General features: G+C 68.0%; 114 protein-coding genes, 2 tRNA genes and 2 pseudogenes (2 of these 118 running past the window's edge). 45 read left to right on the forward strand and 73 right to left on the reverse strand.

Annotation, left to right across the window (positions count from 1 at the left end; translation table 11 throughout):
• Positions 1 to 53, reverse strand: partial view of a trigger factor gene (gene tig / locus ACFOES_RS07190; protein WP_377832522.1) — the 5' portion only. Its footprint begins 1282 nt before the window's first position; the window shows 53 of its 1335 coding nt (coding positions 1-53); it begins with the start codon at positions 51 to 53; its stop codon lies beyond the left edge, outside the window.
• Positions 54 to 74: 21 nt separating this feature from the next.
• Positions 75 to 159: transfer RNA gene (locus tag ACFOES_RS07195), tRNA-Leu, on the reverse strand.
• Between the two features lie 179 nt (positions 160 to 338).
• Here ACFOES_RS07195 and ACFOES_RS07200 point away from each other — a divergent pair.
• Positions 339 to 827, forward strand: coding sequence for a Hint domain-containing protein (locus tag ACFOES_RS07200; RefSeq protein WP_377832523.1), 489 nt, complete (start codon positions 339 to 341; stop codon positions 825 to 827).
• Between the two features lie 95 nt (positions 828 to 922).
• Here the strand turns inward: ACFOES_RS07200 and ACFOES_RS07205 are convergent, their stop codons facing one another.
• Complete coding sequence (locus ACFOES_RS07205) at positions 923 to 2539, reverse strand: NAD(P)H-hydrate dehydratase (protein WP_377832524.1); 1617 nt, start codon at positions 2537 to 2539, stop codon at positions 923 to 925.
• 205 nt (positions 2540 to 2744) lie between these two features.
• On the opposite strand from ACFOES_RS07205, the gene ACFOES_RS07210 reads away from it, so the two are divergent.
• The 3 genes from ACFOES_RS07210 (at position 2745) to ACFOES_RS07220 (ending at position 5845) form a co-directional block, all read left to right on the forward strand.
• Positions 2745 to 3083 carry a P-II family nitrogen regulator gene (locus tag ACFOES_RS07210; protein ID WP_377832525.1) on the forward strand — a complete coding sequence of 113 codons (339 nt, stop codon included), beginning with the start codon at positions 2745 to 2747 and terminating at the stop codon, positions 3081 to 3083.
• Positions 3084 to 3151: 68 nt separating this feature from the next.
• Positions 3152 to 4558: a type I glutamate--ammonia ligase gene (glnA, locus tag ACFOES_RS07215; protein ID WP_377832526.1), complete on the forward strand. Its 1407-nt coding sequence runs from the start codon at positions 3152 to 3154 to the stop codon at positions 4556 to 4558.
• Between the two features lie 174 nt (positions 4559 to 4732).
• Positions 4733 to 5845 (forward strand): hypothetical protein, encoded by a 1113-nt coding sequence (locus ACFOES_RS07220; protein ID WP_377832527.1) that lies wholly within the window; start codon positions 4733 to 4735, stop codon positions 5843 to 5845.
• A 99-nt stretch (positions 5846 to 5944) separates the two neighbouring features.
• On the opposite strand, the gene ACFOES_RS07225 is transcribed toward ACFOES_RS07220, so the two are convergent.
• Positions 5945 to 6736: a heme-dependent oxidative N-demethylase family protein gene (locus ACFOES_RS07225; protein ID WP_377832528.1), complete on the reverse strand. Its 792-nt coding sequence runs from the start codon at positions 6734 to 6736 to the stop codon at positions 5945 to 5947.
• Positions 6737 to 6917: 181 nt separating this feature from the next.
• Here ACFOES_RS07225 and dddP point away from each other — a divergent pair, with 181 nt between their 5' ends.
• From dddP to ACFOES_RS07255, 6 genes are all read left to right on the forward strand, one after another.
• Positions 6918 to 8261 (forward strand): dimethylsulfonioproprionate lyase DddP, encoded by a 1344-nt coding sequence (gene dddP / locus ACFOES_RS07230; RefSeq protein WP_377832529.1) that lies wholly within the window; start codon positions 6918 to 6920, stop codon positions 8259 to 8261.
• A gap of 361 nt (positions 8262 to 8622) precedes the next feature.
• Positions 8623 to 9876, forward strand: coding sequence for a bifunctional alpha/beta hydrolase/OsmC family protein (locus ACFOES_RS07235; RefSeq protein ID WP_377832530.1), 1254 nt, complete (start codon positions 8623 to 8625; stop codon positions 9874 to 9876).
• 181 nt (positions 9877 to 10057) lie between these two features.
• Positions 10058 to 10843, forward strand: a complete 786-nt coding sequence (locus ACFOES_RS07240; RefSeq protein ID WP_377832531.1) for a 23S rRNA (adenine(2030)-N(6))-methyltransferase RlmJ — start codon at positions 10058 to 10060, stop codon at positions 10841 to 10843.
• A gap of 162 nt (positions 10844 to 11005) precedes the next feature.
• Positions 11006 to 11659 (forward strand): GDSL-type esterase/lipase family protein, encoded by a 654-nt coding sequence (locus tag ACFOES_RS07245; protein ID WP_377832532.1) that lies wholly within the window; start codon positions 11006 to 11008, stop codon positions 11657 to 11659.
• Between the two features lie 136 nt (positions 11660 to 11795).
• The gene (locus ACFOES_RS07250) at positions 11796 to 12182 is read left to right on the forward strand and encodes a phasin family protein (protein ID WP_377832533.1); all 387 of its coding nucleotides are present in this window, start codon (positions 11796 to 11798) and stop codon (positions 12180 to 12182) included.
• Positions 12183 to 12191: 9 nt separating this feature from the next.
• Positions 12192 to 14000 carry a PHA/PHB synthase family protein gene (locus tag ACFOES_RS07255; RefSeq protein ID WP_377832534.1) on the forward strand — a complete coding sequence of 603 codons (1809 nt, stop codon included), beginning with the start codon at positions 12192 to 12194 and terminating at the stop codon, positions 13998 to 14000.
• Positions 14001 to 14012: 12 nt separating this feature from the next.
• Here ACFOES_RS07255 and ACFOES_RS07260 read toward each other — a convergent pair whose 3' ends face one another.
• The 10 genes from ACFOES_RS07260 to ectA form a co-directional block, all read right to left on the reverse strand.
• Positions 14013 to 14444 (reverse strand): hydrogenase maturation protease, encoded by a 432-nt coding sequence (locus ACFOES_RS07260; protein WP_377832535.1) that lies wholly within the window; start codon positions 14442 to 14444, stop codon positions 14013 to 14015.
• The gene (locus ACFOES_RS07265) at positions 14437 to 15726 is read right to left on the reverse strand and encodes a Ni/Fe hydrogenase subunit alpha (protein WP_377832536.1); all 1290 of its coding nucleotides are present in this window, start codon (positions 15724 to 15726) and stop codon (positions 14437 to 14439) included. The genes ACFOES_RS07260 and ACFOES_RS07265 overlap by 8 nt, the downstream gene beginning before the upstream one ends.
• Positions 15719 to 16486: an NADH-quinone oxidoreductase subunit B family protein gene (locus ACFOES_RS07270; RefSeq protein ID WP_377832537.1), complete on the reverse strand. Its 768-nt coding sequence runs from the start codon at positions 16484 to 16486 to the stop codon at positions 15719 to 15721. Before ACFOES_RS07270 ends, ACFOES_RS07265 begins: the two co-directional genes overlap by 8 nt.
• Positions 16487 to 16489: 3 nt before the next feature.
• Positions 16490 to 17335 (reverse strand): FAD/NAD(P)-binding protein, encoded by an 846-nt coding sequence (locus ACFOES_RS07275; RefSeq protein WP_377832538.1) that lies wholly within the window; start codon positions 17333 to 17335, stop codon positions 16490 to 16492.
• A 4-nt stretch (positions 17336 to 17339) separates the two neighbouring features.
• The gene (locus ACFOES_RS07280; RefSeq protein WP_377832539.1) at positions 17340 to 17807 is read right to left on the reverse strand and encodes a cyclic nucleotide-binding domain-containing protein; all 468 of its coding nucleotides are present in this window, start codon (positions 17805 to 17807) and stop codon (positions 17340 to 17342) included.
• Between the two features lie 2 nt (positions 17808 to 17809).
• Entirely contained in the window at positions 17810 to 18910 is a 1101-nt protein-coding gene (locus tag ACFOES_RS07285; RefSeq protein ID WP_377832540.1) for a 4Fe-4S dicluster domain-containing protein, read from the reverse strand.
• A gap of 185 nt (positions 18911 to 19095) precedes the next feature.
• On the reverse strand, positions 19096 to 20490 hold the full coding sequence (locus ACFOES_RS07290; RefSeq protein WP_377833014.1) for an aspartate kinase: 1395 nt from the start codon (positions 20488 to 20490) through the stop codon (positions 19096 to 19098).
• 122 nt (positions 20491 to 20612) lie between these two features.
• The gene (locus ACFOES_RS07295; RefSeq protein ID WP_377832541.1) at positions 20613 to 21005 is read right to left on the reverse strand and encodes an ectoine synthase; all 393 of its coding nucleotides are present in this window, start codon (positions 21003 to 21005) and stop codon (positions 20613 to 20615) included.
• Between the two features lie 4 nt (positions 21006 to 21009).
• Entirely contained in the window at positions 21010 to 22299 is a 1290-nt protein-coding gene (gene ectB / locus ACFOES_RS07300) for a diaminobutyrate--2-oxoglutarate transaminase (protein ID WP_377832542.1), read from the reverse strand.
• A 46-nt stretch (positions 22300 to 22345) separates the two neighbouring features.
• Positions 22346 to 22876 (reverse strand): diaminobutyrate acetyltransferase, encoded by a 531-nt coding sequence (gene ectA / locus ACFOES_RS07305; protein WP_377832543.1) that lies wholly within the window; start codon positions 22874 to 22876, stop codon positions 22346 to 22348.
• Positions 22877 to 23124: 248 nt separating this feature from the next.
• Here ectA and ACFOES_RS07310 point away from each other — a divergent pair, with 248 nt between their 5' ends.
• Positions 23125 to 23601 carry a MarR family winged helix-turn-helix transcriptional regulator gene (locus ACFOES_RS07310; protein WP_377832544.1) on the forward strand — a complete coding sequence of 159 codons (477 nt, stop codon included), beginning with the start codon at positions 23125 to 23127 and terminating at the stop codon, positions 23599 to 23601.
• A gap of 12 nt (positions 23602 to 23613) precedes the next feature.
• On the opposite strand, the gene ACFOES_RS07315 is transcribed toward ACFOES_RS07310, so the two are convergent.
• The 15 genes from ACFOES_RS07315 to ACFOES_RS07385 form a co-directional block, all read right to left on the reverse strand.
• Entirely contained in the window at positions 23614 to 24864 is a 1251-nt protein-coding gene (locus ACFOES_RS07315) for an MFS transporter (protein ID WP_377832545.1), read from the reverse strand.
• A gap of 94 nt (positions 24865 to 24958) precedes the next feature.
• Positions 24959 to 27211, reverse strand: a complete 2253-nt coding sequence (locus tag ACFOES_RS07320; protein ID WP_377832546.1) for a molybdopterin-dependent oxidoreductase — start codon at positions 27209 to 27211, stop codon at positions 24959 to 24961.
• A 252-nt stretch (positions 27212 to 27463) separates the two neighbouring features.
• Positions 27464 to 28087, reverse strand: a complete 624-nt coding sequence (locus ACFOES_RS07325; RefSeq protein WP_377832547.1) for a microcompartment protein — start codon at positions 28085 to 28087, stop codon at positions 27464 to 27466.
• Between the two features lie 21 nt (positions 28088 to 28108).
• Positions 28109 to 28393, reverse strand: a complete 285-nt coding sequence (locus ACFOES_RS07330) for a BMC domain-containing protein (RefSeq protein ID WP_377832548.1) — start codon at positions 28391 to 28393, stop codon at positions 28109 to 28111.
• Positions 28394 to 28415: 22 nt separating this feature from the next.
• The gene (locus ACFOES_RS07335) at positions 28416 to 28652 is read right to left on the reverse strand and encodes a EutN/CcmL family microcompartment protein (protein ID WP_377832549.1); all 237 of its coding nucleotides are present in this window, start codon (positions 28650 to 28652) and stop codon (positions 28416 to 28418) included.
• Positions 28649 to 29104 (reverse strand): hypothetical protein, encoded by a 456-nt coding sequence (locus tag ACFOES_RS07340; protein ID WP_377832550.1) that lies wholly within the window; start codon positions 29102 to 29104, stop codon positions 28649 to 28651. Before ACFOES_RS07340 ends, ACFOES_RS07335 begins: the two co-directional genes overlap by 4 nt.
• Positions 29105 to 29716, reverse strand: a complete 612-nt coding sequence (locus tag ACFOES_RS07345; RefSeq protein WP_377832551.1) for a BMC domain-containing protein — start codon at positions 29714 to 29716, stop codon at positions 29105 to 29107. It lies immediately after the preceding gene.
• A 2-nt stretch (positions 29717 to 29718) separates the two neighbouring features.
• Positions 29719 to 31299 (reverse strand): aldehyde dehydrogenase family protein, encoded by a 1581-nt coding sequence (locus ACFOES_RS07350; RefSeq protein WP_377832552.1) that lies wholly within the window; start codon positions 31297 to 31299, stop codon positions 29719 to 29721.
• Positions 31299 to 32570, reverse strand: a complete 1272-nt coding sequence (locus ACFOES_RS07355) for a class-III pyridoxal-phosphate-dependent aminotransferase (RefSeq protein WP_377832553.1) — start codon at positions 32568 to 32570, stop codon at positions 31299 to 31301. Before ACFOES_RS07355 ends, ACFOES_RS07350 begins: the two co-directional genes overlap by 1 nt.
• Positions 32571 to 32670: 100 nt before the next feature.
• Complete coding sequence (locus ACFOES_RS07360) at positions 32671 to 33675, reverse strand: phosphotransferase enzyme family protein (protein ID WP_377832554.1); 1005 nt, start codon at positions 33673 to 33675, stop codon at positions 32671 to 32673.
• A gap of 18 nt (positions 33676 to 33693) precedes the next feature.
• Positions 33694 to 34464 carry a 3-oxoacyl-ACP reductase FabG gene (fabG, locus tag ACFOES_RS07365; RefSeq protein WP_377832555.1) on the reverse strand — a complete coding sequence of 257 codons (771 nt, stop codon included), beginning with the start codon at positions 34462 to 34464 and terminating at the stop codon, positions 33694 to 33696.
• An 18-nt stretch (positions 34465 to 34482) separates the two neighbouring features.
• Positions 34483 to 35295, reverse strand: a complete 813-nt coding sequence (locus tag ACFOES_RS07370; RefSeq protein WP_377832556.1) for an ABC transporter permease — start codon at positions 35293 to 35295, stop codon at positions 34483 to 34485.
• Positions 35295 to 36149, reverse strand: a complete 855-nt coding sequence (locus tag ACFOES_RS07375; protein WP_377832557.1) for an ABC transporter permease — start codon at positions 36147 to 36149, stop codon at positions 35295 to 35297. Before ACFOES_RS07375 ends, ACFOES_RS07370 begins: the two co-directional genes overlap by 1 nt.
• Positions 36149 to 37234, reverse strand: a complete 1086-nt coding sequence (locus ACFOES_RS07380; RefSeq protein ID WP_377832558.1) for an ABC transporter ATP-binding protein — start codon at positions 37232 to 37234, stop codon at positions 36149 to 36151. Before ACFOES_RS07380 ends, ACFOES_RS07375 begins: the two co-directional genes overlap by 1 nt.
• Before the next feature lie 67 nt (positions 37235 to 37301).
• Positions 37302 to 38435 (reverse strand): ABC transporter substrate-binding protein, encoded by a 1134-nt coding sequence (locus ACFOES_RS07385; protein WP_377832559.1) that lies wholly within the window; start codon positions 38433 to 38435, stop codon positions 37302 to 37304.
• A 204-nt stretch (positions 38436 to 38639) separates the two neighbouring features.
• On the opposite strand from ACFOES_RS07385, the gene qhpR reads away from it, so the two are divergent.
• Positions 38640 to 39671, forward strand: a complete 1032-nt coding sequence (qhpR, locus tag ACFOES_RS07390) for an AraC-like transcriptional regulator QhpR (protein WP_377832560.1) — start codon at positions 38640 to 38642, stop codon at positions 39669 to 39671.
• 299 nt (positions 39672 to 39970) lie between these two features.
• On the opposite strand, the pseudogene ACFOES_RS07395 reads toward qhpR, so the two are convergent.
• The 8 genes and pseudogenes from ACFOES_RS07395 to ACFOES_RS07430 all read right to left on the reverse strand — a co-directional run.
• Positions 39971 to 40551 (reverse strand): annotated as a pseudogene (locus ACFOES_RS07395) (IS5 family transposase); the annotation flags it as partial.
• A 164-nt stretch (positions 40552 to 40715) separates the two neighbouring features.
• Entirely contained in the window at positions 40716 to 41630 is a 915-nt protein-coding gene (locus ACFOES_RS07400) for an FAD:protein FMN transferase (protein ID WP_377832561.1), read from the reverse strand.
• Positions 41630 to 42166: a nitrous oxide reductase accessory protein NosL gene (locus tag ACFOES_RS07405; protein ID WP_377832562.1), complete on the reverse strand. Its 537-nt coding sequence runs from the start codon at positions 42164 to 42166 to the stop codon at positions 41630 to 41632. Before ACFOES_RS07405 ends, ACFOES_RS07400 begins: the two co-directional genes overlap by 1 nt.
• Entirely contained in the window at positions 42163 to 42990 is an 828-nt protein-coding gene (locus ACFOES_RS07410; protein ID WP_377832563.1) for an ABC transporter permease, read from the reverse strand. Before ACFOES_RS07410 ends, ACFOES_RS07405 begins: the two co-directional genes overlap by 4 nt.
• Complete coding sequence (locus ACFOES_RS07415; RefSeq protein WP_377832564.1) at positions 42987 to 43901, reverse strand: ABC transporter ATP-binding protein; 915 nt, start codon at positions 43899 to 43901, stop codon at positions 42987 to 42989. The genes ACFOES_RS07410 and ACFOES_RS07415 overlap by 4 nt, the downstream gene beginning before the upstream one ends.
• Entirely contained in the window at positions 43898 to 45160 is a 1263-nt protein-coding gene (locus ACFOES_RS07420) for a nitrous oxide reductase family maturation protein NosD (protein ID WP_377832565.1), read from the reverse strand. The genes ACFOES_RS07415 and ACFOES_RS07420 overlap by 4 nt, the downstream gene beginning before the upstream one ends.
• Before the next feature lie 12 nt (positions 45161 to 45172).
• On the reverse strand, positions 45173 to 47059 hold the full coding sequence (nosZ, locus tag ACFOES_RS07425) for a TAT-dependent nitrous-oxide reductase (RefSeq protein ID WP_377832566.1): 1887 nt from the start codon (positions 47057 to 47059) through the stop codon (positions 45173 to 45175).
• Positions 47056 to 49233 (reverse strand): 4Fe-4S binding protein, encoded by a 2178-nt coding sequence (locus ACFOES_RS07430; RefSeq protein ID WP_377832567.1) that lies wholly within the window; start codon positions 49231 to 49233, stop codon positions 47056 to 47058. Before ACFOES_RS07430 ends, nosZ begins: the two co-directional genes overlap by 4 nt.
• Positions 49234 to 49498: 265 nt before the next feature.
• On the opposite strand from ACFOES_RS07430, the gene ACFOES_RS07435 reads away from it, so the two are divergent.
• The gene (locus tag ACFOES_RS07435; RefSeq protein WP_377832568.1) at positions 49499 to 49936 is read left to right on the forward strand and encodes a pseudoazurin; all 438 of its coding nucleotides are present in this window, start codon (positions 49499 to 49501) and stop codon (positions 49934 to 49936) included.
• Between the two features lie 161 nt (positions 49937 to 50097).
• The gene (locus tag ACFOES_RS07440; RefSeq protein ID WP_377832569.1) at positions 50098 to 50307 is read left to right on the forward strand and encodes a DUF1858 domain-containing protein; all 210 of its coding nucleotides are present in this window, start codon (positions 50098 to 50100) and stop codon (positions 50305 to 50307) included.
• Here the strand turns inward: ACFOES_RS07440 and ACFOES_RS07445 are convergent.
• Positions 50304 to 50999, reverse strand: a complete 696-nt coding sequence (locus tag ACFOES_RS07445; protein ID WP_377832570.1) for a Crp/Fnr family transcriptional regulator — start codon at positions 50997 to 50999, stop codon at positions 50304 to 50306. The genes ACFOES_RS07440 and ACFOES_RS07445 overlap by 4 nt on opposite strands.
• 164 nt (positions 51000 to 51163) lie before the next feature.
• Here ACFOES_RS07445 and ACFOES_RS07450 point away from each other — a divergent pair, with 164 nt between their 5' ends.
• Positions 51164 to 52357, forward strand: coding sequence for an NnrS family protein (locus tag ACFOES_RS07450; protein WP_377832571.1), 1194 nt, complete (start codon positions 51164 to 51166; stop codon positions 52355 to 52357).
• Positions 52358 to 52368: 11 nt separating this feature from the next.
• Here the strand turns inward: ACFOES_RS07450 and ubiV are convergent, their stop codons facing one another.
• Genes ubiV through ACFOES_RS07470 form a run of 4 tightly spaced genes read right to left on the reverse strand, consistent with a single transcriptional unit; the run spans position 52369 to position 55276 of the window.
• On the reverse strand, positions 52369 to 53277 hold the full coding sequence (gene ubiV, locus ACFOES_RS07455; RefSeq protein WP_377832572.1) for a ubiquinone anaerobic biosynthesis protein UbiV: 909 nt from the start codon (positions 53275 to 53277) through the stop codon (positions 52369 to 52371).
• Between the two features lie 4 nt (positions 53278 to 53281).
• Complete coding sequence (gene ubiU / locus ACFOES_RS07460; RefSeq protein WP_377832574.1) at positions 53282 to 54298, reverse strand: ubiquinone anaerobic biosynthesis protein UbiU; 1017 nt, start codon at positions 54296 to 54298, stop codon at positions 53282 to 53284.
• On the reverse strand, positions 54295 to 54795 hold the full coding sequence (gene ubiT, locus ACFOES_RS07465) for a ubiquinone anaerobic biosynthesis accessory factor UbiT (RefSeq protein ID WP_377832575.1): 501 nt from the start codon (positions 54793 to 54795) through the stop codon (positions 54295 to 54297). Before ubiT ends, ubiU begins: the two co-directional genes overlap by 4 nt.
• A 10-nt stretch (positions 54796 to 54805) precedes the next feature.
• A complete protein-coding gene (locus ACFOES_RS07470) occupies positions 54806 to 55276 on the reverse strand; it encodes a hemerythrin domain-containing protein (protein WP_377832576.1) in 471 nt (156 codons plus the stop codon).
• Positions 55277 to 55558: 282 nt separating this feature from the next.
• On the opposite strand from ACFOES_RS07470, the gene ACFOES_RS07475 reads away from it, so the two are divergent.
• The 3 genes from ACFOES_RS07475 (at position 55559) to ACFOES_RS07485 (ending at position 57149) form a co-directional block, all read left to right on the forward strand.
• On the forward strand, positions 55559 to 55987 hold the full coding sequence (locus ACFOES_RS07475; protein WP_377832577.1) for an RrF2 family transcriptional regulator: 429 nt from the start codon (positions 55559 to 55561) through the stop codon (positions 55985 to 55987).
• Positions 55984 to 56259, forward strand: a complete 276-nt coding sequence (locus ACFOES_RS07480) for a DUF6522 family protein (protein WP_377832578.1) — start codon at positions 55984 to 55986, stop codon at positions 56257 to 56259. Before ACFOES_RS07475 ends, ACFOES_RS07480 begins: the two co-directional genes overlap by 4 nt.
• An 86-nt stretch (positions 56260 to 56345) precedes the next feature.
• Positions 56346 to 57149 carry a cyclic nucleotide-binding domain-containing protein gene (locus ACFOES_RS07485; protein WP_377832579.1) on the forward strand — a complete coding sequence of 268 codons (804 nt, stop codon included), beginning with the start codon at positions 56346 to 56348 and terminating at the stop codon, positions 57147 to 57149.
• Between the two features lie 141 nt (positions 57150 to 57290).
• Here the strand turns inward: ACFOES_RS07485 and ACFOES_RS07490 are convergent.
• From ACFOES_RS07490 to ACFOES_RS07500, 3 genes and pseudogenes are all read right to left on the reverse strand, one after another.
• A pseudogene (locus ACFOES_RS07490) lies at positions 57291 to 57405 on the reverse strand (IS3 family transposase); the annotation flags it as partial.
• 392 nt (positions 57406 to 57797) lie between these two features.
• Entirely contained in the window at positions 57798 to 58229 is a 432-nt protein-coding gene (locus ACFOES_RS07495; RefSeq protein WP_377832580.1) for an RrF2 family transcriptional regulator, read from the reverse strand.
• Positions 58230 to 58259: 30 nt separating this feature from the next.
• On the reverse strand, positions 58260 to 59750 hold the full coding sequence (locus ACFOES_RS07500) for a glutamate synthase subunit beta (RefSeq protein ID WP_377832581.1): 1491 nt from the start codon (positions 59748 to 59750) through the stop codon (positions 58260 to 58262).
• Positions 59751 to 59849: 99 nt separating this feature from the next.
• Here ACFOES_RS07500 and ACFOES_RS07505 point away from each other — a divergent pair, with 99 nt between their 5' ends.
• The 3 genes from ACFOES_RS07505 to ACFOES_RS07515 are packed head-to-tail and all read left to right on the forward strand — an operon-like array spanning position 59850 to position 61696.
• Positions 59850 to 60107, forward strand: coding sequence for a DUF2249 domain-containing protein (locus ACFOES_RS07505; protein ID WP_377832582.1), 258 nt, complete (start codon positions 59850 to 59852; stop codon positions 60105 to 60107).
• A gap of 10 nt (positions 60108 to 60117) precedes the next feature.
• Entirely contained in the window at positions 60118 to 60435 is a 318-nt protein-coding gene (locus tag ACFOES_RS07510; protein WP_377832583.1) for a DUF6522 family protein, read from the forward strand.
• Positions 60428 to 61696: a NifU family protein gene (locus tag ACFOES_RS07515; RefSeq protein ID WP_377832584.1), complete on the forward strand. Its 1269-nt coding sequence runs from the start codon at positions 60428 to 60430 to the stop codon at positions 61694 to 61696. Before ACFOES_RS07510 ends, ACFOES_RS07515 begins: the two co-directional genes overlap by 8 nt.
• A 67-nt stretch (positions 61697 to 61763) precedes the next feature.
• On the opposite strand, the gene ACFOES_RS07520 is transcribed toward ACFOES_RS07515, so the two are convergent.
• The gene (locus ACFOES_RS07520) at positions 61764 to 62606 is read right to left on the reverse strand and encodes a LysR family transcriptional regulator (RefSeq protein ID WP_377832585.1); all 843 of its coding nucleotides are present in this window, start codon (positions 62604 to 62606) and stop codon (positions 61764 to 61766) included.
• Positions 62607 to 62716: 110 nt separating this feature from the next.
• Here ACFOES_RS07520 and ACFOES_RS07525 point away from each other — a divergent pair, with 110 nt between their 5' ends.
• The 3 genes from ACFOES_RS07525 to ACFOES_RS07535 all read left to right on the forward strand — a co-directional run bounded on the left by ACFOES_RS07525 (position 62717) and on the right by ACFOES_RS07535 (position 64109).
• Positions 62717 to 63079, forward strand: coding sequence for a DUF488 domain-containing protein (locus tag ACFOES_RS07525; RefSeq protein WP_377832586.1), 363 nt, complete (start codon positions 62717 to 62719; stop codon positions 63077 to 63079).
• A 155-nt stretch (positions 63080 to 63234) separates the two neighbouring features.
• The gene (locus tag ACFOES_RS07530) at positions 63235 to 63357 is read left to right on the forward strand and encodes a hypothetical protein (protein ID WP_377832587.1); all 123 of its coding nucleotides are present in this window, start codon (positions 63235 to 63237) and stop codon (positions 63355 to 63357) included.
• 47 nt (positions 63358 to 63404) lie between these two features.
• On the forward strand, positions 63405 to 64109 hold the full coding sequence (locus ACFOES_RS07535; protein ID WP_377832588.1) for a 5-formyltetrahydrofolate cyclo-ligase: 705 nt from the start codon (positions 63405 to 63407) through the stop codon (positions 64107 to 64109).
• A gap of 15 nt (positions 64110 to 64124) precedes the next feature.
• Here the strand turns inward: ACFOES_RS07535 and ACFOES_RS07540 are convergent, their stop codons facing one another.
• Together ACFOES_RS07540 and ACFOES_RS07545 are read right to left on the reverse strand one after the other, a co-directional pair.
• Complete coding sequence (locus ACFOES_RS07540) at positions 64125 to 64451, reverse strand: carboxymuconolactone decarboxylase family protein (RefSeq protein ID WP_377832589.1); 327 nt, start codon at positions 64449 to 64451, stop codon at positions 64125 to 64127.
• A 30-nt stretch (positions 64452 to 64481) separates the two neighbouring features.
• Positions 64482 to 64940 carry a group III truncated hemoglobin gene (locus ACFOES_RS07545; protein WP_377832590.1) on the reverse strand — a complete coding sequence of 153 codons (459 nt, stop codon included), beginning with the start codon at positions 64938 to 64940 and terminating at the stop codon, positions 64482 to 64484.
• Between the two features lie 85 nt (positions 64941 to 65025).
• On the opposite strand from ACFOES_RS07545, the gene ACFOES_RS07550 reads away from it, so the two are divergent.
• Genes ACFOES_RS07550 through ACFOES_RS07580 form a run of 7 tightly spaced genes read left to right on the forward strand, consistent with a single transcriptional unit; the run spans position 65026 to position 69859 of the window.
• Entirely contained in the window at positions 65026 to 65442 is a 417-nt protein-coding gene (locus tag ACFOES_RS07550; RefSeq protein ID WP_377832591.1) for an RrF2 family transcriptional regulator, read from the forward strand.
• A gap of 18 nt (positions 65443 to 65460) precedes the next feature.
• On the forward strand, positions 65461 to 67104 hold the full coding sequence (gene ccoN / locus ACFOES_RS07555; protein ID WP_377832592.1) for a cytochrome-c oxidase, cbb3-type subunit I: 1644 nt from the start codon (positions 65461 to 65463) through the stop codon (positions 67102 to 67104).
• A 3-nt stretch (positions 67105 to 67107) separates the two neighbouring features.
• The gene (gene ccoO, locus ACFOES_RS07560) at positions 67108 to 67836 is read left to right on the forward strand and encodes a cytochrome-c oxidase, cbb3-type subunit II (RefSeq protein ID WP_377832593.1); all 729 of its coding nucleotides are present in this window, start codon (positions 67108 to 67110) and stop codon (positions 67834 to 67836) included.
• Positions 67833 to 68009, forward strand: coding sequence for a cbb3-type cytochrome c oxidase subunit 3 (locus ACFOES_RS07565; RefSeq protein WP_377832594.1), 177 nt, complete (start codon positions 67833 to 67835; stop codon positions 68007 to 68009). Before ccoO ends, ACFOES_RS07565 begins: the two co-directional genes overlap by 4 nt.
• Positions 68006 to 68896, forward strand: a complete 891-nt coding sequence (gene ccoP / locus ACFOES_RS07570) for a cytochrome-c oxidase, cbb3-type subunit III (protein WP_377832595.1) — start codon at positions 68006 to 68008, stop codon at positions 68894 to 68896. The genes ACFOES_RS07565 and ccoP overlap by 4 nt, the downstream gene beginning before the upstream one ends.
• Positions 68893 to 69054, forward strand: a complete 162-nt coding sequence (locus tag ACFOES_RS07575; protein ID WP_377832596.1) for a hypothetical protein — start codon at positions 68893 to 68895, stop codon at positions 69052 to 69054. Before ccoP ends, ACFOES_RS07575 begins: the two co-directional genes overlap by 4 nt.
• A gap of 10 nt (positions 69055 to 69064) precedes the next feature.
• Entirely contained in the window at positions 69065 to 69859 is a 795-nt protein-coding gene (locus ACFOES_RS07580) for a DUF2189 domain-containing protein (protein ID WP_377832597.1), read from the forward strand.
• An 80-nt stretch (positions 69860 to 69939) separates the two neighbouring features.
• Here the strand turns inward: ACFOES_RS07580 and ACFOES_RS07585 are convergent, their stop codons facing one another.
• The gene (locus tag ACFOES_RS07585) at positions 69940 to 70635 is read right to left on the reverse strand and encodes a FadR/GntR family transcriptional regulator (protein ID WP_377832598.1); all 696 of its coding nucleotides are present in this window, start codon (positions 70633 to 70635) and stop codon (positions 69940 to 69942) included.
• 82 nt (positions 70636 to 70717) lie between these two features.
• On the opposite strand from ACFOES_RS07585, the gene ACFOES_RS07590 reads away from it, so the two are divergent.
• On the forward strand, positions 70718 to 71467 hold the full coding sequence (locus ACFOES_RS07590) for a sulfite exporter TauE/SafE family protein (protein WP_377832599.1): 750 nt from the start codon (positions 70718 to 70720) through the stop codon (positions 71465 to 71467).
• Positions 71468 to 71589: 122 nt separating this feature from the next.
• On the opposite strand, the gene ACFOES_RS07595 is transcribed toward ACFOES_RS07590, so the two are convergent.
• The 6 genes from ACFOES_RS07595 to ACFOES_RS07620 all read right to left on the reverse strand — a co-directional run bounded on the left by ACFOES_RS07595 (position 71590) and on the right by ACFOES_RS07620 (position 77142).
• Entirely contained in the window at positions 71590 to 72300 is a 711-nt protein-coding gene (locus ACFOES_RS07595; protein WP_377832600.1) for an ABC transporter ATP-binding protein, read from the reverse strand.
• 1 nt (position 72301) lies between these two features.
• A complete protein-coding gene (locus tag ACFOES_RS07600) occupies positions 72302 to 73507 on the reverse strand; it encodes an ABC transporter permease (RefSeq protein WP_377832601.1) in 1206 nt (401 codons plus the stop codon).
• Positions 73504 to 74625 carry an efflux RND transporter periplasmic adaptor subunit gene (locus tag ACFOES_RS07605; RefSeq protein WP_377832602.1) on the reverse strand — a complete coding sequence of 374 codons (1122 nt, stop codon included), beginning with the start codon at positions 74623 to 74625 and terminating at the stop codon, positions 73504 to 73506. The genes ACFOES_RS07600 and ACFOES_RS07605 overlap by 4 nt, the downstream gene beginning before the upstream one ends.
• 177 nt (positions 74626 to 74802) lie before the next feature.
• Positions 74803 to 75189, reverse strand: coding sequence for a hypothetical protein (locus ACFOES_RS07610; protein ID WP_377832603.1), 387 nt, complete (start codon positions 75187 to 75189; stop codon positions 74803 to 74805).
• A 1-nt stretch (position 75190) separates the two neighbouring features.
• Positions 75191 to 75793 carry a TetR/AcrR family transcriptional regulator gene (locus tag ACFOES_RS07615; protein WP_377832604.1) on the reverse strand — a complete coding sequence of 201 codons (603 nt, stop codon included), beginning with the start codon at positions 75791 to 75793 and terminating at the stop codon, positions 75191 to 75193.
• Positions 75794 to 76419: 626 nt separating this feature from the next.
• Complete coding sequence (locus ACFOES_RS07620) at positions 76420 to 77142, reverse strand: Crp/Fnr family transcriptional regulator (RefSeq protein ID WP_377832605.1); 723 nt, start codon at positions 77140 to 77142, stop codon at positions 76420 to 76422.
• Between the two features lie 159 nt (positions 77143 to 77301).
• On the opposite strand from ACFOES_RS07620, the gene ACFOES_RS07625 reads away from it, so the two are divergent.
• From ACFOES_RS07625 to ACFOES_RS07645, 5 genes are all read left to right on the forward strand, one after another.
• On the forward strand, positions 77302 to 78318 hold the full coding sequence (locus ACFOES_RS07625; protein ID WP_377832606.1) for a TRAP transporter substrate-binding protein: 1017 nt from the start codon (positions 77302 to 77304) through the stop codon (positions 78316 to 78318).
• A 67-nt stretch (positions 78319 to 78385) separates the two neighbouring features.
• On the forward strand, positions 78386 to 80101 hold the full coding sequence (locus ACFOES_RS07630; RefSeq protein WP_377832607.1) for a thiamine pyrophosphate-binding protein: 1716 nt from the start codon (positions 78386 to 78388) through the stop codon (positions 80099 to 80101).
• A complete protein-coding gene (locus ACFOES_RS07635; RefSeq protein ID WP_377832608.1) occupies positions 80101 to 80442 on the forward strand; it encodes a hydroxyisourate hydrolase in 342 nt (113 codons plus the stop codon). The genes ACFOES_RS07630 and ACFOES_RS07635 overlap by 1 nt, the downstream gene beginning before the upstream one ends.
• A gap of 40 nt (positions 80443 to 80482) precedes the next feature.
• A complete protein-coding gene (locus tag ACFOES_RS07640) occupies positions 80483 to 80986 on the forward strand; it encodes a TRAP transporter small permease (protein WP_377832609.1) in 504 nt (167 codons plus the stop codon).
• Entirely contained in the window at positions 80983 to 82242 is a 1260-nt protein-coding gene (locus tag ACFOES_RS07645; protein ID WP_377832610.1) for a TRAP transporter large permease, read from the forward strand. The genes ACFOES_RS07640 and ACFOES_RS07645 overlap by 4 nt, the downstream gene beginning before the upstream one ends.
• A 199-nt stretch (positions 82243 to 82441) precedes the next feature.
• Here ACFOES_RS07645 and ACFOES_RS07650 read toward each other — a convergent pair whose 3' ends face one another.
• Positions 82442 to 82753 carry a hypothetical protein gene (locus ACFOES_RS07650; RefSeq protein WP_377832611.1) on the reverse strand — a complete coding sequence of 104 codons (312 nt, stop codon included), beginning with the start codon at positions 82751 to 82753 and terminating at the stop codon, positions 82442 to 82444.
• A 235-nt stretch (positions 82754 to 82988) separates the two neighbouring features.
• On the opposite strand from ACFOES_RS07650, the gene ACFOES_RS07655 reads away from it, so the two are divergent.
• From ACFOES_RS07655 to ACFOES_RS07665, 3 genes are all read left to right on the forward strand, one after another.
• Complete coding sequence (locus ACFOES_RS07655) at positions 82989 to 83294, forward strand: hypothetical protein (RefSeq protein WP_377832612.1); 306 nt, start codon at positions 82989 to 82991, stop codon at positions 83292 to 83294.
• 89 nt (positions 83295 to 83383) lie between these two features.
• Positions 83384 to 83845, forward strand: coding sequence for a c-type cytochrome (locus tag ACFOES_RS07660; protein WP_377832613.1), 462 nt, complete (start codon positions 83384 to 83386; stop codon positions 83843 to 83845).
• Between the two features lie 201 nt (positions 83846 to 84046).
• On the forward strand, positions 84047 to 86302 hold the full coding sequence (locus ACFOES_RS07665) for a heavy metal translocating P-type ATPase (protein ID WP_377832614.1): 2256 nt from the start codon (positions 84047 to 84049) through the stop codon (positions 86300 to 86302).
• Positions 86303 to 86464: 162 nt separating this feature from the next.
• On the opposite strand, the gene ACFOES_RS07670 is transcribed toward ACFOES_RS07665, so the two are convergent.
• Genes ACFOES_RS07670 through ACFOES_RS07680 form a run of 3 tightly spaced genes read right to left on the reverse strand, consistent with a single transcriptional unit; the run spans position 86465 to position 88604 of the window.
• A complete protein-coding gene (locus tag ACFOES_RS07670) occupies positions 86465 to 87595 on the reverse strand; it encodes an ATP-binding protein (protein ID WP_377832615.1) in 1131 nt (376 codons plus the stop codon).
• Between the two features lie 14 nt (positions 87596 to 87609).
• On the reverse strand, positions 87610 to 87885 hold the full coding sequence (locus tag ACFOES_RS07675; protein ID WP_377832616.1) for a hypothetical protein: 276 nt from the start codon (positions 87883 to 87885) through the stop codon (positions 87610 to 87612).
• A complete protein-coding gene (locus tag ACFOES_RS07680) occupies positions 87882 to 88604 on the reverse strand; it encodes a response regulator (protein WP_377832617.1) in 723 nt (240 codons plus the stop codon). The genes ACFOES_RS07675 and ACFOES_RS07680 overlap by 4 nt, the downstream gene beginning before the upstream one ends.
• A gap of 176 nt (positions 88605 to 88780) precedes the next feature.
• Between ACFOES_RS07680 and ACFOES_RS07685 the strand changes: the two genes are divergently transcribed.
• Complete coding sequence (locus ACFOES_RS07685) at positions 88781 to 89533, forward strand: EF-hand domain-containing protein (RefSeq protein ID WP_377832618.1); 753 nt, start codon at positions 88781 to 88783, stop codon at positions 89531 to 89533.
• A 504-nt stretch (positions 89534 to 90037) separates the two neighbouring features.
• On the opposite strand, the gene ACFOES_RS07690 is transcribed toward ACFOES_RS07685, so the two are convergent.
• The 7 genes from ACFOES_RS07690 to ACFOES_RS07720 form a co-directional block, all read right to left on the reverse strand.
• Entirely contained in the window at positions 90038 to 92686 is a 2649-nt protein-coding gene (locus ACFOES_RS07690) for an ABC transporter permease (RefSeq protein WP_377832619.1), read from the reverse strand.
• Complete coding sequence (locus ACFOES_RS07695) at positions 92683 to 93363, reverse strand: ABC transporter ATP-binding protein (RefSeq protein ID WP_377832620.1); 681 nt, start codon at positions 93361 to 93363, stop codon at positions 92683 to 92685. Before ACFOES_RS07695 ends, ACFOES_RS07690 begins: the two co-directional genes overlap by 4 nt.
• The gene (locus ACFOES_RS07700; RefSeq protein WP_377832621.1) at positions 93356 to 94018 is read right to left on the reverse strand and encodes an ABC transporter ATP-binding protein; all 663 of its coding nucleotides are present in this window, start codon (positions 94016 to 94018) and stop codon (positions 93356 to 93358) included. Before ACFOES_RS07700 ends, ACFOES_RS07695 begins: the two co-directional genes overlap by 8 nt.
• A 1-nt stretch (position 94019) precedes the next feature.
• Positions 94020 to 94613, reverse strand: coding sequence for a hypothetical protein (locus ACFOES_RS07705; RefSeq protein ID WP_377832622.1), 594 nt, complete (start codon positions 94611 to 94613; stop codon positions 94020 to 94022).
• Positions 94614 to 94738: 125 nt separating this feature from the next.
• Complete coding sequence (locus ACFOES_RS07710; RefSeq protein ID WP_377832623.1) at positions 94739 to 96148, reverse strand: sensor histidine kinase; 1410 nt, start codon at positions 96146 to 96148, stop codon at positions 94739 to 94741.
• On the reverse strand, positions 96145 to 96819 hold the full coding sequence (locus ACFOES_RS07715; RefSeq protein ID WP_377832624.1) for a winged helix-turn-helix domain-containing protein: 675 nt from the start codon (positions 96817 to 96819) through the stop codon (positions 96145 to 96147). The genes ACFOES_RS07710 and ACFOES_RS07715 overlap by 4 nt, the downstream gene beginning before the upstream one ends.
• 96 nt (positions 96820 to 96915) lie before the next feature.
• Positions 96916 to 97305: a PepSY domain-containing protein gene (locus tag ACFOES_RS07720; protein WP_377832625.1), complete on the reverse strand. Its 390-nt coding sequence runs from the start codon at positions 97303 to 97305 to the stop codon at positions 96916 to 96918.
• Between the two features lie 211 nt (positions 97306 to 97516).
• Here ACFOES_RS07720 and ACFOES_RS07725 point away from each other — a divergent pair, with 211 nt between their 5' ends.
• The 3 genes from ACFOES_RS07725 (at position 97517) to ACFOES_RS07735 (ending at position 101564) form a co-directional block, all read left to right on the forward strand.
• The gene (locus ACFOES_RS07725) at positions 97517 to 99607 is read left to right on the forward strand and encodes a bifunctional DedA family/phosphatase PAP2 family protein (protein WP_377832626.1); all 2091 of its coding nucleotides are present in this window, start codon (positions 97517 to 97519) and stop codon (positions 99605 to 99607) included.
• A 170-nt stretch (positions 99608 to 99777) separates the two neighbouring features.
• A complete protein-coding gene (locus tag ACFOES_RS07730; RefSeq protein WP_377832627.1) occupies positions 99778 to 100593 on the forward strand; it encodes a COG4705 family protein in 816 nt (271 codons plus the stop codon).
• A 185-nt stretch (positions 100594 to 100778) separates the two neighbouring features.
• Positions 100779 to 101564, forward strand: a complete 786-nt coding sequence (locus ACFOES_RS07735; protein WP_377832628.1) for a COG4705 family protein — start codon at positions 100779 to 100781, stop codon at positions 101562 to 101564.
• 174 nt (positions 101565 to 101738) lie between these two features.
• On the opposite strand, the gene ACFOES_RS07740 is transcribed toward ACFOES_RS07735, so the two are convergent.
• From ACFOES_RS07740 to ACFOES_RS07760, 5 genes are read right to left on the reverse strand one after another with little or no spacing between them, the layout of a single operon-like run.
• A complete protein-coding gene (locus tag ACFOES_RS07740; RefSeq protein WP_377832629.1) occupies positions 101739 to 103016 on the reverse strand; it encodes a TRAP transporter large permease in 1278 nt (425 codons plus the stop codon).
• Positions 103013 to 103549, reverse strand: coding sequence for a TRAP transporter small permease (locus tag ACFOES_RS07745; RefSeq protein WP_377832630.1), 537 nt, complete (start codon positions 103547 to 103549; stop codon positions 103013 to 103015). The genes ACFOES_RS07740 and ACFOES_RS07745 overlap by 4 nt, the downstream gene beginning before the upstream one ends.
• Before the next feature lie 7 nt (positions 103550 to 103556).
• Positions 103557 to 104549, reverse strand: coding sequence for a TRAP transporter substrate-binding protein DctP (gene dctP / locus ACFOES_RS07750; RefSeq protein ID WP_377832631.1), 993 nt, complete (start codon positions 104547 to 104549; stop codon positions 103557 to 103559).
• Between the two features lie 34 nt (positions 104550 to 104583).
• A complete protein-coding gene (locus ACFOES_RS07755) occupies positions 104584 to 105528 on the reverse strand; it encodes a hydroxymethylglutaryl-CoA lyase (protein ID WP_377832632.1) in 945 nt (314 codons plus the stop codon).
• Positions 105525 to 106706: a CaiB/BaiF CoA transferase family protein gene (locus ACFOES_RS07760; RefSeq protein ID WP_377832633.1), complete on the reverse strand. Its 1182-nt coding sequence runs from the start codon at positions 106704 to 106706 to the stop codon at positions 105525 to 105527. The genes ACFOES_RS07755 and ACFOES_RS07760 overlap by 4 nt, the downstream gene beginning before the upstream one ends.
• A 91-nt stretch (positions 106707 to 106797) precedes the next feature.
• Here ACFOES_RS07760 and ACFOES_RS07765 point away from each other — a divergent pair, with 91 nt between their 5' ends.
• Complete coding sequence (locus tag ACFOES_RS07765) at positions 106798 to 107760, forward strand: LysR family transcriptional regulator (protein WP_377832634.1); 963 nt, start codon at positions 106798 to 106800, stop codon at positions 107758 to 107760.
• A 333-nt stretch (positions 107761 to 108093) separates the two neighbouring features.
• Here ACFOES_RS07765 and ACFOES_RS07770 read toward each other — a convergent pair.
• Both ACFOES_RS07770 and ACFOES_RS07775 read right to left on the reverse strand, forming a co-directional pair.
• Positions 108094 to 108169 (reverse strand) — tRNA-Val (locus ACFOES_RS07770).
• A 60-nt stretch (positions 108170 to 108229) separates the two neighbouring features.
• Positions 108230 to 108257 carry the 3' portion of a phosphatase PAP2 family protein gene (locus ACFOES_RS07775; RefSeq protein WP_377832635.1) on the reverse strand. 731 nt of this gene lie beyond the right edge of the window, so only the last 28 of its 759 coding nucleotides appear in the window; the start codon falls outside the window, past its right edge — the gene reads right to left on this strand; it ends in the stop codon at positions 108230 to 108232.

Here is a 108257-nt window from a genome sequence, read left to right on the forward strand (position 1 = left end):
GTGATGGTGTAGCCGCGCTTGAGGCCTTCCTTTTGGGTCTCGGTGACCTGCATCTTATCGTCCTTCTTTCCTCTTGGTGCGGGTGGAGGGACTTGAACCCCCACGCCTTGCGGCGCCAGAACCTAAATCTGGTGCGTCTGCCAATTCCGCCACACCCGCATGAACCAAAGACAGCCCCGCCGCTCCTCGCCGACAGGGCCGCCCCGAAAACCGGCGCCCTTCTAGCAAAGCCGCGTGCCGGATGCGAGAGGAAAAAGCGCCCAAGAAAATGCCCGCTCCTTACCCATTCTTGACATATTTCAACCCCAGAGTACCGGGAGCAACAGCAGGAACGTCCAATGTCTAAGCGGACCGGGGGCAAGGCGGCGACCAACCGCGGCGCTCAAAATCACGACATCACGCCCGCGGGCATCGCGGCCGGCACCATCGTGCTGACCCTGCATGGCGCCCTTCCGGTCGAATACCTCACCCCCGGCGATCGCGTCGTCACCCGCGACGGCACGCGGGTGCTGCGCGGGCTGCATGTCCGCGTCGCCAGGGACGAGCCGGCGATCCGCATCGCCGCCAGCGCCCTCGGCCATGACCGGCCCGAGGCCGAGATGGTGGTCTCGCCCGAGCAGGAGATCCTGATCCGCGACTGGCGCGCCAAGGCGCTCTACGGCGTCGAGACCGCGATGGTTCCGGCGCGGCGGCTGGTCGACGGCCAGTATGTCCGGCGCGAGACGCCGGAAGAGCTGCGCCTGTTCACGCTCGAATTCGACAGCCCCGCCGTGATCTATGCCGGCGATCTCCAGCTCGCCTGCGACCGCGTCGCCGCCGAGGTCTGAACCCCCGGCCCCGAGCGGCCCTTCATCTTCCCTCGAATATCCCCGCCGGAGGCAACCACCCTCACCGGCGGTGCAGCCATGCCGGGACGACGCGGCTACAGCCCCAGCGCCCGGAACACCTGCGGCAGCTCCTCCGGCAGATCCTCGGCGATCAGCCCCGGCCCGAAGCTGCGGGCGCATTCGACATGGAGCCAGGCCGCCGTTTCGGCCGCGCCCCTCGGATCGAAGCCGCGCGCCAGCAGCCCGGCGATGAAGCCGGCCAGCACGTCGCCGGCACCGGCCGTCGCCAGCCACGGCACTGCCCGCTCGTAGGCGGCGGAATTGACCGCGCAGCGCCCCCCTGCATCGGCAATGACGGTGTCCGGCCCCTTGAGCAGCACCACGCAGCCCGCCCGCGCCGCCGCCTCCCGCGCGGCATCGACGCGGCAATAGGCCGGCCCGGTCTGCGCCGGCGCGGTCAGCTTCTCGGCGATGTCCGGGAACAGCCGTGCGAATTCGCCGCCATGGGGCGTCAGCACCGTCGCCGTGCCCCGCGTCAGCCCGAACAGCAGCTCGGGCGCCTCGGCGAAGGCGGTCAGCGCGTCGGCGTCGAGCACGCAGGCCCGGCCGCTCTCCAGCGCCACCGGCACCAGCGCCCGCGCCCGGTCCAGCCCCAGCCCCGGCCCGAGGCCGAGCGCGTTGATCCGCCCGTCCTTCAGCAACTCCGCCAGCGCCTCGGCATCCCGCAGCGGTCGCAGCATCACGGCATTCAGCTGCGCCGCGTTCTCGATCAGCGCCGCCGGCGGACAGCCGAGCGTCACCAGCCCCGCCCCGATCCGCAGCGCCCCCCGCGCCGCCAGCCGCGCCGCGCCGCCTCGTCCGGGTCCGCCGGAGAGGATCAGGGCGTGGCCGTGGCTGTATTTGTGCTCGCCGGGGAACTTGGAGAGACGGTAGAAGCTTGGCTCTGCCAGCGTCACCCTTTCGCCCGGCGGCACCGCCGGGCAGCGCCCGACCGCCCCCCCGGGCGGGCGCTTCTCGCCCCCCCGCGGCCGGCCGCCGCCCTCCAGGCCAATGTCCTTGACGACGACCTTGCCACAGGCATCGGGCCCATAGCCCAACACATGACCAAGCTTCTTGGCATGGAAAGTGACCGTCAGGTTCGCCAGCATGCAGCTGTCAAGCGGGTTCTCATCCTCATATCCCGGATAGGCCCCGCTATCCGACGACAAGCCGCTCGGCACATCCACGGCGACGACATGCGGGAAGGCCGGATTGCTGCGCGAGGCCGCGTTGCAGAGATTGACCTGGTCCTGCATCCGGCACAGCGTGAGGAACGGCCGTGTCAGGCCGATGCCGAAAATCGCGTCGACGATCAGCGCGACGCCGTCGCCCTCGTCCGGGTAGCCGTCGGGGGCATCCTCATCGAGCGCCCGAACCGCCCCCATCTCCACCCAGCGCCCGTAATTCACCCGTGCATCCGGCGGCAGTTTCTCCGCGTCGCCATAGAGATAGACCTCGACCTCCCAGCCCCATTCCCTGAGCAGCCGCGCCACCACGAAGCCGTCGCCGCCGTTGTTGCCCGGCCCGCACAGCACCACCGCCCGCTGCGGCGCCGCCGCCAGTTCCGGCCATTCCTCGAACACCGCTTCGACGACGCCGCGCCCGGCGCGCTCCATCAGTTCCAGCCCGGTGACCGCGCCGGAGGCGATCGCCGCCTCCTCGATGGCGCGCATTTGGGCAGATGTCAGAAGTTCAGTCACTCGTCCCGCCCTCACGGATTCATCATTGCGCATTTCGCGCCCTTGCTGCCTATAATTTAATCAACGCCCATTGATTCCGCTTCCTGCCGCCCGGCGCCGAACCCTGCCCGATTGTCCCCCCCGGTGAGAAGTGTTGTGACACGAGGCGGAAACGCAAATCCAAAGGGAGTCGGCAGCGATGAAGAAGATCGAGGCGATCATCAAGCCCTTCAAGCTCGATGAGGTCAAGGAAGCCCTCCAGGAGGTCGGCGTGCAGGGGCTCTCGGTGATCGAGGTCAAGGGCTTCGGCCGCCAGAAGGGCCATACCGAGCTTTATCGCGGGGCCGAATACGTCGTCGACTTCCTGCCCAAGGTGAAGATCGAGGTGGTGCTGGCCGACGATCTGGTCGAGAACGCCGTCGAGGCGATCGTCTCGGCCGCCCGCACCGACAAGATCGGCGACGGCAAGATCTTCGTCAGCCCCGTCGAACAGGCGATCCGCATCCGCACCGGCGAAACCGGCGACGACGCGATCTGAAGGTTTTTCGCGGCGGTCTGGAGGATGGACCTGCCGCAAGCATGCTCAACAGAAGGGATCATGGTCACATGAGCAAGGACAAGGTTCTCAAGACCCTCAAGGACGAGGAAGTCGAATATGTCGACATCCGCTTCACCGACCCGCGCGGCAAGCTGCAGCACGTCACGGTGATCGCGGACGAGGTCGACGAGGACTTCCTCGAAGAGGGCTTCATGTTCGATGGTTCGTCCATCGCCGGCTGGAAATCGATCGACCAGTCCGACATGAAACTGATGCCCGATTGCGACAGCGCCTATATCGACCCGTTCTACGCCGAGAAGACGCTCTGCCTGCACTGCAACGTGCTCGAGCCCGACACCGGCGAGCACTATGACCGCGACCCGCGCGGCACCGCGGTCAAGGCCGAGGCCTACCTGAAGGCCTCGGGCATCGGCGACCAGGCCTTCTTCGGCCCGGAAGCGGAATTCTTCCTGTTCGACGACGTCCGCTACTCGGTCTCGATGAACAAGGTCTCCTACGAGGTCGACGCCATCGACGGCGCCTGGAACACCGACGCCGAGTATGAATCGGGCAACTCGGGCCACCGCCCGGGCGTCAAGGGCGGCTACTTCCCGGTCAACCCGATCGACGACGCCATGGACCTGCGCAGCGAGATGCTGAGCACCATGAAGCGCATGGGCATGAAGGTCGACAAGCACCACCACGAAGTGGCCAGCTGCCAGCACGAGCTGGGCCTGATCTTCGGCACGCTGACCAAGCAGGCCGACAACCTGCAGATGTACAAGTACGTGATCCACAACGTGGCCCACGCCTACGGCAAGACCGCCACCTTCATGCCGAAGCCGATCAAGGGCGACAACGGCACCGGCATGCACGTCAACATGTCGGTCTGGAAGGACGGCAAGCCGCTCTTCGCCGGCGACAAGTATGCCGACCTGAGCCAGGAGGCGCTGTATTTCATCGGCGGCATCCTCAAGCATGCCAAGACGCTGAACGCCTTCACCAACCCGTCGACCAACAGCTACAAGCGCCTGATCCCGGGCTTCGAAGCCCCGGTGCTGCGCGCCTACTCGGCCCGCAACCGCTCGGGCTGCGTCCGGATCCCGTGGGCGGAAAGCCCGAAGGCCAAGCGTGTCGAGGCCCGCTTCCCCGACCCGGCGGCCAACCCCTACCTGGCCTTCTCGGCGCTGCTGATGGCCGGCCTGGACGGCATCAAGAACAAGATCGACCCGGGCCCGTCCTCGGACAAGGACCTCTACGACCTGCCGCCGGAAGAACTGGCCTCGATCCCGACCGTCTGCGCCAGCCTGCGCGAGGCGCTCGAATCGCTGGAAGCCGATCACGACTTCCTGCTCGCCGGCGACGTCTTCACCAAGGGCCAGATCGAGGGCTACCTGGCGCTCAAGTGGGAAGAGGTCTACGCCTACGAGCACACGCCGCACCCGGTCGAGTACCAGCTCTACTATTCCTGCTGAGCCGGGAAACAATACCTGCGGAAGGGCGCCTCCGGGCGCCCTTTTGTTTTTAAAGCGGAAACAGTCAATCCCCTAACCCATTGCAGCAAATCCAGAAAATTCCACATTTTGCGCTCAAATGGGGCCGATTTCGGGCCGACAGTATCTCTTGCAAGCTGGCTGGAGACCTCTGTCATGTATGACGCCGCCTTCGTAAACGCGACCAGTACGAGTGTTTCTCTGCTTTACCGGGAACGCCCGGTGCTGAACTTCGCCGCCTATGTCTCGCGCATGGAGGAAGCTCTGCGCGGGTCCTTCGAGGACACGCTGCAACTGAGCTGGGACCATGACGACATGGTCGTGATCGACATCGACGGCTCGCGCGTGCTGCTGGGCTACTGGGAAGCGCCGCAGGGCGATGACAGCGCCGAGGCCTGCGAGGCCGTGCTGGTGCTGTCGGTCGGCCCCGGGCCGGACTGGCGCTCGCAGACCCGGCTGGCGCGTCACCGCAAATCGCTGTGCCAGTCGGTCATCGCCGGCATCCTCGACCGCAACCCGGCCGACATGGTGCTGTGGAAGGATTTCCAAGGCGTGTTCACGCCCGACGACTTCGAAACGCTGGTCGAACAGGCGATCGGCATGAGCGAGCAGGACATCGCCGAGGGCACCGATTTCCCCGCCGACAGCCTGGTCGGCGCCGACCTGGCGGCGGCCAGCCCCGAGGTCGCGCCCGAAGAGCCCGGCGACGAACGCTTCGGCAACCTGCCGGTGCGGCGGCTGATGGACCGGCTGGAAACCGAGATCCGCCCGAGCCGGCCCCAGATCGAGGCCAGTGCGGAAGAGAACGAAACGACCGACGGCGCCGCGACGCCCCCGGCCCGGCGCCGCAGCCGGCGGCCGGACTGGCGCGCGGAATGGGAAGCGGCGGTGATGTCGCTGCCGGCAGCGCCCGACGAGGCCGGCGATGCCCCGCTGGAAGGCACGGCGACCGATCTCCTGGCCGCCAACGACCTGCCGGACCTGCCCCTGCCCCAGGCCTCCGAGCTCGACCGGATTCGTTCCGCGCTCTATCCCGACGAGCAGCCGGGCGCCGAGACCGGCAAGCCGCCGCTGGCCCAGCGGCTGACGATCTACACGGTCAACACCACGCTGATGCTGGTCGCGCTGCCGGTCGGCGCGGCGCTGATGACCTACAACATCCTCGGCGGCGAGGACTTCAAGACCACCGCCCGCGCCGTCGCCCTGACCGGCGCCGCGATCGGGCTGGCCCATTCGGTGCTCGGCCAATACGTGATGTCGATGGTGTGAAAGGCGCTGCCCTGAGCCCGGCGGCCCGGCCGCCGCGCCTCCGGCCTTGCGAAAGCCCGCCCTGCGCGGGCTTTCTTGCTTCCCGGCACCGGGTGACGGTCAGACCGTCACCTCGATCGGGTGCTCGTCGAGCGCCGCCGCCTGCTCCTCGCTCAGATCCTCGACCCGCAGCAGGTAGGTGTGGATCGAGAACACCACCGCCCCGCTCTCGGGCAGCCGCAGCAGGCATTGCCGTTCCGAGCGCAGGAAGGGCGCGCTGGCCGGTTTCTTGCGCGGATCGGCCTCGCGCTTGGGATGGAACAGGCTCGGATCCTCGTAGAGCAGCGCATTGGCCCGCCACAGCCCCCGCCCCGGGCGGATGGCGTCGAACAGGCGCTGGACCCGGCGGGCGATGTTGTCGTCATAGACCGGCACGTTGTCATGGATGCCGATCAGCGGCCGGCCGTATTTCTCCTCCAGCGTCCAGCTGGCCGGGAAACACAGGATGGCACCGGTCAGGACATGCTCGTCGCCCTGCTGCTGCAGGAGGCAGAAATCCTCCTGGCACAGCCGGCCCAGCGTCAGCAGCGGCGCGTCGCGGTCGAGCTTGACCGCCATGCCGTCGGGCCGGGTGACGACCTCCCGGCCGACCACGTAGCCCGGCAGGGCGCTCAACTCGGCCAGCACCAGCGCGAGCAGTTCCCGCGCCGCCGGCAGTGCCTCGGGCGCCAGCCGGTGCACGGCCTCGGGCTTGCCGGCGATCAGCCGGTCACGCTCGGCCATCTGGCCGGCGAAGGCTTCGTCGACCCGCAGCCAGTCGCCGGGCTCGAGCGGCAGGATGCCCGGCAGCCGTCGCGTGCGCGGATCGGCCCAGGGCGCGAAGGGGAGGTGTTTGTGCAGAATGGTCGTCATGCCCGATCCTTAGACCGCATTCCGGAGCGGGAAAACCGCTTATCCACAGCATTTTTGGTCTCGCCCCCCGCGCCCTGCCGTCCCGGCGGAACGCGGCACGAATCCGTCCTTTCCACGTCGCATTCCGGCGCGCCTTCCGCAGCCGGCCGGCCCGATGCTTCGCCCAATCAGGGAGGAGCCGATGAACCGCCATTACGCCGACACCCGCAAGATCGATCCCAGCCGCGGCGCCCAGCTGGCCGATGGCAGCCCCAACGACGCCGACCGGATCGAGATCGGCCCGACGCAACTGGCCTTCCGCGAATGGGAGGCGGCGGGCCTGACCCCGCCCGACCTGCTGAAGATGCGCGACTTCCGCTGGCGCCGGCTGACCCGGCATATCGTCGACCGCGATTACGGCGGCCTGCTGATGTTCGATCCGCTCAACATCCGCTACGCCACCGACACCACCAACATGCAGCTGTGGAACACCCATAACCCGTTCCGCGCCGTGCTGCTCTGCGCCGACGGCTACATGGTGATCTGGGATTACAAGAATTCGCCCTTCCTGGCCGATTACAACCCGCTGGTCCGCGAGAGCCGCTCCGGCGCCTCGATGTTCTACATGATCACCGGCGACCGCGGCGCCGACGCCGCCCGCAGCTTCGCCGCCGAGGTCGCGGAGCTGATCGCCGAACATGGCGGCGGCAACCGGCGGCTGGCGGTGGACAAGATCATGATCCACGGCCACCGCGCGCTCGAGACCGCCGGCTTCGAGCTGATGGAGGGCGAGGAGGTCACCGAGAAGGCGCGCTCGGTCAAGGGCCCCGACGAGATCCTGGCGATGCGCTGCGCCGCCCATGCCTGCGAGGCGGCGATGGCCGAGATGGAGCGGGTCTGCCGCGAAGGCGTCCCCCGCCGCGCGCTGAGCGAGGACGACGTCTGGGCGGTGCTCCATGCCGAGAACATCAAGCGCGGCGGCGAGTGGATCGAGACCCGGCTGCTGACCTCGGGCCCGCGCACCAACCCGTGGTTCCAGGAATGCGGCCCCCGCATCATCCAGCCGAACGAGATCGTCGCCTTCGACACCGATCTCGTCGGCAGCTACGGCATCTGCGTCGACATCTCGCGGACATGGTGGGTCGGCGACGAGAAACCGACCAACGCCATGGTCTACGCCATGCGCCACGCCCACGAACACGTCACCACCAACATGGCGCTGATGAAGCCCGGCGTCTCGCTCAGGGAGCTGTGCTTCGAGGGCCACCAGCTCGACCCGCAATTCGACAAGCTGAAATACGGCGTCCGCTTCCATGGCGTCGGGCTGTGCGATGAATGGCCCTCGGTCCCCTACCCCGACAACTGGCAGGACGGCGCCTTCGACTACCTGCTGGAACCCGGCATGGTGCTCTGCGTCGAGGCACTGGTCGGCGCCGAGGGCGGCGGCTTCTCGATCAAGCTCGAGGACCAGGTGCTGGTGACCGAGACCGGTTACGAGAACCTGACGCGGTATCCGTTCGACCCGGCGCTGATGGGGGCGCTGTAAAACCCTCCGGGGCGTTCTCACCGAGCGAGATAGAGGGCCGCGCCCTCCCTCGGGCGGGCGCTTCTCCAGTCCGTGGTCTACGGTTTGTTCCAAGACCCCGAACGAGGTCCGAACGGCAAGCAACATCGCCAAGGCGCCCTCCCTGACGGGAGGGAGGGCGCGGCCCGGCGGCGCTGCGCGCCTCGATTCCGGACCGGAGGATCGAAAAGACATTCTCCGCCCTCGACCTCAGGTGACTGGCCCGACCGGCGATGCGCCGCCGCCATGACACACCCCGTCACCAAGCCGTCAGTTTCGCACGCAGCCCCTTGCCGCCCCGCCCCCGGCGCGCCAGTTTGAGCCGCAGAGGGGACGAGAGACGATGACGACCGAAAAGCTGACCTTTTCGGGCCATGCGGGCGATGACCTGGCCGCACGGCTCGACATGCCCGAGGGCCCGCACCTGGCTACGGCCCTGTTCGCCCATTGCTTCACCTGCGGCGCCGACATCCCGGCCGCGCGCCGCATCGCCCGGCGCCTCGCCGCCATGGGCATCGCGGTGCTGCGCTTCGACTTCACCGGGCTGGGCCATTCCGCCGGCGAGTTCGAGAACACCACCTTCTCGTCCAATGTCGACGACCTCGTGCTGGCCGCGCAGGCGCTCGAGGCGCGCGGCATGGCGCCCAGCCTGCTGATCGGCCATTCGCTGGGCGGGGCGGCGGTGCTGCGCGCCGCGCCGCGGATCCCGTCCTCGCGCGCCGTCGTCACCCTCGGCGCGCCCTACGATCCCGGCCATATCGCCCACAATTTCGACGACGCGCTCGACCGGATCGACGCCGAGGGCTATGCCACCGTCGATCTCGGCGGCCGCCATTTCCGCATCGGCCGCGACTTCATCGCCGATATCGCCGGCGAGCGGCTGGAACCCGAACTCGGCCACCTCAAGCGCGCCCTGCTGGTGATGCACGCCCCGCGCGACTGCGTCGTCGGGCTCGAGAATGCCACCCGCATCTTCACCGCTGCCCGCCACCCGAAAAGCTTCGTCACGCTGGACAAGGCCGACCACCTGATCACCGCCCCGGCCGATGCCGAGTACGCCGCCGGGGTCATCGCCGCCTGGGCCGCGCGCTATCTCGACCTGCGGCCGCCGGCGCCGCCGCCCGGCGTGCCCGAGGGCGTGACCCGGGTCGTCGAATCCGATCCCGGCGGCTTCCTGCAGGATGTCAGTGCCGGGCCGTGGCACCACGCCCTGGCCGACGAGCCCAAGGCCTATGGCGGCACCAACCGGGGCATGTCGCCCTACCAGTTCGTCGCCGCCGGGCTGGGCGCCTGCACCTCGATGACGATCCGGATGTATGCCCGGCGCAAGGGCTGGCCGCTGGACCATGTCCAGGTCGACGTCACCCATGACAAGGTCCACGCCCAGGACTGCACCCATTGCACCGAGGCCGACAAGCTCGACCGCTTCACCCGGCTGATCCGCCTCGACGGGCCGCTGACCGGGGCACAGCGCGTCCGGCTGATGGAGATCGCCGACCGCTGCCCGGTGCACCGGACGCTGGAACACAGCGCCCGGATCGAGACCCGGTTGAACGACGAAGGCGCCAAGGCAGCCCCGGAACGGGAGACGGGGTGACATCCATGGAATGAGATTATTCTTTTTATATTAATATAGTTACGAACCAGCCTTAAACTATCGCATCAAGTCGACCCTCGCCCGAACCGCGGCCCCGGCCGCGCCGCCTGCTCCAGCCCGCCCTTGCCGAGGCGCCCCGCGATCGGATAGGTTGGGGGCCTCCGCCGCAAGAGCCGCCGCCATGCTGTCCTACCAACATCTCTACCACGCCGGGAACCTCGCCGACGTCCACAAGCACGCGCTGCTCTGCACCGCGCTCGACTACCTGACGCGCAAGGACAAGCCGCTGAGCTATATCGAAACCCATGCCGGCCGCGGCCTCTATCGGCTCGACGCGCCCGAGGCGGTGAAGACCGGCGAGGCGGAACAGGGCATCCGGCTGGCCGAGGCCCGGGGCTGGTTCGCCGCCGATCATCCCTATGCCCGCCGCCTGGCCGAGATCCGGGCGCAATACGGCGCCGAGGCCTATCCCGGCTCGCCCCTGCTCGCCGCCCAGTCGCTGCGCCCGAGCGACGCGATGACGCTGGCCGAGCTGCACCCGCAGGAATATGCCGCGCTGCGCGAGGTGATGAGCCGCTACGGCGCCCAGTGCCGCCAGCAGGACGGGGCCGAGATGGCCCTGGCCGTCACCCCGCCGACGCCGCGCCGCGGGCTGATGCTGATCGACCCGAGCTACGAGGTGAAGGCCGATTACGCCGCCCTGCCCAAGCTGATCGCCAAGCTGCATCGCAAGTGGAATGTCGGCGTCATCCTGCTCTGGTACCCGATCCTGTCTTCCCGCGCCCATGTCCCGATGCTGGAGGCACTGGAGCGGGCCGGCTACCCGAACGCCCTGCGCCACGAGGTCGGCTTTCCGCCGGCCCGGCCCGGCCACGGCATGACCGGCAGCGGCCTGTTCGCGATCAACACGCCCTGGGGGCTGGAGGGCGAGGCCGGGCGGCTTTCGCAACTCTTCGCAAGCCTCTGAAATAGAACCTCTTTCCCCCAAGTCCGCGCGCGGCTGGCGAGGCCGGCGGGGGGCTGTCCGCCCCCCTGCGCCCCCCGAGAGTATTTGAGCAAAGAAGAAGCGGCCCTTGTGCATCATGGCCACGCGGGCGAGAGTGCCCCGACGCGGACAAGGGAGGGTGCGATGAGCGACGCGGAGCGGGTGGTGTTGTGTTTCGGCGATTCCAACACCCATGGCACGATGCCGCTGCCCTCGCTGACCGAGCGCGGCCGGCACGGCTTTTCCAGCCGCTGGACCGGCCATTTCCGCCGCGCCCTCGGGCCGGCCGTCCATGTCATCGACGAGGGCCATCCCGGCCGCACCACCGTCCATCCCGACCCGGTCGAAGGCGAGCATCGCAACGGGCTGAGCGTGCTGCTGGCGCTGCTGGAAAGCCACCGGCCGCTCGACCTGGTGGTGATGATGCTGGGCACCAACGACTGCAAGGCGCGCTTTGCCGTCACCGCCGACGACATCGCCCGCTCGATCGACCGGCTCTGCGGCGTGATCGCGGCGGCGCAATGTGGCCCCGGCGGCGCCACGCCGAAGCTGCTGCTGGTGGCGCCGCCGCCGCTGACCGAGACCGGCTGCCTGGCCGGCATGTTCGAGGGCGGCGCGGCGAAGGCGGCCGCCCTGGCGCCGCGGATCGAAGCGGTCGCGCAGGCGCGCGGCGCCGGCTTCGTCGATGCCGGCGCCCATATCACCGTCTCGCCGATCGACGGGGTCCATTTCGACGCCGCCGCCCATGCCACGCTGGGCACCGTCCTGGCGCGGGCGGCCGCCGAGCTGCTGGACTGACGGGACCGGCGCGGGGCATTTTCGCCGCAGTGCGGAAAAAACCGCTCTGCGCTTGCGAGAGATCAATGCGTGCCGCAACGAAAGCGGCGATTCTGGTAGGAGGCGTGGATGACGCGCCGCAGCATCGGAGGATCAAATGGCACCCCGCAAGAGCACCGCGAGCCCCGACATCTGGAAATTCACCTCTGCCATTCCCGACGCGCGCGATGGCATGGCCGCCTTCCTGCGGCCGCAGGCGAAGATGGTCGAGGCGATGCTGGCCCAGAATGTCGAGATGCTCGACTTCATGAAGGACCGGTTCGAGAAGGATCGCGCCATGATGGCCGAGCTGGCAGAGGCCGAGGACCCGAGCGCGCTGATGGGGCTGTGGTCCGATTTCTGGCAACGGATGATGGCGGATTACAGCACCGAGAGCGGCAAGCTGGCCAGCTCGATGTCCTCGATCGCCGGACAGGCGCTGAAAAGCGTCAGCGAGGAAGGCAAGGCGATGACCGACACCCTGTCGGCCAGCGGCAGGAAATAGGCGCAGCACATGGCCCGTAACGAGGTGAAGCCGGCCCCGGCGCCGGTCGAGAGCAGTATTGAGTCCGCGGCGGAGAGCCCCGAAAAACGTGCCGCCGAGGCAAGTTTCGAGCAGCTCGACCGCCGGCTGCATGCCCGCATCGGCGAGGCCCTGGGCGGGCTGTCGCTGATCGACCTTGTCGGCGCCTGGGCCGACTGGGCCAGCCACATGGCGATCGCGCCGGGCAAGCAGGCCGAGCTGGTCTGGAAAGCCAGCCGCAAGTGGCAGAAGCTGAACGAGGCAGCCTGGTGCCAGCTGAGCGGCCAGCAGACGCCCGAGCCCTGCATCGCCCCCCTGCCCCAGGACCGCCGTTTCCGGGCGCCGGAATGGCAACGTTTCCCCTACAACCTGATCTACCAGTCCTTCCTGCTGAACCAGCAATGGTGGCACAACGCCACCACCGAGGTGCATGGCGTCGACGCCAAGAACGAGGCGCTGGTCGAGTTCTACGCGCGGCAGGTCCTCGACATGCTGTCGCCGTCGAACTTCCTCGCCACCAATCCGCAGCTTCTCGACCGCACCGTCAAGGAGGGCGGCCGGAACCTTGTCCGCGGACTGGCGCATTGGCTGGAGGATGTCCAGCGGGCGGTCACCGGGGCGCCGCGCGCCGATACCGAGGCGTTCCGGCCGGGCCGCGAGGTCGCGGTCACGCCGGGCAAGGTGGTCTATCGCAACCGGCTGATGGAGCTGATCCAGTACGCGCCGGCGACCGAAACCGTGCATTCGGTGCCGGTGCTGATCGTCCCGGCCTGGATCATGAAATACTACATCCTCGACCTGACACCGGAGCATTCGCTGATCCGCTGGCTGGTCGGCCAGGGCTTCACTGTCTTCTGCATCTCGTGGAAGAACCCCGACGAAGGCGACCGCGACCTCGGCCTCGACGACTACCGCGAGCTGGGGGTGATGGACGCGCTCGACGCGGTCTGCGCCATCACCGGCGCCGAGACCGTGCACGGCATGGGCTATTGCCTTGGCGGCACCCTGCTGTCCGTCGCCGCGGCAGCGATGGGGCGCGACGGCGACGGCCGGCTGGCCACCCTGTCGATGCTGGCCGCCCAGGTCGATTTCTCGGAGGCGGGCGAGCTGTCGCTCTTCGTCAGCGAGGCGCAGCTGGCGCTGCTCGAGGACATGATGTGGGACAAGGGCTATCTCGACCAGCGCCGGATGGCGGGCACCTTCACCATGCTGCGCTCGCAGGACCTGCTGTGGTCGCATATGGTGCACGACTACCTGATGGGCGAGCGCGACGGTCACAGCGACCTGGGGGCCTGGAGCGCCGATGCCACCCGGATGCCCTACCGGATGCACTCGGAATACCTGCGCCACATGTTCCTCAACGACGACCTGGCCGAGGGCCGGCTCGAGGCCGGGGGCGAGACGGTGTTCCTGCCCGATATCCGGGTGCCGGTCTTCGCCGTGGCGACCGAGCATGACCACATCGCGCCCTGGCATTCGGTCTTCAAGCTGACCTACCTGCTGCATGGCGATATCGACTTCGCCCTGGTCTCGGGCGGCCACAATACCGGCATCGTCGCCCCGCCGGGCAACCCCAAGGCCGGCTATCGCCTGCTCAAGCACCGCAGCGGCGACCGCCACAGCGATCCCGACGACTGGGCGGCGGCGATCCCGCGCAAGGCCGGCTCGTGGTGGGAGCCGTGGCGCGACTGGCTGGTCGAACATGGCGACAACGACGTTCCGCCGCCGCCGTTGGGGCGCAAGGAGGCCGGCTATCCGCCGCTCGCCGAGGCGCCGGGCGATTACGTCCGCGCGCCCTGACCGACACATGCCCTAGCCGGCGGCCAGCCGCGCCACCAGCGCCTCGGCCGCCCGCGCCACCTCGGGCGAAAGCCCCTGCCCGGCGGCGAAATCCGCCCCCTCGATGGCATGGACCGTGAGCGCGGCGGGCAGCATGTCCAGCGCCCGGGCGGTCTCGACCGCCTCGGCGAGGCCGAAATTATGGGTCGAATAGTGGAAGAAGGCGGCCGGCAGCGGCCCGGCCAGCGCGTCCAGCTCGGTGACGGTCCCGGCCGCCGCGCCGCTGTGGCTGGCATCGACCAGCACCAGCCGCGCGTGGCGCTCGAACAGGTCGATGAGGCCGACCCCGTCGCCGCCATGGACCTGCGCCGGCAGCCCGCGCGCCGCCAGCGCCTCGGCCACCCAGGGGCCGACGCCGTCGTCGCCGCGCAGTGCGTTGCCGACCCCGATCACCAGGTCAGACACGCTCGACCGTCAGCTTGAGGAAATGGGTGGCGCAGGAGATGCAGGGATCGTAGTTCCTGATCGTCTGCTCGCAGCGCCATTTCAGCGCCTCGTCGGCGAGGTCGAGATTGGCCGCCGCCACCCGCGCCAGATCGGCCTCGATCTGCGGCTGGTTCTGCGAGGTCGGCGGCACGATCTGCGCCTCCTCGATCTTGCCCGCGCCGTCCAGCCGGTAGCGGTGATAGCAGATGCCGCGCGGCGCCTCGGTGCAGCCATGGCCCTCGCCCGCCCGCGCCGGCGCCGCGATCACCGCCGGCTCCGGCGGTTCGTAGCCGGCCGCGATCCGGGCGCCCTCCTCGCAGGCATATTGCACCTCGATCATCCGCACCAGGATCGACTGGAACGGGTTGCGTACCACCTCGCCCAGCCCGGCCTCGCGTGCCGTCTGCTGACACGACGGCGTCAACTGGCCGTAATTGTTGGCATAGCGCGCCAGCGGCCCGACCAGGTAGGCCGAGCCGTCGCGCATCCGGCCGTGCAGGGCGTTGGAGCGCGCGACATGCTCCTCGACGAAGTGGTCGTTGAACTCGGAAACGGCGATGTCCAGCCCCCGGTTCGAGCCGATCCGGCCCTCGATGATCGGGTAGCAATCGTCATGGATCAGCGAGACGAAGTGATAGTCGTACTCGTCCTGCGGGAAATCGAACTTGGCGAAGTCGAGCGTCAGCTCGCGCGCGATCCGGGCGCAGTCCTCCAGTTCCGGCACCAGCCCGCGGATCGCCTCGCGGTCGGGCGCGCGGTAGAAGCCGCCGACGCGGGTGTTGACCGGATGCACCGCCCGTCCGCCGATCACCTCCATCAGCGTGTTGCCCAGCTTCTTCACCCGCAGCGCCTTGCGCACCAGATCGGGCGCGACGCCGGCGATCTGGATCGCGTCGTGCAACCCGAGGAAATCCGGCGCATGCAGCATCGCGGCGTGCAGCACGTGGCTCTGGATCCACTCGCCGCAATAGAGCAGCCGGCGCAGGGTGTGCATCCCGGGTGGGATGGCGATCCCGAGCGCATCCTCCATCGCGTGGCTGGCGCTCATCGTGTAGGCGATCGGGCAGATGCCGCAGATGCGCGAGGTGATATCGGGCGCGTCGCCGTAATCGCGGCCGCGCAGCAGCGCCTCGAAGAAGCGCGGCGGCTCGAAGATGCGGAACTCGACCTGTTCCAGCGCATCGCCGTTGATCTTCAGATACAGCGCCCCCTCGCCCTCGACCCGGGCCAGCGCGTCGACCTTGATGACCCTCTCACTCATGGTTCAGGCTCTCGTCCCGGAAGGCCGGCGCGCCGGCGTTGAAACTGCGATAGAGCGCGCGGAGCTGCGGCGGCGTCGCCCCGGCTTCGGCCAGATGCGCCGACAGCGATGCCGGGTTCGGGTTCTCCTTCGGCCCGAAGCAGCCGTAGCAACCGCGGCCATGCGACGGGCACAGGTTGCCGCAACCCGCCTGCGTCACCGGGCCGAGGCAGGGCGTGCCATGCGCCACCGTCACGCAGACGGTCCCGGCGCGCTTGCACTCCATGCATTGCGACGACCGCGGCACATGCGGCTTGCGCCCCGCCAGCGTCGCCGAGATCAGCTCGAGCAGCTGCGGCTTCGAGATCGGGCAGCCGCGCAGCTCGAAATCCACCTTCACGTGGTCGGCGATGGCGGTCGAGGTGGCCAAGGTGTCGATATAGTCGGGATGGGCGTAGACCGCGCGCGTGAACTCCTCGACATCGGCGAAGTTGCGCAGCGCCTGGATGCCGCCCGCCGTGGCGCAGGCGCCGATCGAGATCAGCACGCCGGACTGGGCCCGGATCTGCTTGATCCGCTCGGCGTCATGCGGCGTGGTGATCGAGCCCTCGACCAAGGAGATGTCATAGGGCCCGTCCAGCGCCGCGCTGGTCGCCTCGAGAAACTGGGCGATGTCGAGCGCCCCGGCGATCTCCAGCAGCTCGTCCTCGCAGTCGAGGATCTGCAGCTGGCAGCCGTCGCAGGACGAGAATTTCCACACCGCGAGCTTGGGGCGGGCCATCACTCAGATCTCCTTCTGGGTCAGCCGCCGCGCGACCTGGTCGTAGGAAAACACCGGCCCGTCGCGGCAGATGAAATCGGGGCCGTACTGGCAATGGCCGCAGAAGCCGATGGCGCATTTCATGTTGCGTTCCATCGAGACATGGACGTCCCGCGCCGCCACCCCGGCCTCGATCAGCCCGGCGGCGGTGAAGCGCATCATGATCTCGGGGCCGCAGAGGAAGGCGGTGACGCTGCCGGGATCGACCCCGGACAGGGCGTGGCCGAGCGCGGTGGTGACGACGCCGACCCGGCCGGTCCAGCCCCGCTGGGCATGGTCGACGGTCACCTCGACCTCGGTATCGAAGCGCGACTTCCACGCCGCGATCTCCTCGGCATAGAGCAGCTCACCGGGCGAGCGGGCGCCGTAGATCAGCGTCATCCCGGCATAGTCGGCGCGGTTGTTGAGGACATGCAGGATCGCCGGCCGCAGCGGCGCCAGCCCGAGCCCGCCGGCGACGAAGACCGCGTGCCGGCCCTTGGCCTGCTCGACCGGCCAGGACGAACCGAACGGACCGCGCAGCCCCAGCATCTGGCCCGGCTGCAGCTTGGTCAGCGCGTCCGACACCGCGCCGACCGAGCGGATGGTGTGGACCAGCCGCCCCGCCTCGGCCGCGTCGTTGGAGATCGAGATCGCGACCTCGCCGATGCCGAAGGCATAGAGCATGTTGAACTGCCCCGGCCGGAAGGCGATCGGCGCGCCGTCGACCGGCTCGAGTTCCAGCGAACGGACGTCGCCCAACTCGTCCCAGGCCTTGGCGACGCGGAAGCGCCGGGGCAGCATCGGGTCGGTGAGGACCGCCTCCGCCACCGCCTTAGCCCCGCGTTCCGTAGAGATCGAGCAGCTGCATCCGCAGCACTTGCACCCTTTGCGCCATATGCGGCAGCCAGTGCTGGAAGATGCGGTAGCCCAGCACCGGGTTGTCGTCGCATTTGCGGCGCAGGCAGGCGGCGTCGATGCTGACCGCCCGCACCTCGCTGGTGGCATGCGCCTCCGAGCGGTGGCGGTAGGGCGGCACGATCCAGGACCAGCCGAGGATGTCGCCGGCATGCAGCGTCTCGACGATGATCTGGCCCCGGCCCGGCGCGCCGACCTCGATCGCGACATCGCCATGGCGCAGGATATAGACCTTGTCGGCGCCGTCGCCCTCGCCATAGATCACCTCGCCGGGCTTGAAATGCTCGTTCATGCAGCAGCCGGCGAGCAGCAGCAGGATGTCGGCGTCGAAATCGCGGAACACCGGATGGTCGGCGAGGATCTCCTCGAAGCCTTTGACCTCCATGCTCAGCCCTCCTTGCTTGCGGCGAAGGCCGCGGCTTCCTCGGTGATGTCGATGCCGACCGGGCACCAGGCGATGCAGCGCCCGCAGCCGGTGCAGCCGGATGTGCCGAACTGGTCGTGCCAGCTCGACAGCTTGTGGGTCATCCACTGGCGATAGCGCGAGCGGGTCGATTGTCGGACCGAACCGCCATGGACATGGCTGAACTCGGCGGTGAAGCAGCTGTCCCAGACCCGCCAGCGTTCGGCGTGGTCGCCGCTGAGGTCGGTGCTGTCCTCGACATCGGAACAGAAGCAGGTCGGGCAGACCAGCGTGCAGTTGGCGCAGCTCAGGCAGCGGTCGGCGACCAGCTCCCACTGCGGATGCTCGGCCGCGTCGCGCAGGATCGGCGCGATCTCGGCGGGCATGCTGCGGCTCTGGCTGGCGGCGGTGGCGCGCGAGACGGCCCGGCCGGCCTCGACATGGTCGGGCCCGGCCGGCGCCAGGTCGAGCCCGTCGAGCAGGGCCGCACCCGCCGCGCTGCCGACCTCCAGCAGGAAGCCGCCCCGCTCCAGCTCGGTCAGGGCGAGGTCATAGCCGCCCTCGGCCCGCGGCCCGGTATTCATCGCGGCGCAGAAGCAGGTCTCGGCCGCGCGGGCGCAGTTGACGGTGACGATCAGCGTCTCGGCCCGGCGGGCGCCGTAGCCGGGATCGGCGAAGCTGCCATTGTCGAAGACCCGGTCCTGGATCCCCATCGCCGCGATCTCGCAGGGGCGGACGCCGAAGAAGGCGGTTTTCGGCCAGGCATCCCCGGGCGCCTCGACGGTGAAGCCGCTGCCGTCCCGCGCCGCGCTCCACAGCTTCTGGCGCGCCGGGAACAGCCATTTCTTCCAGCTTTGCGGCCCGACGACATAGTCGAACCAGCGCCCGGGGTCACCCGGCTCCAGCCGGTACTGCCCCGGTTGCTGGCTGTCGGTCATGCCCCGGGGCAGGTCGCCCGGCCCGATCTCCTCGTAGCAGATCGCGCCGTCACGGGGTTTCGGCCCGATCACCCGCCATCCCTGCGCGGCCAGCCGCTGCAACAGCGGCTCGGGCGTGGCAATCACGTGGCGGCCGGCATCGGACATGGAATCGGGCCCTCGCAACCATCGAACAAATCCCCGCCAGTAGAGCGCCCCGGGCCGACTCGTTCAAGCCGCCGCAGGGCGAATGGGCGAAATTCGCCGCGCCCGTCCCCAGATGCGACGACACCCGCCCCGGGACCGGGACGGGTGTCGAGACCACAGCGATACAAGGCGATCCGTGGGCCGCGTCAGGCCGCCTTGCGCTGTTCCGGCTCTTCGGCCGCGCCGATCACGACCTCGGCATTGAGCGCCCGGATCGCGGTCAGCAGGTCGTCGCGGGCGACGACGAACTGGACGTCGACATTGCGCGGCGTCTGGTGGGCGGCGATGACCTCGACCCCCTCGCCCTCGATCGCCGCCAGGCCGCGGCCCAGCACGCGCAGGCCGCTGAGGTCGCGGCCGATGGCCGAGGCGATCGACAGCGCCCGGACGTTCAGCGTCGCCGAGGGGTAGAGCTTGAGCAGGTCGCGCTCGACCCGGCGCACCGATTTCAGCGACGCCTCGACATAGTGGGTGATGGTGTTGGCGTTCGAGCTTTTCGACACGATGCGGACGTTGTGGCGCCGCAGCGCCTCGAGGATCGCGGCGTCGTAGCCCTTCACCCCGACCATGTCCTGCTCGAACAGCTCGAGCGCGACCACGTCGAGGCCGGTGACGATCTCGACTTCCGCCGCCTCGGCCGGGGCGTCGTCGATCAGCGTGCCGGGGTCGCCCGGCTCGAAGGCGTTGGTGACGCGCAGCGGCACGCCGGCCTGGCGCAGGGTCTTGGCGGCGCTCGGGTGGATCGCCTCCATGCCCATGTTCGACAGCTGGTCGGCGACGTCGTAATTGGTGTGGCCGAGCTTGCGCACGCTCTCGGGCCCGACGAGGTTCGGGTCGGCCGAGGACAGGTGGAACTCCTTGTGGATGATCGCCTCGGCCGCGCCGCTAAGGGCGGCGAGCGCCGAGAAGGTGACCTCGGAATAGCCGCGGTCGAACTCGCGCATCAGCCCTTCGCCGCATTGGGCGTAGCCGGTGACGATCGGCATCTCGGTTTCCAGGTCGACATCGGCCAGCCCGGCGGCGATGCGCTGCTCGAGCGTGTATTCGCTCTCGTCGCGCCAGCCGGAAAGGTCGACGAAACGGGCATTGACCCCGGCGCGTTGCAGCAAGAGCGTGGTGGTGAAGGCCGAATGCGCCTCGCCCAGCCCCGACAGCAGCTCGCGGATGATCAGCATGTGGCTCGAGAGCCGGAAATGGCCGTAGGAGCACAGCCGCTGGAGGTCGAACAGGCACGAGCGCGCGCCCTCGATCCGCTCGCGGACGAAATCGTCGGCCGCGGCCAGGTCGGCGGCGTGGTCGAGCACCTCGGCATGGGCCGCGCGCATCGCCTCGGCGACGGCGCTGAGCGCGTCGAGCCAGCCATGTTCGCTGCTGTCATTGGCGAACAGGCCATAGACGCCCGGCGTGCCGGTCTTCTTGTGTTCCAGCAGCAGGTTGGTGATGCCGCCGAAGGCGGAGACCACGAAGATGCGGCGGTAGAGATCGGCGCCCTTGCGCTTGCCGATGAACAGCGTGTCGCGCAGCTCGCGCGCACGGCTCATCGAGGTGCCGCCGATCTTCTCGACAGTATGTTCGGGAAAGCTCACGGTATATCTCTCCGGCCCGGTGGCCGGAGCCCCAGTTGTGCTTGTCAGGATGTCGAAGGCGCCGTGCGGCGGGTGGCTCAGGCCAGTTCTTCCGCCGGCGCGTAGGAGCCGTCTTCGCGGTGCACTTCCCGGCCGGTGACGGGCGGGTTGAAGCAGCAGGCCATGACCAGCTCCTCGTCGGCGCGCAGGGTGTGGCGGTCATGCTCGTTCAGGGCATACATCACCCCCGGCTTGATCTCGTGGGTCTCGCCGGTCTTGAGATCGGTGATCGAGCCCTTGCCCTGCATGCAGTAGACGCTCTCGAAGTGGTTCTTGTATTCGAAGGTGTGCTCCGAGCCGGCATCGAGGAAGGTGATGTGGAACGAGAACCCCATCCCGTCATCGGCCAGAAGCATGCGGACCGAGGTCCACTGCGCATCGGAAACGGTCCGGTCGGTGTTGACCAGGTCGTGGAAGTCGCGAACGATCATCAGGTTACTCCGCAGCGAATTTGGTTTGGTGGGCGACGTCGCGGGCGGCGTCGAGCAGGATGTTCAGACCCTTGGTCATCACCTCCGGCGGCGTCGTCAGCGGCGCCAGGATCTTGACCACCTGGTCGTCCGGCCCCGAGGTCTCGACGATCAGCCCCTTGCGGAAGGCGCGGGCACAGATGTCCCCGGCCAGCTCGCCCGAGCCGACATCGACGCCCTGCATCAGGCCGCGGCCCTTGAGGAAGGCGCCCGGGATCAGCGCGGCAAGCTCTTCCAGCGCGGCAGTCAACGCCAGGGACTGCTTGTCGAGCCCAGTCTGGAAGGTGTCGTCGGCCCAGAACTTCTCGATCGCCACCTTGGCGGTCACGAAGGCATGGGTGTTGCCGCGGAAGGTGCCGTTATGCTCGGCCGGGCCGAAGACGTCGTGCTTGGGCCGCACCAGCATCAGCGCCATCGGCAGGCCGAAGCCCGAGATCGACTTCGCCATCGTCACGATGTCCGGGGTCACGCCCATCTCCTCGAAGGAGAAGAAGCGCCCGGTCCGGCCGCAGCCGGCCTGGATGTCGTCGATGATCAGCAGAGCACCGTGCTTCCTGGCCAGTTCGGCCACGCGGCGCACCCATTCGGGACGCGCGGCGGTCAGCCCGCCCTCGCCCTGAACGGTCTCGAGCAGGATCGCCGCCGGGGCGTCGACGCCGCTCGAGCGGTCGTCGAGCATCTTCTCGAGCAGGTCGGCGGTATCGACCGACTTGCCCATGTAGCCGTCGTAAGGCATCCGGGTGACGCCGTTCAGCGTCGTGCCGGCGCCGCCGCGGTGATAGGAGTTGCCGGTCGCCGCCAGCGCCCCCAGCGTCACGCCGTGGAAGCCGTTGGTGAAGGCGATGACATTGGTCCGGCCGGTCACCTTGCGGGCGATCTTCAGCGCCGCCTCGACGGCGTTGGCGCCGGTCGGGCCAGTGAACATCAGCCGGTGATCCATGTCGCGCGGCTTGAGGATATGCGCCTCGAACGCCTCCATGAAGGCGCCCTTGGCATCGGTATGCAGGTCGAGCGCATGGGCCATGCCGTCGCCGGCGATATGGTCGATCAGCGCGGCCTTCATGTCCGGGTCGTTATGGCCGTAGTTCAGCGAGGAACAGCCGGCGAGGAAGTCGATATAGCTCCGGCCTTCGGCGTCGGTCAGTTCCGAGCCCGAGGCCGAGGTGAAGACCGCGTCGATGCTGCGGCAATAGCTGCGCGCTTCGGACTCGCGGCGTTTGAAGATGGCGATTTCGGCTGTCTTGGCAGTCGACATGTCAGATCCTTGTCTGGGGAATTGGCTGCGGGTGCAGGGGCCGGCTTCAGGCCGCCTGCTTGACCCGCCGCGGCAGCGAGATGGTGACCATGTGCTCGGTCGGCGCCATGCCGCGGAAATGGGTGTCGCGGGTGAAGTGGGCCTGGTTGTCCAGCTCCCCGCCCTCGCGCTGCGCGAAGCGCTTGAACAGCGCCCAGGAGGCCTTGTTGCTCTCGGTGATCGTGGTCTGCAACCGCGTCACGTCCTTGAGCTCCTTCCGGCCCAGCAGATGCTTGAGCATCTTGCCGCCCAGCCCGGTGCCGCGCGCCTCCTCGGCGACGGCAACCTGCCAGACGAAGACGGTCTGCGGGTCGTAGGGCAGGATATAGGCCGAGATCCAGCCGACGACCTTGCCGTCCTCCTCCGCCAGAACGCAGGTGTCGCGGAAGTGGTCGCACTGGATCAGGTTGCAATAGACCGAGTTCTCGTCGAGCGGCTTGCACGCCTGGACCAGCTTCCAGATCGCTGCGCCGTCCTCGGCTGCGGGCTTGCGCAGAACGGGGCCGGTGGCGCGGAAGAACTCCAGTGAATGTCGCATACTCTCGGAACCTCCAAATTGCTTCGATCTTCTAAGTAACACCCAAAGATGAATATTTCAATAACCTAAGCACTTTTCCGCCCCGAACGGCATAATTTGCGCCATTATCCTGACAAACCCATATAGAAGCTATGGAAAATATTTCGATCTATCGTTGCAATCCGGGCGCCGATACCACCGATCGGCAAAAGTTTGCATCCGGAACCCGGCTCTGTCACCATCGGGCGCCGGAATTCCGAGGGGGTGGGATGGACCGTACCGATGCCAGTCTGATCGCGCTGCGCCGCATCCTGCGGGCAACCGAGATGTATCGCCGCGACCTGGCCCAGGCGGCCGGGCTGACCGCGGCCCAGTTCCGCGCCCTGCAGCTGGTGGCCGAGCGCGGCTTCTGCACCGCGACCGATATTTCCAAGCGCATGGGGATCAAGCAGGCAACCGTCACCTCGCTGGTCGACAAGCTGGTGCGTCAGGGCATGGTCACGCGCGAGAAATCGGCCACCGACCGGCGCCAGACCAACATCCTGCTGACCGAGCGCGGCGCCACCACCCTGCGCACCGCGCCGGACGCGCTGCAGCAACGCTTCGTGCGCAAGTTCGAGGCGCTGGCGGACTGGGAACAGGCGCAGCTGATCTCGTCGCTGGAACGGGTGGCGGCGATGCTGGATGCCGAGGATCTCGACGCCGCGCCGGTGTTGGACGTCGGCGATTTCGGCAAGCCGGCCTAGGGTCGGGCCGGCCTAGGCTCGGGCCCCCTGCCCCTTCTTCGCCCGCCGCGCCAGCCGGCCGCGCAGCGCCAGCAGGCCGAGCAACGCCAGCACCGCGAAACCGGCCCCGGCGAGGAAGGTCGCCTCGGGCCCGCCCCATTCCCACAGCGCCCCGGCCAGCACGCTGGCGGCCAGCATCGCCGCGCCGGTGACCAGGTTGAACAGGCCGAAGGCGGTGCCGCGCAGCTCGGGCGCGGCGGTGTCGGCGACCAGCGACGCCAGCAGCCCCTGGCTGAAGCCCATGTGCAGCCCCCAGAGCAGGACGCCGACGGCGATCCCCGCCAGCCCCGGCGCCAGCGCCAGCACGATGTCGGCGGCGATCAGCAGCCCGACGCCCAGCGCCAGCAGCGCCAGCCGCCCGACCCGGTCCGACAGCACGCCGACCGGGTAGGCCGACAACGCATAGGCGACATTCATCCCCACCAGCACCAGCGGCACCAGCATCAGCGCCAGCCCGGCCTGCTGGGCCCGCAGCACCAGGAAGGCCTCGCTGAACCGGGCCAGGGTGAAGACGGCGGCGACGGCAACCACGGCCCAGTAGAGCCCGCCGAGGCGGGCGAGCTCGTCGCGGGCCAGCGGATTGCGCACCTGCCGGGTGCCCTCCGGCCGGGCCGGCTCCCTGACCGCGAACAGGATCAGGCCGAGCGACAGGAACCCGGGCACGACCGCGACCCAGAAGACCGAGGCGAAACGGTCGGCGAACAGCCACATCAGCCCGATCGCCGCCAGCGGGCCGAGGAAGGCGCCGACGGTGTCGAGCGACTGGCGCAGCCCGTAGGCGGCGCCGCGCAGTGCCGGCGGGGTCAGGTCGGCGATCAGCGCGTCGCGCGGTGCGCCGCGGATGCCCTTGCCGATGCGGTCGATGAAGCGCGCGGCGACGATCCAGCCGACCGAGCCGGCGAGCGGGAAGATCGGCTTGGTGCAGGCCGCCAGCCCATAGCCCAGCGCCGCCAGCCCCTTGCGCTTGCCGATCCGGTCGCTGAGCGCGCCGGAAAACACCTTGGTGATCGCCGCCGTCGCCTCGGCGATGCCCTCGATGACGCCGACCGCCAGCGCCGTCGCCCCCAGCCCGACGGTCAGGTAGACCGGCAGCAGGGCGTGGATCATCTCGGACGAGACGTCCATCAGCAGAGAAACGAAGCCCAGCGCCCAGATGCCCGCCGGCAGGGCGCGCCGGGCGGCGGCCTTGTCGGAAGTGTCGCTGGCCGTCTGCGGTTCCGCCATTGCGCCGCTCTCCTCCACGCCGGGTCGGGGCGGTGATGGCGCAAGCCGGCGGCGCTGTCCATCCTTGCCGCCTCCGCGTCCGGGTGTCTGGGCCTCAATCCTCGAGCCGGCCGACCTCGACCAGCGCGGTATGGGCGCTGCAGCCCTGCCCCAGCCGCGAGGTGCCGACATCCAGCGTCAGCACATTCGGATTGCCGTGCGGATCGAGATTGCCACCCGGATCGCCGAACCAGGCCCCGGTCGGCAGCGCCACCACGCCCTCACGGATGGCGTCCGAGACCCGCGCCCGCGCCCGGCAGGCGCCGCGGCCGTTGAATACCCGCACCAGTTCGCCGTCGCCGATCCCGCGCGCGGCGGCGTCCGCGGGATGAATCGCCAGCGTAACCGGGCGGGCACCGGGCACGTCGGCCAGCGCGCATTCGAGCTGGCTGTGCAGCTTGTCGCCCGGCTGCGGCGAAACCAGGTGCAGCGGCGTCGCCTCGGTCGCGGCGCCGAGCCATTCCCGGGGCGGCAGCCAGACCGGGTGGCCGGGGCAATCGTCGTAGCCGAAGCCGTCGATCCTGTCGGAGAAGATCTCGATCCGGCCCGACGGGGTGCCCAGCGGCGCCGCCTCCGGGTCGGTGCGGAACGGCGCGAAGAGGGTCCGGTTGGGGCCCTCGGCCCGGATCGGCAGCCGGACCCAGTTGCGCGCCTTCAGGGTCTCGAAATCCGGCACCTCGACATCCTGCTCCGCGGCGAGGCTGCGGTAGTCGTCGTAGAGGCTGCGGATCCAGTCCGCCGCACTGCGGCCGCCGGTGAAGGCCGGCCCCGCCCCCAGCCGCTCGGCCAGGCCGGCGAAGATGGCGTAGTCGTCGCGCGCCTCGCCCTGGGGCGGGACCAGCTGCGGCATGTGGAACAGGTAGTCGTCGAGGTTCGACCGGCCGATATCCTCGCGCTCGTAGGGCGTCGTCGCCGGGAAGACGATATCGGCGCGCTTGGCGGTCGGGGTCCACCACGGCTCATGCACGATGATCGTCTCAGGGCCCTGCCAGGCCGCGTGCAGGGCATTGAGGTCCTGGTGATGGTGGAACGGATTGCCGCCGGCCCAGTAGATCAGCCGGATATCCGGGTAGGGCCCGCGCCGGCCGTTGAAATCGTAAGGTTGGCCGGGGTTGCGCAGCATGTCGCCGATCCGCGCCACCGGGATCACCGTCCGCACCGGGTTCCGGCCCTGCGAGAAGGTCATGCCACGCAGCCCCTTGAACGACTTGCCGACCCCGCCGATGGCGCCGTAGCCATAGCCGACGCCGCCGCCCGGCAACCCGATCTGGCCCAGCATCGCCGCCAGCACCGCCGACATCCAGTAGGGCTGTTCGCCGTGCTCGCCCCGCTGCAGCGACCAGGCGACGGTGATCAGCGTCCGCGTCGTCGCCATCCGCCGGGCCAGCGCCCGGATCGCCTCCGGGTCGGCGCCGCAGATCGGGCCGGCCCAGTCCGGGCTCTTGGGCTGGCCGTCGCTCTCGCCCAGCAGGTAGGGGCGGAAACAGTCGAAGCCGACGGTGCAGCGCGCCAGGAAATCGCGATCGGTCAGCCCCTCGGTCTCGATCACATAGGCCAGCGCCAGCATCAGCGCGGTGTCCGTGGCCGGCCGCAGCGGCAGCCAGTCGCAGCCCTCGGGCGCGTCGCTGCGCTGCGGGCCGACATTGACGCGGGACATGCCCTTGGCCGCGAACTTCTCGAACCAGCCGGCGGTCTCGTGCTCGGTGATCCCGCCCATGCTGACCTGGGCGTTCTTGGGGTTGATGCCACCGAACATGACCAGGGTTTCGGTATGGTCGTGGATCACCTGCCAACCGTCCTGATGCTCGTAGAGCAGCTTGAGGAAGTCGACGCCGAAGACATGCGGCATGATCGCCTGGGCGCAGCCGGTCGAGTAGCTGCCGAAAGAGGCGACATAGCCGCCGATGCAGTTGAGGAAGCGGTGGACCTGGCTCTGGGCGTGGTGGAAGCGGCCAGCCGAGCCCCAGCCATAGGAGCCGCCGAAGATCGCCTCGTTGCCATGGGCCTTGCGCACCCGGTCGATCTCACCCGCGGCGATGTCCAGCGCCTCGTCCCAGGGCAGCGCGACGAAATCGTCGCTGCCGCGCCCGTCCCGCCGCCGCGTCTCGAGCCAGCCGCGGCGGATCGCCGGGCGCTGGACCCGGCTGGAGTGATGCACCGCGGCGGGCAGGATCGCCGGGATCGCCGGCGGATGCGGGTCTGCCGCGAAGGGCCGGGTGGCGACGATGCGGTCGCCCTCGACATCGACTTCGAACGCGCCCCAATGGCTCGACGTCACCTGCGTCCGTCTCTCGCTCCCGTCCGCCATCGCACCCTCCTGTTCCGCGCACCTGACTGCCTGACGGCGGCAAGCCTAACCCGGCGCCGGGGGGATGTCAGCCATCGGCCGCAGCAGCCGGCAGATGCCGGCCTGCGGATCGCGGAACAGGACCGCGACCCCGCGGCGGGCGCTTGCGCGACATGCGCCGCGGCCGGCGGCCCGGGACGCCGTGCCGGAACGGGCGCCGGATCGCTCCGCCCGCAAGTCGCTCCGCCCGCAAGTCGCTCCGCCACCGTGCCGTCAGCGCCCTTTCACGCCCTCCAGCGTCCGGGTGATCGCATCGCGCGCCTTGACCATGTCGTCATGGCTGCCCGACATGAAGATCCGTCCCGAGGCGCCCATCATCTGGACGTCGTTGACCGTGGCCAGCGGCGCCGCGCGTTCGGCCTCGTTGGCGGCGACGCAGGCGAACAGCGCCGGCATCATCTCGTAGATCAGGAGCGACTGCCCCGGCACCAGGATCGAGGCATCGCGCGAGCGGTTGAGGATGATCGCGTGCTGGTCCGACAGGTCGTCGATGATGTCGTGGAACAGCACCTTCGGCGCCAGCTGCTCCTCGGGCTTGGCCCCGATCCCCTTGAGGATGGCGCGGCCGGCCCGGTCGAGCTCGCCGGCGTCGTCGGCATGCAGCTCGAGCAGGCCGAACTGGCGCTCGGTGAACAGGATCCCGGGCTCCATGTCCGGCGATTCCTTGAGCGCGAGATCGGCGATGCGGTGGATCGCCAGGGCGGGGGCGACCTCGATGATCAGGCTGTTCTGACCCTCGTAGGGCGGATAGCCCCGTGCCCGCAGCGGCGTGGCCAGGTAGGCCGCGAACTGCGGCTGCAGATCGCGGATCGGCAGGTAGACGCGTAGCTCTGTCATCGGTCCGGTCGCCCCAAGCCGTTACTTCAGCGCAGCCGCGTCGAAATGCTTGCCGAGATCGGCATGCGGGCGCGGGATGACGTGGACCGAGGTCACTTCGCCGATCTGGTTGGCGGCCTGGGCGCCGGCCTCGGTCGCGGCCTTGACCGCGCCGACATCGCCCTTGACGACGACCGAGACATAGCCGCCGCCGACCTCGTTGCGCGACACGATCTCGACATTCGCCGCCTTGACCATCGCGTCGGCGGCGGTCATCGCCGGGACGTAGCCGCGGGTTTCGATCATTCCGATAGCCTGATTTGCCATTTGGGTTCTCCTCGTTCAGCGTTCAGGATGCGTCGACGGACCCGACGATGAGCGCATCGACCGGAGCCTTGATGTTGGTGAAATAGGCGGCCGCGACCGACCCCTGGGTGATCAGCACCTCCTCGCCCTCGGCACAGCCGAGCGGATCGAAGGCGACCAGCGTGGAGGTGCCGACCTTGACCTCGAGCAGAGCGCCGTTCGGCAGCGTGTCGATGCGCTTGGTGGACCAGACCCGGCCCGTGACCTTGCCTCGGATCATGTGGATACCCTTTCAAGCTGGATGCCGCGGCGGGCGAGTTCGTCGCGGGCGAGTGGCGTGAGGCGGACCGACTTGCCGACCCGCACCACCCGGGTGCCGTCGGCCAGCCCGGCGATGTCGCGTTCCGACACCATGCCGCGCAGGAATTCGGCCTGCGGCGCCGCCGTCGGCGCCGGCGCGGCCGGCTGGTGGGCATGGACCGGCGGCGCGGCCTGCCCCGGCGCCGCGGTCCCGGCCAGCGCGAAGCGGTGGCGGCCGGCGGCAAGGTCGGCGATCAGCCGGCCGTCCTGGGCCCGGTCGAGCAGCCGCAGCGCGAAATCGTTCAGGTCGGCGCTCGAGCGGATCGTGATCGCCTCCTCGGTCACCTGCGGCGCGGCGGCGGTCAGCTCGGGCCGCAGCCGGGCGATCTCTTCGGCGAGGATCTCGCGTATGGCCTGGCGCAGATCGGACATTCACCGCGCCCCCATGTCGCGCAGCGCCGCCTCGGCCGCGTTGCGCGCGTTGCGCACCTCGGCCTCGTCGCCGGCGAGGTAGAGCCGCCCGTTGGGGCCGATCATCCGGTAGTCGATGACCTTGATGTTGGCCTCCTTCTCGGCCTCGTTGCAGGCCAGCATCGCGTAGGAGGCCGAGGAGCATTCGAGCAGGTAGAGGCTTTCGCCACCGAGGATCATCGAGCCCATGCGGTTGCGGTTCATCAGGAAGGCGTGCTGATGATCGACCCGGGTGACGATCTTCGAGGCGAGGATCTTCGGCGGCGCCGCGTCCTCGCGCCTTGCGCCGAGCGCGTCGAGCACGGCCTCGGCCCCGGCATGGACCTCGGCGGTCGAGCGCGAATGGAATTCCAGCGTGCCGAACTGGCGTTCGACGACCAGCAGCCCGGCCTTCACGTCGGCGCTTTTCAGCGCCACGTCGGTCAGCGCCTCGATGTCGAGGCCCGGGGCGATCTCGATGATCTGGGCCGCCATCCGCGCCCGCGGCAGCGAGCCGCGCATCCAGGTGGCAACATAGGCCAGCGTCTGGGGCTGGAGTTGGTCGATGAAGATGAAGGAACGCAGGTCGGCCATGGTCACTTTCTCAGCAGGTCGCGAAGTTCGGCGGCGATCAGGCGGCGCAACTCGTCCCGCGTGGCGCTGTCCATGCCGGACATGGCCGAGGGCTGCGGTTGCGGGGCGGACGGGGCGGAAGCGGAGCCCGGCACGCCATCGGCCGGCGCCCGTGGCAGGGCGCCGCGGAAGCTGCGCCCGAGGCCGTGGAAATTGCCGAACGGCACGTCGGCCTCGCTGCCATAGGCGATGCGGGTCCAGTGGACGAGGTGCTGCGGGCCGATATTCTCGCCGATCGACGAGCGGCCGAAGAAGCCGGTGCCGATGGTGAAGGTCGGCGCCAGGTTGGTGGCGAAGCCCGCCGCGCCTTGCGAACAGGGCGCGTTGACGACGACGCGATAGGCCTCGACGGTGCTGGCATAGGCCATGATCACCGCCTCGTCGGCGGCGTGGATCGCCGCCGAGTGGCCGGCGCCGGTCAGCCGCAGCACTGCCCGCGCCTGGCTCAGCGCCTGGGCCCGGGTCTCGGTCACGTGCAGGCTGAGCACCGGGCAGAGCTTTTCCTTCGACAGCCGCTCCTCGACCCCGATCTGGGTGATCGGCGCGACCAGGATCTTGGTGTCCGGGGACACCCGGATGCCGCATTCCTGGGCGATCCAGGTGGCATCGCGGCCGATCGCCTCGATATTGAAGCCGCGCGGATGGAACAGGAACCGGCGCAGCGCCTCGGTCTCCTCGTCCGAGCAGACATGCGCCCCGGCCGATTTCAGCGCCCGCTTGAGCTGCCCGGCCACCGAGGACAGGGTGATCAGCACGCTCTCGTTGGTGCACAGCACCGAGTTGTCGAAGCTCTTCGAGGCGACGATGCGGCGGGCGGCGGCGGTCATCTCGGCACTTTCGTCGACGAAGACCGGGGCGTTGCCGGGGCCGACGCCGATTGCCGGGTTGCCCGAGGAATAGGCCGCCCGCACCATCGGCGTGCCGCCGGTGGCAAGGATGACGTTGGTCTTCTCGGAGGTCATGAACGCCTCGACCATCGGGATCGACGGTTGGGCCAGGATCTGGATCACCCCCGCCGGCGCCCCGGCCGCCTCGGCCGCCCGGGCCAGTTCCTCGGCCGCCTCGACCGAGGTCTCCTTGACCGCCGGATGGGGCGAGATGACGATGGCGTTGCGGGTCAGCAGCGCCAGCAGCACCTTGTAGTTGATCGTCGCGATCGGGTTGGTCGAGGGCGTCAGGGCGAAGATCACCCCGGCCGGGCGCGGCACCTCGACGATCTTGCGCGCCTCGTCGACGCGCGGATTGACGTAATCGGCGTCGCGGTAATGCGCGACCAGCGGCTTGGCGGTCAGCTCGTTCTTGATCTTCTTGTGCGCGGCGACGCCGAAGCCGCTTTCGGCCACCGCCTTCTCGGCGAACTCGCCGGCGCGGGCATGGGCGGCCTCGGCCACCGCCTCGGCGATGCGCAGGGTGGCGTCGCGGTCGTAGCGGTCGAAGACCGTCGCCGCCCAGCGCGCGCGTTCGAGCATCATCTCGGCCCGGCCCTTGCGGGCGGCGGGGCTGGCCGAGATGTCGATCAGCGAATTGAAAAGCGCCTGGTCCATCACACGGCCCTCCGGCTGCTGCCCATGATCTCGGCCCGGGCCAGCTCGACCGCGATCGCCACCCGGCGCAGCACCTCCTCGGCATCGGCCTGGCGGAGCAGGACACCGGGCTTGAACTGCAGCACCCGTGGATCGAGCGTCGAGAAGATCGCCCAGACGCCGTTTTCGTAAAGGTGCTTCATCACCGGCTTGGCGCCCTGCGGGTGGTTGAACTCGAGCCCCATGATGACGCCGTGCTGGCGGATGCCGGTGAAGAAATCCGGGAAGGCGGCCATGATGTCGTTGAGCCCGGCGCGCAGGTAGTCGCCGATATAGTTGACCATGGTCCGGACCTCGGGACGCTGGAGGATTTCCAGCACCTTCATCGCCACGACGCAGCCGAGCTCGGCCCCGCCCATGGTCGACATGTGGCCGAAGCCGTATTCCTTGAGCCAGCCGCCGCAGCGTTCGGTGATCAGCACGCAGGCGATCGGATACATCCCGCCCGAGATGCCCTTGCCGGTGACCATGATGTCGGGCTCGACCCCGTAGCGGGTGCAGCCCCACATCTCGCCGGTGCGCATCAGCCCGGTCTGGACCTCGTCGGCGATGTAGAGCGCGTCATAGCGTTCGCACAGCGCCTTGACCCCGGGCAGGTAGCCCTCCTGCGGCATCGGGAAGCCGTAGGTGGCGGGGATCGTCTCCATGATCACCGCGGCCACGTCGCGGCCCTTGAGCGCGTCCTCCATCGCGTTGAGGTCGTTGAACGGCACCTGGACGAACTCGCCCTCGGTATCCTCGGACAGGAACATCTTGGAGAAACGGTCGTCGCCGGCCTTGACCGCCAGCCCGGTATGGCCGTGATAGGCCTTGATGACCGAGACGATCTTGCGCTTCTGCGTCGCGTGGCGGGCGGTCTTGAGCGCGATGTCGATCGCCTCGCCCCCGCCCGAACCGTAGGCGGTGTAGCGAAAGCCGGGCCCCGGCGCGACCGCCTGCAGCGCCTCGGCCAGCGCGGTGCGGGCCAGCGCCGGGAAATGGTGGTTGCCCATGTCGAACCGCTCGGTCCCGGCCTTGAGCACCTCGACCAGCTCGGGATGGCGATGGCCGAGATTGTAGGTGCCGCCGTTGAGGTGCAGGTCGATCAGCCGCCGGCCGTCCATGTCATAGAGGTAATAGCCCTCGCGCCGGTCGATCACGAGGTCGACCCCCATGTCGATCCAGTCCTGGGTCTTGCCCGGGTTCCAGAAGGTTTTGGACCGTTCGAGGAAGTCCAGTTTTGCCTGCGACATCGGCGCGTCCTTTCAACACTTGGCGACAGTCTTGGCGATTCTCGGGCGGCCGGCTTGACCGCAAAGCGCGGGTTCTTGACAGCGCCCGGTCAACCGCGCGTCACCCGCTGCGGGCCAGCCAGGCGCGGCCCAGCTCGGCGGTGACGCGGGCGAAGCCGGGGGCCAGGGCCTGCGGCTCGGGCGCCTCGATATGGCTGCCGATCCAGGCCAGCAGCGCCATCCGCCGCAGCATGACGAAGGTGTCGAGCTCGGCCTCCTCCTCCGGCGAGAGCGGCCGCACCTTGCGGTAGCCCTCGACCCAGGCCTGCTTGAGCGCGGGCACGCGCGGGTCGTCCTCCATGAAGCTGATCCCGGTGGCGAAATCGTAGAGGAACCAGCCGATGCCGCAGTCGTCGAAATCGATCAGCCGCGTGCCGGTCTCGTCCTCGAGCAGGTTGGCCAGCCGCATGTCGGCATGGATCAGCCCGTAGCGGTCGGGCCCGCGCCCGAAGGCCTCGAGCCTTGCGCAGATCCGGCGCTGCACCTCCTCGAGCACGGCACGCACCCCGGCGGTCACCTCGGGCGCGTCGCGCCAGTCGCCCCAGGTCGGGCGGGCGCCGAAGAACTGCTCGATGTCCCAATAGGGCCGTTCGAACCCGTCCGGGCGCTGCCAGCCGGCCGACTGGATATGGGTGTGGGCGGCGATCTCGCCCAGCTCGGCGAAGCCCGGCCTGAGGTCGCCGTTCTCGTCCGGCGGGCTGCCCTCGACGAAATGGAACAGCACCATGTAGCGCGGCGCGTCCAGCCCCTCGATGGCGGCCTGCTGGATCGCCTCGCCGTCGCGGCCGAGGTAGTGGCCCGGCGCGACCACGGCGCCCGAGGCGTCCAGCGCCGCGATCCAGGCCAGTTCGCATTCGATGGCGCGGCGGCTGTGGTAGTTGGCCCGGTGCACGCGCAGGATCGACCGGTAGCCGCCGGGCGCCTCGACCAGGTAGGTCGCGTTCTCGGAGACGTTGATCAGCCGGGCCGTGGCACCCGCGGGCATCTCCCACAGATGCAGCGACTTCCGGACAAGCGCCTCCAGTCGCTCGAGGAGCTCCTCGAGCGGCAATTCGTTGTCTGCCATGATTTTACCTCCCTGCGATCAGATCTCGTCGAGCGCCTCCAGCGACTCCGGGATGATCTGCCCGCCGTCGACGACGATCTGCTGTCCGGTGATGTAGCCGGCCTCGTCCGAGGCGAAGAACAGCGCCGCGTTGCCGATATCCTCGACAGCGCCGAGCCGCTTGAGCGGGATCGAGGCGGCCATCGTGTCGAGGTAGTCCTGGCCCAGGTCCTGCAGCCCCTCGGTATAGATGTTTCCCGGCATCACCGCGTTGATGGTGGTGTTGTAGCGCGCCAGCTCCATCGCGGCGGTCTTGAGAAAGCCCAGCTGCCCCGCCTTCGAGGCGCCGTAATGCGACCAGCCCGGGAAGCCGGTGACCGGCCCGGTGATCGACGAGGTCAGCACCACCCTGCCCTTGCCGGCGGATTCGAAATGCGGGATGCAGGCCTTCACGCAGAGGAAGGCCGAGCGCAGGTTGGTGGCCAGCACCCCGTCCCATTCGGCCGGGTCCATGTCGACGATTTTGGTCTGCGGGAAGGCGCCGGCATTGGCGCACATCACGTCGATGCCGCCCTGCGCCGCGGCGGTGCTGTCGACCATCGCCCTGACGCTGTCCCAGTCCGAGACGTCGCAGGTCTCGTAACGGACGTCGCCCGGCATCTCGGCGGCGGCGGCCTTCAGCGCCGCCTCGCCGCGGGCGGTGATGGTGACGCGGGCGCCCTGGCGGGCGAAGACCGTCGCGATGCCGCGGCCGATCCCCTTCGAGCCGCCGGTCACGATGACGCTTTTCCCTGCGAGTGATGTAAGCATGTCTGTCCCTTTCGTTCGTCAGTTTCGTGCGGCCCGCGCCCGGCGCCGCGCGCGCAGGACCCAGGAGATCAGGAAGGCGGCCAGGATGACCAGGAAGGAGGCGACCACCGACATCACGCCCAGCGTCGGCACCAGCGGCGAGTAGCCCGAGACCATCTTGGCGTAGAGCCATTCCGGCAGCGTCGAATCCGCCCCGGTGGTGAACAGCGAGAGCGGGAAGTTGCCCCAGCTGAGCAGGAAGGCGAACAGCCCGGCCGAGACGATGCCCGGCATCAGCAGCGGCAGCGTGATCTCGCGCAGGATGGTCCAGGTGTCGGCGCCCATGTCGCGCGCCGCCTCTTCCAGCGCCGGGTCGAAGCCGTAGGCGCGGATGGCGACGATCAACGTCGCGATCGGCGCGATCCAGACCAGGTGGGCGACGATCGCGGTCTTCCAGGTCGGGATCACGCCGATCGAGTTGAACCACATCAGCAGCGCCAGCCCCAGCACCGTCTGCGGGAAGAAGATCGGCAGCAGGATCAGCTTCTGGAAGGTGGTGCGGAAGCGCCAGTGATAGCGGGCGAAGGCCAATGCGCCGAAGAAGGCGACGACCATCGAGATCACGGTGACGATGACCGCGATCTTGAGCGAGGTCATCAGGATCTGGCGCACGTTGTCCGAGGCCAGCGCGCTGCCGTACCACTTGGTCGAGTATTGCCGGATCGGGAAGCTCAGGTAGCGCGAGCGCGAGATCGAGGCGAAGCCGACCGAGACCAGCGGCAGGTAGAGAAAGAAGATGGTCACGAGGCCGTAGACCAGCAGCACGATGCGGGTGGAGCGCGAGGCGGGCATCAGCGTTTCCTCCCCATGATCGCGTCGAGGTCGATCCGGGCGATGCCGGCGATCGCCAGCACGCCGATGATCAGGATCAGCACCACCGACAGCGCCGCGCCCAGGGGCCAGTTCTGGCCGAAGGTGAAGGCGGTCTCGATATCGTTGGCGAAGACGATGATCGACTGCCCGCCCAGGAGCTTGGATTCCGCCAGCGCCCCGGCGGAGAGCACGAAGGTCAGGAGCGCGCCGACGACGATGCCGGGCGCCGCCAGCGGCAGGTCGATCTGGGTCAGGATCTGCCAGCGCGAGGCGCCCAGGTCGGCGGCGGCCTGGCGGGCGTCGTCGGGGATCATCGAGATGCCCTGGGCCAGCGGGAACAGCATGAAGGGCAGGTAGACATAGACCAGCCCGAAGACGGTGATGCCGGCATTGTAGAGCGGGTTGGGCAGCGCGATGCCGGTCAGATGGCGGAAATAGCCCTCGATCAGCCCGCCCTTCATCAGGGTCAGCACCCAGCCGAACAGGCGGATGTTCTCGGGCACGAACAGGCTCATCACCACGGCGACGGTGATCACCAGCGAGAAACGCTGGAAGATCTTGGCCATGCCGTAGGCCAGCGGCCAGCACAGCAGGAACAGGATCAGCGTCGCCGCGAAGGCCATGCCCAGCGACCAGGCCAGCGAGCGGTAATAGCCCTGCTGGAAGAACACCGCGTAGGACGAGAAATCGGGCAGGTTCCAGAACGAGAACACCTTCTGCGGCATCACCGAGAAGATCGCCACCACGATCAGCGGCGCCATGAAGGCGAGCAGCAGGATCAGGCCGATGGGAAGGGCGGAGAGCTTGCCGAGGCGGTTATCGAGCCGTTCCATCACGCCCCCCGGATCAGGTGGACGTTCTCGGCATCGAAGCCGAGCATGACCTCGCTGCCGGGCTGGCCGGTGAAGCGGTCCTCGCGCAGCTTCTCGACGGTCACGGTCTGGCCCGCCGAGGTCTCGATCTGGTATTGCAGCCGCGAGCCGAGGGCGTATTCGTCGCGCAGCACGCCACGGACGATGAAATCGCAGGTATCGGTCGCCGCCAGGAAGCGGACATATTCGGGCCGCACCATCAGCGTTCCGGTCTCGCCCGGGGCCAGGCTGACGCCGCAGTCGCGCGCCTCGCCGTTGACGTGGATTTCCACCCCGTTGCCGTGCAGCCGCTCATTGGTGGTACCCTCGACGTCGAACAGGTTCACCTCGCCCATGAACTCGGCGACGAAGCGGCTGACCGGACGGCCGTAGATCTCGTCGGCGACGGCGATCTGCTCGACCCGGCCCTGGCGCATGATGGCGATGCGGTCCGACATCACCATCGCCTCTTCCAGCGAATGGGTGATGTAGACGAAGGTCTTGCCGGTGCGGTTGTGCAGTTCCTTCAGCTCGCGCTCCAGCGTCTTGCGCAGCCGGTAGTCGAGCGCCGAGAGCGGCTCGTCGAAGAACAGGATCTCGGGATCGAAGGCCAGCGCGCGGGCCAGTGCCACCCGCTGCTTCTCGCCGCCCGAGCATTGCGAGATGCGCTTGTCGTAATACTCGGCCGGCAGGCGCAGCAGTTCGAGCAGCTCCAGCGCCCGGGCGCGCCGGTCGGAGGGCGGCTCTTTGCGCAGCTTGAGCGGGAACTCGATGTTCTGGCCCACGCTCATATGCGGGAACAGCGCCAGCGACTGGAACACCATGCAGGTCGGGCGCTGGTTGGCCGGCGTCTTCTCGATCCGCGTGCCGCGCAGGCTGATCTCGCCCTCGGTCGTCTCCTCCATGCCGACGAGAATGCGGATCAGGGTCGACTTGCCGCTGCCCGAGGGGCCGACGATGGTGAAGAACTCGCCCTCCTCGATATCGAGGTCGACACCGTGCAGGGCGGTGAAGGTGCCGAATTTCTTGACGATGTTGCGAAGCCGCAGAATCGGTTGCGATGGCATGGACGGTCCGGATGTCTGGAGAAGTCGGAAGCCCCCCGGTCGGTGCTCCGCCGGGGGGCCAGCGGGATCACGACCGGCGGGACTCGGTGTAGATCTGCATCAGCGCGTCGTAGGACGAGACGACCTCGTAATCGAGCGAGCGCGACAGTTCCTCTTCCAGGCTGTCCCACTGGATCGCGTCCAGCTCTTCCTTGCTGAACTTGGCCATGACGTCCGGGTTGCCCATCTGCGCGATCGGGTTGTAGGTGCCTTCGGCGAAGGCCACCTGCTTGCAGATGTCGGGCTTCTGGACGAATTCGAGGAAATCCTCGGCCAAGCTGCTGGGATCGGGGTTGTTGACCGCCGAGGTCAGTTCGACCCAGACCACGCCGCCCTTGCCGCCGACCGGTCCCGAATTCGGGGTGATGGCGCGGATATTGCTGGCGCCGTCCAGCCGCGCGGGCGACGCCGTGTAGGTGCCACCGGTGAAATAGGCGTCGATCTCGCCGTTGATCAGGGCGGTGTTCATCGCCGTCATGTCGGCCGACTGCAGCTTGGAATTGGCGAAGATCTGCTTGGCCACGTCGCGGAACTTGGCCTGATCGTCGCCCTCGACCGGCTTGAACGGGTTCAGCCCGGCGGTCAGGCACATGTGGATGATGTTCCAGTTGTCGTAGGTCAGGACGCCGTAGCGGCCCTTCATCTTCGGATCGAGGAACAGCTTCCAGCCTTGGTCCTCGGCCTCGGCGCGGCTGATCTTGTCGGTGTTGACGACGAAGCTGAACGGACCGAAACGCTGCGGCATGCCCAGCAGGTTGCCGTCATCGGCGAAGGCCAGCGGATAGGGCTTGGCGAAATCCGGCAGCATCTTGTCGAAATAGGGCATGAAGCGCGCCTTCTCGAGCGGCTTGATCAGCTTGCCGGGATAGAGCTGGTCGCGGGCCCAGGGCTGGTTGACGTTGATCAGGTCCCAGACCTTGATCTCGCCGGCGCGCAGCTTGTTGATCATGTCCGGGTCCGAGGTGCCGCTCTCGGCCTTCACCGTGGCGCCCGGATGGGCTTTGCGGAACGGGCCGAGCACGGTGTCGGTGTTGTAGCCCTCCCAGCACAGGATGTTCATCTGGTCGTTGCGATTGGCGAAGGCCGGGGTAAGGGGCGCCACCGTTGCCAGCCCGGCAAGTGCGGCGGCGCGGCCCGTGAATTGACGACGGGTGAGTGCCATGTCTTTTTCCCTGTTGCTTGTGTTCGGTTGTTGTTATTCCCCGAGGATAGGGTCGATTCGATTCGTCTGACTTGACAGCGGACCATCGATTCTTGTCATCTTTCGCGCCGTCTCCCCCGGTTTCCGTCTCTTTCGAGAAACGGTTTGGCAGTTTGCCCGAACCGCGCTAGCCTCTTGCGTTTAAGGGCACGCGAGGGGTGAACCATGACACCCAGACCGACAGTAGAGGACCGCCTGGCACCGGCCAAGGTGCTTTCCGCCGCCGCCGACGGGGCCGCGGAGCTGTTCCGTGCCAATGGCGGAGACCTCGACACGATCTTCGGCAATGCCGGCATCCGGGTCTCGGATCTGGGCGATCCCGTCTCCGAACTGAACCTGACCCAGTATTGCGAGATGTTCGAGATCGCCGCCGCCGAAACCGGCAACGACAATATCGGGCTGAGCTTCGGCCAATCCTTCCAGCCGCGCCAGCTCGGCATGCTTGGCTATGCCGCGATCTCGTCGCCGACGCTGGCCGCGGCGCTGCGCAACATGGAAGAGCTGTTCCCCGCCCATCAGGGCCAGAGCAGCTTCGGCCTGCTCAACGACGACGGCATCCTGTGGCTGTGCTACCGCATCCTCGATCCGCGGATCGAGGCCCGGCGCCAGGACGCGGAACTGTCGCTGGGCATGTTCTGCAACGTCTTCAAGACCGCCCTCGGCCCCGATTGGCGCCCGCTCGAGGTCCGTTTCGAACATGCCCGCCCCGACGGCTGGGGCGATCACGAGCGGATGTTTGGCGCGCCGGTGCAGTTCGGCCGGCGCACCAATGCCATCGCCTTCCGGCGCTCGGATCTCGATACCCGGATGCCGACCTGCGATCCTTACCTGTTCTCGGTGGTCAAGGCCTTCCTGCAATCGCGGGTGCCGCAGGACCAGGACCCGGCCGATTTCGCCGAGGTGGTGCGCAACGAGGTCAAGATGCAGCTTGGCAGCGCCGCGCCCTCGGTCGGCCAGATCGCCGCGATCCTCGGCCTCACGGGCCAGGAATTCCAGAAGCGGCTCAAGCGCAACGGGCTGTCGTTCAACGACATCCTGCGCGCCGCCCGGCACGAGCTGGCGCTGCACTACCTCGAAGACCAGGACATGCCGCTGACCGATATCGCCTACAGCCTCGGCTATTCCGAGCTCTCGGCCTTCTCGCGCGCCTTCCGCAGCTGGACCGGCATGAGCCCGCAACGCTATCGCCGGACCTGAGGCCGCGGCAGCCCAGCACCAGCTGACGGTCCAATCCGAACCATTGGGGGACAGTGCTCACAGGCCCTGAAACAGCCCGGTGCGCGCGAGAAACGCGCGGGGCAAGCGCCGGTCCGTCCCGGCGGGCTGGCGCTATGCCCCCCGCGCGAGGCTCATCCGACAGAGGGATTTGGCTGCCACAAAGCACTGCCGCTCAAATGCTGCGCGCGCGCCCCACGGGCCGGCGCTTGCCCTGCTTCCGACACGCCGAACCAGAAACCGCCCCCCCCCGATCACGTCTCACCCGCGCCGGTCCCGTTCCGGCCCGGGATACAGGGCCTGATGCCCTTGTCTTTCAAGACTTCGCGGAACCGATCCGCATCATAGCCCCGGTCAGCGAGCAGCCAGTCGGCCTCGGGCAGGCTGCTCAGCAGCGCGGCAGCGCCGGTATAGTCGCTGACCTGGCCCGCAGTCATGACGAACTTGAGCGGGCGGCCCCTGGCGTCCGTGACAGCATGCAGCTTGGTGTTCATGCCGCCCTTGGGCCGGCCGATCAGGCGTCCACGCCGCCCTATTTCGACCGCAAACTCGAGGCCGTGCGATGGGCTTTCAGATAGGTTGCGTCGATCATGACCGTCTTCCGATCCGCGGCCTCCGAAGCCAGCCCCTCGAAGATCCTGGCGAACACACCCATCTCGCTCCAGCACTTCCATCGATTGTAGAGGGTCTTCGGCGGGCCATACTCCATGGGCGCACCGCGCCACCGCAAGCCATTGCGAGTGATGAAGATTATCCCGCTCAACACGCGCCGACCATCGACCTTCGGCTTGCCATGGCTCTTTGGAAAGAAAGGCTGAAACCGTGCCGTCTGCTCGTCGGTCAGCCAGAAAAGATTGCTCATCATGCCGCCATAGGTTCGGAAGCGTGAATCACGCCGGCAGGGCACTCGCAAGCCGATTAATGGGTCCTGAGCCTAAGCGATGGCCTACATGGGGACGTCGAGCCATTCCTTGCTGCGGATGTGCCCATCCCGAAGGTGGTCAACGATCGGAAGCCTTCCTGGAATCAACTCCAGATCACTTGCATCTCGTCTTCCGCCCAAGTCTCAACTCGTTCCGGCCCAGCAAGCACAGCAGCCGTCGAAAAGGCGTCGGCCACCGCAGCCCTGCGGTGAATGACATTCGCGGTTAACGCCGGGGCGCGAGCGGTGGGACCTTCTCCCAGCGGATTGAAGATGTGACCGATGCCCGCCGCCGGGTTCACCATGGTCCCGGTCAGGCTTGAGGAAGCGATGGCACACGCTCGCAGCTTCAGTCGACTGCCATCGCTCAGCCCGACATGCCAACCGTCCCCGTCTGGCCGCAGCCCCAACGCCCGGATCTCGCCGATATCCACCAGCACGTCCCGCAGCCCCTCGCTCTGCAGCAACGCCGCGACACGATCTGTGACGAAGCCCTGGGCAATTCCATTCATCGTCAGGGCCATACCCGGTTTGCGAAACACAATCTCCGCGGCAGAAACCTCGACCCCTGCCAGCCCGATCAATGCTCGCGCCGCTGCGATCTCGCCGGCCTCGGGCAAGGTGCCCGCCGCGAAGTGCCGGGCATGGAGCGCGAACAACGGTTGGACCGTCGGATCGAACAGCCCCTCGGTGCGATGGTGAACACTCTGGGCGAGCGACAGCACTTCGAGCATTTCAGGGGATGGCGCATTCAGGCGGCCCTCTCGATTGAGCCGAGCGAGGGCGCTGTCGGACCGGTAGAGGCTGAACTCCGCTTCCAGCCGGCCAAGCTCGGCCTCGATCCGGGCGAACAGCGGCGCGGCCTCGGCTGCGGACAGCCCGACGAGCTTGATTTCGGCATGGGCGCCGAGGGCATGCCCCTGCCAGCGGGCGAGCGGTGCGGCACGGCCCAACGTCGGCAACACGCAGGCGGCAGCGGCAATCAGCAGGGCACGGCGGCGAGTGATCATCCTTGCCATCAGTTCATTCCTTCCATCGAGGAGGTGTTCCCCTTTTCCGCGCCCATATCGGGGTGCACATAGCTTTCGGGCACCTCTTTCAGCGCCACGATCCGGCCGCCGGCCTCGGCGACGAAGGCCTCGGCCCCGGCGCGGGTGGCGAAGGGCACCGCCTCGGGCATGCCCATGCCGCCCTTGCGGGCGCTGTCGATGACGAAGAGGGCGCTGTCGGCATCGGTCCAGGCCTTGTCGCCGGGCACGGCCCAGCTTTCGGCGCGGGCCATGTCGGTGACGTAGAAGGCCGCGATCTCGGCGTCGCGCTCGGGATCGTGCAGATAGGCGATGGCGTCGCTGACCTGGCCGAACCAGATCGGATGCTCGTAGCCGCGCAGGTGGATCTGGGCCTTGGGGCCGGCATGGTCGGCGACGATCATCTGGCAATAGTGGCCGAGGGCCTCGTCGGTCAGGGCGACCGGGTCGGGCTTGCCTGCGGCCTGGTCCTCCTTGCAGGCGGTGAGACCAAGCGCGAGGGCGGCGATGAGAAGCATACGGATCATGGCACGATCTTTCTTGTCAGGTGGATGCCCAGCGCGGCCGGCACGGCCAGCCAGAGGCCGAGGACGACAAGCGGGAGGCGCGGGCTGAACGGCAGGCTGCGGGCAAGGCCGTCGATGCCCGAGACCGGGGCGGCGTCGAAGGCGGCGAGGTTGTAGATGCGGAAGGCGTCGGCAGGGTTGGCCAGCACCAGCCAGGGAAAGACATGGCTGGTGAAGGCGCCCTCGCCCGCCGCGATCACTCCGCCCAAAAGGGCGAGATCGTAGAGAACGACGACGATCAGCCAGCAGGCGATGGCGAAGGCGGCGGCGGTGGCGGTGCGCCCGGCGGCGGCCGAAAGCGCCAGGCCGACAGCGACGAAGATGGCGCCGAGCGCGAGGCCCGAGCCGACCAGCCGCGCCCAGGCGGCCAGGCCCTCGGCGCTGATGCCGTAGACCGCGCCGATCGCCCCACCGGCAATGGCGAAACCCAGGGCGATGGCCGCGCCGACGGCGGCGCTCTGGGCCAGGAACTTGGCCACGAACAGCTCCCAGCGCCGGGCCGGCGTCGCCAGCGTCAGCGCCAGCGTGCCGCGCTCGACCTCGCCGGCCAGCGCGTCATAGGACATCAGCAGCGCGATCAGCGGGATCAGGTAGACCGAGAGGGTCGAGAGGCTGGCGGCGGTCAGGCTGAGGACGTCGGCCTTGAGCGCCGCCCCCTGCCCGGCGCCGAGGAAGCCGAGCGCCAGGGCGAAGGCGGCCAGCGCCGCGGTGGCAAGCCCGACCCAGAGGTTGCGCCGGGCGAGGCGGAATTCCTGGGCGGCGATGGTTGCGAGGCGGGCGATCATGGCCGGCTCTCCTCTGCGCTGAGGTCCGAATAGTGGCGGTAGAGGTCGGAAAGACCGGGCCGGTGCAGGTCGACATCGCTGACCAGTTCGGGCAGGCCGGCGAGCCGCGCGACCATCGGCAATGCCTGGTCGGGCGGGCAGCTCAGGTCAAGCCGGCAGCCGTTGAACCGCGTGCCTCCGAGTTCGGCCTGCAGCCGGTCGGCCTGCCCCGCATGCGCCGTCACCCGGATCGTCGCCGGCAGCGCGGCACGGCGGGCGAGCGCCTCCAGCGTGCCGTCGGCAACCAGCCGGCCGCGCGACAGGATGGCGATGCGGTCGGTGCGATGCTCGATCTCTTCCAGCCCGTGCGAGGACAGCAGAACGGCACAGCCGCGCCCCGCCGCCTCGGCGATCACGGCGTAGAAGTCGCGCCGCGAGAGCGGGTCGAGCCCGCTGGTCGGCTCATCGAGCAGCAGCAACCGCGGCGCACCGATCAGCGCCTGGGCCAGGCCGAGGCGCTGGCGCATCCCCTTTGAATAGCTGCCGACCGGGCGGCCCGCCGCCTCGGCCAGACCGACACGATCGAGCAGGTCGGGGATCGCCGATCGCGGCGCCCGGCGCAGGCCGGAGAAATAGCGCAGCACCTCGGTGCCGGTCAGGCTGCGCGGGAAGGCCACCGTTTCGGGCAGGTAGTTTACGGCAACCCGGGCGGCATCGGCGCCGGGCGCTTGGCCCGTGACCGTCACCCGCCCGGCCGCTGCGGGCAGGAAGCCGAGGATGGTCTTGAACAGGGTCGACTTGCCGGCGCCGTTATGGCCGAGCAGCGCCACGCGCTCGCCCGGCGCGACGCTCAGGCTGACACCGTCGAGCGCCCGGAGGCGGCCGTAGCGGACCCCCAGCCCGTCGACCGTCAGGATCGGTTGCGCGCTCATTGCGTTTCTCCTTGCTTGTGCGGCAGGCCGGCGCCGGCTGGCGAGACCAGCGGCGCACTGTCGATGACGCCGCCGGGCAGCAGGCCAGGGAAACGCTGCTGCGACCAGCGGATCAGCTGCACCGCGGGCGATCCCATCAAGAGCTTGGCCATCGGCTGCGACCAGACCACCCGGTCGATCGCGGTATTGGGGCGGTAGGGGCTGTCGGCGCGCCCGTCGCCGTCGATGTCGAAGGCGACATGGTCCGACCAGTAGTTGCCGGTGCCGTTCTCGGACCATTCCAGCCAGCGGGTGCCGACATATTTCACCTGCAGCCGGTTGCCGATGAAGGCGTTGCCCGAGATCGCGTTGCGTTCCGAGCCGGCGGTGAAATGCACGCCGATGCCGCAGCCTTCGAAGCGGTTGGCGATGATCCGGTTGACGTTGGAATTGTAGACGAAGAGGCATTTCTCGCCACCGTGGCGGACCTCGTTATGGGCGATCACGGCATGGTTGGCGAAGTTCATGAAGAAGCCGTGCGCGCTGTCGCCGTCCGACAGGTTGCCGGTCACCTTCAGGCGGCGCGAATACATCAGCGCGAAGCCCATCGTGTTGCCGCGGCTGATATTGTCCTCGATCACCAGCCGGTTGGAATACATCGAGTGGAAGGCGTAGCGCAGGTTCGTCATCACGTTGCGCCGGTAGGTCGCCTGGTTCGAGGTGGTGACGAAGACCCCGTCGCGGCCCTTGGAAATGCGGTTGCCCTCGACCAGCAGGCCGGGGGCGTTCCAGACATAGATGCCGGGGCCGCGCTCGGGCACCCGCAGGTCGTCGCGGCCGACGATGGTGTTGTTGCGGACCGTGACGTCCTGCGCGCCCTGGACGTCGACGCCGATCAGGTTGCCGATCAGGCGGCTGTCCTCGACCACGGCGCGGCGGGCACCCTTTTCCAGCGCGATGCCGCTGTCGAGATGGTCGAGCCGCCGGCCCGCCCCGGTGACCGTGAGGCCGCGCAGGGTGACGTCGGGCGCGGTGACCGTGATCACCGTGCCCGCGCCGCGCCCCGCGATCTCCGCCCCCCGTCCGGTCAGCGTCAGCGGCTTGTTCAGGGTGACCGGCCCGGCATAGCGCCCCTGTTCGAGGGTCAGCACGTCGCCGGGTCGGGCGGTGGCGATGGCGCGGGCCAGCGCCTCCGGCCCGGGAAGCACCGTCACCTCGGCCGCCGCCGCGACCAGCGGCGCCAGGCTGAGGAGCAGGGCAAGGAGGGGCCGGAGGCGCATCGTTCCGCCCCCTTACGCCGGCTTGACCAGCATCCGGCCGCGCATCTCCATGTGAAGCGCGTGGCAGAACCACTGGCAGTAATACCAGTGCACGCCAGGCCGGTCGGCGGTGAAGGTGACGCTGGCGGTGGCCTGCGGCCCGATCTCCATCGCGATGCCGTGATTGCCCAGGGTGAAGCCATGGGTCAGGTCGTCGACGTCATCCATGTTGGTGATATAGACGGTCACCTCGTCGCCCTGGTTGACCTCGAACTTCTCGAGGCTGAAGACCGGCGCGACCGAGTGCATGTAGACCCGCACCTTGTTGCCGTCGCGGATCACGTCCTCGCCATAGTCGAGATCGACGCCGTCCGCCTCGGCCTGCTTTCGCGCCGCCGCCCACATCGGGTCATTGCGGTCGTAGATCGAGACCGGATTGAGGATATCGGCCCGCACCATGATGCAGTCATGCGGCTCGGCGAAGGTCGGGCCGTCATGCACCAGTTCCATCTTGCCGTCCGAGATGTTGATCAGCTGGTCGTTCTCGGGCTTGAGCGGGCCGGCATTGAGGAAACGGTCCTTCGAGAACTTGTTCAGCGAGATCAGGAACTGGCCGTCGGCCTCGGCGGTTTCGCCCATCGTGGTGTGGTTGTGGCCGGGCTGATACATCACGTCGATCTTCTCGATGATCGGATCGACCTTCTCGCCGGCATAGGCGCGCACCGCCTTGTCGATGTTCCAGTGGCAGATCTGGCTGTCCAGGAACAGCGTGGTGAAGGCGTTGCCCTTGCCGTCGAAGGCGGTGTGCAGCGGGCCGAGGCCCAGTTCCGGCTCGGCGACCACGGCCGAGCGCGGCTCGGCGCCCTGGAACACCGCCTCGATCTTGCGCACATCGACCACGGTGACGGTCGGCGACAGCTTGCCGTTGAGGCACAGGTGCACCTTGTCGGGCGCCATGTTGCAGCCATGCGGGCTGTTCGGCACCGGGATGTAGACGGTGTAGGGAGAACCGTGACGCCCGTCGAGCACCTTGACGCCCTTGTATTCCTTGAAATCCCCCTTCTTGATGCCTTGCTCGATGCGGGCGATGTCGAAGACCACCACCCAGTCCATCTCGTTCGCCGTCATCTCGGCCAGGTTCACGCCCTCTTCCGAGTTGTAGCAGGTCGAGAAGGCATATTTGCCCTCGTAATCGGCGTCGCAATTGTCGAGGTTGCCGTCGACGATCACCTGCCAGGCGACTTCCATCTTGTCGCCGTCGATCGCGGTGAAGAGCGAGTGGTATTTCGTCGGCTCGTCCAGCACCGAGCCGTCATTGGGCAGCGGCACCCGGTGCTCGCCATTGGCGAAGACATAGCCGGTGCGCGGATATTTCTGCGGCCGCAGACCGTGGATGTCGGTCGTGTTCGGGATCTCGATGATCTTGTCGGTCTTCATGATGTCGCAGCGGATGCGCGCGACCCGAGTATTCGCCTTGTCGTTGGCGAAGATGTAGCGCCCGTCATAGGTGCCCTCGGTGAAGGACATGTGCGGGTGGTGCAGGTCGCCGTTCTCGTAGGTTTTCATCCCCCGCTTGGCGAGGAACTCTTTCGTCTCGGGCAGCAGGCCCTCGGTCAGAATCTTCAGGCTCTCGTTGGTGATGCCCCAGCCCGTGGCCGAACAGCGATTGAAGACCGGGATGCGGATCAGCTCGCGCATCGACGGCACGCCCATCAGCCGGATCTCGCCCGACTGGCCGCCCGACCAGATGCCGTAATAGCTGTCCAGTTCGCCCGGCGCGACCTCGTTGGCGGCGCGGGCGGCGTTGGCCTGCTGCGCCGAGCCGACCAGCCCGATGCCGCCGGCCCCGGCCAGAACGGCGGCGCCTGCTGTGCCTTGGAACAAGCCGCGGCGAGAAATGCCCTTGGTTACTTCTGTCATCTTCCCTCTCCTTCAATTTCCAGTTCGGCAGGGTGTTTGCGTGTGGATTTCGACAAACTGTTGGGATGGCCCGTGACCCGTGCGGCGGCGTCGGCCGAGGCGGAGGCCTTGGCGCGGCGCTTCTCGCGCAGGATCACGACGGGGCAGCGCTCCTTGTCCTGGTAGAGCACCTGGCAATTCAGACAGGAGATGCACTCGTTGGGATTGATCTCGCCGGTCGGGTGGATCGCCTCGACCGGGCAGTCGGCGGCGCAGCGCTGGCAGGGATTGCCGCACTCGTTGTAACGCTTGAGCCAGCGGAACATGTGCAACCGCGCCGGGATCGCCAGCCCGCCGCCCAGCGGGCAGACATAGCGGCAGTAGAACCGCTCGATGAACAGCCCGGGCGCAAGGCAGGCCAGCGCGAAGATCACGTAGGGCAGCGGCCGGGCGAACTTGAGGATGATCGCGGTCTTGAAGGGCTCGATCTCGGCGAATTGCTCGGCCAGCGCCAGCGAATGCAGCGACAGCCCGAACAGCCCGAGGAAGATGATGTATTTCAGCGCCCAGAGCCGTTCGTGCAGCCCCCAGGGCAACGTCACCTGCGGCACGCCCAGCCGCCGCGCGATCTTGTTCGACAGCTCCTGCAGCGCGCCGAAGGGGCAGAGCCAGCCGCAATAGGCGCCGCGCGCCCAGAAGATCAGCGCCGCGGCGACGGCGAACCACAGCAGGAAGATCAGCGGGTCCATCAGGAAGGTCGACCAGCGGAAATCGCTGAACAGCGCCGAGATCACGGCGAGCAGGTTCACCACCGAGAGCTGGGCATTGGCGTACCAGCCGATGAAGACCAGCGTGAAGACAAGGTAGGCGTTGCGCAGGATGGCGAAGGCGCGGGCGTTGCGCGTCACGAAGGTCTGGAAGAAGAAGATCCCCGACAGCAGCCCCAGCGCGACCGCCAGCACGATCACCTGGCTCCGCTTGGCCTGCCAGATCTTCAGCCACAGCGCGTCTCGGGCCGGCGCCTCGGCCGCGTCGGACTTGGCGGCGGCGGGCACTGTCGCGGCGACGGTCTTCACGTAAGTGTCGGGCAGCTGGTAGCTCAGGTCGTAAGTCAGGAAGAGCTTCTCGATCGGACCGACGGCGCGATGGACAAGGAATTGGAGCCGGAACGGCGCCGCCGGGTCGAAGCCGGCCTTGGCCGGGACGATGAACAGGTCCATCTCGGTCAGCTTCGGCGCACCCTCGGCCGCGATGCGGACAAGGCGCATGTGCTGGTGGTCGTGGAAGCGTTGCGAGACTTCGCCCTGGATCAGGTGAAAGCGGTCGAAGATGCCCCCGCGGACATAGCCCGAGCCCTTGAAGGACCAGCGGCCGTTGCCGAAGACGGCAATCGCCTCGTCGCCCTCCTTCATCCGCTTCCGGAGGTTGGCGAAGACACGCTCGCCCAGCAGGCTGCGGCCGATCGCCGGCTCGCTGACCAGCGCGGCATAGAGGTCGATGTAATTGTCCGTCAGCGGCGGCTTCTCGGCGTTCTTGGCGCTGCGTGGGTCGCCCATCGCAGCGAAGTCTGCGTTGATCTGCTTGACGTCGACGGTCAGCCGCCGCACCGCGCCGTTGCCGGTCAGCGTCTGCCAGTCGGTCACCGTGCCCGCGCCGCGGTCGATGACGCGCGTCGGGCCCGTCGGGGCCGCCTTCTCGAACCCCTCCAGCCCCAGCGCCTGCGCGACCTTGATCCCGGCGCGCAGGATCGAATCGTCGATCACCATGATGGTGACGGTTGCCCCCGAGACGATGTCGAGGTCGGAGGCATCGCGGCCCTTGGCCACGCCGTGCAGGTCGAGCCCGGTGTATTTCTGGATCACCGCCCGGATCTTGGCCTCGGGGATGCCGACCAGCACGATCGGCTCGGAATGCTTGACCAGCCTGATGCCGGTGATGACCGCCTTGGGCGAAATCCCGGCGACGATGTGGATGGGCTTGCCCGAATAGCCGGTAGTCGAGACGAAATCGGAGGTCAGGAAGGCCCAGCCGACCAGCGTGTCGCCCTTCAGCGCCGGGGCGAGGCCGTTCTCGCCGATCGGGCCGAAGTGATCCGCTCCGGGGACGATCTCGGCCACGTCGACCTTGTCGATATACTGGCTCAGGATCGGGGCCGCCCCGGCCACCGTCGCGCCGAAGGTCAACGCGATCATCATCCAGGCCCCGGCCAGAAGCCGCGCTCGCCAATCATGTCCGTTGCGTCGTCCCATCACCGCCTCGTCTCGCTCACGCCCTTTCACGGCGCTGTGACGGCGGCATAGGCGGCCTCGGCCCGGCAAAGTTTGCGTTTGCGCAAAGAACGGACCGATTTGGCGCGGCGGCACGCGGCGACCGCCGGGAAGTTTGCGCCGGCGCAAACTCGGGCCGGGTCCGCCCCCCTATCCCCGGCGGCGAACGGAATTCTCAACGATGGAGTGACACATGAAACCGTTTCGCATCACCGCCGCCCTGATCGCCGCCGGCCTCACCCTCGGCGCGGCCACGGCGCAGGCCCAGGAAATCGTGGTCCAGATGCTCAACCGCAGCGAATCCGGCATGATGGTGTTCGAGCCCGGCTTCGTGAAGGCCAATGTCGGCGACACGATCCGCTTCGTGCCCACCGACAAGGGCCACAACGCCGAGACGATCAAGGGCTTCCTGCCCGATGGCGCGACGGCGATCGAAGGCAAGAGCGGCAAGGAGGTCACGCTGACCCTGACCAAGGAAGGGCTCTACGGCATCCGCTGCAAGCCGCACTATGGCCTTGGCATGGTGGCCCTGATCGAGGCCGGCCAGCCGGTGAACCTCGACGCGGTCAAGGCGATCCACGAGCCGAAGAAGGCAGCCCAGAAGTTCGACGCCTGGCTCAACCAGCTCTGAACCACGTCAGAGGCGCGTCACGCCCCGGCCCCGATTGCCGGGGCGTGTCCCTTGCTGGGCCAGGCCGCATCCATAAGCCCCCAAGCTTGTTCCGGCGCAATATCCGCTTCGCGCAAATCGGTCAGAAAGGTCTTCAGCACTGCAGCCCCGAGGGAGCGCCCATGCGACACGAGATCGACGATCCCGACCTGCCGCTGGCCGAGCTGTTCCGGCGCTGGCCCGGCGCCATCGCGCCTTTCCTGGCCCGCCGGATGATCTGCCCGGGCTGCCCGATCGCGCCGTTCCACACCGTGCTTGACGCCTGCGCGGAATACGACCTGGAGGAAGACGTCTTTCGGGCCGAGATCCGCGCCGCGGCAGAGCGGCCCTAATCCACCGCCCCGCACAGCATCATCAATCGATGTGGCGCGGTCACCACGACATGCTTGCGCGTGCTCTTCACCAGCCCCTCCTTCTCCCAGGCGCTGAGCAGTCGGCTGACCGTATGCAACGTGGTCCCGGTCATGTCCGAGATGTTCTGGCGGGTGATCGGGAAGGTGATCTCGATCCCCTCCTCGGTCTTGCGGCCGGTCTGGTTGGCCATGCGCAGAAGCGCCGCCGCCACCCGCTGCTCGACGGCCTTGGTCGCAAGCTCGACGATCCGGGTCTGCATCTCGCCCAGTCGTTCGCCGACGGTGCGGTAGCTCTCGGTCGCGAAGCCGTCGTATTTCGCGGTGAAGCCGTGCCACAGCCGCACCGGCCAGGACAGCGCGACGCAGTCGGCCGCGGCCATCGCCGTCGCCGGATAGGTATCGCGCTGCAGCGCCGGGGCGATGCCGAACAACTGCCCAGGCGCGATGTGAAGGGCGATGATCTGCTCTCCCGTCGGCGTGGTGCGGATCACCCGGATGACCCCGTCGAGCAGCAGGTAGAAGCGCTCGGCCTCGGCGCCTTCGCGGAAGATCGCGCTGCCGGTGTCGTAGCGGCGCGGGACGGCGAGATCGAGGATCTCCCGGATCTGCGGCCGGCCGAGGCGGCTGAAGGGCGGCAGGCCGCTGAGCAGACTTTCGTCGAGCTTGGACACGTTTCCCCCGGAAGTTTGTCGCGGCGCAAACACGCCTACCCGTTTCTAGCGCACAAGCTCGGGACAGGAAACCGATAGGCCGGCGAAGACGCGTTCCCTCCTGCCGGCCTCCGGGCGGCGCCTTCCTCCCTGCTGGCGCCGCCCGCCCAGACAGGATCTCGACCATGGCACATGCAATCCCCCGCCTTACCTATTCCGGCCCCGCGCTGTTCAGCATGGGGTTCCGGCCCTTCTTCCTGCTGGCCGGGCTGTTCGCCGCCATTGCCGTGCCGCTGTGGCTGGCCATGTTCACCGGCGCGGTCACGCTGCGCGGGCCGTTCGACCCGGTCGACTGGCATATCCACGAGATGCTGTTCGGCTATACCGCGGCGGTGATCGCCGGCTTCCTGTTCACCGCGGTGCCGAACTGGACCGGACGGATGCCGGCGCGCGGGGTGCCGCTGGCCCTGCTGGCGGCGCTGTGGCTGGCCGGGCGTCTGGCGGTGGCCGGGGTGCTGGGGCTCGACCCGGTCGCCGTGGCGGTGATCGACAGCGCCTTCCTGCTGGCGATCGGGGCGATGATCGGGATCGAGATCGTCGCCGGCCGCAACTGGCGCAACCTCAAGGTGCTGGTGCCGGTGACACTCTATGCCGCGACCAACATCGCCTTCCACCTCGGCGCGTTGAGCGGGGCGGGCACCGAGGGGTCGCGGCGCGCCGCCTTCGCCGTCATCCTGTTCCTGGTCATGCTGATCGGCGGGCGGATCATCCCCAGCTTCACCCGCAACTGGCTGGCGGCGCAGCGAGCGGCGCGGATGCCGGTGCCGGTCAACCGCTTCGACGGGATCAGCCTGGCCGTGGCCGCCGCGGGCCTGCTGCTCTGGGTCGCCGGGCCGGACAGCGTGGCGACCGGGGTCACCCTGCTGGCCGCCGCCGGGCTGCAACTGGTCCGGCTCAGCCGCTGGCGCGGGCTGGCCGCCTGGCGCTCGCCCCTGCTGCTGATGCTTCACCTGGCCTATGCCGCCCTGCCCGTCGGCCTGGCGGTGACGGGGCTGGCCGCCTTCGGCCTGGCCTCGCCCGTGGCCGGCTATCACCTGCTCGGCATCGGAGCCATCGGCGGCATGACGCTCGCGGTGATGATGCGGGCGGCAATGGGCCATACCGGGCGGCCGCTGGTCGCTGGCCGCCTGCTGAGCCTTGCCTTCCTGCTGGTGCTCGGGGCGGCCCTGATCCGCGTCCTCGCGGCGGACACGATGGGCGGGCTGGTCCTCGCGGCGGCCCTGTGGACGGCGGGCTTCGCGCTGTTTTCGCTCAAGGTCGGGCCGTGGCTGGTCACGCAGCGCGCGGGCCGCAAGCGACCCTCCGGGGCGGCGCGCTGAGCGCGCCCCCTTCATCCGCGGGCTGCCGCCTCGATTCGCCGGTAGCCCGCAGCGCCATGATAGAATCCGTTGCTGAACTCGCGGCCGGCGCAGACCGGCGCCAGCATCGCCCGCGCCTCTTTCGCCCCGACCCGGCCCGCAAGGCGGTCGGCGAAGATCCCGGCGACGGCGACCATGTCGACATCCTGCGGCAGCAGCCGGGCGGCCGTGACGCCCATGGCGACGAGATCGGGCAGCTCATCGAGCAGTTCGACATAGCTTTCCGACTGGGTCTGGATGCCGTTGACCCGCAGGATCGGCTGCCCGTCCCGCGTCGCCAGCGGCATGCCGTCGGGATCGGCCTCGCAGACGAATTGGCAATTGTCCTTGGTCCGGCCGTGCGCCCGGGCGTGATAGCAGCGCGCCGAAACCGCCAGCGGCGCCCGGCCGAAGACCTGCACCTCGACGCCGAGCCCGAGGTCGTCCGCCGCCCGCGCGGCCACCGAAATCGCCTCGGCGGGCATCTCGGTCGGCAGGCAGACATGGGTTGCGCCCTGCTCGGCCATCCAGGCGATCGTCGCCTCGTTATAGGCGTTCAGGAACGGTCCGATGCGGTGCGGCCGGCCGGCGCGTGCCAGCAGGCCGGCAGCGTTGTTGATCTCGATCTCGGGATGCTCCAGCGCCGCCAGCCCCGCCGTCGCCTGGCGTTCGCGCGGTAGCATCACCTCGGCCAGCGAGCACAGCACCACCCGCTTGCCCGCGCGCTCCAGCCGCTCGATGGTCTCGGGCAGTTCGCGCTCGAAGAACGGCGCGCGTTTCGAGCAGATCACCTCGCCCAGATAGACGGTCCCGACCGGCGCCTCATCGGCGATCCGGGCATAGAAGTCGCGCTTTGTCTCGGCCGGCCAGTGATAGGCGATCGGCCCCAGGGTCAGCTCCATCGGCTCACCTCCATTTCTTGGTCTTGAACGCGCCCTGGGTCTCTTTCTGGCCTTCGGTCAGGGCGACCAGGTCGGCCAGGTCGGGCTCGACCCCGGCGCGGATGTCGTCGACGGCGCGACGGAAGGCGCGGACGACGCTGCGGACGTAGGATTTCGAGCGTTGCCGGCCCTCGATCTTGAAGGCGTGGACGCCGGCCGCCATCAGTTCGGGCAGCAGACGGCCGAGATTGAGGCTGACCGGCTCCTCGAAGGCATAGTAGCCCTCGGGTCGGTGCGGCGCGACATAGCGGCCCTTGCAGATCGTCGGGTAGCCGGCATTCTCGTCGGGCGCGAAACGGTCGATGGTGAAGCCGGCGAGGCAGCTGCGCATCGCCCCGTCGCTGTCGCGCTCGTAGGTGACATCGGCGGCGGGCGAGCAAACCCCGTCCATGTTGGTCGACTGCCCGGTCAGCCAGTTGGTCAGGCTGCAGCGGCCCTCGACCATCAGGCCGTGATTGCCGAAGACGAAGGTCTCGATCTCGCAGGGGATCTCCGACTTGATCTTGCGGATCTCGGGAATGGTCAGGATGCGCGGCAGCACCACGCGGCGGACGCCGAAATTCTCGCAGTAATAGCGGATCGCCTCGGGACTGGAGGCGGCCGCCTGGACAGAGAGATGCAGCCGGGCGCCGGGATGGGTTTCGGCGATGTGCCGGGCGACGCCCATGTCGGCGACGATGAAGGCGTCGACGCCCGCCCGCACCCCGATCGCCGCCGCCTCGCGCCACAGGTCGACCTTGCCGGCCGGCGGATAGGTGTTGAGGGCCAGCAGCACCCGCGAACCACGCGCATGGGCATAGGCGACCGAGGCCTCCAATTCATCGGGCGTGAAGTTCAGGCCGGGGAAGTTGCGCGCGTTGGTGGCATTGCGGAAGCCGCAATAGACCGAATCCGCGCCGGCATCGACGGCGGTGCGCAGGGCGGCGGGAGTGCCGGCAGGACAGACCAGTTCGCCCGCGTCGGAGAAATCGCTTTTCGTCATTGTCGCCCACTCCGCCGTCTCAGCATCCCCAGGATCGCCCGGCCCGGCGGGCCGAACAGGTCCGCCGTTTCCTGCGCGATCGAGCCGTCGACATCGTCGAGCGCGTTGCGCAGGCTGACGACGGCCTCGGTATTGCCCGAGATGATCAGGTCGCGCGAGAAGAAGGCGGCATCGCCGTCGCTTTCGCCGTCGACCAGTTCGAGCAGCAGCAGGAAGGGCCCCTCGATCCGCGCGTCGGGGACGGGCAGCCGGTCGCGCGGCACGGCGCGCAGCAGCGGCGCCTCGGGGTCCGGACGCAGATGCAAGGCGAACGGCAGTTCGACCGGGACGATGAGGAAATCGGCGGTCTGGTAGGGCGCGATACGGGCGAACATCTCGGGATGGCGCCGGGCCACCCGCTGCACGACCCGGGCCAGGACCGGGCGCAACGCGGCGCAGATCAGGCCCGTCGGCAGCAGCCGGCGCTTCGGGGGGAGAATTGTGTGGGTCTCGGTCATCGCCGCCTCCTCAACGGGTCTCGAACTGCGGGAAGAGCACCTCGTTCTCGAGCCGGATATGCTCTTCGAGATCGGCGATGAAGCGACCGAGCCCGTCATAAAGCGCCGTCCAGGTCCGGCAGGCGCCCTCGGGCAGGGTCAAATCGTCGGTCAGTTTCCGGATTTGGGCGATCTCGTCGCCGTGGTCGTCATGATCGGCGCGCATCGCGGCGATGGGCCGGTCGATCCCCGGCGCGCCACCCTTGCGGATCATCGGGAACAGGATCAGTTCCTCCTTCTTCATGTGGACCTCCATCTCGCCGACCAGCCGCGACAACAGCTCGGCCAGCCCGCGGGGCGCCGTCTCATCGCTGAAATGGACCGTTTCGACCAGGTCGGCGAGCCGTTCGAGTTCGGGCAGTTGCTGTCGGTGCCCGGCGTGATAACGGGTCTCGATATGGTGGGTGAGGGCCGCAGGGTCGTCGATGGGCGCGCAGGTCATCACGGTCAGTCTCCTTCTGCGAGAGTCTCAATCTCGGCGAGGGCCCGATACCGGGAACGAATGCTGCGCTCGATGACGTGGGCGGCACATGCAGGCGGACAGGTCTCGCGCGCAGTCGCGGCCATCAGGGCTGCCGGAGCCTCGGACCGCAGGCGAGCAGCGACAATGCGCGGGGATGGAGCTGTGGACATCGGCGACTCCGCCAATCTGGTCTTCGCCACTTGGCTCTACGGGCTCGTATTGGTATTGTAAACACCTATTCAGCGCGACGGACAGGAAACCATGCGTCTCACCTCTTTCACCGATTACGGGCTGCGTATGCTCATGCGTATGGCCAGCGCCCCCGACCGGCCGTTCTCGACCGCCGAGTTCGCCGAGGAGTTCGGCCTCTCCCGCAACCACCTGACCAAGATCATCCAGCGCCTTGCCCGCGAGGCCATCCTTTCCACCCGGCGCGGCAGTGGCGGCGGGGCGGTTCTGGCCCGTGCGCCCGAAGACATCCGTCTCGGCGAGATCGTGCGGCTGCTCGAAGATGGCCATGCCCTGGTCGAGTGCCTCGGCCCTGGCGGCGGAAGCTGCACCGTCGACGGCCAGTGCCGGCTCAAGGCCCGGCTGCGCCAGGCCGAAACCGCCTTTCTTGCCGAGCTCGACCGCTCGACGCTGGCCGATATCGCCTTGCCCGCCGCCGCCAACTTCCGAGTGCCGTCATGACCGGGGTGATCCGCGACGAAAATGGCTTCACGGTGCCGGCCGAAGTGATCGCTACAGCCTTCGGGCTGACCGAGCGAGAGATGGCAGAGCGGATGCGGAAGGGAGAGATCACCAGCCGAACCGAAGCGGGCATCGGCGACGACGCCGGCCGGTGGCGGCTGAGTTTCTCCTATGCCGGCAGGACCTTCCGGCTGACGGTCGACGCTGCGGGAACGATCCTCAGCCGCGCGCGCTTCGACAGCGCGCTTCCCAATTTCCTCAATGACCTCTGACAGGCGCCAATGTCCATTGCGTTGCCAAGCCGGACACACTGCCGGACACACTGCAGACCGGAAGACCCCGCGGCAGGTCATGCAAGATGCTTGAAGGTGAGACCGGGTTGTGCCGCTTGGCCCCTTACCGCGAAACAGGCCCGGGATTGACAGCGTTCGATGCATCGCTTGATACTCGCTTCGCGCGAAAGGACACCCCCATGAGAGCTGAAGATGTCCCTGAGATGCGGAAGCTGCCACTGTTCTCTGGCATGCAACAGGACAACTTCGAGGCCCTGAGCCGTTGCGCATATGTCCAGACATTCCCGCCCCAGCTCGACTTGATATCGGAAGGAGAACCTTCGGATTTTCTTCATATCCTCGTTGAAGGTCGTGTCGAGTTGCTCGCTTCCTGGAAGCGCAACGAGACCATTTTGACTCTGGTTCCACCACTTTCGACCTTCATCCTCGCAGCGACGATAAGAGACGCCCCCTATCTGATGTCAGCCCGCACGATAGATCGCTCTCGTGTTGTCCTGTTGCCATCGGAAGATGTGCGCAGGGTCTTTGAAACCGACAACGCGTTTGCGCGCGGCGTGGTTGCAGAACTGGCCCAATGCTATCACGGGGTGGTCCGTCACGCCAAAGAACTCAAGCTGCGCACCTCGATGGAGAGGCTTGCCAACTACATTCTGCGCCAGTCCCGTGGTCAAACAGAATTCGAACTCGATATCGAAAAGACGCGGCTGGCATCCTATCTCAATATGACCGCCGAAAACCTGTCGCGGTCGATACGTGCTCTGCAGCCCTACGGTGTCAAGATCACTGGTGCCAATGTAACCATCGAGGCACCTGCCGAGTTGAAGCGCTTCGCCAAGCCGTCGCAGTTGATTGATGATTCCAGCAACTGAGAAACAGGGCTCGGATCATGTGGCCGATGACCTGCTCCCCCTCGGTGTCCGCGCTCATGAGTTGGCTCTGTTCAGGGGGTGGTCCTCTCTCTCGACCGTTGCCGATACTCCCACGGGGTAAGCCCGGCGAGGCTCGTGCGGGGCCCTTGCCGCGATAAGCGCGATAGAGCCTCTTCCAGTTCAGCATCCAGCCCTCCCGCCGGAGCAGGATGCGCAGACGTCGACAGCCGAACCGCCGGCGTCCGCCGGACAGCTCCCGCACTCGTCATCATGGACGGCAGCGAGCGTGACGAGACCGACGCTGAAATGCACTGCCCACGGCTCGGGCCCGCTTCGCTTTGCGCTTCCCACCGAAAACGGTTGCCCCCGCCACGCCTATTGTCGCGACGGGGCCCTTTCCGCCCCCAAGGGCCGGGAACCGAGAGCGAACGACCACAGCATCTTCGGGGGCGCGGAACTCGACAGACAGTGTCAGCGGACGATCGTCACGCCCCCTTCTACGAGTGACGCCACATCCGGAATTCCACCGTCGCGAGAAATGCCTTGCGCTGCCGACCGAGAACAACGCTGAGACCAGTGGTTTGCCACCTCAAATCCCCAAGGGGAGCAAAAGGGCACGGTGGATGCGCGAAACCAAAGCGCGCCGCTTCATCGCGCTCCGCGGGACAGGCCAAAAGTCTCGGGCTCCAAGAGCACATCCTGCAATGTGTGCGCGTCCATCACCTCCATGTAGGCTGCGAGCGCCTTTGACAGGACGCCCGGCAAGCGGCAGGCGGGAAGGATCGAGCAGGAGCTGCCGGGTCCGAAACATTCGACCATATGGAAATCGGGCTCCGTCGCCCGGAGGACGTCTCCGAGACGGATCGCGCCGGGCGCGCGCCCGAGCGTGAAGCCGCCGCCCCGGCCACGCTGCGACCGCAGGAAGCCCGCCGTCGACAACATTCGCACGACCTTCATCAGATGCCCGCGCGAAATCTCATGAGCAGCCAAGGTCTCGTCGATGGTCACCATGCGGTCATGATGTGCAGCGGCGAACAGGAGCACGCGCAGGGCGTAATCCGAGGCCATCGTCAGTCGCATGGGGCGCTCCGTTGCAGGGGTTCCATCGTCTTACCCTGCGGTCGTATCGCTGGCCAGTTCCGGAGGCCTTGTCGCGGCATCGAGATAGCGCGAAACGGCCGCAGCCACCTCGCGCCCTTCGCGGATCGCCCAGACCGCCAACGAGGGCCCGAGCCGCGCGTCGCCGGCGGCGAAGACCCCCTCGGCCGCGGTCATGCGGCTGTCGCGGTCGGCGGCGATGCGGCCCTGCGCCGTCATGGTCACCGCGCCGCCGGTCAGCGCGGCGGCATCCGCGACCGTGAAGCCCAGAGCGTTGATGACGAGGTCCGCCGCGATCTCGAATTCCGAACCCGGCACCCGTTCGGGCACCTGCCGCCCGCCCGCCCCGGCGGCGACCGGCCGGGTGCGGAAGGCGTGCACCATGCGCACGGCGCCGCGGCACCCGAAGCCCTCGGGTTGCGAGGCGATCACGTCCACCGGCACATCCATCAGCGCCTCGGGCTGGCTCTGCCAGCCGAAGGCCGCCCCCTCTTCCTCGGCATGCTCCACCTCACGCAGCGAGCCGGGCATGTTCCCCCGGTCGCGCCGGTATAGACAGGTGACGCCGGCCGCGCCCTGCCGCACCGCGGTGCGCACGCAATCCATCGCCGTATCACCGCCGCCGATCACCACCACCCACTTGTCCGCCGCATCGAATGCGGGCGCCCCGGTTTCGCCGATCAGCGCCCGCGACGAAGCAACGAGGTAGTCCATCGCCGAGATCACCCCCGGCAGTTGCGCCCCCGGCGCATCGAGTCGACGGGCGACATGGGCGCCGTAGGCGAGCACCACGGCATCGTGCCGCCCGCGCAGCTCGTCCAGCGAGATGTCGCGTCCGAGCACGCGACCGCCGTGGAAGATCACGCCGGCATCGAGCAGGAGCCCGGCGCGACGGGCGACCACGTGCTGTTCCATCTTGAATTCGGGGATGCCGTAGGACATCAGCCCGCCCATCCGCGCGTGGGCGTCATAGAGATGCACCTCGTGGCCCGCCGCGCGCAGCTCCTCGGCCGCGGCCATGCCGGCAGGACCGGCGCCGACGACCCCCACGCTCTGTCCGCTCAAGCGTCGCGGAACGCGCGGCGTGACCCAGCCGTTCGCCCAGGCGGTCTCGCCGATATGGCGCTCGACGCCGCCGATGGTGACCGCGCCATGCCCCGCCTGTTCGAGCGTGCAGGCCCATTTCGCCTCGCAAAGCCGCTCCTGCGGGCAGATACGGCCGCAGATTTCGGGAAAGTTGTTCGTCGCCTGGGCGAGCTGATAGGCGTCTTCCATACGCCCTTCCGCCGTCATCTTCAGCCAATCGGGGATGTTGTTGTGAAGGGGACAGTAGACCTGGCAATAGGGCGTGCCGCATTGCTCGCAGCGCGCCGCCTGTCGGGCGGCCTCTTCGGCGCTCAGGTCGGGGCGAATCTCACGGTGATCCGCGATCCGCTCGTCGGGGCGGCGCTTGGCCGCCGCCTGGCGCGCATGAGAGACGTATTTCTGCATCCTGTCGACCATCGGAACCTCCATCTTCCTGATTGACTAGCGGCCAAAAGAAATATTGACAATATTTTTTTAAGATGCACTCTTCCGACATGTTCAGAAAGGATCGCTCAGATGCCGACAGACAGCGCAGCCACAGTTCCCCCCGTCATCGATCTTCGCCCCCTGATCCCGCCCGAACGCCACGGCATGGTCTTCGCCGCCCTCGAGCAGTTGGCGCCGGGCGCGAGCTTCGTGCTGATCAACGACCATGCGCCGATCCCGCTTCTGCGGCATATCGAGCAGCTCTGGCCCGGCCGGTTCCTCAGCGAATGGCTGAAGGACGGGCCCGTGGAATGGCAGATCGCCATCACCCGCGCCGCCGAGGCATAGGAGCGGACCGATGGAACGGATCGCGTTCGCCGACGGCAGGCCCCAGGTGCAAGCCGAGTTCCCGGCCCGGGCCCTCGACTTGAGCACCGACACGCTTCGACGCGGCGTGCGGAACGGAGCGATCACCAGCCGCTACAAGGCCGGCGAAGGGGACCATGCGGGACGGATCCGTCTGACCTTCTTCGCCCCCGAGCGCCGGCTGCCGACCCGGATCTGGAGCGTTGGCAACTATGCCATCGGCATCGGCTTCAGCGGCGGCCACGAAACGGGGATCTATCGCTTCGACGCGCTGCGCGAGATTGCGGATTGCGAGGTCGAAGATGTCTGACCCCGCGCCGCATCGGCGCATTCGCGCGCAAGGATCGGCGCAGGGCCCCAGGGTGATGCGCTTTCTCCTCGATGCCCCCATCCAGGCCGAACGGAACGCGGACTTCGGCGGACCGGATAGGGGCGCGCCACTGGCACGGGCCTTGTTCGCAATCGACGGTGTGACAGGCGTGCAGGTCGTGGGAGAGACCATCCCCGTGACGCGGGCGCAGGGTTGCGACTGGTCGGCGCTGAAGCCCCCTGTCGCAGCGGCGATCCGCGAAGTCCTGGAGACAAGCGACGCGCCACTGGGCCGGCAAGCGGATGCGCCAGCCGCGACGGACCGCGACGCGGCGATGCTGGCGGCCGTCAACGAGGTGCTGGAGGCGCGGGCGAACCCGTCGATTGCCCGGCACGGCGGCCGTGTCAGTGCCGAGGCGGTCGAGAACGGCATCGTCTCGCTGCGCATGTCGGGCGGCTGCCAGGGCTGCGCCGCCTCGTCGCGGACGCTCAGGGAGGGCGTGGAGAAGATGCTGCGTGCGACAGTGCCCGGCATCCGCGCGATCGTCGATGTCACGGACCACGACCAGGGCACCAACCCCTACTACTCCGGCAAGCCCGGTGCGAGCCCCGGCTTCTTCCGCCCGGTTCCGGCCGACGCCGTTTGCGTCGAGGACGGCCGGATCGTGATCGACCCCGACTACCTGGCGCCGCGGCTGGGTCTGAGCGTCGAGGCCCTCGAAGCGGGCTTCGGGCGCGGCGACATCGTCACGGAGCGCCTGACCGGCGGCGCCTCGGATCGCATCCGCATCGGTGTGCGCAGCCCGCAGCGGGCCTGGGCCGCCGAGATCCTGTCCGACGGCACAGCGCACGAGATCCCGCCGCCGCAACGGCGCGGCGCCTCCGACGAGGCCAAAGCCGCCCTCGCCAAGAGAATTCGAAACCACCTCTTGACCCTGCCCGAGAGCGGTTTGCCCGTGACCTATGGACAGCTCGCCCGTGCGCTCGGGCTCTATTGGCCCGGTGCGATCCGGCGGATCACGACCTCGCTTGAGGCAACCATGCACGAGGACGCGCGCGCCGGGCGTCCGTTCATCGCCGCCCGCGTCGTCGGCCGCGGCAGGGCCGGCATCCCCGGAAAGGGGTTCTTCGACCTGGCTAGAACCTTGGGCCGGGGTCCTCAGAAGGAGGAGACAGCGCAGGCCTTTCACCGCAGGATGCTGGTCGCGAGCCTCCGGTTGGACGCGCCCGGGCCCGCCCCCGCATCGAAGGCGGCCCCCTGAAGTCACGCGCCCGTCGGCGCCGCACTCGTGCGATTGGCGGGCGACACGCCGGATTCGAGCGGCCCGCCTAAAGCGGCGCTCCGCCAGCCACGAGACTTCGGATCATCGGGTCGATGAGCGCCTTGTCGCGGTCCGCACGGATCACGATCCAGGCCGGCAGCTCGAAGACCGGCGCGCCGCGGACGGGAAACAACCGCCCGGCATCGATCTGGCGCTGGACCAGGCGTTGCGGGAAATAGCCGCTGCCGCGATTGATCTTGAGGTATTCCAGCCCCAGCCAGGCAATGTTGACCGAGACCGCCGGGCCCGGGAAATCCGGGAAGCTGGCGCGAAACTGCGTGTCGAATTCGGGGCCCCAGTCGACATGGATGTAACTGTCCGGTTGCAGGGCGCCCGTTGCGTCGGTGGAGACCAGCACCAGCCGCTCGGTCAGCAGCGGCAGGAGTTCGAGCATCGGTCGGCGCTGCGGCGTGAACATCACGCCGATATCCATGCGGCTTTCGACCAGCGCCTGCATCAGGTCGGGTTCGAAGCCGATTTCGGAATGAAGCGAGACCTGCGGCTGCGCCTTCTTCATGCTGGCGAACCAGCGCATCATCAGCCCGTCCCAGAGGCCGAAACGGGCGCCGATGACGACGCGGGCGCGGAACGCCTTGGGCAGACCGACATCCTGCCGCGCCCGCTCCAGTGCCCGCACCATCTGTCCGGCATGCTTGAGGAACCGGCGGCCCTGGGCGGTCAGAACCGCGCCGGACTTGTTACGGGTGAACAATGTGCTGCCCAATTGCTCCTCGAGCGCCCGTATCCGGGCACTGACGGTCGACTGGGTGACGTGGAGCCGGTCCGCGGCAGCGACGAAGCTGCCCGTATCGGCAACGGTCAGGAAGGTGCGCGCATGCTCGATGTTCATCGGAGCGAATGATATCGCACTATTCGATATTATATACCAATTAAATTCGCTTTCTCAATGAATGGAATTGCGCGACACAGGTGTATCGACACCAACTGGACCGCCGCCAAATGATCGACATCCGGGTCAAACGCGCCTATCGCGCCGCACGGGTTTCCGACGGCCATCGGGTGCTTGTCGATCGCGTCTGGCCGCGCGGCATTGCACGGGATCGGTTGCGCGTTGCCGAATGGCTGCAGGAAATCGCGCCGAGTGCCGAACTCCGGCGCTGGTTCGGGCACGATCCCGACAGGTGGGGCGCGTTCCGGGCGGCCTACTGGGAAGAACTCGACGACAACCCGGCCTCCGTTTCCCGGCTCCGCGCGCGCGCCAGGGAAGGGCCGGTCACACTGATCTACGGTGCCAAGGACGAAATGCACAACAACGCGGTCGCATTGAAGGACTATCTGGACAGGAGGGCAGAAACGCCATGAAGGACAGGAACATGAGGGGCGCGCCCCCTATGACGACGGCTCATGGGGCCGGCCGCGACGAGGGCGCCGGCCCCCTTGGGAAGCTGTGCCCGAGTCCGGGGGAATGCCGGCTGATGGTCGGGCTTGCGCTTTCCGTGGCGGGCATTGCCGTCCTGGTGACAGGACGGGCCGAGGCCTCCGGAGCCGTGACCTGGCTGGACGTCGTCGGGGCCAGTGCATTGATCACCGGACTGCTGCTCTGGGGGGCCGGGGTCATCGTGCGCACGCTGGAACTGTGACGCTTTCGCCCAGCCGTCCGCGCCGCGTCGAACAGGAGACGCCGAAGATGGAGAACGACCGTAACGAGCGTTGCCCCGGCGGGTTCTCTTCCCCGCCCTGCTATGCTGCAGAGGTGGCGCCGGGCTATTTCGACCCGCTGGCGGTCGATCCCGAGCAGGCGCGGGACGTCGCCCGCTGGCGCAAGGCCGAGCGCGGCCGGTTGCGCGCGGAACGTCAGGCGCTGAGCGTCGCGGACCGCGGCGCGGTAGCGGGCTCCTTGACGAAGCATCTGCGGTCCTTCCTCGCCGCGCGGTTCGACGGTGCCCGGGGGCGCATCCTCTCGGCCTATTGGCCGATCAAGGGAGAGCCGGACCTGCGGCCGTTGATGGCCGAGCTGCACCGGGCGGGGGTGGCTATCGCCCTGCCGCTGGTCGAAGTCAAAAGGGCGCCGCTGGCCTTTCGGCGCTGGACGCCCGAAACCCGGATGGTGCGCGGCGACTGGAACATTCCCGTGCCACCGCCGGACGCGCCGGCCGTCACCCCGGATATTGCCTTCGCCCCGCTGGTCGGCTGGGACGACGCGGGCTATCGCCTGGGCTATGGCGGCGGCTATTTCGACAGGACGCTCGCCAGCCTGGCACCGCGCCCCTTCACCATCGGCATCGGCTTCCAGGCGGCCCGGCTCTCGACCATCTTCCCGCAGCCGCACGACATCGTGCTCGACGCGATCGTGACCGAGGCGGGCGTGCAGGTTCCTCGCAGCGCCAGCTAGGCCCCGGCGCCCGCGTCACGCCTCGGCCTCGACGAGCACGTCCAGGGCCTTGAGCGACGGGGCATAGCTCGCGCCCGCCCGCATTTCAGCCGCGACCCGGATCGCTTCCATGATCTGCTCTGCGCGGTCACCCGCGTTGCGTGCGCCCTTCACATGGCCCTCGATGCACTGCGTCACATGCGCCACCGCTACGGCGATCGGCTGCTTGGTGCGCCGATCCAGCGCACCTTCGGTGAAGACGGCCTTCGAGTAGGCACGGAAAGCGTCTTCGGTCTCCGGGGCGAGCGCGCGCCGACGCGCGATCGCCGCGCGTGTCGCCCTGGGAAAATGGAGGTCGGCCATATTGCAGCCTCGCGGGTCTGGACACGTTTTCTAGCGCAGCGGCGGCGTCAAGCTGACCTCCTGGCGGGCGGCTTGACCGGCCATGAACAGCGACCTGGCGATACGTTCGGCGCAGTCGATCAGATGCGAAGCGCCTTTGGGCGGACAGGTTTCCTGCGCCGTCTCACGGAACAGCGAAAGCCAGCGCTCGTAGTGATCCCAGGTCACCGGAAGGACCGCATGTTTTGGCATCGGCCGGCCATGATAGCGTCCGGTCATCAGCGCGACAGAGGACCAGAACGCGGCCATGCGTTCCAGATGCGGCGGCCAATCCGTGATGCGCTCCGCAAAGATCGGTCCCAGGGCGTCATCGGCCCGGACCTTGGCATAGAAGCGGTACACAAGTCCAGTCAGCAGCCCGTCGTCAAGGCCCGTCCGCTCGATCAGGGCGGCGGTCAATTCGGGGCGGGCCGAACGGGTCTCGTTCTCGGTGGCAGATGCTGTCGTCATGGCGGCCTCGCAACTTTGTGGTTGCAATCTGGTCTATGCTGATAAATAGGTATTGTAAATACCGATTTAGGAAAGCGAGCCCGACATGCGCCTGACCTCCTTCACCGACTACGGCCTCAGGATGCTGATGTGCATGGCCAGCGCCCCTGACCGCGCCTTCTCGACTGTCGAGTTGGCCAAGGAATTCGGCTTGTCGCGCAACCACTTGAGCAAGATCGTCCAGAAGCTGACCCAAGGCGGCTACATCGTCACGCGGCGTGGCATCGGCGGTGGTGCTGCCCTTGCCCGCGCGCCCGAAGACATCCGGCTCGGCGACCTGGTGCGCCTGCTGGAAGAGGGGCAGGCGCTTGTCGAATGCTTCGCCGAAGGCGGGGGCGATTGCACCATCGACGGCTGTTGCCGGCTCAAGGGAAGGCTGCGCCGCGCCGAGGCGGCGTTCCTCGCCGATCTCGACCGCTCGACCCTCGCCGACATCGCGCTGCCGCAGTTCAAAGCCGCCTGAAACAGATCGGAACACCTGATGATCACGTCTCTCAGCCTCGAAGAGCGCCGGATCGCGCTCTTTCTGGCCGCCGCGCTCGCCCTGCTGGGATGGGCGATGGCGGCCCTCGCCCGGCACGGCGTCATGGCCGTTCACGGGGCAATGGCCGGCACGCTGGGGCTTGCCCTCGTCTTCGCCATCGGCGGCGCGCTCTACGATCCGGCCCCCGGTCCGGAGCGTCTTGGTCGCTACTACGACGCCCCGACGCGGTTCGGCATCGGGGCCACCCTCGTCTGGGCGCTGGTCGGCATGGCGGTCGGCGTCTGGGTCGCGGCGTTGCTGTTCTGGCCCGAGGCGACGCCCAAGCTGCCCTGGACGAGCTTCGGACGGCTGCGGCCGGTCCACACGACCGGGGTGATCTTCGGCTTCGGCGGCAACGCATTGATCGCCACCTCGTTCTACGTGCTGCAACGCACCTCTCGGGCGCGGCTGGCCGACTCGATCAGCCCCTGGGTCGTGCTGATCGGCTACAACCTGTTCTGCGTCTGGGCGACCACCGGCTACCTGATGGGCAGCACCCAGTCGAAAGAGTATGCCGAAGCGGAATGGTATGCAGACCTCTGGCTCGTGCTGGTCTGGATCACCTATTTCGCGCTCTACATCCGCACGCTGGCGCGCCGCAACGAGCCGCATATCTACGTCGCCAACTGGTATTACCTGGCCTTCATCCTGGTGGTGGCGATGCTGCACATCGTCGACAACCTGGCCCTGCCGGTCAGCTTCACGGCGGCGAAGAGCTTCACCATCTGGTCGGGCGTCCAGGATGCGATGGTCCAGTGGTGGTATGGCCACAACGCCGTCGCCTTCTTCCTGACCTCCGGCTTTCTCGGCATGCTCTACTACTTCCTGCCGGTGCGCTCGGGGCGGCCGATTTGGTCCTACCGGCTCTCGATCGTCAGCTTCTGGGGGATCGTCTTCTTCTACATCTGGGTCGGCTCCCACCACCTGCATTACACCGCCCTGCCCTACTGGGTGCAGACATTGGGCATGACTTTCTCGGTGATGCTGCTGGTGCCGTCCTGGGCCTCGGCCGGCAATGCCATCGCCACGCTCAACGGCGCCTGGCACAAGGTGCGCGACGACGCCACGCTGCGCTTCATGTTCGTGGCGGCGGTCTTCTACGGCCTGTCGACCTTCGAGGGCTCCTTCCTTGCGATCCGGCCGGTCAACGCGTTGTCGCATTACACCGACTGGACGGTGGGGCACGTGCATTCGGGCACGCTGGGCTGGGTCGCGATGATCATCTTCGGCGCGCTCTACACGCTGGTGCCGAAGCTTGCCGGCCGCGAGACCATGGTCTGGCCGCGGGCGATCGAATGGCATTTCTGGCTCGCGATCGCGGGAACGCTGATCTACGTCGTCTCGATGTGGAACGCCGGCATCACCCAGGGGCTGATGTGGCGCAGCTATGCCGCGAACGGCACGCTGGCCTACAGCTTCCTGCAATCGGTGCAGGCGATGGCGCCCTATTACCTGCTGCGCACCATCGGCGGCGCGCTCTACCTGACCGGCACGGTGATCTGCGCCCTCAACTGCCGCGCCACGATGCGCGCGGCTTCTTCCCCGGTCGCGGGCCATGATCGCCCCCTGGCCACGGCACCGGCACTGGCACCGGCGGAGTGATCCATGCTCAGACTGCACTACAATCTCGAGAAGCTGTCGATGGCGCTGGTTGCTACGATCATTCTGGCGGCCTCGGTCGGCGGCCTGGTCGAGATCGCGCCGCTGTTCACCATCGCCGACACGGTGAAGATGCCCGCCGATCTGCGGCCCTACACGCCGCTGGAGCTTGCCGGGCGCGAGATCTTCATCCGCGAGGGCTGCTACGCCTGCCACAGCCAGATGATCCGCAGTCTCGGCGACGAGCTCGACCGCTACGGCCCCTATTCGCTGGCGGCCGAGTCGGCCTACGACCACCCGATGCTGTGGGGCTCCAAGCGGACCGGACCCGATCTTGCCCGGGTCGGCGGCAAGTATTCGGACGCCTGGCATGTCGCCCACCTGACCGAGCCGCGCGACGTCGTGCCGGCTTCGATCATGCCCGCCTATCCCTGGCTGCTGCGCCCCCTCGACACGGGCCAGTTGAGCGCGATGCTCGCCACCCTGGCCAGGCTCGGCGTGCCCTATGACAAGGCGATGATCGCCAATGCCGAGCGCGACGCGCTGGCCCAGAGCCGCCCCGACAGCGACGGCGCCGAGGCCGTCCAGCTTCGCTACGGCAAACGCGTCGTCCTGCGCGCCTTCGACGGCAACCCGGCAGAGCTGACCGAGATGGACGCGCTGGTCGCCTATCTGCAGGCGCTCGGCACCCTGACACAGGTGGCCTACGGCACGCAGCGCGGGGACCCGTCGTGACCCACGAAACGCTTGTCTATATCGCAAAGACCTTCGGCCTGCTCTGGATGATGGCCTTTTTCGTGGTCGTCCTGCTGCGCGCCTACCGGCCCGGGGCGCGCGCGCGCCATGACCGGGCGGCGCGGTCGATCCTGGTCGAGGCGGCAATTCCCCAGCCGGAGGACCCCAGATGACCCGAGACCGCCCAAACGCGCACGGCGCCGGCGAAATCGATCCGGTGACCGGCTACGAAACCACCGGGCATGTCTGGAACGGCATTCGCGAGCTCAACACGCCCTTCCCGCGCATCGTCATCTGGGCGCTGGCGCTCACCTTCACCTATGCGGTGATCGCCTGGGTGCTGCTGCCGGCCTGGCCCCTGGGACGGACCCACACCAAGGGTGTCCTGGGACTCGATCAGGGCGCTGCGGCCGTTGCCGGCTATCACGAGCTCGCGGCGCGGCGGCAGGATTGGCTGACGCGCTTCGCCACGCCGGACTTCGCCGCGCTGCAGGCCGATACCGGGCTGATGCGCCTTGCCATGCCCGCCGCCGCCCGGCTCTTTGCCGACAACTGCGCCGCCTGCCACGGCCCCCGGGCGACGGGCGGGCCGGGCTTTCCCGACCTGGCCGACAGCACCTGGCTCTGGGGCGGCGACCCTAAGACGGTGGCCGAGACGGTGCGTCTGGGCATCAATGGCACCGACCCCGACACTCGCTTCGCCCAGATGCCCAGCTTCGACTGGGTCGACCACTCCGAACGCCGGAAGCTCGCGGCCTATGTCGCCGCGCTTCCCGGCGGTCACAGCGATCCGGACAGTCCCGAAGCGGCCTTCTTTTCCGAGAACTGCGCCGCCTGCCACGGCGAGGGCGGCACGGGAGGGCTGGGCAGTGGCGCCCCGTCGCTGACCGACCGATCGGTGATCTATGGCCAGGACATCAGCACCGTGGAGCGGACCTTGAAGACGGGGCGACAGGGGGTCATGCCGTCGTGGAACCGGCGGCTTTCCGAGGAACAGATCAACCTGCTGGCGCTCTATGTCAGCCGCCTGTCCGCCACCGCGTCGCAGGGGCGGGAATGACCGCCCGCGCGCAGATACGCCTCGCCCTCCTCGGGGCGCTGGCAGGCGCCTCCCTGTTCGTCGCCGCGAATGTCCATCTGATCGTCAGGGCGGTTCAAAGCCAGCCGGCCTGCACCGCGACCGAAGCCGGGCCGATGCCGGCCCAACGTGCCTGTTGAAAGGACCGACATGCTCGAACCGCTGCCGACCCTGCGCCCGCCCCTGCGCCCGCCGTCCGCCCTGGGCCGAAACCTTCCCACGCGCACGGCACTTGCCTGGTTCGCCACCGGCTGGACCGATTTCCGCGACAGGCCGGGGCCGAGCCTGGCCTATGGCCTGGCCCTGCTCGCCCTGTCCTACGGGGTGCTCGCGGCACTCTGGAGAACGGGCCTGCTGTTCCTGGCGCTGCCGTCCCTCGCCGGCTTCCTGATCGTCGGGCCGTTCCTGGCGGTCGGGCTCTACGAGAAAAGCCGCCGCCGCGCTGCGGGACAGACGACAACGCTGGGAAAGATGCTGCTGATCCGCCCCCGCGCCGGCGGACAGCTCGCCCATGCCGGCCTCCTGCTGTGCCTGCTGGTCTTGTTCTGGCTCCGCGCCGCGGATCTTCTCTACGCGCTGTTCTTCGGTCTCGCCCCGGTTCCGGGCGCCGAGGCCGCGCTGCTCGACGTGCTGACGACGCCGCGCGGATGGCTCCTGGTCGTGACCGGCACCGGGGTCGGCGCGCTTTTCGCCGCCTTCGCCTTCGCGACCAGCGTGTTCGCGATCCCGATGCTCGCTTTCGAAAGGCGCGATGCCCTGACGGCGCTGGGTCTGAGCTTCGCCATGACCGCCCGGAACCTGCGGGTGATGCTGGCCTGGGGCGCGATTGTCGCCGCCGGCTTGGCGCTCTCGGCACTCGGCGGCCTGGTTCCGCTCGCCGTCCTGTTTCCCGTCCTCGGCCATGGAACCTGGCACGCCTACAAGGCCATCCGGATGACGGATTGAAGGCTTTCGCCTGTTCGCACCACCGGTGAGCAACGCCGCGCGGCAGCGGAAACAGAGAGGCCCCGGGGCCAAGGTCCGGCTCAGGCGGAGGGCTGCCCGCCCGAGATCGCCGCGTCGATCGTTTCGAGATGTCGGCGCATCGCCGCCTCGGCCGCCGCCGCATCGCGCCGTGCAATGGCCGCGACGACCTCAGCGTGCTGGTCGCTGTGCAGCCCGGTGAACTCGGTCACCCCGATCCGCCGATAGGTGCGATCCCACTCGCGCTGCCAGGCGGCACGGCGGCGGGCGTCGGAGAGATAGGACAGCAAGGCGCCGAGCACGGGATTCCGTGCCGCCCCGGCGACGGCGCCGTGAAAGGCGCTGTCGGCCTGTTCGCAGCCGGCACGGTCCCGTGCCGTCCGCCCGGCCGACACACAGTGCTCCAGCAGGCCGATGTCGTCGGCTCCGGCCCGGCGGGCTGCGGCCGCCGCGACCTGCGGTTCGAGCAGCAACCGGGCGTCCATCAAGTCGCGCGGCGAGGTCGCCTCGATCAGGAGCCGATCGCGCAGCGGCCGTCCGGCCGGGCGGCGGCCGAGGAAGGTGCCCTGGCCGACATGGCGCCAGATCTCGCCCTCGGCCTCGAGCCTGTCGAGCGCCGCGCGCAGGGTCTCGCGGCTGCAGCCGATCCGGCTCGCCAGGCGGCGCTCGGCGGGTAGCCGGTCGCCGACCGAAAGCCCCTCCGCCTCGATCCAGGCCCGCAATCGGACCAGCGCGTCGTCTTTGCTGCTGCGCGTCACATCCGCCCCATGTTCAGACCAATTTGCAGACCAATGCCCGGGTCTACCAGAAGGCGCAATCCGATTCAGACAGGGGGCCTCCATGTTCTCGACATTCGCCATCCTCGCTGCCGGCTTCGCGGCCGGCATCCTCAACGCCGTCGCCGGCGGCGGCACCTTCCTGACCTTCCCGGCCCTGGTCTGGGCCGGGGCCCCGCCGGTCTCTGCCAATGCCACCGCGACGCTCTCGGCCCTGCCCGGCTACCTGTCCAGCGCCTGGGCCTTTCGCCACCATGTCCGGGCCGAGGGGGCATTGACGCTGGTCTCGGTCATGCTCTGCGCGTGCCTGGGCGGGTTGCTCGGCGCCGGCCTGCTGCTGCTGACCCCGGGCAAGGCCTTCTCGGCCCTGGTGCCCTGGCTCCTGCTGCTGGCGACCGCCGCCTTCGCGGCCGGACCCTTCCTGCTGGCCTTGCTGCGGCGGCGCGGCGTGCCAGCCGCCGGCCCGGCGGTCTCCGCCGCGGCGCTGGTCGCGGTCTCGCTCTACGGCGGCTATTTCAACGGCGGGCTGGGGATCATGCTGCTCGCCGTCTTCGGACTGCTCGGGTTCAGCGACCTGCACGGGATGAACGGGTTGAAGAACCTGCTTTCGGCGGTCCTGTCGATCGTCGCGGTGGTCACCTACATCACTGCCGGGCTGATCTCGTGGCCGGCGGCCTTGCTGATGGCGCCGGCCACGACCGCCGGCGGCTATCTCGGCGCATGGCTGGCGCGGCGGATCCCGGACATGCGCCTGCTGCGCGGCGGCATCACGGCGATCGGCGTGGCGATGACCGTGGCCTTCTTCCTGATCTGAAGCCAACATGTCCTGTGCTGCATGCGGCACGACACCGCCGGGCGCCGGGGCCCGGCGAGGATGGCGTGACAACGATGAAGGAAGACTTCGATGATGCCGTCGCACCCGAGCTTCGGTTCCTGCTATGCGATTGCCCGGCCCTCCCCCACCTCCTCGTGGGTCACGCCGTCGCGGATGTGATAGATGCGCTTGAAGGTCGGGATGATCTTCTCGTCATGGGTGACGACGACGATCGCGGTTTCGAACTGCCGGGCCATCTGATTGAGGATACGCATCACCGCCATCGCCCGCTGGCTGTCGAGCGGCGCAGTCGGCTCGTCCGCCAGGATCACCGGCGGACGGTTGACGAGTCCGCGGGCGATGGCGACGCGTTGCTGTTCACCGCCCGAAAGCTGCGACGGCATCGCCCGCGCGCGGTGGCGGACGTCGAGCGCCTCGAGCAGGTCGAGGGCACGGCGCCGCGCCTCGGCGTTGGGCGCGCCGGCCAGCATCGGCAGAAGCGCCACGTTGTCGGTGACGTCGAGAAACGGGATCAGATAGGGCGCCTGGAAGACGAAGCCGATCTTGTCGCGCCGCAAGGCCCGCAGGTCGCGCACCTGCCAGCCGTCCGCGTAGATCACCTCGTCGCCCAGCGTCATGCGCCCCGCCGTCGGGTCGATCACGGCGCCGAGGCACTTGAGCAACGTGCTCTTGCCAGATCCGGACGGGCCGATCAGGCCAACCACCTCGCCCGGCTCGACCCGCATGTCGACGCCCTTGAGCGCGTCGACCGCGGTGTCGCCCGCCCCGTAGCGTTTGCGCAGCCCTTCGATATGGATGCCGTTGCCGCCCATCTCAGCCCCCGATCGCCTCGGCCGGATCGACCTGCAGCGCCACCCGGATGGCGATGACGCTGGCCAGCGCGCAGATCGCCATGACCACGAAGAAGCCGGCGAGACTGTCCCCCGGGATCAGCAGAACGTATTTCGGGAAGATCGGCGCCGCGAAGGTCGCGGTGATCTTTCCGACCGAGAAGCCGATCGCACCCAGGGCCAGCGCCTGCTGAAGGATCATCGTCGCGATGGTGCGGTTGCGCGTCCCGATCAGCTTGAGCACCGCGATCTCGCGGATCTTGTCCATCGTCAGGGTGTAGATGATGAAGGCGACGATGGCGGCGCTGACCACCGCGAGGATCACCAGGAACATCCCGATCTGGCGCGACGAGGTCGAGATCAGCTTGCCGACCAGGATCTCCTCCATCTGGGCCCGGGTGTAGACGGTCAGCCGCTTCCAGCGCCGGATCTCGGCGGCAACCCGGTCGGGATCGGCGCCCCGGTCGAGGCGGACGAGAACCGCGTTGACATAGGTGTTGCTGGTCTGGCTCGCCTGCACCGCGTCCAGCAGGCCGGGCACGGTAGGACGGTTGAACACCGGGTTCGCCTCGGTCCGGCGCCGGTTCTGCCAGATCGCGTCGTTATCCTTGAGGAATTGCGCCTCCTGCGCATCCTTGAGCGGGATGAAGATCATCGGATCGCCGGCCGAAGAGACCACCCGGCGGGTGAGACCGACGACGTCGTAATCGTTGCGACGGATCCGGATCTTCGCGCCCAGTTGGAACCCCGTCGAGATGTCGGCCACGGCCTCGTAATGACCCCGGGTGATCTGGCGCCCGGCGATCAGGTAGGGCGGCCAGCCAGGCGATCCGCCGACACCGCCCGGCGCGATGCCGACGATCATCGCGCGCACGTCGCGCGCTCCGCTGCGCACCTGCATCGTCAGGTAGGTCACGTTCGCCGCCGCGGCCACGCCCGGCACGGCCAGCACAGAGCGGTAGAGATCGTCGGGAAGGCTCGACGGTTCCGCATAGGGGCCAAGCGTGTCGCGCTGGACGACCCAGACATCGGCACCGCTGTTGTCGAGCAGCGCCTTGCCGTCGTCGACCATGCCGCGGTAGACGCCAGCCATCGTCAGGGTCACGCCGATCAACAGGCCAAGGCCGACGCCGGTGAAGACGAACTTGCCCCAGGAATGGAAGATGTCGCGGCCGGCGAGGCTGATCATGGCCGTCCCCCAGGCAGGGCATCGACGATATGGATGCGGCTTTGCGGACCCAGCGCCCTCTCGCTGTAGACGACCACCCGGTCGCCCGCGCCGACTCCGTCGAGCAACTGGACATTGCCCTCCAGATCGCTTGCCCCGGGAGTGACCGCGACGAAGTGCGGCGCACCGTCGACGAGGCGCCAGACGCCGGTTGCGCCGTCGTGCTGCCTGAGGGCAGCATTCGGCACGACCGGCGCGGCCGGCAAGCCGGGCAATTCAATGGTGACCTCGGCCAATTCCCCCAGCGGCGGAAGTTGCGCGGGCGGCGTGTCGAAGACCACCTTCGCCAGCAACTCCTCGGTGACCGGATCGGCCCGGGGCTCGACCCGCAGAACCTTGCCGGCGAAGGCCTGATCGCGGCGCGAACGAAGAACGATCCGCGCCGGCAGGTCTGCCCTCAACCCACCCGCGGCAACCTGGTCGACGCGGACATTCACCCACAGGCTGGCGGGATCGACGATCTCGATCACGCTCTGACCGGCGCCAACGGCCATCCCCGGATCCGCCGCGCGCCCCGTCACGATCCCGTCGGCCGGAGCCAGGAGCCGCAGGTTGTCGGCCTGAGCGGACAGCGCGCGGAGGTTGGCCCGGGCCTGGACCAATTCGGCCTGGACCTGAGCCAGCCCCGCCTCGGCACGCCGCAACTCCTGGCGACGGGTCGCCAGTTTCTCTTCGCTGGTCGTATGCGCGGCGAACAGGCGCTCGTAGCGCCTCGCCTCGACCGAGGCGAATTCGCGCCGGGTCTTCGCCTCCTGCAGCGCCGCCTCGGCCCGTCGCACCGTGGCCGCCTGCGCGGCCAGCCGATCCGGCAGATCGACCTGGGCCATTTCGGCCACGAGCTGCCCGGCGAAGACCCGATCGCCGACATCGACAGCGATCTGCGCGACACGCCCGGCCTGGGTGGGGCCGATCTTGTAGACGCGGCGCGCCTCGATGGTGCCGATCCCGAACAGGGCCGGCCGGATCGGACGCGCCGCGACCGTCGCCTCCGTCGCCGCGACCGGCGCAAGCGGCCCCGAGCGGAGCGCGACATAGGCCAGAAGCACGGCCAGCGCCCCGAGGACGAGGATCAGTGTCACTTTTCGGCGCCGCAAAGACGAAGTGGTCATGTCAATCTCTCGGTTACGTCCATAGGGGTGGTTCGCCCGAAGGTGCTTCACTGTTAGTTATTGCTCACTAACTATTTGTGACGCGCCGCCATGTCAATGGTCGGGAACTCCCGGAGGGGGACTTTCATCGGATCGGCGGGACCGCGCTCAGTCGGCGCGAGGCACTGCCCTTCCGCGGCGCGCGACGATCGCGGCGACCGCCCAGAACGCCGTCCGCAACAGCATCGCGCCGAGCGTGCGCATCTCGTAGGCACGGCCGGCGAGCATATGCAGGCCGAAGGCGCCGAAGACCGCCGCCGTCGCGACGAAAAGAGCCAGCGCCATCGGTGCTGCCCAGGGGCGGCGGCGCCACAGGCCCAGACCGGCCAGGACATAGGCAAAGCCGGCGAGGAAGTTGAACCAGAGCACGAAGGGAACCACCGCCCCCATATCCGCGCCGCCGAACAAGGCCCGGCCGCCAGAAGCGACCGTCAGGACACCGAAAAGCATCGCGAGGACGCCGGTGATGCTGGTGATCCCCCGACCTGCCCGCATGTCAGTGCCCGTCCGCTTCGAACATGGCGAGCTGACGGTCGAGCAGCCGCATTCCCTCATCGACCAGCGCCATGCTGCGCGCGCCCAGGCCCCAGCGCAGCGCCAGGCCCTGCACCAGCGACGTCAGGAAGGTCGCGGCATCTTCCGGGGTCAGATCACGCCGCAGCCCCCCTTCGGCCTGCCAATCGGAAAGAACCTGAACCAGATAACCCTGGTAGCGCATCAGCAGGGCATGGAAGGCGCCGCGGAGCTGCGGATTGTCGATGTTCAATTCTCGCGAGAACAGGATCAACGGAAGCGCCGGCATCGCCGCGATCTGCTGAAGCTGCGCCTGCACCAGGGCACGAAGCCGGCTTTGGGGATCGCCGTTGCTGCCCATCGCCGCTCTCCACGCGGCATCGAGCTTTTCCGTGATGCGCTCCGCCACCGCGATCCAGAGATCGGCCTTGGTCGCGAAATGACGAAAGATCGCCGGCTGACTCAGGCCCACCGCCCGGGCGACGTCGTTCGTCGTCAGCCGATCCGGCCCGATTTCATCGGCAAGACGCAGCACCGCCGCTACGATCTCGGCCTTCCGGTCCTCGGCTGACTTGCGCTTTTGCATGATTCACACGGTTTGTGAGTGCTTACTCGCTATCCATGACCAGCCGAAGTGTCAAGCCATGCACAAGAGGGAAACGGACGGAACGCCGTAGCGCCACTGATTTGAGCGGCGAGCTGAGACCCATCCTCCCTCTGGCCCACGGGGCGGAGAGCGTCGCTGTTGATTGATGAACCTTGCTGCCGGGAAGCACGGCTCTCATCAAGAGGCCGGTGCCATCTCCGTCGCGTCTCGGCATTTTCGCTGACCAGAGACCGCGAACTTGGGCAACCCTGTGTCGCCTTGAGCACAGCAGACGACCTTCCGCAGTTCACGGCAGTCTGATGCCGATGCCGTGCGGAACCTGCCAGCGGGAGTCTGTTGCCTGCAAATTCGGGGCCGGTCTCTCAATTTCTCGGCGCCAACGAGACCGCGACGGCATGGCCCCTTGAGCGGGAACAAGGTCGACCCGGACGGGCACGACAGCCGGCAGCGGGAACTCCCCAAGCATGAATTCGCGGAGCGTTGGTCAGAATTCTTCGAGGATGGCAAGGAGACCGCCTTCTTCGACGCGCGCATGCTCTCGAGGCGGCGCATCCCGTCGGCCCAGCTGGAGCAAATCTGGCCCGGGGAGGCTGGTGCCGGAGCCGCTATTCTTGCGCCACCAGCAACTCGAGCTTCCGAATTACGATCCGCCCGCCATCCGTGACAAGCAGGCCCTCGCGCTCAAAGGCCTTGAGGTGGAGGTTCGTTCTCTGGCGCGACAGGCCGATCATCGCGCCAAGCGAATCCTGGGTAAGCGGCAGATCGAGCAGGATCCCGGCCGGAACCTTCCGGCCATGTGTCGAGGCCAGTTCGACCAGCCGGTTCGCCAGGCGAAGGCGTGGCGAACCGATGGCGAAATTGTCGAGCATCGCGAAAGATTGCCGCAGCCGGGTGCAGAGTATCTGCAGCAGCGCCTCGCGCAGATCAGCATGGCGCTCCATCAACCTGCGCAGATCGGTTTCCCGGATCTGCAGGACGCAGAGCTCGGTGTCGGCAACCGCGTCATGGGGGCTCTCGGCGCCATCGAGGCAGGACAGCACCCCGTGAACGTCTCCGGCCTCCTGAATCGAGATGCGGTATTCCCGGCCATCTGGTGAAATCGAATAGGTGCGCAGCGTTCCCGAGAGGATGATCGCGACCTCGTTGCGGCGCTTCTCGCGCGTTGCGATCTGGCTGCCGCCGGGGAGCGTGACGACCCGGCCGGCCGCGACGATCGCGGCGATGGTTTCGGGGGAGAGGGCCGCAAGGGCAGTCGAACGCCGCAGAATCAGGTCGCGCACGGCCGCTGCCGGCCAGTCTGTCGGGTTCCGAGGCTGCTGCGCTGTCATCGTCGCACTTTCCGCGCCGCGCGGCGCGGTTGTCAAGCGACGCTCCCCGCCCGGGCCGGGCCCTGTCACTGTGGTGACAGACAGCCCTGTCCCGGCCCCCTACTGTGGCTGGAGTTCGAGGGCCACACCTGCGGCTCCCCGAAGACAGAGGGAGGAACCATGTCGAAACGAACCAAACTCCGCGCCGGGGTCACCGCGCTGATCGCCTCGGCTGCCCTGTTCGCCACGGCGCCCGTCGCCCCGGCGGCAACGGTCAGCCTGCGATTGGCCACCGCCGCGCCCGAGAAGTCGGTCTGGATGGGGATGCTGAAGGCATGGAAGACCCGGGTGGCCGACTTGTCGAAAGGCGATATCGACATCGAACTCTACCCCAGCGGCCAACTCGGCGCGATGGACGAGACCCTGTCGCAGATGCTGCGCGGGCGGCTCGACATCTATACCGGCTCGATCCCCTACCTGGCCTCGGTCGCGCCCGACCTCGGGGTCCTGGTTCTGCCCTATCTCTTCGATAGCGAAGCGCAGTCGGTCTGCGTTATGTCCAGGCTGGACGCCGCGACCAACGCGGCGCTGGACGGCAAGGGCGAGTTCATCGCCTTCATGCCGGTGGGCTGGATGAACATCTCGAGCACGACGCCGGTGCATGTGCCGTCCGACCTCGCCGGCCGCAAGATCCGCTCCAACCCGCTCAATGTCAGCAACATCCTGCTCAGGGCCTACGGCGCCAACCCGGTGCCGATCGCGCCCGCCGAGACCGCCTCGGCGCTGTCGACGGGCCTGGTCTCGGGCGGGGACAATGCGCTCGCCTTCTGGGCCTCGACCGGGCAGGCGCGGATCTCGAAATACTATCTCCAGGTCCATCACTACCTGAACACCTCGGCCATCGTGATCAGCGAGCGGAGCTGGAAGAAGCTCAGCCCCGACCAGCAGAAGATCCTGCACGATGCGGCCGATGCGATAGCCTATCCCAAGGTGCAGAAGATGCTCGACGGCTTCGAGAAGAAGGTGATCGCCAAGGTGACGGCGGCCGGGGCGGTCGTCTCGACCCCCACCCCCGAGCAGAAGGCGCTGTGGCGCAAGGCCGGGCAAGGCACCTGGGACGAGATCCTCAAGGACGCCAGCCCGTCCAAACGCGCCTATCTCGCCAAGATCGAGGCGTTGAAGGCTGACTGCAACTGAACCCGGCGCCCGCCGCGGCGGGCGCCGCCCGACATCACCGACAACCGACGGATGACACATGACTGAAATGACGAAGCTCCGCGGAGGGGCGTTGCTGGCGCGTGCGTTGAAGGAAAAGGGGGTCGAACATGTCTTCACCCTGTCAGGCGGTTTCTGCAACCCGGCCCTGGAAGGCATGATGGAATGCCAGTTGCCGGTGGTGAACTGTCCCCACGAGCAGGTGGCGGGCCACCTGGCCGACGGTCATACCAGGATCACCCGCAAGCCGGCGGTCTGCCTGGTCGGCCCCGAAGGCTTCGCCAACGCGGTGCCGGCGATGATGGAGGCCTGGGGCGAACGGGTGCCGATCATCTTCGTCACCTCCTCCTCGACGCTCAAGCGTCAGGGCGCCGGCGGCTTCAAGGAGATCGACGACGTCGCCATCGCCAAGCCGCTGACGAAATACTCGGTGCAGATCACCGACGGAGCACGGATCGGCGAATTCGTCGACCGGGCCTGGACGGCGGCCACGACCGGCTATCCCGGAGCGGTGCATCTGAGCCTGCCGGTCGACATCATGTTCTCGTCCTTCCCCGAGAATGCCGGCCGACAGGAGCGGCCCTTCGACCGGTCCGCCCGCCCGGTTCCGCGGGCATGGCCCGACCCGACGCAGCTCGGGCGCGTTCTCGACCTGCTGCGCGCGGCCGAACGGCCGGTCGTGGTCATCGGCCACGGCGTCTGGTGGTCGCGCGCCGAGACACGCCTGGCCGAGGTCGCCACCGCGCTGCGCCTGCCGATCTACAAGATGCCGGGCCATGGCAAGATGCTGCCCGAGGGCGCCGAGCCCTACATGGGGCTGGCAGATTTCCACCAGTATCCGCCGTCCAAACCCGCCATCCTTGGCTCCGACCTGGTGCTGATGATCGGTGGCCGGCTTGACAACCAGATGAGCTTTGGCAATCCGCCGTTCTTCCCGTCGGAAAGCCGGCTGGTCTGTGTCAACGGCAGCCACGAGGAGCTAGAGCTCAACGCCGCCGCGGATCTCCAGCTCCTGTCCGATCCCGCCACCTTCCTCGACGCGCTGGCCGGTCTCGGCCGGACCTGGCCCGAGTGGTTCGAGCGCCAGCGCGCGCTGCGCCGCGCCTGGGTCGGCGACTGGAAGGAGAAGATGCGCCCCGGGGTCGATGCCGGCACCGGCGCGGCGATCCATCCGCTGCAGCTCTCGCTCGACGTGCAGTCGGCGCTGGGGCCGAAGGACTGGCTGGTCTATGACGGCGGCAACACGCATTTCTGGGCCGAGATCGCGACCAATATCTCCGGCTGGGAGGGCCACCGGGTCGCGGGCACGCTGCACCCGGGCAGCTTCAGCCTGCTGGGGGTCGGGGTCTCCTTCGCCTTCGCCGCCAAGAATACCCACCCGGATGCCAATGTCGTGCTGATCTCGGGCGATGGCGCCTTCCTGTCGGGCGGCTTGTCGATCGAGACCTGTTTCCAGGAGGGGCTGCCGATCACCGTGGTGATCGACAATAACGGCGGTCTCGATTGCATCAGCCAGCAGCAGGAGCGGCTGTTCGCCGCCGGCACCCGTTTCGCCACCGATTTCCGCGACATCCCGTTCCACACCATGTTCGAGGGGCTGGGCGGTCACGGCGAGCTGGTGACGAGGCGCGAAGACATCCTTCCGGCGCTGGGCCGGGCGATGGCCAGCGGCAAGCCCGCCTGCGTCAACGTCAAGACCCGCGGCGTGATCACCCCGATCATTGCCGCGACCTCTGACAAGCGGGACAAGGCGTCGATCGAATAATGGCTGTTCTGACCACTCACGTGCTCAACGGTGTCGAGGGCATCCATGCCGAGGGCGTTGCCGTCACCCTGCGCCATATCGCCAGCGGACGGGTGCTGTTCCGGGATAGGACCGATGCCGCGGGCCGGTTGCAGCGCGAGGTGCCGGCGGCAGACCTTGCCGCCGGCGCGGAATATGACCTGGTCTTCGCGGTCGGGCCCTACTGGGCCGGGCGGGGGCGCGGCGATGTAGGGACGGTGCGCGAGTGCGTCTACCGCTTCCTGCTGCTTGACCCGGAGGTGCGGATGCATGTTCCGATCAACCTGTCGCCGCACAGCCACGCGCTGTGGTGGTCGGCCTGAGGAGCGCCGACCGGCGGACCGGTCAGGGGGAGGAGAAGCGATGGAACGATTGGCGGCGGCGCTGCTGCGCACGATCACCGGGCTCGAGCGCTGGGTGCTGATCCTGGGCTACGTGTTGATGACAGGCCTGCTGTTGCTCGACACGCTGGGGCGCGAGTTCTTCGGGGCCGGCCTGTTCGGGGCGAATATCTACGCCACCAACGCGCTGATCTACGCGGCGATGGCGGGCTTCGGCCTCGCCACCGCCTCGGGCCGGCACCTGCGGCCGCGCTTCGCCGACGGCCTGGTGCCCGCCGTCTGGGAGCCCGCGGTGCGCCGCGCCGGGCAACTCGTCTCGGGCCTGATCCTGACGGTGATCGCGGCGACGGCGGTTCAGTTCGTCGTCGAGACCTTCAGCTACGGAGAGCGCAACCAGGTGACCGGCCTGGCGCTCTGGCCGATCCAGCTGGCCTTGCCGCTGGGCTTCGCCTTCAGCGCGCTGCGGCACTTCTGTTACGCGCTGTGGCCGTCGCTGGCGCCCGTTGAGGGGAGCGCCGACGAATGACGGCCGCGCTGCTGATCGTGGGCCTGCTGGGCCTCTTGCTGCTGCGGATCAACCTCGTGCTGATCCTGATGGCCGCCGCCGTCTACGCCCATCTCGTCTGGGGCGACGGCCAGATCGCCTATTTCGTCGAGGACGTCTGGGCCTCGATGGATCGCGAGCTGCTTCTGGCCGTGCCGCTCTTCGTCCTTGTCGGCCAGATCATGGGGCAGGGTGAGATCGCCCGCCGCCTGATCGGGATCATCGTCGAACTGACCCGCCCCTTTCCCGGCGGGCTGGCGATGGCGACAGTGCTGTCCTGCGCCGCCTTCTCGTCGATCTCGGGCTCGTCGATCGTGACCATGCTGGCGGTCGGCACGGTGCTCTACCCGGCGCTGCTCGAAAACGGCTATTCCCGGCGCTTCGCCATCGGCGCGCTCTGTGCCGGCGGCACGCTTGGCATCGTCATTCCGCCGTCGATGCCGATGATCCTCTACGGCATCGTCACCGAGAGCTCGATCACTGACCTCTTCGTCGCCGGCATCGGACCGGGGCTCTTGCTGACCGGGCTGTTCACCCTCTACGCGGTGCTGGCCAACCGCAGCAAGCCGCGCGGCCGGTTCAGCGCGCGCGCCCTTGGCCGGGCGCTGCGCCAGGGGGGCTGGGCCGTCCTGCTGCCGGTGATCCTGCTCGGCGGCATCTATTCGGGCTACTTCTCGCCGACCGAGGCCGCAGCCGTCGCGATCCTCTACGCCGTGCTCGTCGAGAGCTTCATCTATCGCGAGCTCGGCCCGCGCGACTACGTCGAGACCTGCGTGGATGCCGGCAAGCTGCTGGGCGCGTTGTTCCCGCTGATCGCGGTGGCGGTCAGCATCAACCTGCTGCTGACGGTGAACCGGGTCCCCGAACAACTGGTCGCGCTGGCGCTGGCCCATGTCCATGACAGCACGGTCTTCATCCTCGCGGTGAACGCCCTGCTGCTGGTGATGGGGTGCTTCATGGATACCAGCTCGGCCATCGTGATCGCCGCGCCGCTGCTCCAGCCCCTGGCCCAGAGCTACGGTTTCTCGACCACGCAGCTCGGGATCATCATGGTCCTCAACCTCGAGATCGGCATCCTGACCCCGCCGCTCGGCATGAACCTTATCGTCGCGATGTCGGCCTTCGGAGAGCGGTTCGGGTTCATCTGCCGAGCGGTGCTGCCCTGGATCGTGATGATGCTGCTTTCCCTGCTCGCCGTCACCTTCCTGCCCTGGATCGCCCTGGGCCTGCTGCACTGACGCGGCCTGTCGCAAGAAGCCCCGGGCCATTGCCGCTCAAGCGATCAAAATGCGCATTCGGCATGAGAGCTTACGGGCGCCCGACCATTCCGCGCCGGAACACCTCCCCTCGGCATCGGCGCGGTTGTGGCAATTCGGCGCGTTCAGGAGCCCCGGGCGTCAGCTCCCGTCGCCGCCTCGCAACATTCCTCGCCGCGGATCAGATCATCCGCGAACGCCCAAATGACTGACCGTCTGGCACCACCACTCCAGCAGTTCGAGCCCTGAACATCCGCTCGCGCAGGCCACCGCCTCCGGCACTGGCCAGCCGGGGCACAAGGGCCATGGCCGTGGCACGGCAACTGCGCTTCGGCAACGGTTGTGACCGCCGGCGAGGAAAGATGGGCGCGCAGGTCATGGCGGGTATCGACGGGGCCTGCGCCGGGGACATGGTCGCCTGCAGGGCAATCAGCAGCAGGCCGCCGAACAGCATCGGCCCCAGCCATCGCAGCCATGTCATCCGCAGCGCCATGCGCTCTCCTTCGCTCCCGGCCCCTGACGATAGCAGCCCCGCCCCGCCGCGTCAGCCGCTCTCGCACATCGCCCGGCGGGAGAGATTGCCGCAGGACGGCCCTTGACCTACGTCAAGGCCCGCCCGGTCGCGATCTGGCATCAGGGACGGCAAGGGGACAGCGATGCGGCCACGACGCTCCATCTTCGCAGCGATCCGATCCCGCCCGCTCAGCGGGGCGGTGCGGACGATCTGTTTGCTGCTCACCCTGTTCACGCTCGCCGTCCACGCCCCGGCCGCGCTCGACACCGCCGATGGCAGTCCGGCCTTCGCGCTTTCGGGCCAAACCCGGGGCCCGGCCCACTCTGACGCCGGCACGTTGCTCGGCTGCCACCACGGCCAGCACCACGCTCATTCGCTCTGCGCTCCGCCGGTGATCCCGGTCGCGCGTCTCGCCTGGCTCAGCCGCCCGACACCCGCGACGATCCCGCCACAGCGGTCCATCCTGCTGCCCGGCCGCACCGAGCGGCTGCGCCACCCGCCCCCCAGGACCTTCACCTGACCCATTCCACCGGCCCGGCAGGGCCTTTGGCACCGGTGCCGCCACGACGGCGCGGACACCGGGCACGGATCAGATGAAGGATCATGACCATGAAACGACTTCAACTTCTCTCGGCGGTCTCCATCGCTGCCGCTCTCGCCCTGGCGGCACCGGTCGGCGCCCAGCAGTCGGGCAACATGCAAGGCCAGGGGATGATGGGCCCCGGCCTGTTCATGCCCCGGATGGACCCGGTTGCCGGCCGCCACCTCTTCGCCTCGAAGGGTTGCGTCGTCTGCCACTCGATCAACGGGGTCGGCGGCACCGACGCGCCCAAGCTCGACGCCAGCACGATGAAGATGCCGATGGACCCGTTCGATTTCGCCGCCAAGATGTGGCACGGCGCCCCGGCGATGATCGCGATGCAGAACAGCGAGCTCGGTGCCCAGATCCAGTTCACCGGGCAGGAGCTGGCCGACATCATCGCCTTCGTCCATTCCCCGGCCGAGCAGAAGAAGTTCTCGGAGGCCGATATCCCCGAGAACATCAAGAAGCACATGGAAGAGGATAACTGAGGGCGGGCGCTGCCGGCGGGCTGCGTGAGCGGCCCGCCGCACCACCTCTCAGGTCCCCTCTTGACCTTCCCGCCACTGGAAACACCATCTTCGGCGTCCAGGCGCTCCAGGCAACAGGAGGTCGTAGTGACGGACCACAGCCATCACCATCTTGGCCCCGCGGCCCCCGGAACGAGACCGGCGACGGACCCGGTTTGCGGCATGCAGGTCGCCGTCGGACCCGAGACGCGAACCGAGCACTTCGGCGGCGAGACCTTCCATTTCTGCTCGGACGACTGCCAGCAGAAATTCCGGGCCGATCCGTGGTTCTACGCCTCGGGCAATGCCGCCAAACAGGGGGCCTCCGTCCCGCCGGGCACGCAATACACCTGCCCGATGCACCCGGAAATCGTGCGTGACGCCCCCGGCGCCTGCCCGATCTGCGGCATGGCGCTGGAGCCGATGCTGCCCTCGCAGGAGCCGAGCACCGAACTGACCGATTTCACCCGCCGGCTGTGGTTCAGTGTTGCTGCCGCCGTGCCACTGGTGATCCTGACCATGGGCGGCATGGTCGGGCTGCCGCTGCGCGACTGGCTCGGCCACCAGGCAGCAAGCTATGTCGAATGCGTCCTCGCCACGCCCATCGTGCTCTGGGCGGCGCTGCCGTTCTTCGCGCGCGGCTGGCAGTCGATCCTCAACCGTTCGCCCAACATGTGGACGCTGATCTCGCTTGGCGTCGGCGCGGCCTATCTCTATTCGATCGTCGCCACCTTCCTGCCCGGCCTCTTCCCGGCGCAATATCATTCCGCCGAAGGTGTCGGCACCTATTTCGAGGCCTCGGTGGTGATCGTCGCACTGATCTTCGTCGGCCAGGTGCTGGAACTGCGGGCGCGAGAGCGCACCGGTGACGCGATCCGCGCCCTGCTCGACCTCTCCCCCAAGACGGCGCGGCGGGTGCTGCCCGACGGCAGCGAATACGACGCGCCGCTCGAGAACGTCATGGCCGGCGACCGGCTGCGGGTGCGGCCGGGCGACAGTGTCCCGGTCGATGCCGAGGTGGTCGAGGGCCATTCCTCGGTCGACGAGAGCATGATCACCGGCGAGGCGATGCCGGTCGAGAAGGGACCCGGCGATGCGGTGACCGGCGGCACGATCAACGGCACCGGCGCGCTGATCGTCGAGGCGAGCAAGGTCGGCGCCGAGACGGTGCTGTCGCAGATCGTGGCGATGGTCTCGAATGCCCGGCGCTCGCGCGCGCCGATCCAGGGGTTGGCCGACCGGGTCTCGGCCGTCTTCGTCCCCACCGTGGTCGGCGCCGCCGTCCTGGCCTTCGTGGTCTGGCTGGCCTTCGGCCCCGATCCGGCGCTGGCCTTCGCCATCGCCGCCGCCGTCTCGGTGCTGATCATCGCCTGCCCCTGTGCACTTGGCCTGGCGACACCGATCTCGATCACCACGGCGGCCGGGCGCGGGGCGCAGGCCGGGGTGCTGATCAAGGACGCCGAGGCGCTGGAGCGGATGGCGCGGGTCGACACGGTGATCGTCGACAAGACCGGGACATTGACCGAAGGCGCGCCGAAGCTCACCGACGTCATCGCGCTGGAAGCGGTAGAGGAAGAGGTGCTGCGGCTCGCCGCCGGGATCGAGCGCGGCTCGGAGCATCCTTTGGCCGAGGCAATCGTGGCGGGCGCCCAGGCGCGCGGGCTGGTGCTGCCCGGCGTCGAGACTTTCGAGGCCGTCACCGGCAAGGGCGTGCGCGGCCGCATCGAGGGACGCGACATCGCGTTGGGGAATCCGGCGCTGATGCGCGACCTCGGCCTCGATCCGGCCTCGGCCGACGAGACGGCGGACGCGCTGCGGACACAGGGCAAGACGGTGATGTATCTCGCCGCGGACGAGGCGCTCGCCGGCCTGATCGCCGTCGCCGACCCGATCAAGGCGACGACGGCGGGGGCGATCCGCGGCCTGCATGCCGCCGGGCTGAAAATCATCATGGCCACCGGCGACAACGAGCGCACGGCGCGGGCGGTGGCCGAGAAGCTGGGCGTGGACGAGGTGCGCGCCGGCGTCCTGCCCGCCGACAAGGCGGCGCTGGTGGACGAGTTGCACCAGCGCGGCGCCTATGTCGCGATGGCGGGCGACGGGGTCAACGACGCCCCGGCGCTGGCCACGGCGGATGTCGGCATCGCCATGGGCACCGGCGCCGACGTCGCGATGGAAAGTGCCGGCATCACCCTTCTGGGCGGCGACCTCGCGGGCCTCGTCCGCGCCCGCAAGCTGGCGCGTGCGACCCTGCGCAACATCAAGCAGAACCTGTTCTTCGCCTTCGTCTACAACAGCCTCGGCGTGCCGCTGGCGGCGGGCATCCTCTACCCGGTCTTCGGCCTGCTGCTGTCGCCGATGATCGCGGCGGCGGCGATGAGCCTGTCCTCGGTCTCGGTTATCAGCAACGCCCTGCGGCTGCGGCGGCTGAAGCTGTAAGCGGAGGCGGGATGGCAGCAGGGAAATGGCTAAGGCGTCGCAACTGGTCGCTGCCGTCCGGAGATCCGGCGCTGACGGGATGTGCGCCGCTCATCTCTCCGGGCGCCTACTGTCCCCCGCGGCAGCCGAACCGGCTTTGTCATCGGCAAATCGTGAGTGCGACTACGGGCTGACCTTCTCTTGCGCCTGCTGCATTTGGCCGGAGACGACCGGCAGCCGGATTTCGGCCCGCAGGCCGCCTTCGGGACGATTGCTCAGCGTGACCTCACCGCCATGGGCATGGACGATGGTGCGGGCGATCGACAGGCCGAGCCCGGTGCCGCCGGTCTCGCGCGACCGCGAACCCTCGAGCCGGACGAAGGGATCGAAGACGCGGTCGAGGCTGTCTTCGGGGATGCCCGGGCCGTCATCGTCGACGACGATCCGCACCTCGGTCTTGTCGACCGCAGTCGCGATCCGCGCGCGGCGCCCGTAGCGCAGGGCATTCTCGATCAGGTTCCGCAGCGCGCGCCGCATCGCGTAGGGCCGCAGCCGCAGGCTGGCCTCCGCGCCCGCGAGCGTCACCTCGCCGCCCGCCTCGCGGAACTCGGCGACGATGTCGCCGAGGAAACGCGACAGGGCGACGGTCTCGACCGGTTCCGTCGTCGCCATGCCCCGGGCGAAGGCCAGTGTCGCCTCCACCATCTCCTGCATCTCGGCGATGCTCGCGATGATCCGCTCGCGGGTCTCGTCGTCGTCGACCATCTCGGCCCGGACCCTGAGCGCGGTCAGCGGCGAGCGCAGATCGTGCCCGAGCGCCCCGAGCAGTCGGGTGCGTTCGCTGACGAATCGCTGCAGCCGGTCCTGCATCTCGGCGAAGGCGGCGGCGAGCTGCTGCAACTCCTCGGGCCCGTCGATGTCGATCCGGCCGGCCTCCTCGCCGCGACCGATGCGATCCGCGGTTGCCGCCAATCGCTTCAGCGGTCTCACGAGCCGCCCGAGCGCCAGCCAGAGCACGATCGCCAGCAGCGCGGCGGTGACGCCGAAGGTGGCGATCTCGGAGGAGACCCACTGGTAGGGCGGATCGTGGAAGCGCGAGGCCATATTGAGCCAACGCCCATCCTTCAGCTCGATCGAGAGCGACAACTCGACCGCGCTCATCCGGCTGGCATTCATCGCCGCGTGCATCCGCATCATCTCGGGCGAGGCGCCGGGCATCGTCGGCATCGGACCGGAGCTTTGATGCAGCTCGACCCGGATGGCGCGGTTGTTGTCCGCGCCGAGCAGCGTCCGGATCCGGCTGGCGATATGCATCGGACCGGCATGGTTCAGGTGGTCGACCGTCGGAGTGCCCGCAATCGAGAACTGGACCAGCGGCGAATTGGCGGCACGCAGGATCTCGGGAACCAGCGCGGGGGGGCGTCCTCCAACAGCCGCACGAGGTTGCCGGCCCGGTCGGCCGCCTCGAGCGACAGGGCCGAACGCACCGCCAGCGCGCGTTGATCGATGAACAGCCAAAGCGTGATCGCCTGGGCAACCGCCAGCGCCGCGACGATCAGCAGGATCAAGCGGCCGCGCAGGGTGCGGGGAACCAGCCGTCTCATGGTTCGCGGACCACATCGGTGGCCAGGCTGTAGCCGCCGCCGCGCACGATGACGATGATTTCCGGGGCCGAAGGGTCACGCTCGATCTTGCGCCGCAGCCGACTGATCTGGTTGTCGATGGTGCGGTCGAAGACATGGGCGCTGCGCCCCGAGGTCAGGTCGAGCAACTGATCGCGACTGAGCACGAAGCGCGGCCGCGCCAGCAGCACCGTCAGCAGGCGGAAATCGGCGGTGGTCAGCACCTCCTCGCGCCCGTCCTCGGCCACCAGCCGCCGCGTGTCGGTGTCCAGCGTCCAGCCGGCGAAGCGCAGGACATGCCCGCCGGGGCCGCCGACCTGCTGCGGCGGACGGTCGGTCCGGCGCAGGATCGCCTTGATCCGGGCCAGCAATTCGCGCGGGTTGAAGGGCTTGGGCAGGTAGTCGTCGGCCCCCACTTCCAGCCCGACGATACGGTCGGTCTCTTCCCCCAGCGCGGTCAGCATCAGGATCGGCGTCGTGCCCTCGGTGCTCAGCCGGCGGCAGACCGAAAGCCCGTCCTCGCCCGGCATCATCACGTCGAGCACGATCAGATCGTAGCGCCCGGTGCGCAGCATCTCGTCCATCTCGGCGGCATCGCGGGCGCTGGAGGCGCGGAAGCCGTTGCGCTCGAGATACCGGCTCACCGCGTCGCGGATCTCGCGGTGGTCGTCGACGATGAGGATGTGGGGCACCGTGTCCATGCCTTCGTCTTAGCCCATTCGGCCCCGCCCCGGGCGAAAACTCTGTCGCCATCGGTAACATCCCGCGCGATCGTTACAAAACGATACAAGAAAGCCGTCTCGCGGGATCGTTCTGCGACACGGCAAGCGCAGATTGACGTCATCGAAACGAAACCGACGGACCAAGAGGTGATGTCATGAAACGCAATACGGTGTTGGCCACGGGCCTGGTTGTGGCGCTGGCGGCTGCGGTAAGCGTGCCGGTGTTGGCGCATGGCACCGGCGGCAGCTGGGGTATGGGCCAAGGCATGGGCTGGGGCATGAGCCAGGGCTACGGCCCCGGCGCCATGATGGACAATGACGGCGATGACGGCCCCCGCGGCGGTGGTTACGGTCCGATGGGGCGCGGCTACGGTCGTGGCATGCCTGGCCCCGGCATGATGGGTGGCTACGGCGGCATGATGGGCGGCCGCGGCGGTCCCGGGATGTCGGGCGGCTACGCCGGCATGGGCGGCGGCATGGGCGGCGGCATGATGGCCATGATGTCGATGCATGGCGGCGCGGGCATGATGGGTGGCGGCATGATGGCCGGCGGTCCGGGCATGATGGGCACCTTGATGACCCAGTTCGACGCCAATGGCGACGGCACCGTCTCCCCTGACGAGCTGCGCAGCGGCCTGCAGGGCGAGCTCAAGACCTACGACGCCAATGGCGACGGCACCCTGTCGCTCGACGAGTTCGCCACTTTCTACGCCGCGGTGACCCGCCCGGCGACCGTGCGCCACTTCCAGGCGCTCGACGTCAATGGCGACGGCCAGGTGACGGCGGACGAGATGTCGGCCCCGGCCGATCGGCTGGAATGGATGCAGAAGGCCTGGCAGTCGCGCCAGGGCGGCGCGGCCATGCCCGAGGGCGGACCCGGCTCGATGATGAAGGACGGCGACAACTGATCGCCCCGATCGAGTGCAGCCGTGGCGGCGCCGCTCCGGCGCCGCCCGCAACCGGAGGATGGAACCATGATGGGATTTGGATTCGGCGGACTGGGGATGGCGTTCTTCACCCTCCTCATCGTGCTGCTGGTCGTCGCCCTGATCCGGGGCATCGGCAGGTGAACCGCCTACCGAAACCTCGAGCCATTCCTCGCCGCGGATCAGGCCAAGCTGAAGCTCGGAAGCGACTGAGGGGCATCTGCTGGCCGTCGCTTGTGACGCACTCCGCTCTCTTGGTCGCTACCGGGGGCGGAAATCGGCCCTTCGCTCCGCTCCGCCCCGACGTCAGGTGTGAGAGCTCAGCCCCCACGTCATCTTGCGCTTCATCACGCCCCCGCTCCCGGGCTTTGCGCCACCTTTGCGATTTGGGGCCGAGGTGCAACTGGTCTGCCATATCTGTTCCGTTGTGGCGGCCCCGGCGTCGGCTGGAAGCGACGAATGGATCGGACCCTGTCGCTTCCCACCTTAGAGCTCTCGCAGCAATTCTACCGTGCCCTGCCTCGATCGCCGCCTGGCGAACCGCACTGCGCCCGCCACCGAGAGGACGACCATGAACACCACCGCACCAAGGTAGCCGAAGGGAATGGCCAGCGTCTCGGGCGGCGGGTCGAAGACCCCGGTGAGCAGCTTGACCAGCATCCAGGCCGCCAGCACCCCGTAACCCATGCCGAAGGCGATCCCCCCCGCCGCGATCAGCAGGCCCTCGGACCTCAGGAAGCCGGCCAGCTGGCCCGGTTTGGCCCCGACCGCCGTCAGGATCGCGAAGGCGCGCTTGCGGTCCTCGAAGCCCAGCGCCAGCATCAGGCCCGCCGAGGCCGCCGCGATGAGGATGGCGAAAGTCAGCTCGATCCGGGTCAGGCCCGAGAGATCGACCGACGTCAGGCTCGACCCGATGATATGGGTCACGCTGCCGATGTCCTTGACCTGCATCCCCGGCGCGCCCTGCAAGGCCGCGCGGACCCTGCCCGCCACCCTGGCCGGCTGGCCCGAGGTCTTCATCAGCACGTATTCCGCGGGAGCGATGGCCGTGGCCTTGGCGATATAGGCAGCATTCGCGACGAGGAAGCTGTCCTTCGGCGCGGTCGGGAACTCTCGCGCCACGCCGATGAAGTGGAAGGGGACGACGTGATACTGGTGGTCGGCCCCGCTCATCAGGCGTAGGTTGATCCGGTCGCCGGGGTTGAGCTGGAAGTCCTTCACCGTCTCTTCCGAGACCAGCACGCCGTCGGGCGTGGCCTTGAGCTTGGCGAGGATCGCCTGTGCACTGGCGCCCCGGAAATAAGCGTTCGAGAGCCGGGCCGCCTTGGTCAGTTCGCCGGGCCGGATGCCGTAGATGTTCTGCAAATCGGCACCGACATAGGCGAAGCGGTGCATCATCGGCACGGCGGCAGTCACGCCCGGAACCTTCGCCAGCGTGGCAAGATGCGGCCCCGCCGGGTTGACCACGGTGCCGAAGACGGTCACGTCGGCGCCGTTGGTCAGTTCCGCATCCACCAGGGCCTGGCCGTTATAGGTGGTGTTGAAGATCGCGGTGGAGGTCGCGAAGGCCAGCGCCAGCGCCGCCATCGCGACCCCGCCGGTCAGCCGCCGCGACTGCCGCGACAGGGCGGTGGCGACGAGGGGCGAGAGACGCCCGGCGGCGGGGCGCAGGAGCCGCGAGACGCCCCGGGGCGCGCCGCCGATCAGCAGGTCTGACAGGCGCAGCAGCAGAAGCGCCGAGCCGATCCAGAACAGCGCGGGGGCGAGGAAGGCCTTATAGTCCACCGCGGTCGCGGGCACGCCCTCGGGGGCGAGCACGATCTGGTAGCCGGTGCTGGCGCTTTGCCAGAAGGCGATAGCGGCCCCGGCAAGGAGGATCAGGTCGAGCCCGAACCGGCGCCAGAGCGGGGCCTCGGCACGCCCGACCGCGCGGCGGGCGGAGGAGACGGTCCGCCCCCCAAGGTCGCGCCAGGCGGGCCAGAGCACCGCGCCGAGGGCGAGGACGAGGCCGGCCGGCGCAGCGATCAGCGCCGCCCCCAGCCAACCTGCGAGGGTCAGCCCGAGCAGCCGGGCCGAGAGCGCCGCGAGGGCGAGGCCGAGCAGCGTGCCGCCCGCGCCGACGGTCAGCGCCTCGGCGCCCGCGAGCGACAGGATCTGCCGGCGGGTGGCGCCACGGGTACGCAACAGGCTCTGATCGGTTCGGCGCCGGTCGCCCCCGCTCGCGGTCACGGCAAAGGTCAACAAGGCGGCGAGCGCCACCCCGGGCAGGCCGAGGAACAGGAAGAGCACGGTGGCATAGAGGCCGTCGCCGCGCACCGCGTCGAGCCGGGCGCCGAGGTTGTTGGCGACAAGCGCCTGCCCGGCGACCCGGGCCTCGAGATTATGTGCGGCTCCCGTCACGGCCGTATAGGCGGCGGTCGGCTGGGCCGGCAGCGCGGGATGGTCGAGCCGAACGTGGAACTGCATCCGCGTGCTGTCGGGCCGGACGGCGCCCTGCGGGTCGAAGACCCGGTGCCACTGGGCGGGGCGCAGGATCACCACGTTGTCGGGCGGCGCCTGTGGCGCGGCCTGCTTCGGCAGGCCGACGCCCTGGAAGAACGCGTCTGCATCCGGCAGGTCGACCACGCCCGCGATCGTCACCTGCACCGGGGCGAGGCCCGGGCGGTTGATGGTGACCGTATCGCCGGGCCGCGCGTGCAGGTTCGCCGCCGTCTGCTGTGCCAGCAGCGGGCCGCCGAGCGTGCCCGACAGCAGCCGCAGCTCGCGCGGGAAGGTCCTCAGGTAGTCCTTGCCGAAAGCGATGACCTTGCCGGGGCCGGTGGTCTGCACCGTGCCACCGGTGCTTGCCTGGAGACCCGTGGTCGTGGCGTAGAACGCCTTTCGCACCGCCGCGACCTTGGCCGCCTTCGCGATGTCGGCGCGGATCTTCGCCGGATCGGCGCCGGGCACGGGTTCGACCTGCCAGTCGATCGGCATCGAGGCGACGGCGCGGGTTGTCATCGTCCGCGTGCTGGCGGTCAGGAAGCCCGCGAGCGCCGCGACCAGCGCCACGGCCAGCGCAACCCCGAGAACGGTGCCGAAAAGCCGCCAGACCCGGTGGCGCGCGAGTTTCGAAATCCAGAGCGAAAGCATCATGCCTCCTCCCTCTCCCGGGCGGAGTTGGCGAGCCGGCCGTGATCCATCGCCCAGAGCCGCGCCATGCGGGCCGCGACCTGTGCGTCGTGAGTGGCGATCACCAGCGCGATCCCCGCGGTCGATGCGAGTTCGAGCACGCCATCGAGGAAATGCTCGGCAGTATGGCTATCGAGCTGCCCGGTCGGTTCGTCGGCAAGGATCAGGCGCGGTGCGGTGGTCAGGGCGCGCAGCATCGCGACCCGCTGGGCCTGCCCGCCCGAAAGCTCTTCGGGCAGCTTGTCCGCGAGCTCCTCCAGCGCGAAGCGCGCAAGCAGTTGGCGCGCCCGGTCCCGGGCGCCCGTGGTGTGGCCCGCAAGGAAGAGCGGCAGGGTGATGTTGCCAAGTACATCGAGCGCGGGAAACAAGCTCGGGCCTTGGAAGACGAACTGCACCTTCACCGGCATCAGCGACTCGCGCGGCCCCAGCGCGGGCCAGTCGATGTGGCCACTGGTGGGCGCGATCAGCCCGCCGAGGATGTGCATCAACGTGGACTTCCCACTGCCAGAGGGACCAATGATCGCGATCCGGTCGCCCGCCGCGATCTCGCAGTCGATACCTTCGAGAACATCGACGGGGGCGGTGCCCGGGGCCGCATAGCGCATCCCGATCCCCTCTGCACGGGCAAGAACGTCAGTCATACTCCACCCTCCCGTCCCTGATCCGGACAATGCGGTCGGCGTGGCGCGCCAGCGCCTCGCTGTGGGTCGTGATCAGGGTCGCCTTGTCCGAGGATCGCCGCGCTTCGAACAGCGCCAGAAGATCTTCCTCGGTTGCCTTGTCGACTTCGGCAGTCGGCTCGTCGGCGACAAGGATCGGCGGATCGAGCGCCAGCGCGACGGCCAGCCCCGCGCGCGCCGTCTCGCCGCCCGACAGATGCGCCGGCAGGGCGTCGCGCCGGTGGCTCAGGCCGACGGCCTCGATCAGGCCGTCCAACCGCGCCTCGTCGGGCCGGCCCGCCAGGCGCATCTGGAAGCGGATGTTGTCGGCCACGGTGAAATGAGGAAACAGGTTGCCCGATTGCAGGAGAATGCCGAAGGCCCGGGCGCGCAGCCGGGCGCGCGTGGCCTCGGGGCGGCGGGTCATCCTTGTGCCGTCCGCGGAGACATATCCCGCGTCGGGCTCGTCGAGCCCGGTGAGGCAGTTCAGAAGCGTCGACTTGCCGCTGCCCGAGGGGCCGGTGACGGCGACGATCTCGCCCGGCGCGAGCGCAAGGCTGACGCCCCTGAGCGCCGCGACCTCGTCGTCGCCCAGGTGGTAGAAGCGGTAAAGCTCGTGTGCGCAAAGGCGGTCCATCTCACGGCCACCGGAAGGAGCGCGACATCAGCCGCCACTGGTCCGCGTTGTCGGCGCCATAGGGGGCCGAAAGGTTCAGCGCCGCCAGCTTGCCGCCGTGTGCGAAGAGGTAGAGGTTGTGCTCCAGCCGGACCTGCTTGCCGGTCACCGGGTTGGGCTCGGAATTGTCGGCATAGGAGATGCGGAAGGCCTTGCCGCCTGGTAGTTGCACGGCATCGAGTTTGTCGATCCGCACAGCGCGGCCCTGCTGTTCGAGCACGGGAAGATAGCGCGTCCGCAACCAGTTCAGGCTGACCGCCGCCGGAGCGTCCTGGACGGTGACGCTCACGGCATCGAGCTTGTCGACGAAACGCACGTCGGCGCCTTTCTCGCTGCGCGCCCAGCCCTCGGGCACCTTGAGCGCATAGCCCGCGGCGGAGCGGTAGGTGATGAAGACCTGGGTGTCGGGAATGTCGCCCGCCGGGTTCTTCTCCGGCGCCACCGCGGTCTCGGCCTGCGCAGGCAAGGCGGTCAGGGGGGCGATGGGGCCAACGGCAGTCGCGGCGGCGAGGAGAAGCGCGAGGGCGGATTTCGAGGCGGGGCGTTTGGCAGACATGAAGGTCTCCGTTCGGGCTGAGGGGGGTGTTCCGCTCAGCACCTACTTGGGAGACAGACGTCACCACTCCTTTGCCGTTGGTTTACGATGCCGTAAGCACGCCGAGTTCCGGCGCCGGAAGGGTATCAGTCGCGCCGCGAGGCGGGAAACCGCGCTGAGACACAGAGCCCCGGACGACCGCTTGCCGACGCAGGATTGGCGGCGAGGGTCAGTTGCGCCCCGTGCAGATGCATCACGGCGGCAACGAGGCTCAGGCCCAATCCGCTGCCCTCGCCCTCGCGGGCGCGGTCGAGGCGGACAAAGCGCTGCAAGGCGCGCGCTCGATCGGCGGCGGCGATCCCGGGCCCGTCGTCGCAGACCGACAGCACTCCCCCCTCGGCATCGCTCGAAAGTCTGACAGCGATCGCAGCGGGTGCCGGGCAGTAGCGGATCGCGTTCTCGACGAGATTGGTCAGGGCCTGAGCCAGCATGTCCCTGTCGCCCTTCACCATCGCAGCTTCCGGAGCGGCCAGCGTCAAGTGGTGGCCTTCTTCCTCGGCCACCGGTTCGAGCATTTCGACGACATCGGCGGCCAGCGCCGAAAGGTCGAGCGACTGCATCTCGGGCCGGGCGCTGCCGCCTTCGAGCTGGGCGATGCGCAGGACTGCATTGAAGGCCCGCACCAGGGTTTCCGCCTCTTTCACTGCGCTCGCGATCTCCTGATCCGCCCCCTCGGGAAGGTCCTTGCGCTGCAAGAGCGGCTCGAGCCGGTTGCGCAGCCGGGTGAGCGGGGTGCGCAAGTCGTGGGCGACGTCGTTCGAGACCTGCCGCAGCCCCTCGATCGAAAGCTCGAGCTGCTCGAGCGTGCCGTTCAGCGATGTGGCGATCCGCCCGATGTCGTCGCCGCCGGAATCCTCGGCCCGGCGGCTGAGGTCACCGCCGGCCACCGCGTCGAGCACGGTGTTGAGATGGCCGATCCGCTCCTCGCTGCGCCGGGCCAGCAGGGCGGCCACGACGGTAGACAGCAACAGCGCCGTGCCCAGCCCCCAGGCGATGGACTGGACCAGAATCTCGCGGCTATCGCCGATCCAGACCGTGTCGCGGCCCGCGACGATCCACGCGCCCCCGACCCTGAGGCCATAGGCGGCGAAGCTGTGGCCCTGCTCGTCCGGTTCTTCCGACAGGAGCCGCATGTCGCGCCCGGCGCGCAGGATCCGGGGCCCGGTGAAGAGGCCGGGAGCGGTGATGTTGCCAGCCAGCGCCTTCCCGTCGGGACCGACGAAGAGATAGAGGCTGTAGTGGTCGTCGACCGCGTCGGTATAGGCACCGATCTGGGCGGCGAGCGCGCCCGGCCCCTCCTTGCGCAGGGTCGTGGCGAGGCCTTCGGCCAGCTGACGCGCCTGGTCGCCGAGCCGGACCCGCAGCTCCTCGGTCAGCACCGCGAAGGAGACCGCGCCGGCCAGCAGGATCGCCAGGCTGAACACCGCCGTAAGCCGCGCCGCCAGCCCGAGCGCGGAAGACCGGCGGAGCGCGTCGATGGGGGCGCGGAAGGTCATGCCTTCAGCACGTAGCCGCTGCCGCGGAGCGTGTGCAGCAGCGGCTTGTCGAAGGGCTTGTCGATCTTCGCGCGCAGCCGGCTGATATGGGTCTCGACCACGCTGGTCTGGGGGTCGAAGTGGAAATCCCACACCGCCTCGAGCAGCATGGTCCGGGTCTGCACCCGTCCGGCCCGGCGCATCAGGTGCTCGAGCAGGCGGAACTCGCGCGGCTGCAGGTCGATCTCCTGCCCGGCACGGCTTACCCGCCGCGACAACAGATCCATGCTCAGATCGCCGACCTTGAGCGCGGTCTCCGGCGCGTCCGAGAACTGGGGACGTCGGGCCAGCGCCGCGACCCGGGCCGAAAGCTCGGCGAAGGCGAAGGGCTTGACGAGGTAGTCGTCGGCGCCGGCCTGCAATCCCTCGACCCGGTCGCTGACGCCGTCGAGCGCGGTGAGCATCAGCACAGGCGCCCGGAAGCGTGCCGCCCGGAGCGCCTTGACCAGCGACAGCCCGTCGAGGCCGGGCATCATCCGGTCGGCGATCAGGAGATCGTAGCCCTGCACCGTGGCACGCACCAATGCATCCTGGCCGTCGCCGACCACGTCGACGCTGTGACCTTCCGCATTCAACCCGTCCCGGATGTAGGCGGCGGTTTCCGGGTCGTCCTCCGCCAGCAGTATCTTCATCCAATGCTCCCCAATGCCCTTCCTGCCTGCCTCCGATGGCGCGGCCGGTCAAGTCCGGCCCGGCGCTGGAGGTCGCCGGGCCGGACCGCGACGGGATCAGCCGTCCTGCTCTTCCCCGTCGCCGTTCTGGCCGGGATCGGCCTGCTCGCCATGCTCGTGGTCGCCCCCGAGCGTGGTTGCCTGCGTCGTCCCCAACACCTTGCCGCTCTGCGCGTCGATCCTGACGATCGTCACCGCGCCATCGGTGCCGACCACCGAGGCCTCGTAGACCCCGGCGCCGTTCTCATCGTTGAAGCCGATCTGCGCGAGCGTCCCCGGCGCCGCCTTGAGCGCGATTTGCCCCGCCTGGTCGAGCTTGACCGGCGCGGCGAGCGCCATCTGCACTTCAGAGATCGGTGTGTTCCCCTGCGCATTGGCCTGAACCAGGCCGATTGCGGGCAGCGCGACCCCGGCGAGGGCGGCAGCGAGAACGAGTTTGCGTTTCATCCTGTGATCCTTTCAGTTCGAGGCAGGCCTTTTTGCCGATGGATCGCAGATGGAAAGTGGCGCTTACCGTCGCTTCAATATGGCCATACCTTTTCGTAAGGTGGTGATTTTGCCAGGATGCCCCCGTTGATCGTCAGGCCGGTGCGGGGCATCTGGACAGTTCGGCAAGGGTTTCGCCCCGATGCCGCCGCCTGTTACCAAGGTCATGCCCATGCCGCATTCGCTCGATCAACTGCTTCCGTCGCTCCAGTCCCTGGGTCTCTGGTCCTACTGGATCATCGGCCTGGCCTCGATGCTCGAGGCCTTCTTCGCGACCGGGATCATTGCGCCCGGCACGCTGGTGGTGGACGCGGCGGGCGTCCTTGCACAACGCGGCTATGTCGATTTCTTCGATCTCGTCTGGTTCGTCGCGATCGGCTCGATCCTCGGCGGCGAGCTGGGGTTCTGGGTCGGTCGTTGGGGCAGCACGCGCCTGTTCGCCCGCTTTGATCCGGAAAGCTCGCGCACCTTCCGGCGGGCCCGTGACCTTTTCCAGCGCCGCGGCGGGCTCGCGCTGGTCATGGGCCGCTTTCTCGGACCGGTCGCGGGCTTCGTGCCTCTGGCCGCTGCGCTGGCCGGGATGGAGCCGCGGCGCTTCCGGGTCTGGAACGCGGTCGGATCGGTGCCCTACGCCCTCGCCCATCTGTCACTGGGATATTTCTTCGGCGACGTGCTGACCCGCATCGGCCCGATGGCGACACGGCTGATGCTCTTCGCTGCCGGGGCGGCGCTGCTCCTCGGGGTGCTGGCCTATATCGTGATCAGGATCGAGCGCCACCTGCCGACGCTCCTGTCGGTCGGCAGCGCCTATCTCGACGCGCTCGGGCGGCTTGAGACGGTCCGCGCCTGGCGAAAGCGCCATCCAGGGCTCGGCAGTTTCGTTGCCGGACGGCTTGACCGGACCCGGGTCTTCGGACTGCCCGCGACATTGATCGGCCTGGCGTTCCTGTATGTCTTCCTCATCTATGTCGGGACGGTCTTCGACTTCCTGATGGTCCCCTCGGTCGTCCAGATGGATCAGAACGTGGCGGCGCTCATGCACCTGTTCCGGGACCCGTTGCTGATCCACCTCGCGGCCTATGTCACGGCATTCGGCATCTGGCAGGCGGTCAGCATCGTCCTCGTCGCGGCGGTGGGGGCTCTGGTCTTGACCAGGCGCGGGCCGTTGGCGGCGGGACTGGTCGCCTCGATCGTCGGGAATGTCGTCACCGTGGCACTCCTCAAGCTGGCGTTTCACCGCCCGCGCCCGAGCCTGAGCTACTTCGTCGAGACGAGCGGCAGCTTTCCCAGCGGCCACGCGGCGATCTCAGTCGCCTGCTACGGGATGCTGGCCTACATCGCCTGGCGGGTCCGGCTGATCGGCCCGATCACGGCTGCCCTGCTGGGGTTGGTCGTTGCCTTCCTGATCGGGTTGAGCCGGATCTACCTGATCGAGCATTATCTGAGCGACGTGCTGAATGGCTATCTCGTCGGTGCGATGTGGCTCCTGATCGGTGTATCGGTGGCCGAATGGCTTCACGTCCGCTCCGAGCCCCCGGGGGCCGCCACGCCCATCGGCACGCGCCCGCGCAGGCTGGGGGCGGCAGGGATCTGGGCGCTGGCGCTGGCCGGATGCGTTGCGGTCTCGGCAACCTATCACAAGGCGCTGACCCCGCCACTGCCAGCCGAGAAGACCGCGACGGTGACCGATATGGCCAGCTTCTTTCAGGCGACTGGTGCTTCTTCTGTGACACAGAGCATCGACGGCACGTCGCTTGCCCCGGTCAACCTCATCCTGCTCGCGCCGGATCGCGCCGTTCTGACGAAAGCCCTTGCGACCGCGGAGCTCGCCCCCGCCGGCCCCGCGAGCCTGTCGAACATCCTTCACGCGGCGTTCTCCGAGCTTACCGGCGCCTCCGATCCTCTGGCCCCCGCCATGCCGGCCTTCTGGAACGGCACCCCGAATGTGATGATCTATGTGGCGCCGGGGATGCCCGGTGCCGCGGGGATGCGCCACCTCTTGCGTATTTGGCCGACGCGCTGGCAGGGACCGGATGGCCGAAAGATCTTCGTCGCGACCGCGAGTTTCGACGACGCCCAGCCCTGGGATGTCGTCGAAAGGCTGGACCCCAATATCGACGCCGACCGCGATGCACTGGTCACGGCGCTGGTAAAGGCAGGGGTCACGGTTCGGGTGGAGGCGATCCACCTTCCTGTCAAAGCAACCACGCCGAAGGGCCGGTGGCAGAGTGATGGCAAGGCTGCGGTCGTGACCTTGCGCTGAGCGCAGGCCCCCGCTTACCGATCCGTATGACGCCGGAAAACGGCGAGACAATCTCGGCTGCGATCAGGTCCGGGCGAGCGCGGCCTTCCGCGTCCGCGCCAAGCTGCCGCGGCGGGCGAGATGCCCGCCGTCAGGCCCTTCCGCACTCCGAACCAGGGAAACGCACCCGCATGACTGCTTCCTCCACCAACGAGCCGCTATACGATATAGCGCAGGCGCCCGACGCCGCCGTCTACAACCGTGTGCCCCAGGTCACCTGGGATTTCTGGGTGATCAAGCTGCTCGCCGTCACCGTCGGCGAGACCGCGGCCGACTTCATCAACCAGTCGCTGGGCCTCGGCCTGTCGATGACCTCGCTTCTGATGAGCGGCCTGCTGGTCGCCGCGCTAGTCTGGCAATTCGCCCAGAAACGCTATGTGCCGATGGTCTACTGGCTGTCGGTCGTGCTGATCAGCGTCGTCGGCACGCTGATCTCGGATAACCTCGTCGACAATCTCGGCTATGCGCTAAGCACCACGACGACGGTCTTCGGCATCGCCCTCGCCGCGGTGTTCATCGCCTGGTATGCGGTCGAGAAGACGCTCTCGATCCATTCGATCTTCACCTTCCGGCGCGAAGCCTTCTACTGGCTCGCCATCCTCTTCACATTCGCGCTCGGCACGTCGGCGGGCGACCAGCTGTCAGAAGGCCTTCACCTGGGTTACCTGCTGTCCGCCTTCATCTATGCCGGGGTCATCGCGGCGATCGCCGGGGTGTTCTTCGCAGGCAAGATGAACGGGATTCTTGCCTTCTGGCTGTGCTACATCCTGACCCGGCCGGCCGGCGCCTCGATCGGCGACTATCTCTCGCAACCCGTCCCGGATGGCGGGCTTGGCCTTGGCACCGTGATCACCAGCCTGATCTTTCTGACCGCGATCGCGGCAACGGTCGTCTATATGACGATCAGCCATGACGGCGACGAAGTCATGGCGGGCAAGGCGCGCTGAACCAGCCCCGGCACGCGCCGGGTGTCTCCACGCGCCCCACGGCCCGGGCATTGGCCCGGACCGTGAACTCTTACCATTTTGTAAGCTCACGCCCTCTTCATCTCGCGGGTGCAGAAACTCGGATAGGCAAGGCGCCTCGACATGAACACCCGTCCCCGGGGTCAGACTGAAAGGGACCATTGCCAATGACCGAGACCCTCCATGCGTTCGCGACCGCCCCCCGCCGCAGCCCCTTCTCGAAAGTCCCCGAGGTGACGGCGATCTTCTGGGTCGTGAAGATCCTGACCACCGGCATGGGCGAGACCACCTCCGATTTCCTCGCCCACCACATCTATCCGCCCATCGCCGTCCTCATCGGCCTGGTCGGCCTCGTCGCGGCGATGGCCCTGCAACTGGCGGCACCGCGCTACAACGCCTGGAGCTACTGGCTGGCGATGGTCATGGTCAGCGTCTTCGGCACCATGGCCGCGGATGTCCTGCATGTCGGGTTCGGCATCCCCTACATCGCCTCGACGATGTTCTTCGCCCTGTCGCTGGCAGTCATCTTCTGGCTCTGGCACAGGACCGAGGGCACCCTTGCCATCCACTCGATCCATTCCCACCGGCGCGAGCTGTTCTACTGGGCCACGGTGCTCGCGACCTTCGCGCTGGGAACCGCCGCCGGCGACATGACGGCGACCAGCCTCGGCCTCGGCTACCTCGATTCCGGTTTCCTGTTCGCCGGGGTGATCGCTCTGCCGGCGCTGGCCTTCTGGAAACTCGGCCTGCCGGAGGTGCCCGCCTTCTGGTTCGCCTATATCGTCACCCGCCCACTGGGCGCCTCCTTCGCGGACTGGATGGGGGTGAACCACCAGCGCGGCGGCCTCGACTGGGGCACGGGGCCAGTCAGTCTTGGCCTTTTCGCGCTGATCGTGGTCTTGGTGGGCTATCTCGCGCTGACGCGCTCCGATGTCGAGCCGGAGACACATTGATCAGGCCAAGAGGTCAGCCGCGACACGTCCGTTCGCATGGGGAGGCGGGAGGCCGTTGTTGCGGCCTGCGCAAAAGTGTGTCGGCACATCTGTCCGCTTCGTCCACGATGCCGCCGTTCTCGTCCAACCTAATCGCCTGGCGCTCCGCCGGGCAGCCGCCGCCAAAGCACAGCCCTACATCAGCTTCTCCGGCAACCAGGTCACGATCGATGGCATCGCGACAAGCAGAACAAGCGTCAAGAGCATCAGCACGACATAGGGGGTCGCGCCCCGGATGATGCGCCCCATCGGCGCATTGGTGATCGCCTTCAAGGTGAAAAGGTTCATCCCGACCGGCGGAGTGATCAGCGCCACCTCGAGGTTCACGACCAGCAGAACGCCATACCAGACCGGATCGATCCCCAGCTGCATCAGCGCGGGCAGGACAATCGGCGCGGTGATCAGGATAATCGCGATGCTCTCGAGGAACATCCCGAGCACCACGATCATCGCCATCATCAGCAGCACGAAGGCCGTGGGGCCAACATCCGCGGCAACCAATTGCCCGACGATCTGCTGCGGCACCCGCATCTTGGTGAGCACATGCGAGAAAACGGTAGCGCCGGCGAGGATCATGAACAGCAGGCCCGACATCCGGGCGGCCTCGGTCGCAGCATCCCAAATCTCGCGCAGCCCCACCGTGCGATAAATGAAGACGGTGATTAGGAGCGCCAGCCACGCGCCCGCCGCCGCCGCCTCGGTCGCAGTGAAGACCCCCAGATACATGCCGCCCAGCACGAAGACCGGAAGTGCTCCGGCCCAAAGCGACTTCCGCGTTGCGCGGACCATCTCGGACACGCTTGCGATCGGCTCCCGCTGCATGTTGCCCGAGAGTGCGGCGCGCAGCGAGGCCCAGAGGATGAACACCCCGGCCATGAGCACGCCCGGCATCATGCCTCCCAAGAACAGCTTGCCGATCGAGGTATCGGTCGATACGCCGTAGAGGATCATGGGCCCTGACGGCGGAATGAGGATTCCCAGCGTGCCACCTGCGGCCACGACGCCATAGGCGAGCTTCTCGTCATAGCCGAAACGTAGCATCTGCGGGATCGCCACGGCGCCGATGGTCAACGCCGTCGCGACGCTCGAGCCAGAAATCGCCGCGAACAGGGTGCAGGCGAGGATCGTGGCGATGGCGAGGCCGCCGGGCAGGTGCCGGGTGAAGGTGTAGGCCGTGTCGTAGATGTCGTCCACGACCCTCCCCTTGATCATGATATGGGCCATGAAACCAAAGAGCGGGATCGAGACCAGGAGGTAGCGGTTCACCTCGTTGAAGATCACGTCCGAGACCGCCCCGACGCCGCCCTGGAACAGGTAGAGGAGCGCCGCACCGTAGATCGTGAGACCGGCGAAGATCGGCACGCCGGTGAACAGCAGCGCCAGAAGCGTCACGAGGATGAAGATGATGATCATCGCGCACGCCCCCAATCATCGATCGCGGTCCATATCTGCGAAAGCGCGCAAAGCCCCAGCATCGCCCCGCCAAACGGCAGGAGCAGTTGCAGCATCCAGATCGGCAGTTCCAGCGATCCGTCGGTAACCTGCCCGATCATCTTCGACAGCATCACCGTCTTCCAGCCGTTACCGATCAGCAGCGCCGCGACGGCAAGCACCGCGAGTCCCGACCAGATCCGCACGGCCAGACGTGCCCGGCCCTTCAGAGTGCCGGTCAGAATGTCCACCTCGACATGGCCGCCAGCGAGCAGGACACGGGGCGCGGCCAGCATTACCACCGCCGAAAGCGACAGCGAAACCACCTCGCCCGTCCAGTCCAACGGGTGGGCGAAGACGTAGCGCATCAGCACCCCGAAACCGACGAGGCACAGATCCATCAGGATCAGCAAAGTCGCCCCTACCATGCACAGATCGGCGAGCATGCGGACTGCGCGCGCAAAGACGCGCAGCCCGCGAGACCGCCCTTCGGAAGCCTCGGTCAGGTCCTGCATTGACCGATCACATCTTGCCCACGAGATCGAGGAGCTTCTTGCCCTCGTCGCCAGCCTTCTCGACAAACGCAGCTTCGACGGCGGGCTGCATCGCAGCCTTGAGCGCGGCCGTCTCATCGGGCGTCAGAACACGGGCATCCATGCCGACTCCGGTGAGGTTGTCGATCTTCTTCGGATCGACGGAGTCGGTCGGGGTGATGGAATCCGCCACCGCGGTGGCGGCGGCCTTCTCGATCCCCTTCTGCACGTCGGCGGGCAGACCGTTGAACCAGGCCGGATTCACCACGAGGTTATCGAAGGCGACGAAGATCGGCGTGGCGCGGCCGTATTTCTGCACCTCGTAGAACTTGCGCGAATAGGCAGCCGCAACGCCGGTGACGCCAGCATCGACCACGCCGGTCTGCAGCGCCTGATAGGTTTCCGAGCCGGGCATCACGACAGTGGTCGCGCCCATCGCCTTCAGCCCCGCGTCGAAGATCGGCGTCAGACCGCGAATCTTCACGCCCTTGAAATCGGACGGCTTTTCGAGCGGATGGCCGTTCGAAGTGAAGATCAGGTCGTTGGTATCGACCATCCATGCAATGTTCTTCACGCCCTTCTTCAGCATCTTCTCATCGAGGAACTTCGCCGCGTCCGAGGCGATGAACGCCTTCTGGTCCTTCGGCGAGGAGATCAGATAGGGGATCAGCGCCACCGACATCTCGGGCAGCGTGCCGCCCCATTGCAGGTTGAGGATCACCGCGCTTTCGATCTCGCCCGAGGCGACCGCGGCGAGGTGCTGCTTCGGATTGTAGAGCTGCGCGCCGCCGAACAGCTGGACCTCGACCTTGCCGTCGGTGTCCTTTGCCACGTCCTTGGCGAATTGCTCCAGCCGCTTCGCAGAGGGGTGCGAGGGCGGGAACTGGTGGCTCAGCCGCATCGTGTATTCGGCTGCCCAGCTGGATGTGCCGATCAGCGCAATCGCTGCAGCGGCAACAAAGCTCTTCAGGTTGATCGTCATGGTCTCCTCCCGTTGACGTTTCGTTTCTATGCATTCAGGCTTGGGTCAGAACTTCCGGCAATCCGGCCCGGGCCAAGGCGCCGTGCACCTTTTCATTTGGCATCGCCGCCTCGAGCACCGAACGCGCCTCCCCCAGCGCGGCAATGTCGATGCCGGTGTCGAATCCCATGGTCCGGCACAGGAAGGCCAGATCCTCGAAAACGGCGTTCCCGGTCGCGCCCGGGGCGAAGGGACAGCCCCCGAGCCCGGCGAGCGACGCGTCGAGGATCCTGACCCCTTCGCCCAGGGCCGCCGCCGCATTGGCCAGCGCCAGCCCTCGGGTGTCGTGGAAATGCATCGCCACCGGCACGTCGCCCAGCAACGCGCGGGCTTCGCGCGCGAGATGCGCCACCTGGGCCGGGCCGGCCCATCCCACCGTGTCCGCGATCGCGATGACGTCGGCGCCGGCCTCGGCCGCGCCCTCCACCATGCGCAACACCTCTTTCGGCTCGACCTCTCCGGCCAGTGTGCAGCCGAAAGCCATCGCGACACCGACGGTCAGGACCGGCGGATCGGTCCGGCCTGCGCGGCGCTGCGCATCGATCCGGCGTGCCATCTCCAGCGCCTCGGTGCGCGAGCGCCGCGTATTCGCCTCGCTGTGCGCCTCGGTCGCCGAAACCACGAACATGATCTCGTCCACCGGGGTTTCCAGAGCATCGGCGACGCCGCGTTCGTTCAAGGTCAGGGCGGCAGAAAAGGCACCGTCCAGTCCGGAGACCGTCGCGATCATCTCGCGCAGGTCGGCGAACTGCGGAAAACGCGCTGCCGGCAGAAAGGAGCCGACCTCGAAATGCCGCACCCCTGCACGATGCTCAAGTGCAAGCCACTCATTCTTCTGCGCCGTGGTGGGCCAGGATTGCACGAGCTGCAGCCCGTCGCGCAGTCCCACCTCGCGCAGGACGACCTTGTCTTTGGGATACAGGCGCTCCGCCAGGGTCATGCCGCATCCCTTTCGCTGCCCGTGGCACGGCCGATCTGCGCCGCCGATAGCCCCAGGGCAGTCAACACAACCTTGGAGTCGCGTCCGACCTCGGGCACATCGCCGCCGCCCGGCAGCATCTCGCCATCCACTTCGAACGGCAGGCCTGGCGCGCGGAAAGTGCCATCACCATAATGCGATACGGCCAACCCGCCAGGCCGCATGACATGCGGGTCGTCATACATGTCGCAGGGCTTGGCAATCGGCGAGAACGGCAAGCCCGCCGCCTCGAGCCTTGGCGCGAGGTCCTCGACCCGCCACTCGGCGATCTTCTCGGCGATCCGCGGAATGGTCCAGTTGCGGGCCTCGATTTGATCCATGCGGGTCTCGAGCCGAGGATCACCGAGTAGCTCCTCAAGCCCCAGAAGCCGACAGATCGCCTCCCATTGTCCCTCGGTGACGGCACCGACGAAAACCTGGCGCCCCTCCGCATCGTGGAAGATGTCGTAGACTGGCCAAGAGAACTCGCGCTCTGGCATCGGCGGCGGGTTCTTGCCCTCCAACTCGAACTGAACCATGTGCTGGGCGACCAGCAGCAGGCAATTCTCGAACAGCCCGATGCGAAGCTCGCGCCCCTTTCCCGTGCGCCCCCGCTCCATCAGGGCCGCCAGAACCGAGAAGGCGGCGAAGAGCCCGCCCATTATGTCGTTCGCCGACGACCCCACCCTCAAAGGGCGCCCCGTCGGTCCGGTCATGTAGGCCAGCCCGGTCATCATCTGGACAACTTCGTCGAGCGCCGTGCGGTTCTCGTAGGGCCCCGACAAGAAGCCTTTGCAATGCGCCACGACGAGCCCCGGGAACTCCTTGCGCAGTGCGGCGCGGCCTATGCCCGCCTTGTCCAGCGCAGCGTCTCGGAAGTTCTCCACAAAGACATCTGCGGTCGCGAGCAATGCGCGAAGGGCATCGCGCCCATCCTCGGTCTTGACGTCCAGCGTCACCGACTTCTTGCCGCGATTGAACAGCGGGAACATCGGCCGCCCCATCCCGGTCAAATGACGCGTCTTGTCACCCTTGGGCGGCTCGACCTTGATCACCTCGGCCCCGAGGTTGGCCAGGAACATGCCGCAGGACGGCCCCATGATCATGTGGCTCATCTCGACGACACGGATACCGGCGAGCGGCGCGAACTGATCTGGCATGACGGTCCTCCCTTGCCCCAGTCATAGACCTGTTCCCGCCATCGATATATTATATAGTTTGTGACGCTGATCTCGATATTTTGGAGAACACATGGATTTCCGGCAATTGCGGGTCTTCGTCGCGATTTTCGAGGCCGGGAGCATTGTCGGCGCCGCGGAAGTCCTGCGTTCGGCGCCATCTGTTCTGGCCCATCATCTTCGCAACCTCGAGTCCCGCGCCGGCGGCCCCCTGTTCGAGCGTCGCTCGCGAGGCGTCGAACCGACCGAGCTTGGGCAGCGCCTCTATGTGCACGCGCGCGACATCCTGCGCGCCGTGGACCTTGCAGAACACGACCTCCGCGATGCCCGCGCGGAAATCTCTGGAAAAGTGGTGCTCAGCCTTGCGTATTCCGCGCTTCATGCAATTGGCCCGGCTGTGCTCGACGCAGTGATCGAGCGCCATCCGCGGATCGTGCTCGACATCGTTTCCACCGTCTCCGGCGCGACCTTCGACCAAATCGCGGCAAGCGGTATCGACCTCGCTGTTGCCTACAATCCAAGCCGGGATGCCAAGCTGAAGCTGACCCCGCTGCTGGAAGAGGATTCCATGGCCATTGGGAAGCCGGAAATCCTGCGGGAGACCGAGGAGGACTTGTTGCTCTGCGATTTTCTGGAAATGCCCTATATCCTGCCACGTAAGGGCGCGCGCGGCCGCGCGGTCACTGACGATCCCGAACATCAGCGCCTGCTGGAGGCACATGCTCGCATGTTCACAGACGGCGTTGATGCGGCGGTGCAATTTGCCGTCGCAGGGCACGGCTGTATGATCGCCAGCGCGCTCTATTCCGAGCGTCTGCTTACCGGGCGCGGTCTCATCGGACGTCGGCTAATCGACCCCCGGATCACAAGGACCCTCTTTCTATGCGAACGCAAAGACGCGCCGTCCAGTAGAGCGATCGGTGCTGTCCGGGAGATCGTGGTCGAAAAGATCACTGAGGTGATCAGAAATGAAACCTGGCCCTGCCGCGAAGTCAGTGGCTTACGAACCGCGATGCCCCGTGATTGCGCTGACTAGTCCCCCTGTTGTGCGGAACGCCCCGCGCACAACACCTGATCGCGCAGTCAGAGCTTTTCGCCACCGGCCGGCACGCGGTCCAGGGCGACCTTGGAGCGACCCTGCTTGAGCCCTTGTCGATCGTCGCCACCCGGCGGGGTGCGCAGTTCGGTCTTGCCTACGACTTCGCGCAGGTCTTTCGGAACACGATGCGAGCATGAGACCGCCCGGATCGGTTCACCAAGTGCCGAGCTCCACCTGCCATGACGCCCCCGCTTGTAGCCAAGACTGTATCCTTGCAACGGGCAAGCGGCCCTGGGCGCGAGGCTATTATTTGTTTTCAAAGGGATAAGGTGGTGGGTGATGAGAGACTCGAACTCCCGACATCCTCGGTGTAAACGAGGCGCTCTACCAACTGAGCTAATCACCCCCCGCGCGCCTAATAGACCGGAGCCCGCATCGGGCGCAAGCCCGTGCGCGCCGGCTGGCGTCAGCGGAACGGCGACAGCCGGCGGGCC

Origin of the sequence: Acidimangrovimonas pyrenivorans (assembly GCF_042643245.1) — a bacterium.
Taxonomy (GTDB): Bacteria; Pseudomonadota; Alphaproteobacteria; order Rhodobacterales; family Rhodobacteraceae; genus Acidimangrovimonas; species Acidimangrovimonas pyrenivorans.

Excerpts from the sequence above, each read along its gene's own strand:
- ACFOES_RS07580 (WP_377832597.1), top strand. The coding sequence starts at position 69,065 with ATGCTCGAACCGCTGCCGACCCTGCGCCCGCCCCTGCGCCCGCCGTCC.
- ACFOES_RS07515 (WP_377832584.1), top strand. The coding sequence starts at position 60,428 with ATGTCTGACCCCGCGCCGCATCGGCGCATTCGCGCGCAAGGATCGGCG.
- ubiU (WP_377832574.1), bottom strand. The coding sequence starts at position 54,298 with ATGACGAAAAGCGATTTCTCCGACGCGGGCGAACTGGTCTGTCCTGCC.
- ACFOES_RS07240 (WP_377832531.1), top strand. The coding sequence starts at position 10,058 with ATGCTGTCCTACCAACATCTCTACCACGCCGGGAACCTCGCCGACGTC.
- ACFOES_RS07315 (WP_377832545.1), bottom strand. The coding sequence starts at position 24,864 with ATGGCGGAACCGCAGACGGCCAGCGACACTTCCGACAAGGCCGCCGCC.
- ACFOES_RS07420 (WP_377832565.1), bottom strand. The coding sequence starts at position 45,160 with ATGCGCCTCCGGCCCCTCCTTGCCCTGCTCCTCAGCCTGGCGCCGCTG.
- ACFOES_RS07265 (WP_377832536.1), bottom strand. The coding sequence starts at position 15,726 with ATGAGTGAGAGGGTCATCAAGGTCGACGCGCTGGCCCGGGTCGAGGGC.
- ACFOES_RS07550 (WP_377832591.1), top strand. The coding sequence starts at position 65,026 with ATGCGCCTGACCTCCTTCACCGACTACGGCCTCAGGATGCTGATGTGC.
- ccoO (WP_377832593.1), top strand. The coding sequence starts at position 67,108 with ATGCTCAGACTGCACTACAATCTCGAGAAGCTGTCGATGGCGCTGGTT.
- ACFOES_RS07450 (WP_377832571.1), top strand. The coding sequence starts at position 51,164 with ATGGCACATGCAATCCCCCGCCTTACCTATTCCGGCCCCGCGCTGTTC.
- ubiV (WP_377832572.1), bottom strand. The coding sequence starts at position 53,277 with ATGGAGCTGACCCTGGGGCCGATCGCCTATCACTGGCCGGCCGAGACA.
- ACFOES_RS07205 (WP_377832524.1), bottom strand. The coding sequence starts at position 2,539 with ATGCGCGCCATCGAGGAGGCGGCGATCGCCTCCGGCGCGGTCACCGGG.
- ACFOES_RS07385 (WP_377832559.1), bottom strand. The coding sequence starts at position 38,435 with ATGGCACTCACCCGTCGTCAATTCACGGGCCGCGCCGCCGCACTTGCC.
- ACFOES_RS07410 (WP_377832563.1), bottom strand. The coding sequence starts at position 42,990 with ATGATCGCCCGCCTCGCAACCATCGCCGCCCAGGAATTCCGCCTCGCC.
- ACFOES_RS07645 (WP_377832610.1), top strand. The coding sequence starts at position 80,983 with ATGACGGCCGCGCTGCTGATCGTGGGCCTGCTGGGCCTCTTGCTGCTG.
- ACFOES_RS07675 (WP_377832616.1), bottom strand. The coding sequence starts at position 87,885 with ATGAGACGGCTGGTTCCCCGCACCCTGCGCGGCCGCTTGATCCTGCTG.
- ACFOES_RS07620 (WP_377832605.1), bottom strand. The coding sequence starts at position 77,142 with ATGACAGCGCAGCAGCCTCGGAACCCGACAGACTGGCCGGCAGCGGCC.
- ACFOES_RS07485 (WP_377832579.1), top strand. The coding sequence starts at position 56,346 with ATGCTTGAAGGTGAGACCGGGTTGTGCCGCTTGGCCCCTTACCGCGAA.
- ACFOES_RS07340 (WP_377832550.1), bottom strand. The coding sequence starts at position 29,104 with ATGTCCGATCTGCGCCAGGCCATACGCGAGATCCTCGCCGAAGAGATC.
- ACFOES_RS07435 (WP_377832568.1), top strand. The coding sequence starts at position 49,499 with ATGAAACCGTTTCGCATCACCGCCGCCCTGATCGCCGCCGGCCTCACC.
- ACFOES_RS07575 (WP_377832596.1), top strand. The coding sequence starts at position 68,893 with ATGACCGCCCGCGCGCAGATACGCCTCGCCCTCCTCGGGGCGCTGGCA.
- ectB (WP_377832542.1), bottom strand. The coding sequence starts at position 22,299 with ATGTCGACTGCCAAGACAGCCGAAATCGCCATCTTCAAACGCCGCGAG.
- ectA (WP_377832543.1), bottom strand. The coding sequence starts at position 22,876 with ATGCGACATTCACTGGAGTTCTTCCGCGCCACCGGCCCCGTTCTGCGC.
- ACFOES_RS07630 (WP_377832607.1), top strand. The coding sequence starts at position 78,386 with ATGACGAAGCTCCGCGGAGGGGCGTTGCTGGCGCGTGCGTTGAAGGAA.
- ACFOES_RS07225 (WP_377832528.1), bottom strand. The coding sequence starts at position 6,736 with ATGACGACCATTCTGCACAAACACCTCCCCTTCGCGCCCTGGGCCGAT.
- ACFOES_RS07200 (WP_377832523.1), top strand. The coding sequence starts at position 339 with ATGTCTAAGCGGACCGGGGGCAAGGCGGCGACCAACCGCGGCGCTCAA.
- ACFOES_RS07765 (WP_377832634.1), top strand. The coding sequence starts at position 106,798 with ATGGATTTCCGGCAATTGCGGGTCTTCGTCGCGATTTTCGAGGCCGGG.
- ACFOES_RS07640 (WP_377832609.1), top strand. The coding sequence starts at position 80,483 with ATGGAACGATTGGCGGCGGCGCTGCTGCGCACGATCACCGGGCTCGAG.
- ACFOES_RS07295 (WP_377832541.1), bottom strand. The coding sequence starts at position 21,005 with ATGATCGTTCGCGACTTCCACGACCTGGTCAACACCGACCGGACCGTT.
- fabG (WP_377832555.1), bottom strand. The coding sequence starts at position 34,464 with ATGCTTACATCACTCGCAGGGAAAAGCGTCATCGTGACCGGCGGCTCG.
- ACFOES_RS07400 (WP_377832561.1), bottom strand. The coding sequence starts at position 41,630 with ATGGCAAGGATGATCACTCGCCGCCGTGCCCTGCTGATTGCCGCTGCC.
- ACFOES_RS07405 (WP_377832562.1), bottom strand. The coding sequence starts at position 42,166 with ATGATCCGTATGCTTCTCATCGCCGCCCTCGCGCTTGGTCTCACCGCC.
- ACFOES_RS07210 (WP_377832525.1), top strand. The coding sequence starts at position 2,745 with ATGAAGAAGATCGAGGCGATCATCAAGCCCTTCAAGCTCGATGAGGTC.
- dddP (WP_377832529.1), top strand. The coding sequence starts at position 6,918 with ATGAACCGCCATTACGCCGACACCCGCAAGATCGATCCCAGCCGCGGC.
- ACFOES_RS07650 (WP_377832611.1), bottom strand. The coding sequence starts at position 82,753 with ATGGCGCTGCGGATGACATGGCTGCGATGGCTGGGGCCGATGCTGTTC.
- ACFOES_RS07635 (WP_377832608.1), top strand. The coding sequence starts at position 80,101 with ATGGCTGTTCTGACCACTCACGTGCTCAACGGTGTCGAGGGCATCCAT.
- ACFOES_RS07415 (WP_377832564.1), bottom strand. The coding sequence starts at position 43,901 with ATGAGCGCGCAACCGATCCTGACGGTCGACGGGCTGGGGGTCCGCTAC.
- ACFOES_RS07250 (WP_377832533.1), top strand. The coding sequence starts at position 11,796 with ATGGCACCCCGCAAGAGCACCGCGAGCCCCGACATCTGGAAATTCACC.
- ACFOES_RS07545 (WP_377832590.1), bottom strand. The coding sequence starts at position 64,940 with ATGACGACAGCATCTGCCACCGAGAACGAGACCCGTTCGGCCCGCCCC.
- ACFOES_RS07290 (WP_377833014.1), bottom strand. The coding sequence starts at position 20,490 with ATGAGCCGTGCGCGCGAGCTGCGCGACACGCTGTTCATCGGCAAGCGC.
- ACFOES_RS07360 (WP_377832554.1), bottom strand. The coding sequence starts at position 33,675 with ATGGCAGACAACGAATTGCCGCTCGAGGAGCTCCTCGAGCGACTGGAG.
- ACFOES_RS07725 (WP_377832626.1), top strand. The coding sequence starts at position 97,517 with ATGCCGCATTCGCTCGATCAACTGCTTCCGTCGCTCCAGTCCCTGGGT.
- ubiT (WP_377832575.1), bottom strand. The coding sequence starts at position 54,795 with ATGACCGAGACCCACACAATTCTCCCCCCGAAGCGCCGGCTGCTGCCG.
- ACFOES_RS07470 (WP_377832576.1), bottom strand. The coding sequence starts at position 55,276 with ATGACCTGCGCGCCCATCGACGACCCTGCGGCCCTCACCCACCATATC.
- ACFOES_RS07695 (WP_377832620.1), bottom strand. The coding sequence starts at position 93,363 with ATGACTGACGTTCTTGCCCGTGCAGAGGGGATCGGGATGCGCTATGCG.
- ACFOES_RS07665 (WP_377832614.1), top strand. The coding sequence starts at position 84,047 with ATGCAGGTCGCCGTCGGACCCGAGACGCGAACCGAGCACTTCGGCGGC.
- qhpR (WP_377832560.1), top strand. The coding sequence starts at position 38,640 with ATGACACCCAGACCGACAGTAGAGGACCGCCTGGCACCGGCCAAGGTG.
- ACFOES_RS07345 (WP_377832551.1), bottom strand. The coding sequence starts at position 29,716 with ATGGCCGACCTGCGTTCCTTCATCTTCATCGACCAACTCCAGCCCCAG.
- ACFOES_RS07670 (WP_377832615.1), bottom strand. The coding sequence starts at position 87,595 with ATGCATATCGCCAGCCGGATCCGGACGCTGCTCGGCGCGGACAACAAC.
- ACFOES_RS07285 (WP_377832540.1), bottom strand. The coding sequence starts at position 18,910 with ATGTCCGATGCCGGCCGCCACGTGATTGCCACGCCCGAGCCGCTGTTG.
- ACFOES_RS07590 (WP_377832599.1), top strand. The coding sequence starts at position 70,718 with ATGTTCTCGACATTCGCCATCCTCGCTGCCGGCTTCGCGGCCGGCATC.
- ACFOES_RS07520 (WP_377832585.1), bottom strand. The coding sequence starts at position 62,606 with ATGAACATCGAGCATGCGCGCACCTTCCTGACCGTTGCCGATACGGGC.
- glnA (WP_377832526.1), top strand. The coding sequence starts at position 3,152 with ATGAGCAAGGACAAGGTTCTCAAGACCCTCAAGGACGAGGAAGTCGAA.
- ACFOES_RS07310 (WP_377832544.1), top strand. The coding sequence starts at position 23,125 with ATGGACCGTACCGATGCCAGTCTGATCGCGCTGCGCCGCATCCTGCGG.
- ACFOES_RS07510 (WP_377832583.1), top strand. The coding sequence starts at position 60,118 with ATGGAACGGATCGCGTTCGCCGACGGCAGGCCCCAGGTGCAAGCCGAG.
- ACFOES_RS07715 (WP_377832624.1), bottom strand. The coding sequence starts at position 96,819 with ATGAAGATACTGCTGGCGGAGGACGACCCGGAAACCGCCGCCTACATC.
- ACFOES_RS07535 (WP_377832588.1), top strand. The coding sequence starts at position 63,405 with ATGGAGAACGACCGTAACGAGCGTTGCCCCGGCGGGTTCTCTTCCCCG.
- ACFOES_RS07525 (WP_377832586.1), top strand. The coding sequence starts at position 62,717 with ATGATCGACATCCGGGTCAAACGCGCCTATCGCGCCGCACGGGTTTCC.
- ACFOES_RS07350 (WP_377832552.1), bottom strand. The coding sequence starts at position 31,299 with ATGGACCAGGCGCTTTTCAATTCGCTGATCGACATCTCGGCCAGCCCC.
- ACFOES_RS07745 (WP_377832630.1), bottom strand. The coding sequence starts at position 103,549 with ATGCAGGACCTGACCGAGGCTTCCGAAGGGCGGTCTCGCGGGCTGCGC.
- ACFOES_RS07280 (WP_377832539.1), bottom strand. The coding sequence starts at position 17,807 with ATGGAGGTCAAAGGCTTCGAGGAGATCCTCGCCGACCATCCGGTGTTC.
- nosZ (WP_377832566.1), bottom strand. The coding sequence starts at position 47,059 with ATGACAGAAGTAACCAAGGGCATTTCTCGCCGCGGCTTGTTCCAAGGC.
- ACFOES_RS07730 (WP_377832627.1), top strand. The coding sequence starts at position 99,778 with ATGACTGCTTCCTCCACCAACGAGCCGCTATACGATATAGCGCAGGCG.
- ACFOES_RS07355 (WP_377832553.1), bottom strand. The coding sequence starts at position 32,570 with ATGTCGCAGGCAAAACTGGACTTCCTCGAACGGTCCAAAACCTTCTGG.
- ACFOES_RS07595 (WP_377832600.1), bottom strand. The coding sequence starts at position 72,300 with ATGGGCGGCAACGGCATCCATATCGAAGGGCTGCGCAAACGCTACGGG.
- ACFOES_RS07440 (WP_377832569.1), top strand. The coding sequence starts at position 50,098 with ATGCGACACGAGATCGACGATCCCGACCTGCCGCTGGCCGAGCTGTTC.
- ACFOES_RS07615 (WP_377832604.1), bottom strand. The coding sequence starts at position 75,793 with ATGCAAAAGCGCAAGTCAGCCGAGGACCGGAAGGCCGAGATCGTAGCG.
- ACFOES_RS07475 (WP_377832577.1), top strand. The coding sequence starts at position 55,559 with ATGCGTCTCACCTCTTTCACCGATTACGGGCTGCGTATGCTCATGCGT.
- ccoP (WP_377832595.1), top strand. The coding sequence starts at position 68,006 with ATGACCCGAGACCGCCCAAACGCGCACGGCGCCGGCGAAATCGATCCG.
- ACFOES_RS07325 (WP_377832547.1), bottom strand. The coding sequence starts at position 28,087 with ATGACAGAGCTACGCGTCTACCTGCCGATCCGCGATCTGCAGCCGCAG.
- ACFOES_RS07370 (WP_377832556.1), bottom strand. The coding sequence starts at position 35,295 with ATGCCCGCCTCGCGCTCCACCCGCATCGTGCTGCTGGTCTACGGCCTC.
- ACFOES_RS07480 (WP_377832578.1), top strand. The coding sequence starts at position 55,984 with ATGACCGGGGTGATCCGCGACGAAAATGGCTTCACGGTGCCGGCCGAA.
- ACFOES_RS07760 (WP_377832633.1), bottom strand. The coding sequence starts at position 106,706 with ATGCCAGATCAGTTCGCGCCGCTCGCCGGTATCCGTGTCGTCGAGATG.
- ACFOES_RS07380 (WP_377832558.1), bottom strand. The coding sequence starts at position 37,234 with ATGCCATCGCAACCGATTCTGCGGCTTCGCAACATCGTCAAGAAATTC.
- ACFOES_RS07710 (WP_377832623.1), bottom strand. The coding sequence starts at position 96,148 with ATGACCTTCCGCGCCCCCATCGACGCGCTCCGCCGGTCTTCCGCGCTC.
- ACFOES_RS07335 (WP_377832549.1), bottom strand. The coding sequence starts at position 28,652 with ATGATCCGAGGCAAGGTCACGGGCCGGGTCTGGTCCACCAAGCGCATC.
- ACFOES_RS07755 (WP_377832632.1), bottom strand. The coding sequence starts at position 105,528 with ATGACCCTGGCGGAGCGCCTGTATCCCAAAGACAAGGTCGTCCTGCGC.
- ACFOES_RS07430 (WP_377832567.1), bottom strand. The coding sequence starts at position 49,233 with ATGATGATCGCGTTGACCTTCGGCGCGACGGTGGCCGGGGCGGCCCCG.
- dctP (WP_377832631.1), bottom strand. The coding sequence starts at position 104,549 with ATGACGATCAACCTGAAGAGCTTTGTTGCCGCTGCAGCGATTGCGCTG.
- ACFOES_RS07625 (WP_377832606.1), top strand. The coding sequence starts at position 77,302 with ATGTCGAAACGAACCAAACTCCGCGCCGGGGTCACCGCGCTGATCGCC.
- ACFOES_RS07610 (WP_377832603.1), bottom strand. The coding sequence starts at position 75,189 with ATGCGGGCAGGTCGGGGGATCACCAGCATCACCGGCGTCCTCGCGATG.
- ACFOES_RS07690 (WP_377832619.1), bottom strand. The coding sequence starts at position 92,686 with ATGATGCTTTCGCTCTGGATTTCGAAACTCGCGCGCCACCGGGTCTGG.
- ACFOES_RS07600 (WP_377832601.1), bottom strand. The coding sequence starts at position 73,507 with ATGATCAGCCTCGCCGGCCGCGACATCTTCCATTCCTGGGGCAAGTTC.
- ACFOES_RS07540 (WP_377832589.1), bottom strand. The coding sequence starts at position 64,451 with ATGGCCGACCTCCATTTTCCCAGGGCGACACGCGCGGCGATCGCGCGT.
- ACFOES_RS07500 (WP_377832581.1), bottom strand. The coding sequence starts at position 59,750 with ATGGTCGACAGGATGCAGAAATACGTCTCTCATGCGCGCCAGGCGGCG.
- ACFOES_RS07740 (WP_377832629.1), bottom strand. The coding sequence starts at position 103,016 with ATGATCATCATCTTCATCCTCGTGACGCTTCTGGCGCTGCTGTTCACC.
- ACFOES_RS07220 (WP_377832527.1), top strand. The coding sequence starts at position 4,733 with ATGTATGACGCCGCCTTCGTAAACGCGACCAGTACGAGTGTTTCTCTG.
- ACFOES_RS07245 (WP_377832532.1), top strand. The coding sequence starts at position 11,006 with ATGAGCGACGCGGAGCGGGTGGTGTTGTGTTTCGGCGATTCCAACACC.
- ACFOES_RS07495 (WP_377832580.1), bottom strand. The coding sequence starts at position 58,229 with ATGCGACTGACGATGGCCTCGGATTACGCCCTGCGCGTGCTCCTGTTC.
- ccoN (WP_377832592.1), top strand. The coding sequence starts at position 65,461 with ATGATCACGTCTCTCAGCCTCGAAGAGCGCCGGATCGCGCTCTTTCTG.
- ACFOES_RS07320 (WP_377832546.1), bottom strand. The coding sequence starts at position 27,211 with ATGGCGGACGGGAGCGAGAGACGGACGCAGGTGACGTCGAGCCATTGG.
- ACFOES_RS07720 (WP_377832625.1), bottom strand. The coding sequence starts at position 97,305 with ATGAAACGCAAACTCGTTCTCGCTGCCGCCCTCGCCGGGGTCGCGCTG.
- ACFOES_RS07660 (WP_377832613.1), top strand. The coding sequence starts at position 83,384 with ATGAAACGACTTCAACTTCTCTCGGCGGTCTCCATCGCTGCCGCTCTC.
- ACFOES_RS07680 (WP_377832617.1), bottom strand. The coding sequence starts at position 88,604 with ATGGACACGGTGCCCCACATCCTCATCGTCGACGACCACCGCGAGATC.
- ACFOES_RS07375 (WP_377832557.1), bottom strand. The coding sequence starts at position 36,149 with ATGGAACGGCTCGATAACCGCCTCGGCAAGCTCTCCGCCCTTCCCATC.
- ACFOES_RS07505 (WP_377832582.1), top strand. The coding sequence starts at position 59,850 with ATGCCGACAGACAGCGCAGCCACAGTTCCCCCCGTCATCGATCTTCGC.
- ACFOES_RS07270 (WP_377832537.1), bottom strand. The coding sequence starts at position 16,486 with ATGGCCCGCCCCAAGCTCGCGGTGTGGAAATTCTCGTCCTGCGACGGC.
- ACFOES_RS07700 (WP_377832621.1), bottom strand. The coding sequence starts at position 94,018 with ATGGACCGCCTTTGCGCACACGAGCTTTACCGCTTCTACCACCTGGGC.
- ACFOES_RS07685 (WP_377832618.1), top strand. The coding sequence starts at position 88,781 with ATGAAACGCAATACGGTGTTGGCCACGGGCCTGGTTGTGGCGCTGGCG.
- ACFOES_RS07705 (WP_377832622.1), bottom strand. The coding sequence starts at position 94,613 with ATGTCTGCCAAACGCCCCGCCTCGAAATCCGCCCTCGCGCTTCTCCTC.
- ACFOES_RS07235 (WP_377832530.1), top strand. The coding sequence starts at position 8,623 with ATGACGACCGAAAAGCTGACCTTTTCGGGCCATGCGGGCGATGACCTG.
- ACFOES_RS07330 (WP_377832548.1), bottom strand. The coding sequence starts at position 28,393 with ATGGCAAATCAGGCTATCGGAATGATCGAAACCCGCGGCTACGTCCCG.
- ACFOES_RS07735 (WP_377832628.1), top strand. The coding sequence starts at position 100,779 with ATGACCGAGACCCTCCATGCGTTCGCGACCGCCCCCCGCCGCAGCCCC.
- ACFOES_RS07255 (WP_377832534.1), top strand. The coding sequence starts at position 12,192 with ATGGCCCGTAACGAGGTGAAGCCGGCCCCGGCGCCGGTCGAGAGCAGT.